Origin of the sequence: Mycobacterium asiaticum (assembly GCF_001673315.1) — a bacterium.
Taxonomy (GTDB): domain Bacteria; phylum Actinomycetota; class Actinomycetes; order Mycobacteriales; family Mycobacteriaceae; genus Mycobacterium; species Mycobacterium asiaticum_B.
Window position 1 is genome coordinate 57,672 of record NZ_LZLQ01000148.1, and the last position, 98,968, is coordinate 156,639.

84 protein-coding genes, 1 pseudogene and 3 riboswitches are annotated in these 98,968 nt (G+C 64.8%); of the genes and pseudogenes, 29 read left to right on the forward strand and 56 right to left on the reverse strand.

The features are described from left to right. Positions 1 to 20: 20 nt before the first annotated feature. A riboswitch (glycine riboswitch) is annotated at positions 21 to 134 on the reverse strand. Continuing rightward, a riboswitch (glycine riboswitch) is annotated at positions 135 to 232 on the reverse strand. A 30-nt stretch (positions 233 to 262) separates the two neighbouring features. The 11 genes from A5636_RS23890 to A5636_RS23940 form a co-directional block, all read right to left on the reverse strand. Continuing rightward, positions 263 to 889, reverse strand: a complete 627-nt coding sequence (locus A5636_RS23890; protein ID WP_065161120.1) for a MerR family transcriptional regulator — start codon at positions 887 to 889, stop codon at positions 263 to 265. 255 nt (positions 890 to 1,144) lie between these two features. Further along, complete coding sequence (locus A5636_RS23895) at positions 1,145 to 1,639, reverse strand: bifunctional nuclease family protein (RefSeq protein ID WP_065161121.1); 495 nt, start codon at positions 1,637 to 1,639, stop codon at positions 1,145 to 1,147. Between the two features lie 72 nt (positions 1,640 to 1,711). After that, entirely contained in the window at positions 1,712 to 2,452 is a 741-nt protein-coding gene (gene ftsR / locus A5636_RS23900; RefSeq protein ID WP_065161122.1) for a transcriptional regulator FtsR, read from the reverse strand. Next, positions 2,449 to 2,916: a glycogen accumulation regulator GarA gene (gene garA, locus A5636_RS23905; protein ID WP_065161123.1), complete on the reverse strand. Its 468-nt coding sequence runs from the start codon at positions 2,914 to 2,916 to the stop codon at positions 2,449 to 2,451. The genes ftsR and garA overlap by 4 nt, the downstream gene beginning before the upstream one ends. A gap of 253 nt (positions 2,917 to 3,169) precedes the next feature. After that, positions 3,170 to 3,574, reverse strand: coding sequence for a glycine cleavage system protein GcvH (gcvH, locus tag A5636_RS23910; protein WP_065161124.1), 405 nt, complete (start codon positions 3,572 to 3,574; stop codon positions 3,170 to 3,172). 34 nt (positions 3,575 to 3,608) lie between these two features. Next, entirely contained in the window at positions 3,609 to 4,442 is an 834-nt protein-coding gene (locus A5636_RS23915) for a DUF881 domain-containing protein (protein WP_065161125.1), read from the reverse strand. Then, entirely contained in the window at positions 4,405 to 4,737 is a 333-nt protein-coding gene (locus tag A5636_RS23920) for a small basic family protein (RefSeq protein ID WP_036360283.1), read from the reverse strand. The genes A5636_RS23915 and A5636_RS23920 overlap by 38 nt, the downstream gene beginning before the upstream one ends. 1 nt (position 4,738) lies before the next feature. Further along, entirely contained in the window at positions 4,739 to 5,662 is a 924-nt protein-coding gene (locus A5636_RS23925; protein ID WP_065161126.1) for a DUF881 domain-containing protein, read from the reverse strand. Continuing rightward, complete coding sequence (locus A5636_RS23930; RefSeq protein WP_065161127.1) at positions 5,655 to 6,275, reverse strand: CDP-alcohol phosphatidyltransferase family protein; 621 nt, start codon at positions 6,273 to 6,275, stop codon at positions 5,655 to 5,657. The genes A5636_RS23925 and A5636_RS23930 overlap by 8 nt, the downstream gene beginning before the upstream one ends. Before the next feature lie 242 nt (positions 6,276 to 6,517). Next, the gene (gene secA2 / locus A5636_RS23935) at positions 6,518 to 8,842 is read right to left on the reverse strand and encodes an accessory Sec system translocase SecA2 (protein WP_065161193.1); all 2,325 of its coding nucleotides are present in this window, start codon (positions 8,840 to 8,842) and stop codon (positions 6,518 to 6,520) included. Positions 8,843 to 8,950: 108 nt separating this feature from the next. Then, positions 8,951 to 10,594 carry an acetolactate synthase gene (locus A5636_RS23940; RefSeq protein WP_065161128.1) on the reverse strand — a complete coding sequence of 548 codons (1,644 nt, stop codon included), beginning with the start codon at positions 10,592 to 10,594 and terminating at the stop codon, positions 8,951 to 8,953. 71 nt (positions 10,595 to 10,665) lie between these two features. Between A5636_RS23940 and A5636_RS23945 the strand changes: the two genes are divergently transcribed. Together A5636_RS23945 and A5636_RS23950 are read left to right on the forward strand one after the other, a co-directional pair. Beyond that, the gene (locus A5636_RS23945) at positions 10,666 to 12,591 is read left to right on the forward strand and encodes an ABC transporter ATP-binding protein/permease (RefSeq protein ID WP_065161129.1); all 1,926 of its coding nucleotides are present in this window, start codon (positions 10,666 to 10,668) and stop codon (positions 12,589 to 12,591) included. Between the two features lie 168 nt (positions 12,592 to 12,759). After that, positions 12,760 to 14,763 (forward strand): M13 family metallopeptidase, encoded by a 2,004-nt coding sequence (locus A5636_RS23950; RefSeq protein WP_253900687.1) that lies wholly within the window; start codon positions 12,760 to 12,762, stop codon positions 14,761 to 14,763. A 183-nt stretch (positions 14,764 to 14,946) separates the two neighbouring features. Here A5636_RS23950 and A5636_RS23955 read toward each other — a convergent pair whose 3' ends face one another. The 3 genes and pseudogenes from A5636_RS23955 to A5636_RS23965 all read right to left on the reverse strand — a co-directional run bounded on the left by A5636_RS23955 (position 14,947) and on the right by A5636_RS23965 (position 17,717). Beyond that, positions 14,947 to 16,434 carry an FAD-binding protein gene (locus tag A5636_RS23955; protein ID WP_065161131.1) on the reverse strand — a complete coding sequence of 496 codons (1,488 nt, stop codon included), beginning with the start codon at positions 16,432 to 16,434 and terminating at the stop codon, positions 14,947 to 14,949. Further along, positions 16,431 to 16,930, reverse strand: a pseudogene (locus A5636_RS25850) (VOC family protein). Before A5636_RS25850 ends, A5636_RS23955 begins: the two are co-directional and overlap by 4 nt. A 100-nt stretch (positions 16,931 to 17,030) precedes the next feature. Further along, entirely contained in the window at positions 17,031 to 17,717 is a 687-nt protein-coding gene (locus A5636_RS23965; protein ID WP_065161133.1) for a TetR/AcrR family transcriptional regulator, read from the reverse strand. Positions 17,718 to 17,826: 109 nt separating this feature from the next. Between A5636_RS23965 and A5636_RS23970 the strand changes: the two genes are divergently transcribed. Beyond that, the gene (locus A5636_RS23970; RefSeq protein WP_065161134.1) at positions 17,827 to 18,270 is read left to right on the forward strand and encodes a nitroreductase/quinone reductase family protein; all 444 of its coding nucleotides are present in this window, start codon (positions 17,827 to 17,829) and stop codon (positions 18,268 to 18,270) included. Here the strand turns inward: A5636_RS23970 and A5636_RS23975 are convergent. Further along, positions 18,267 to 18,923, reverse strand: a complete 657-nt coding sequence (locus A5636_RS23975; protein WP_065161135.1) for an Rv1815 family serine proteinase — start codon at positions 18,921 to 18,923, stop codon at positions 18,267 to 18,269. The genes A5636_RS23970 and A5636_RS23975 overlap by 4 nt on opposite strands. 67 nt (positions 18,924 to 18,990) lie before the next feature. Next, positions 18,991 to 19,950 carry a sterol desaturase family protein gene (locus A5636_RS23980; protein WP_065161136.1) on the reverse strand — a complete coding sequence of 320 codons (960 nt, stop codon included), beginning with the start codon at positions 19,948 to 19,950 and terminating at the stop codon, positions 18,991 to 18,993. 61 nt (positions 19,951 to 20,011) lie between these two features. Between A5636_RS23980 and A5636_RS25855 the strand changes: the two genes are divergently transcribed. Both A5636_RS25855 and A5636_RS23995 read left to right on the forward strand, forming a co-directional pair. After that, a complete protein-coding gene (locus A5636_RS25855; protein WP_155763980.1) occupies positions 20,012 to 20,932 on the forward strand; it encodes an alpha/beta hydrolase fold domain-containing protein in 921 nt (306 codons plus the stop codon). Continuing rightward, on the forward strand, positions 20,929 to 22,116 hold the full coding sequence (locus A5636_RS23995) for an NAD(P)/FAD-dependent oxidoreductase (protein ID WP_065161137.1): 1,188 nt from the start codon (positions 20,929 to 20,931) through the stop codon (positions 22,114 to 22,116). Before A5636_RS25855 ends, A5636_RS23995 begins: the two co-directional genes overlap by 4 nt. Here the strand turns inward: A5636_RS23995 and A5636_RS24000 are convergent. The 23 genes from A5636_RS24000 to eccB form a co-directional block, all read right to left on the reverse strand. Beyond that, positions 22,113 to 22,838, reverse strand: coding sequence for an MgtC/SapB family protein (locus A5636_RS24000; protein WP_065161138.1), 726 nt, complete (start codon positions 22,836 to 22,838; stop codon positions 22,113 to 22,115). The two genes, A5636_RS23995 and A5636_RS24000, sit on opposite strands and share 4 nt — an antisense overlap. Positions 22,839 to 22,930: 92 nt before the next feature. Continuing rightward, positions 22,931 to 23,257 carry a DUF732 domain-containing protein gene (locus A5636_RS24005; RefSeq protein ID WP_065161139.1) on the reverse strand — a complete coding sequence of 109 codons (327 nt, stop codon included), beginning with the start codon at positions 23,255 to 23,257 and terminating at the stop codon, positions 22,931 to 22,933. After that, positions 23,254 to 24,672, reverse strand: coding sequence for a PPE family protein (locus A5636_RS24010; RefSeq protein ID WP_065161140.1), 1,419 nt, complete (start codon positions 24,670 to 24,672; stop codon positions 23,254 to 23,256). The genes A5636_RS24005 and A5636_RS24010 overlap by 4 nt, the downstream gene beginning before the upstream one ends. A 31-nt stretch (positions 24,673 to 24,703) precedes the next feature. Next, positions 24,704 to 25,948 carry a PPE family protein gene (locus A5636_RS24015; RefSeq protein WP_065161141.1) on the reverse strand — a complete coding sequence of 415 codons (1,245 nt, stop codon included), beginning with the start codon at positions 25,946 to 25,948 and terminating at the stop codon, positions 24,704 to 24,706. A gap of 256 nt (positions 25,949 to 26,204) precedes the next feature. Continuing rightward, positions 26,205 to 26,492 (reverse strand): DUF732 domain-containing protein, encoded by a 288-nt coding sequence (locus A5636_RS24020; protein WP_065161194.1) that lies wholly within the window; start codon positions 26,490 to 26,492, stop codon positions 26,205 to 26,207. Between the two features lie 89 nt (positions 26,493 to 26,581). Next, positions 26,582 to 27,946: a PPE family protein gene (locus A5636_RS24025; RefSeq protein ID WP_065161142.1), complete on the reverse strand. Its 1,365-nt coding sequence runs from the start codon at positions 27,944 to 27,946 to the stop codon at positions 26,582 to 26,584. Positions 27,947 to 28,026: 80 nt separating this feature from the next. Next, positions 28,027 to 29,244 carry a PPE family protein gene (locus A5636_RS24030; RefSeq protein WP_065161143.1) on the reverse strand — a complete coding sequence of 406 codons (1,218 nt, stop codon included), beginning with the start codon at positions 29,242 to 29,244 and terminating at the stop codon, positions 28,027 to 28,029. 649 nt (positions 29,245 to 29,893) lie between these two features. Next, entirely contained in the window at positions 29,894 to 31,045 is a 1,152-nt protein-coding gene (locus A5636_RS24035; RefSeq protein WP_065161144.1) for a PPE family protein, read from the reverse strand. Between the two features lie 303 nt (positions 31,046 to 31,348). Then, a riboswitch (M-box (ykoK) riboswitch) is annotated at positions 31,349 to 31,520 on the reverse strand. A 134-nt stretch (positions 31,521 to 31,654) separates the two neighbouring features. Next, on the reverse strand, positions 31,655 to 32,860 hold the full coding sequence (locus A5636_RS24040; protein ID WP_065161195.1) for a PPE family protein: 1,206 nt from the start codon (positions 32,858 to 32,860) through the stop codon (positions 31,655 to 31,657). Positions 32,861 to 32,898: 38 nt separating this feature from the next. Then, a complete protein-coding gene (locus A5636_RS24045) occupies positions 32,899 to 34,164 on the reverse strand; it encodes a PPE family protein (RefSeq protein ID WP_065161196.1) in 1,266 nt (421 codons plus the stop codon). Between the two features lie 451 nt (positions 34,165 to 34,615). Further along, the gene (gene eccA, locus A5636_RS24050; protein ID WP_065161145.1) at positions 34,616 to 36,448 is read right to left on the reverse strand and encodes a type VII secretion AAA-ATPase EccA; all 1,833 of its coding nucleotides are present in this window, start codon (positions 36,446 to 36,448) and stop codon (positions 34,616 to 34,618) included. Then, positions 36,445 to 37,653, reverse strand: coding sequence for a type VII secretion protein EccE (gene eccE, locus A5636_RS24055; RefSeq protein ID WP_065161146.1), 1,209 nt, complete (start codon positions 37,651 to 37,653; stop codon positions 36,445 to 36,447). Before eccE ends, eccA begins: the two co-directional genes overlap by 4 nt. After that, positions 37,650 to 39,509 (reverse strand): type VII secretion-associated serine protease mycosin, encoded by a 1,860-nt coding sequence (gene mycP, locus A5636_RS24060; RefSeq protein ID WP_065161147.1) that lies wholly within the window; start codon positions 39,507 to 39,509, stop codon positions 37,650 to 37,652. The genes eccE and mycP overlap by 4 nt, the downstream gene beginning before the upstream one ends. Next, complete coding sequence (eccD, locus tag A5636_RS24065) at positions 39,487 to 40,998, reverse strand: type VII secretion integral membrane protein EccD (RefSeq protein ID WP_065161148.1); 1,512 nt, start codon at positions 40,996 to 40,998, stop codon at positions 39,487 to 39,489. The genes mycP and eccD overlap by 23 nt, the downstream gene beginning before the upstream one ends. Before the next feature lie 269 nt (positions 40,999 to 41,267). Next, on the reverse strand, positions 41,268 to 42,170 hold the full coding sequence (locus A5636_RS24070) for an ESX secretion-associated protein EspG (protein WP_065161149.1): 903 nt from the start codon (positions 42,168 to 42,170) through the stop codon (positions 41,268 to 41,270). A gap of 98 nt (positions 42,171 to 42,268) precedes the next feature. Beyond that, entirely contained in the window at positions 42,269 to 42,553 is a 285-nt protein-coding gene (locus A5636_RS24075) for a WXG100 family type VII secretion target (RefSeq protein ID WP_036358749.1), read from the reverse strand. A 26-nt stretch (positions 42,554 to 42,579) separates the two neighbouring features. Beyond that, positions 42,580 to 42,876 carry a WXG100 family type VII secretion target gene (locus A5636_RS24080; protein ID WP_081287972.1) on the reverse strand — a complete coding sequence of 99 codons (297 nt, stop codon included), beginning with the start codon at positions 42,874 to 42,876 and terminating at the stop codon, positions 42,580 to 42,582. Positions 42,877 to 43,198: 322 nt separating this feature from the next. Continuing rightward, complete coding sequence (locus A5636_RS24085; RefSeq protein ID WP_036361188.1) at positions 43,199 to 43,498, reverse strand: type VII secretion system ESX-5 target PE19; 300 nt, start codon at positions 43,496 to 43,498, stop codon at positions 43,199 to 43,201. A 321-nt stretch (positions 43,499 to 43,819) separates the two neighbouring features. Then, positions 43,820 to 45,052 carry a PPE family protein gene (locus A5636_RS24090; protein ID WP_065161151.1) on the reverse strand — a complete coding sequence of 411 codons (1,233 nt, stop codon included), beginning with the start codon at positions 45,050 to 45,052 and terminating at the stop codon, positions 43,820 to 43,822. Positions 45,053 to 45,062: 10 nt separating this feature from the next. Then, positions 45,063 to 45,362, reverse strand: coding sequence for a PE family protein (locus tag A5636_RS24095; protein ID WP_065161152.1), 300 nt, complete (start codon positions 45,360 to 45,362; stop codon positions 45,063 to 45,065). A 47-nt stretch (positions 45,363 to 45,409) separates the two neighbouring features. After that, positions 45,410 to 46,633: a PPE family protein gene (locus A5636_RS24100; protein ID WP_065161197.1), complete on the reverse strand. Its 1,224-nt coding sequence runs from the start codon at positions 46,631 to 46,633 to the stop codon at positions 45,410 to 45,412. A 542-nt stretch (positions 46,634 to 47,175) separates the two neighbouring features. Further along, positions 47,176 to 51,342, reverse strand: coding sequence for a type VII secretion protein EccCa (eccCa, locus tag A5636_RS24105; RefSeq protein ID WP_065161153.1), 4,167 nt, complete (start codon positions 51,340 to 51,342; stop codon positions 47,176 to 47,178). Continuing rightward, positions 51,339 to 52,862, reverse strand: a complete 1,524-nt coding sequence (gene eccB / locus A5636_RS24110) for a type VII secretion protein EccB (protein WP_065161154.1) — start codon at positions 52,860 to 52,862, stop codon at positions 51,339 to 51,341. The genes eccCa and eccB overlap by 4 nt, the downstream gene beginning before the upstream one ends. A gap of 304 nt (positions 52,863 to 53,166) precedes the next feature. On the opposite strand from eccB, the gene malQ reads away from it, so the two are divergent. From malQ to A5636_RS24125, 3 genes are all read left to right on the forward strand, one after another. Beyond that, on the forward strand, positions 53,167 to 55,338 hold the full coding sequence (gene malQ, locus A5636_RS24115; protein WP_065161198.1) for a 4-alpha-glucanotransferase: 2,172 nt from the start codon (positions 53,167 to 53,169) through the stop codon (positions 55,336 to 55,338). Positions 55,339 to 55,344: 6 nt separating this feature from the next. Further along, entirely contained in the window at positions 55,345 to 55,809 is a 465-nt protein-coding gene (locus A5636_RS24120; RefSeq protein WP_065161155.1) for a nuclear transport factor 2 family protein, read from the forward strand. Positions 55,810 to 55,929: 120 nt separating this feature from the next. Then, entirely contained in the window at positions 55,930 to 56,172 is a 243-nt protein-coding gene (locus A5636_RS24125; protein ID WP_065161199.1) for a hypothetical protein, read from the forward strand. 3 nt (positions 56,173 to 56,175) lie between these two features. Here the strand turns inward: A5636_RS24125 and A5636_RS24130 are convergent, their stop codons facing one another. Then, the gene (locus A5636_RS24130; protein ID WP_065161156.1) at positions 56,176 to 56,604 is read right to left on the reverse strand and encodes a type II toxin-antitoxin system Rv0910 family toxin; all 429 of its coding nucleotides are present in this window, start codon (positions 56,602 to 56,604) and stop codon (positions 56,176 to 56,178) included. Positions 56,605 to 56,822: 218 nt separating this feature from the next. Between A5636_RS24130 and A5636_RS24135 the strand changes: the two genes are divergently transcribed. Next, the gene (locus A5636_RS24135; RefSeq protein ID WP_065161200.1) at positions 56,823 to 58,550 is read left to right on the forward strand and encodes a molybdopterin-dependent oxidoreductase; all 1,728 of its coding nucleotides are present in this window, start codon (positions 56,823 to 56,825) and stop codon (positions 58,548 to 58,550) included. A 9-nt stretch (positions 58,551 to 58,559) separates the two neighbouring features. Here the strand turns inward: A5636_RS24135 and A5636_RS24140 are convergent, their stop codons facing one another. Then, positions 58,560 to 59,123, reverse strand: a complete 564-nt coding sequence (locus A5636_RS24140; protein ID WP_065161157.1) for a hypothetical protein — start codon at positions 59,121 to 59,123, stop codon at positions 58,560 to 58,562. Positions 59,124 to 59,315: 192 nt separating this feature from the next. Between A5636_RS24140 and A5636_RS24145 the strand changes: the two genes are divergently transcribed. Continuing rightward, the gene (locus tag A5636_RS24145; protein ID WP_081287974.1) at positions 59,316 to 61,112 is read left to right on the forward strand and encodes a DUF4407 domain-containing protein; all 1,797 of its coding nucleotides are present in this window, start codon (positions 59,316 to 59,318) and stop codon (positions 61,110 to 61,112) included. A 167-nt stretch (positions 61,113 to 61,279) separates the two neighbouring features. Then, on the forward strand, positions 61,280 to 61,726 hold the full coding sequence (locus A5636_RS24150; RefSeq protein ID WP_065161158.1) for a DUF6941 family protein: 447 nt from the start codon (positions 61,280 to 61,282) through the stop codon (positions 61,724 to 61,726). A gap of 25 nt (positions 61,727 to 61,751) precedes the next feature. Here A5636_RS24150 and A5636_RS24155 read toward each other — a convergent pair whose 3' ends face one another. Both A5636_RS24155 and A5636_RS24160 read right to left on the reverse strand, forming a co-directional pair. Beyond that, the gene (locus A5636_RS24155; RefSeq protein ID WP_065161159.1) at positions 61,752 to 62,570 is read right to left on the reverse strand and encodes a DAPG hydrolase family protein; all 819 of its coding nucleotides are present in this window, start codon (positions 62,568 to 62,570) and stop codon (positions 61,752 to 61,754) included. Then, the gene (locus tag A5636_RS24160) at positions 62,570 to 63,910 is read right to left on the reverse strand and encodes an FAD-binding oxidoreductase (protein WP_065161160.1); all 1,341 of its coding nucleotides are present in this window, start codon (positions 63,908 to 63,910) and stop codon (positions 62,570 to 62,572) included. Before A5636_RS24160 ends, A5636_RS24155 begins: the two co-directional genes overlap by 1 nt. Before the next feature lie 65 nt (positions 63,911 to 63,975). On the opposite strand from A5636_RS24160, the gene A5636_RS24165 reads away from it, so the two are divergent. After that, the gene (locus A5636_RS24165; protein WP_065161202.1) at positions 63,976 to 64,722 is read left to right on the forward strand and encodes an IclR family transcriptional regulator; all 747 of its coding nucleotides are present in this window, start codon (positions 63,976 to 63,978) and stop codon (positions 64,720 to 64,722) included. A 51-nt stretch (positions 64,723 to 64,773) separates the two neighbouring features. Here the strand turns inward: A5636_RS24165 and A5636_RS24170 are convergent, their stop codons facing one another. The 4 genes from A5636_RS24170 to A5636_RS24185 form a co-directional block, all read right to left on the reverse strand. Further along, positions 64,774 to 65,055, reverse strand: coding sequence for an ANTAR domain-containing protein (locus A5636_RS24170; protein WP_065161161.1), 282 nt, complete (start codon positions 65,053 to 65,055; stop codon positions 64,774 to 64,776). A 194-nt stretch (positions 65,056 to 65,249) separates the two neighbouring features. After that, complete coding sequence (locus A5636_RS24175) at positions 65,250 to 66,545, reverse strand: D-arabinono-1,4-lactone oxidase (protein WP_065161162.1); 1,296 nt, start codon at positions 66,543 to 66,545, stop codon at positions 65,250 to 65,252. Positions 66,546 to 66,663: 118 nt separating this feature from the next. Continuing rightward, complete coding sequence (locus tag A5636_RS24180; RefSeq protein WP_065161163.1) at positions 66,664 to 67,893, reverse strand: amino acid deaminase/aldolase; 1,230 nt, start codon at positions 67,891 to 67,893, stop codon at positions 66,664 to 66,666. A 171-nt stretch (positions 67,894 to 68,064) separates the two neighbouring features. Next, positions 68,065 to 69,285, reverse strand: a complete 1,221-nt coding sequence (locus A5636_RS24185) for a CaiB/BaiF CoA transferase family protein (protein WP_065161164.1) — start codon at positions 69,283 to 69,285, stop codon at positions 68,065 to 68,067. Between the two features lie 257 nt (positions 69,286 to 69,542). Here A5636_RS24185 and A5636_RS24190 point away from each other — a divergent pair, with 257 nt between their 5' ends. From A5636_RS24190 to A5636_RS24225, 8 genes are read left to right on the forward strand one after another with little or no spacing between them, the layout of a single operon-like run. Then, positions 69,543 to 70,385 (forward strand): mycofactocin-coupled SDR family oxidoreductase, encoded by an 843-nt coding sequence (locus A5636_RS24190; protein WP_065161165.1) that lies wholly within the window; start codon positions 69,543 to 69,545, stop codon positions 70,383 to 70,385. Further along, on the forward strand, positions 70,382 to 71,392 hold the full coding sequence (locus tag A5636_RS24195; protein WP_065161203.1) for a thiamine pyrophosphate-dependent dehydrogenase E1 component subunit alpha: 1,011 nt from the start codon (positions 70,382 to 70,384) through the stop codon (positions 71,390 to 71,392). Before A5636_RS24190 ends, A5636_RS24195 begins: the two co-directional genes overlap by 4 nt. Positions 71,393 to 71,403: 11 nt before the next feature. Beyond that, complete coding sequence (locus A5636_RS24200; RefSeq protein WP_065161166.1) at positions 71,404 to 72,414, forward strand: alpha-ketoacid dehydrogenase subunit beta; 1,011 nt, start codon at positions 71,404 to 71,406, stop codon at positions 72,412 to 72,414. Beyond that, complete coding sequence (locus A5636_RS24205; RefSeq protein ID WP_065161167.1) at positions 72,407 to 72,643, forward strand: lipoyl domain-containing protein; 237 nt, start codon at positions 72,407 to 72,409, stop codon at positions 72,641 to 72,643. Before A5636_RS24200 ends, A5636_RS24205 begins: the two co-directional genes overlap by 8 nt. A 15-nt stretch (positions 72,644 to 72,658) precedes the next feature. Continuing rightward, positions 72,659 to 73,531, forward strand: a complete 873-nt coding sequence (locus tag A5636_RS24210) for an enoyl-CoA hydratase-related protein (RefSeq protein WP_065161168.1) — start codon at positions 72,659 to 72,661, stop codon at positions 73,529 to 73,531. 17 nt (positions 73,532 to 73,548) lie between these two features. Then, complete coding sequence (locus A5636_RS24215; RefSeq protein ID WP_065161169.1) at positions 73,549 to 75,081, forward strand: acyl-CoA synthetase; 1,533 nt, start codon at positions 73,549 to 73,551, stop codon at positions 75,079 to 75,081. A 14-nt stretch (positions 75,082 to 75,095) separates the two neighbouring features. Further along, entirely contained in the window at positions 75,096 to 76,457 is a 1,362-nt protein-coding gene (locus A5636_RS24220; RefSeq protein ID WP_065161204.1) for an aromatic ring-hydroxylating oxygenase subunit alpha, read from the forward strand. Beyond that, positions 76,454 to 78,151: an FAD-binding protein gene (locus tag A5636_RS24225; RefSeq protein WP_065161170.1), complete on the forward strand. Its 1,698-nt coding sequence runs from the start codon at positions 76,454 to 76,456 to the stop codon at positions 78,149 to 78,151. The genes A5636_RS24220 and A5636_RS24225 overlap by 4 nt, the downstream gene beginning before the upstream one ends. Before the next feature lie 12 nt (positions 78,152 to 78,163). Here the strand turns inward: A5636_RS24225 and A5636_RS24230 are convergent, their stop codons facing one another. Further along, the gene (locus A5636_RS24230) at positions 78,164 to 78,994 is read right to left on the reverse strand and encodes an enoyl-CoA hydratase-related protein (RefSeq protein ID WP_065161171.1); all 831 of its coding nucleotides are present in this window, start codon (positions 78,992 to 78,994) and stop codon (positions 78,164 to 78,166) included. 264 nt (positions 78,995 to 79,258) lie between these two features. Here A5636_RS24230 and A5636_RS24235 point away from each other — a divergent pair, with 264 nt between their 5' ends. Beyond that, complete coding sequence (locus tag A5636_RS24235) at positions 79,259 to 80,569, forward strand: DEAD/DEAH box helicase (RefSeq protein WP_065161172.1); 1,311 nt, start codon at positions 79,259 to 79,261, stop codon at positions 80,567 to 80,569. A gap of 17 nt (positions 80,570 to 80,586) precedes the next feature. On the opposite strand, the gene A5636_RS24240 is transcribed toward A5636_RS24235, so the two are convergent. Continuing rightward, positions 80,587 to 81,132: a class I SAM-dependent methyltransferase gene (locus A5636_RS24240; RefSeq protein ID WP_065161173.1), complete on the reverse strand. Its 546-nt coding sequence runs from the start codon at positions 81,130 to 81,132 to the stop codon at positions 80,587 to 80,589. Positions 81,133 to 81,331: 199 nt separating this feature from the next. Here A5636_RS24240 and A5636_RS24245 point away from each other — a divergent pair, with 199 nt between their 5' ends. After that, on the forward strand, positions 81,332 to 81,910 hold the full coding sequence (locus A5636_RS24245; RefSeq protein WP_065161174.1) for a TetR/AcrR family transcriptional regulator: 579 nt from the start codon (positions 81,332 to 81,334) through the stop codon (positions 81,908 to 81,910). A 103-nt stretch (positions 81,911 to 82,013) separates the two neighbouring features. Here the strand turns inward: A5636_RS24245 and A5636_RS24250 are convergent, their stop codons facing one another. After that, positions 82,014 to 83,240 (reverse strand): hypothetical protein, encoded by a 1,227-nt coding sequence (locus A5636_RS24250; RefSeq protein ID WP_065161205.1) that lies wholly within the window; start codon positions 83,238 to 83,240, stop codon positions 82,014 to 82,016. A gap of 230 nt (positions 83,241 to 83,470) precedes the next feature. After that, positions 83,471 to 86,758 (reverse strand): LuxR family transcriptional regulator, encoded by a 3,288-nt coding sequence (locus tag A5636_RS24255; protein ID WP_065161175.1) that lies wholly within the window; start codon positions 86,756 to 86,758, stop codon positions 83,471 to 83,473. 172 nt (positions 86,759 to 86,930) lie between these two features. Here A5636_RS24255 and A5636_RS24260 point away from each other — a divergent pair, with 172 nt between their 5' ends. Further along, positions 86,931 to 88,130: a cytochrome P450 gene (locus A5636_RS24260; protein WP_065161176.1), complete on the forward strand. Its 1,200-nt coding sequence runs from the start codon at positions 86,931 to 86,933 to the stop codon at positions 88,128 to 88,130. Between the two features lie 117 nt (positions 88,131 to 88,247). Then, positions 88,248 to 88,682 (forward strand): hypothetical protein, encoded by a 435-nt coding sequence (locus tag A5636_RS24265; protein ID WP_081287979.1) that lies wholly within the window; start codon positions 88,248 to 88,250, stop codon positions 88,680 to 88,682. A 40-nt stretch (positions 88,683 to 88,722) separates the two neighbouring features. Here A5636_RS24265 and A5636_RS24270 read toward each other — a convergent pair whose 3' ends face one another. Then, positions 88,723 to 89,547: an LLM class F420-dependent oxidoreductase gene (locus tag A5636_RS24270; RefSeq protein ID WP_065161178.1), complete on the reverse strand. Its 825-nt coding sequence runs from the start codon at positions 89,545 to 89,547 to the stop codon at positions 88,723 to 88,725. A gap of 215 nt (positions 89,548 to 89,762) precedes the next feature. Here A5636_RS24270 and A5636_RS24275 point away from each other — a divergent pair, with 215 nt between their 5' ends. Genes A5636_RS24275 through A5636_RS24290 form a run of 4 tightly spaced genes read left to right on the forward strand, consistent with a single transcriptional unit; the run spans position 89,763 to position 92,379 of the window. Then, positions 89,763 to 90,953 (forward strand): cytochrome P450, encoded by a 1,191-nt coding sequence (locus tag A5636_RS24275; RefSeq protein ID WP_065161179.1) that lies wholly within the window; start codon positions 89,763 to 89,765, stop codon positions 90,951 to 90,953. A gap of 14 nt (positions 90,954 to 90,967) precedes the next feature. Beyond that, positions 90,968 to 91,147: a ferredoxin gene (locus A5636_RS24280; protein WP_437339861.1), complete on the forward strand. Its 180-nt coding sequence runs from the start codon at positions 90,968 to 90,970 to the stop codon at positions 91,145 to 91,147. A gap of 54 nt (positions 91,148 to 91,201) precedes the next feature. Next, the gene (locus tag A5636_RS24285) at positions 91,202 to 91,990 is read left to right on the forward strand and encodes a heavy metal-binding domain-containing protein (protein WP_065161181.1); all 789 of its coding nucleotides are present in this window, start codon (positions 91,202 to 91,204) and stop codon (positions 91,988 to 91,990) included. Next, positions 91,990 to 92,379 (forward strand): DUF5073 family protein, encoded by a 390-nt coding sequence (locus A5636_RS24290; protein ID WP_065161182.1) that lies wholly within the window; start codon positions 91,990 to 91,992, stop codon positions 92,377 to 92,379. Before A5636_RS24285 ends, A5636_RS24290 begins: the two co-directional genes overlap by 1 nt. Positions 92,380 to 92,405: 26 nt before the next feature. On the opposite strand, the gene A5636_RS24295 is transcribed toward A5636_RS24290, so the two are convergent. Then, on the reverse strand, positions 92,406 to 93,815 hold the full coding sequence (locus tag A5636_RS24295) for a WS/DGAT/MGAT family O-acyltransferase (RefSeq protein WP_065161183.1): 1,410 nt from the start codon (positions 93,813 to 93,815) through the stop codon (positions 92,406 to 92,408). Positions 93,816 to 94,052: 237 nt separating this feature from the next. On the opposite strand from A5636_RS24295, the gene A5636_RS24300 reads away from it, so the two are divergent. Further along, positions 94,053 to 94,979 (forward strand): antibiotic biosynthesis monooxygenase, encoded by a 927-nt coding sequence (locus tag A5636_RS24300; protein ID WP_081287976.1) that lies wholly within the window; start codon positions 94,053 to 94,055, stop codon positions 94,977 to 94,979. Here the strand turns inward: A5636_RS24300 and A5636_RS24305 are convergent, their stop codons facing one another. The 3 genes from A5636_RS24305 to A5636_RS26955 all read right to left on the reverse strand — a co-directional run. Then, positions 94,980 to 95,855: an SDR family NAD(P)-dependent oxidoreductase gene (locus tag A5636_RS24305; RefSeq protein ID WP_065161184.1), complete on the reverse strand. Its 876-nt coding sequence runs from the start codon at positions 95,853 to 95,855 to the stop codon at positions 94,980 to 94,982. It abuts the gene before it with no gap. Then, positions 95,852 to 98,686: an RND family transporter gene (locus A5636_RS24310; protein WP_065161185.1), complete on the reverse strand. Its 2,835-nt coding sequence runs from the start codon at positions 98,684 to 98,686 to the stop codon at positions 95,852 to 95,854. Before A5636_RS24310 ends, A5636_RS24305 begins: the two co-directional genes overlap by 4 nt. Further along, a partial coding sequence (locus tag A5636_RS26955) for a hypothetical protein (protein ID WP_216638867.1) occupies positions 98,683 to 98,968 on the reverse strand: 286 nt, incomplete at its 5' end. The genes A5636_RS24310 and A5636_RS26955, both read right to left, overlap by 4 nt.

The following is a 98,968-nucleotide window of genomic DNA, read 5'->3' on the forward strand; positions in this document are numbered from 1 at the left end:
AGAGGACTACGGATCAGCGGCCCTCCCCCTCTGTCCTCACCTGTGCGTCAGGCGCCTGAGAGATTCGGCGCTCGGCGCCTTTCCCCATCGGCGGGTGACGACGGGATGGTCGCCACCACTTTCCAGAGGCATCGTTGTCCGGCGCGGTCCGGGTGCCTGAGAGGTTGACGGAGAGGTATTGCTCCTTCGGCGTCTGTAGCTGGCAGCTACAGAACTCTCCCGCGCGAGTGCGATGCGGGCACCAGTTTACTCTGAAGCCGAGTCAGCCGATCTTGCGGTCGCGGTGCTTGCGACGCGAAGCCAATTCGTCTTCGGGGGCCGCAATCGATTCGCCGCCGTCGGCGCGTTCGCCCGGGAAGTCGGCGATGACGCCGGTCAGTTCCCGCATGGCACCGGAAACAGCGATGCCGAATACGCCCTGGCCGCCCTGCAGCAGGTCCACGACCTCCTCGGCCGAGGTGCATTCGTAGACGCTGGTGCCGTCCGAGAACAGGGTGATATTGGCCAGGTCCTGCACACCGCGCTGGCGCAGGTGGTCGACGGCGACCCGGATGTTGTGCAGCGAGATCCCGGTGTCCAGCAGCCGTTTGACGATCTTGAGAACCAGGATGTCCTTGAACGAGTACAGGCGCTGGCTGCCCGAGCCGGCCGCGCTGCGGATCGACGGCACCACCAGAGAGGTACGCGCCCAGTAGTCCAGCTGGCGGTAGGTGATCCCGGCGATCTGGCAGGCGCTCGGCCCGCGGTAACCCACCAGTTCGTCCGGCACGGAGTCGTCGGGAAACAGTCCGGGCTGCACGGGTGCACCGGCCCCGGCGCCAGCCTGGCTGCCGGTTGCGGTCGCTTGGTCGGCAAGGTCGAGCTTTTCTTGGCGTGGCTGCTCGCTCACGGTGCTTCCTCTCGCCGATCGCGCTGTGGTCAGTAGCTGCGGCATTTGATTGCCCCGACAGCCACGTTTGCTCAGGCCCGAGTGCTTGAGAGCATACGCTGTTCGGTGGCTGTCGTGCTCTGGGTCGATCATCACTTCGTCATCAAAGTATGGCTGCCGCCCGGATCAGTGGGTGATATCTGTCAGGCGTGTCGACATTCCGTTGTGTGATATGAGACGCATTCGTGATGTGCGGCGGGTACCCGTCGGGAATGCCTATGTCGCCTTGAAATCGTCCGGGGACACGCTGTCGAGGAACTCCTTGAACTTCTCCACCTCGTCCTCACGCACCGCGCTGCTGGCGTCTTCGTCGCCCTCGTCGGGGATGAGCAAGCCGGCCTGAGCCAGCACCGCCTCCTCCACGTAGATGGGTACGCCCACCCGCAAGGCGATCGCCACTGAGTCCGAGGGCCGGGCCGACACCTTGATGTCGCGGTCGAAAATCAGGTCCGCGTAGAAGGTGCCCTCCTGGAGGTCCACGATCCGTACCTCTTTGAGCGAATGGCCAAGTGCGGCAATGAGATCTCTGATCAGGTCGTGGGTCAACGGCCGGGGTGGTTCGACGCCCTGCTGCTCGAGCGCGATTGCCGCGGCTTCGGACTGCCCGATCCAGATCGGCAGGTAGCGGTCACCGTTCGCCTCGCGCAGTAGCAGCACGGGCTGGTTCTGCGGCTGCTCCACGCGAATGCCGACAACACGAACTTCACCCATCTGTGTCTGCCCTCCGCATGTGCCGCTTTGAGTCACTCCGCCGAACACCAGCTGTCGAAGGAAGTCTAGTCCTCAGCGGTGCAGAACGTCGCGAACGGCGGACTTGATCAGCGAGGTGTGCAAGGTAATCGCCAGCGCCGCGACCTCTCGGGCCAATTCGTCGGCTCGGTCACGCGCGCCGGCCTTGTCGGCCTTGACCAGCGGCCCGGCAATCTGAGCGATCAGGTCCGACTGGCGATCGGCTGCGGAACGAAAAGCCCGCAGGTGCCGCGGTTCGACGCCGTAATCGGCCAGCGCCCGCGCACATTGGAGGATGACGACGGCGTGTTCATCGAAGAAACCACCCGGCCCGGTAGTGATCACTCCCGCTTTGAGCAAGGCGCTCAACAGGGCGTCGTCCACGCCCGATCGTTGCAACAGGTCTTCGCGGCTGAGCCGGACATGCGCCGGTGCCACGGCACCCGGGTCCGCGGCCGCCTCTGGTGCTGCGCCGTCCACCGAGACCAATTTCGGTACGCCATAAGGGGATCCGATGGCCGGCAGCTCGCCGTCCGGATGGGAGTCCAGCTGGGCCCGGATCACCTTGAGCGGCAGGTAATGATCGCGCTGAGCGGTCAGGATGAAACGCAGCCGCGCACAGTCGTAGGCGGTGAACCTCCGATAGCCCGACGCCGCACGCTGCGGCGTGACCAGCCCCTCGGCCTCCAAGAACCGAATCTTGGAGATGGTGACGTCGGGAAAGTCCGGTCGCAGCAGGTCCAGGACCGCCCCGATCGACATCCCCGCAAGGCCGGGGCTATCGGGTGCGCTCACTGGCCCCCGGAACCCCCGTCGTCGTCGCCCTTGGGGCCGGTGAGGAAGACCAGGCGGAACTTGCCGATCTGAACCTCGTCGCCGTTGGACAGCACGGCGGAGTCCACCGGCTCGCGATTGACATAGGTGCCGTTCAGGCTGCCGACGTCGACGACGTTGAACTCGCTGCTTTCCAAGCGGAATTCGGCGTGGCGACGGCTCACCGTCACGTCATCGAGGAAGATGTCGCTGTCTGGGTGCCGGCCGGCGGAAGTGATGGCCTGGTCGAGCAGGAAGCGAGAACCGGCGTTGGGTCCGCGTTTGACGACCAGCAACGCCGAACCGGCCGGGAGGCCTTCCACCCCGGATACCGAACTCTCGGTGCCCGCCTGCGCGGGCGCGTCCAGTTCGTTGAGGAAGTCTGCGCGGAAGACGGAGGTCGTCTCCACAGTGACTTCGTTCTGGTCGTCGTCCTTATCCGTCACCCGCTGCTCCTTACTGGCCGCTGTGGCGTTGTCTGACCGGGCCGGTCGGCCGGCTGTCTCCTCGGAATTACCGCCTGTACTGCCTTTACTGCTGTCTACCGCGTCAAGTATTTGATATCTCGACCGTACCGCGTACCGATCCGCATAATGCTGACCACTGCCCAGGATCGTAAGCCCCACACCCCGGCTTCTTCTAGATCCCCCACGCTGCGGTGCATTCCGTGCCGAAACGCTTTCGGGACCTTAGCAATCGTCATTCGGTCAATGTGCCGCGGTAGGCCTCGGCGTCGAGAAGTCCCGCGATTGCGGAGTCCAGTGCGTCGATGTCGGACCCGTCGACCTGAAGCTCCAGCAGCCAGCCGTCACCGTAGGGATCGGAGTTCAACAGCTGCGGGCTGCTGTCCAGGTCACCGTTCACCGCTGACACCTTGCCCGACACCGGTGCATACAGATCCGACACCGATTTCGTCGACTCCACCTCGCCGAAGGAATCACCGGCGCTCAATTCGGTGCCTACATCGGGGAGCTGAACGAACACGACGTCGCCCAGGGCCGACTGTGCGAAGTCTGTGATCCCGACCCGGACGGTGTCGTCTCCGCTGCGGCGAACCCACTCGTGTTCGGCGGTGTAATGCAGATCGGACGGGATATCGCTCACGGTAATCCTGTTCTTCGTCGGTGCGCTGGGCTGTTCACTTGCCGGGCTGAGCGTATTGGTGGGGTTTTGGTTGCCGCAAGGTGGTCACCTCGACGTGGTCGGCCTGCTGCACCGACATCCGTCCGCCGACACGCTTGACGCTGTCCTCGGCGCCGCCGGGGATGTTCATGGCCGCGGCCAGAGTTGGCGGATCACCAATGGCAAGAATCGAATACGGCGGGGAGAACTGCTTGGTGTCGATGGTCAGCGAACCCGCGGAACCAACTACCCAGGTGTCCACGCCGACCCGCACCGACTGGTGGGCGTCGTTGATCTGAATTGCTTCGGCGCCGGCCGCACGCAACTCATTCATCACGTCGAGCATCACTTCCGCCGATATCCCGGGACCCGGGTCGTCTATCTTCGCGGTGACACCTGGCCCGCTGGCCCCCACCGCGCCGACCAGGATCGACAGCGCCGCCAACCTGGTTCGAGCGTTCTCGATGGCGACCTGATCGGTGTTGCCCGAGGCCTGCAATGTATTCAAGGTGTTCTGCAGGTCGGCCACTTCGGTGCTCAGCGTCGCCTCCCGCTGCCGCAGCGAATCCAGCAGCACCAACAGATCGGCGGGGCGGGCGGATTCCAGCGAATCGCCGGAATCGTTCTGACGTACCTGGGTCACGATGGCGACACCCAGAACCAGACACAACAACGCGGCGAGCGCCCCGAACGCCAGTCGCGACCGGCCGCGCGGAATCAACTGACGACGTGGCTGTTCCGACGGCAGTTCGTGCCGCCCTCGGCGCTCGGGCGGATTTGTCGTCTCTTCGCTCACGTTGACCCCATCTCCGTCACGCTCCGAACAGCCGCCGACGCAACGCGGCGGCATTGCCGAAGATCCGGATTCCCAACACGACGATGATCGCGGTGGACAGCTGGGTGCCTACCCCCAATTGGTCACCGACATAGACGATCAGCGCGGCCACCAGGACGTTGAACACGAAGGAGACGACGAAGACCTTTGGGTCGAAGATGCGCTCGAGGTACGCCCGCAGACCGCCGAATACCGCGTCCAGCGCCGCCACCACCGCGATGGGCAGATACGGCTGGATCACCTCGGGGACGCTGGGATGGAAGATCAACCCCAGCACAATGCCGATGGCCAGCGCCGCGATTCCGATCATGTCACTTGGGCCCAATCTCGTTGGCGTACTTAACGTCTCGGGTCATTCCAGCGGGCAGCGCCAGATTGTCACCGAGGTTGACGCTGACCCCGACGCTGTAGGACACCTCCAGCAGGCGCAGCCGCCGCAACCCGGCACTCCGCTCGAACATATCCCGCATCGCTTGCCCGCGCCCGATCGCCAGGATGGTGTACGGACTGGTGGTCGGATTGTTGTCGACCAGGATCGCTCCGCCCGCTTGCCGGATGGTGACGTTGGGCCCGATGCGGGCGCCGTCGACTGAAATGGCTTCGGCCCCACTGGCCCACAACGAGTTCACGACGAGTTGCAGGTCTCGGTCAAGGATGATCTGCTGGCTGCCCTTTACCCGCTGCTTGGACGCGTCGGAAAGATTCGGCCCGACGCCGGGGTCGGTCACCGTCACCGTCAGGCCGGGGCCCCGCACCGCGGTGCTGGCCGCTGCCAGACTGAGCGCGTCGAGTCGGCTCAGCACCCGTTGGCCCTCGGCGTCGTCGGCCAGCACGACTCGCTGCACGTCGTCCACTTTGGCCGCCAGCGCGCTGCGCTGCTTGGCCAGCCGACTGGCGTCGGATTGCGTCGAACGCACGTTGGTGGCCAGCACCTGTTGTGCGGTCCGTACGCCAGGCGCGACCGAGCGGGCCTGCGCAACCGCGGCGGCGAACACGGTGGCGACCAGCATTGCCGCCAGCGCCTGCCACATCCAGCCGAAGGCGCGGGAGCGGCCAGTCTCGGGTTCGTCGCGGCGCTGCCGTTCCGCGGCCGCGGCCGCATAGCCGGGGTCGAGGTGTTCGGACAGCAGCGCGCGCAGCAGCGACGGCACCGGAATCCGTTGGGGCCGGGCGCTGTGGGCGCTCAGACCGGCGTTCGGGTCATAGCCGCCGAGCAGAGGATCCCGGTCAGCCATGTTCGCCCGCTTCCGGGTGCCGACGGTGCCTCGTGACCTTGGGCATTCGGCGCATCACCAGGACCATCTGAATCATGTAGAGCACGAAAGCCCACAGGTACATGTACAGACCCCAGATCAGGAATGCCCACCCGCAAGCGCCGACCGCGCGGCTCCACAGCGCATCCCATTGGCCCAGCAGGACCAGGGGAAAGCCCGACATCAGGGCGAATGTTGCGCCCTTGCCCACGTAGGTAACGGGAAGCGCAGACAGCCCGCGGCTCCACAGCAGCGGGAGTGTCCCGGCCAGCGCCGCGTCGCGGGCCAGCAGTGTGAGAACAAACCACCATGGGGCGATCCCGCTGATCGCGAACACGATCGGCACGGCGACCATGTAAAGCCGGTCCACCGCCGGGTCCAGCAGCATGCCCAACCGCGACGACTGGTTCAACACCCGGGCGATCTTGCCGTCCGCCCAGTCCGAGATGCCGCTGAACATCAGGATCGCGACCGCCCAGCCGTAGGCGTGGGTGTCCAGCATCAGATAGACGAAGACCGGGATAAGTGCCAGGCGGATCACGCTGAGCACGTTGGGGACGGTCAGCACCCGATTCTGGGCGAGCACTGGCTCCATGAGCCGTGACATTAGCTCGGTGACGATGCGGTCCGCGAGGCGGACCGAGGAGGAGGCGGGCGATCAGCCTTAGCTCGGTGACGATGCGGTCCGCGAGGCGGACCGTATAGCCGCTCCAGCGTGAAGCTGGCTTCACGCTCGCGCTCCAGGGTGAAGCTGGCTTCACGCTCGCGCTCCAGGGTGAAGCTGGCTTCACGCTCGCGCTCCAGCGTGAAGCTGGCTTCACGCTCAGCGATGAAGACTCAGCGAAAGACGCCGGGCAGGCTCAGCGTGGACAGTGTGTCGTCGGACAACGGGTTGTCGTTGACCATGTAGGTCCACGTTGAGGTCGGCCGGGCCAGCTTGGACAGATCCAGACCGGGCTCGTCCTCGAGGATGTTCGCCGTTTCGAAGGTCTGCTGCGCTGCCTCGATCGCATCGGCGGCCAGCGAGGCGAAGGCGTCCACCGCCATCCGGTGAAACTCGTCGAGCGGATTCTGCCGACCCAGCGCACGCAGGTGGATGCTCTCGCGGATGTCGGCCAGATACGCCAGGTGATCGGCCCAACCCCGGTCGAGGTGATACAGCATGATCAGTCGGCAGATCTTCTCCAGCCGTTCCTCGCTGACGTCCTCGGACAACTCCTTGTAGCGCTTCGGTGCCAGGTCCTCGAGCTCTTCGCGGGCAGTCGGAGTACGCAGCAGGCTGTTTCGTCGTTCCACGATGATGGCCCGCTGCTGGGCGATCAGCTGGTTGTAGCGCCAGGTGTTCGCGTGCACGTCCAGCAAACGCCCCTCCGCAACCCGCTGGGCGTGGTCGAGCAGGCCACTGGCCTTGGGGCTGAGGATGCGGCCGTCCTCGTCGGTTTCGGTGGGCAGCTTGTTGCTGTCCAGGTTGGCGGCCACCACGTCGTCTTCCCAACTGGAGAAGAACACCGACGAACCGGGGTCCCCCTGACGTCCGGCGCGGCCGCGTAACTGGTTGTCCAGCCGCTCGGTGTTGTGCCGGCCGGTCCCGACGACGTGCAGTCCGCCCAGCTCGGCGACCCGATCGTGGTCGGATTCGTCGGATCCGCCGAGCCGGATGTCCGTGCCGCGCCCGGCCATCTGCGTCGACACCGTGACCGAACCGTAGGTGCCCGCCTCGGCGATCACCTGCGCTTCCTCCGCGTCGTTCTTCGCGTTCAGCAGCACTGCCGGCACATTGCGTCGCACCAGCCGCTCGTGCAGGTCCTCGGATTCAGCGACGTCACGGGTCCCCACGAGTACCGGCTGCCCGGTTTCGTGCACCTCGGAGATGTGGTCGACGATCGCGTCGTTCTTGGCCGCGGCAGTGATATAGACGCGGTCGGTTTCGTCTTCGCGGATGTTGGGGGCGTTCGGCGGGATCGGCGAGACCCCCAGCTTGTAGAACTGGCGCAACTGTTCCCCGGCGGCCAGCGCGGTGCCGGTCATGCCGCACACGGTCGAGTAGCGATTGATCAGCGCCTGCACGGTGATGGTGTCGAGCACCTCACCGGTTTCCGTGGTCTCGATACCTTCCTTGGCTTCCACTGCGGCCTGCAAACCGTCGGGCCAGCGCTGCAGTTGCGCGATGCGCCCGCGTGAGGAGTTGATCAGGTGCACGGCGTCGTCCCGCACGATGTAGTGCACGTCGCGCTGCAGCAGCACGTGCGCGTGCAGCGCGACGTTGACCTCGGTCAGCGTGGTGCCGACGTGCTCTTCGGAATAGAGGTCGATGCCGCCCAGCGCTTTCTCCACCTTGCGAGCGCCCGACTCGGTCAGGTGGACGTTGCGGCTGTCGGCGTCGGTGTCGAAATCCTTCTCGGGGGTGAGGTTTCCGACCAGCTTGATGATCTCGACCCGCGGCGTCTCTCGGTGCGAGGTGCCGGCCAGGACGAGCGGCACCAGCGCCTCGTCGACCAGCACCGAGTCGGCTTCGTCGATGAGGGCGACGTCCGGGTTGGGGGAAACCAAATCGTCGACATCGGTGACCAGCTGATCGCGCAGCACGTCGAACCCGATCTCGTTGACCGACGCGTAGGTGACGTCGCAGTTGTAGGCCGCGCGACGGTCCGCGCTGGACGATTCTGCGGTGATCCAGCCGACGGTCAGCCCCATCGCTTCGATCAGCGGGCTCATCCACTCCGCGTCGCGGCGAGCCAGGTAGTCGTTGATGGTCACGACGTGCACGTGTCGGCCGGCCAGTGCGTAGCCCGCGGCCGCGATCGCCCCCGCCAGCGTCTTACCTTCCCCGGTGGCCATCTCGATCACGTCGCCGGCGAGCATGCGCAGGGCCCCGAGCAACTGCACATCGAAGGGGCGCAGCCCGGTCGCCCGCTCGGCGGCTTCCCGGGCAATCGCCAGGAACTGCGGAATGTCGGCGGAGTCCGCCAAGTCCTCGAGGTTGAGCAGTCCGGAAGCCTTGTGCAGCTTCTCGTCGCTGAGAGCGGCGGCTTCCTTCTCGTACTCATCCGAAGCAGTTACCTCCGCCATGGAGCGGGTGCGGTTCTTTTCGGTGGTGGCACCGAGCAGACGCCAGAACCGGCTGCTCAGCCGGCTGGGTTGCGAGCGGGTGGTCTTTGGCACAGCCCCACGGTACGCGAACACAACACCGGGGCGAGCGCGCGTGTCGTGCCGGCGACACGCCGCCGCAGCTGGCATTTCAGGCGCGCTCGCGCGTTGAGACGCACCCGGTCAGGCCAGGTTGGATCGGCGCGGGTACGCGACGCTCGGGTCGGTGAGGACGTTGACGACGGCGGGCAGGCCGCTGGCGAAGGCCCGTTCCAGCGCCGGGCGCAGCTCAACCGGCGTCGAAACCAGTTCACCGTGGCCGCCCAAGGCGCGCACCACCTCGTCATAGCGCGTGCCGGGCCGCAACTCGGCCACCACCGAGTAGCCGTACAACGCCTCCATCGGGTGTTTCTCCAGACCCCAGATGCCGTTGTTGCCCACCACCGACACCACCGGCACGTTGTGGCGCACCAGGGTGTCCCATTCCATCCCGCTGAACCCGAATGCACCGTCGCCCTGCAGCAACACCACCTGGCGGTCGGGGCACGCCAACTTGGCCGCCAGCGCGTAACCCGGCCCTGAACCCAGGCAGCCGAACGGCCCGCTGTCCAGCCAGCAGCCCGGCTGATAGCTGTCGATGACGCGGCCGGCGTAGGACCCGAAGTCTCCGGCGTCGATGACGACGATCGCGTCCCGGTCCAGCAGCGGCGCCAATTCGGCGTAGACCCGCATCGGATGCAGCGGCGTGCGGTCCTCGGCGAGTTCGGTCTTCTCCTGCTCGCGGGCGGACGTCTCGACGGTACGAAGCTCGTCGATCCAGTGCTGGTGGTCGGCGGCGCCGGACCCGGCGAGCGACCCAAGCGTCGCAGTCAGGTCGCCGTAGAGTTCGGCGGCAACCGGTCGTGGATGGTTGCGTTCCGGCCGGGCCCGATCGGCGACGATGAGCTGCGTCTGCGCGCCGAACACTGCGCCGAAGCCGAGGCGGAAATCCATTGGCACACCAACGATCAGCGCGACATCGGCGCCACCCAGCGCCTTCGAGCGGGCCCGCGAGAACGCCAGCGAGTGGTCGGCGGGGACCGCACCGCGGGCCATCCCGTTCATCAGGACCGGTATCCGAAGTTGTTCGGCAAGACGTAGCAGCGCGGTCTCACCCCGTCCCCACCAGACATTGGTACCGGCCATGATCACCGGCCGCTCGGCTTTCGCCAGTAGGTCGGCCGCCCGGTCCAGCGCCTGAGCATCCGCGGGCTCGGCCACCGGTAGGTCGGTGAGCGCTCCGGGCCTGCCGTCGTCGTCCGAGAACGAAAACACGTGATCCATCGGGAAGTCGACGAATCCGACTCCCGACGGCGCACCAACCGAAGCCCGCAGGGCCCGGTCGACGAGTCGGCCGGCGTCCTCGGCGGATTCGGCGGTGGCGGCGAAGCGGGTCAACGGCGCGACAAAGGGCACGTGGTCGATTTCCTGCAACGAGCCCATCCCCCAACGCCCCGCGGGCGCCCGGCCCCCCAGCACCACCAGCGGAGTCTGGTTCTGCTGCGCGGCGGCCATCGCGCTCATCCCGTTGGTGACGCCGGGGCCGGCGGTCAACGCGGCCACCCCCGGCACCCGCGTGACTTTCGACCAACCCTCGGCGGCGAAGGCCGCGGTCTGTTCGTGGCGGGTGTCGATCAGCCGCACACCTTCGTCACGGCAACCGTCATAGATGGAGAACAGGTGCCCGCCCGACAGCGTGAAAACCGTGTCGATACCGCTGGCCTTGAGTCGACGGGCGACGAGTCGGCCCGCGTGCACGGTTTGTGTGGGAGCAGCATCGGTGGTCATATTGGCAGCCTATCCACCCGGTTCAGGTACCTTCGCCGCAGGATTTCAGTTGTGCAGAGGAGACGACGACCGTGGGCCGAGAGCCGTTCAAGCCGTCCAGAGACTGGTCGCTCGAGCTTGCGAATTCGATGCGTTGGCTGGCCATTTCGTGGGTGATCAGCGCCGTGTGTCTGTTGGTTGCGCTGGTCCTGATGAGATTTTTCACTCCGTGGGGCCGGCAGTTCTGGCGGATAACCCGCGGGTACTTCGTGGGCCGCGAGAGCGTCCGGGTGTGGCTGATGTTAGGCGTGCTGCTGCTCTCGGTGCTGATGTCGGTTCGGCTGGATGTGCTGCTGAGCTATTTCTCCAACGACATGTATTCGGCAGTACAGACAGCCGTCCAAGGCATAGCTACACACGAAAAAGTTCCCAAAGAAACCGGGATTCACGGCTTTTACGTCTCGATGGGGATTTTCACCATCCTGGCCGGACTGTGGATCGCGCGATCTGTTGTCGACATCTATCTGCTGCAGAGATTCGTTATCGCCTGGCGTGTGTGGCTGACCGATCGTCTCACCAGCGACTGGTTAAGTGGCCAGGCCTACTATCGAGATTTGTTCATCGACAACACTATCGACAATCCCGACCAGCGGATTCAGCAAGATATCGACATATTTACCGCTGCGAACACCACCGGTGTGCAGAACATGCCCGCCAATGGGTCTACTTCGACATTGCTTTTCGGCGCTGTTAATGCAGTCGCATCGGTGATCTCGTTCGCCGGTATCCTGTGGCACCTTTCGGGGCCGTTCGATGTCTTCGGTTTCTTCGTATTGCCGCGCGCTATGTTCTGGACTGTTCTCGTTTTTGTGCTCATCGCATCAGCGGTGGCGTTCTGGCTCGGGCGTCCATTTATCGGGTTGAGTTTCAACAACGAGGCGCTCAATGCGAAGTTCCGTTACGCACTGGTTCGGCTGCGGGACGCAGCGGAGGCCGTGGGGTTCTACCGTGGTGAGCAGGTAGAGGGAGTCCAGCTGTGGCGACGATTTACGCCGATCATCGACAACTACCGTGCCTATGTGAGGCAATCGATCATTTTCAACGGCTGGAACTGGTCGATGTCGCAGGCGATTGTTCCGTTGCCTTGGCTGATACAAGCACCTCGATTGTTCAACGGACAGATAATGTTTGGTGACGTAACGCAGACCGCGTCGGCATTCAGCCGCGTCTCGGACTCATTGTCGTTCTTTCGCAATACCTACGACGGATTCGCTCCATACCGAGCGGCCGTTATCCGGTTGCACGGCCTGGTCGATGCCAATGAGCGCGGGCGCGCGCTGCCGGCGGTGCTCACCACCTCCACCGAGGACGGCTCGGTCGAGATCGAGAACGTCGAAGTGCGAAAGCCGGACGGCGACCGGCTGATTGACCCGCTCGATGTTCGGCTCGAAGCCGGAAAGGCACTGGTCGTCACGGGGCGTTCAGGTTCGGGAAAGACCACGCTGTTGCGCAGCCTGGCCGAATTGTGGCCCTACGCGTCCGGAACTCTGCGCCGGCCGGGCGGCGAGAACGAAACGATGTTCCTGTCGCAGTTGCCCTACGTCCCGCTGGGGACGCTGCGTGCGGTGGTCTGCTACCCCAAGTCGACCGACGACGTCTCGGATGCCGAGTTGCACGAGGTAATGGAAAAGGTGGCTCTCACTCCGCACATCGCCAACCTCGACGAGGAGCAGGATTGGGCAAAGGTTCTATCGCCCGGCGAGCAACAGCGGGTCGCCTTCGCGCGCATTCTGCTGACCAAACCGAAGGCGGTATTCCTGGACGAGTCGACCTCGGCCTTGGACCCCGGGCTGGAATACGCCCTATATCAGCTTGTCCGCAGCGAACTTCCGGATTGCGTTGTGGTCAGCGTCAGCCACCGACCCACGGTCGAACAGCATCACGACCAACAACTCGAATTGCTCGGCGGGGGCCAATGGCGATTGGGTCCGGTGAAGCAGGAACCGGCAAGGGTCTAGGACACGCCCGATCCAGACGGGCAAGGACCGGCGCTACGGAGTCGGAGGGTTTCTGCCAAAACAAGTCGCAGCCAACGCGTACAGCTAAGCTGCCTTTGGCCCGGCGACTGGAGGTCTGCGGTGTGCGTATTCGTTCGTACGGTGGCAGCGTTATTAGCTTCTGCTTTGGTGCTCGTCGGCTGTGGCCGCTCGGACGAGCATCGCTCCAAACCCAAAATGGGTACTTGGGGCGTCGACCTAACCGAGATGGACACGTCGGTCCGGCCCGGCAGTGACTTTTTCGCATACGCCGTCGGCACGTGGGTGAAGAAAGCGAAGATCCCGGCCGACAAGGTATGCGCGGGTGTCAATCTCGACATCCAGAACCAGCTCAACGCGGACTTGAAGGCGATCGTCGAGAGCGCTGGGGCCAAGCACGCGCCCGAGGGCGACATCTCGCAGCAAATCGGCGATCTGTTCGCGTCCTACATGGACGAGGGGCTGCTGAACAGGAAAGGCGTCGAGCCCGTGCGGCCGCTGCTGGCGTCGATCGACGCTGCCAATGACAGGGCGGCCCTCAATGCGGTCCTCGTGTCGTTCAATGGCAAAACTCGGGTAAGCGACCCCTTCCCAGTCTCGGTGGGGATGGACCCGAACAACCCGACGCGCTACTTGCCTATCATCTGGCAGGGCGGCCTCTCGCTCGGTGAGCGCAGCTACTACGTGGAAACCGATCCCGAATCGGTTGAGCTGCGCACCAAATTCGTCGCGCATGCCGCCCGGTTGCTCGGTCTCGCTGGTTTCGCGGATTCGCAGCGGCAGGCCGAACAATTGCTGGCCCTGGAATCAAAGCTGGCAGAGGTGCAGGTGCCGCGGGAGGACGAGCGCGACGTCGTCAAGACAAACAACATCATGCCGCGAGCCGAGGTCGAGCGGCTCGGTCAGGGCGCGCCGTTGCACGACATGTTCGACGGGCTGAAGTTGCCGGCGGAGATCGACTTCCAGGTCGGCATGCCTGACGTATTAGCCCGCACCGCAGCACTTTTCGCCACCGAGCCGTTGGACTCGTGGAAGGCGTACATGCATTACCAAGTCCTCAGCGCCTACGGCGCCGACCTTTCTACGCCCTTCGCCGATGAGCTGTTCGATTTCTACGGCCGAACGCTGGGCGGCGCCAAGGAGCGCGCGCCCCGGGTCGAGCGTGGCGTGTCTCGGGTGAGTAAGGGACTTGGCGACCCGGTCGGGCAGTTGTATGTTGACGCCCACTTCAGTCAGCAGACCCGGGACAAAGCGCGGGCGCTGGTCGAAAATCTCCGCTCCGCGTACAGCAAGCGCATCGACGCGGCGACCTGGATGGCACCTGAAACGAAGAGAGAAGCTCAGGCCAAGCTCGCCGCGCTGGTCGCCAAGATCGGTTACCCCGACAGGTGGAAGTCGTATGCGACGGTCAAGATTGCGGCGGGCGAACTGGTCGCCAATGGCGACGCCCTGGCGATGTGGTCGTGGAACGATGACCGCAGCAAGTTGGGCAAGCCCGTCGACCGCGGCGAATGGAGCATGACACCGCAGACCAACAATGCCTACTACTCTGCGCGACTCAACGACATCGTGTTTCCGGCGGCGATCCTTCAGCCTCCGAACTTCGATCCGGCCGCCGATGCCGCGGCTAACTACGGCGCGATCGGGGCCACCATCGGTCACGAGATGAGCCACGCCTTTGACGACCAAGGCCGCAAGAGCGACGGCACTGGGTTACAGCGTGATTGGTGGACACCGGCCGACGCCGACCGTTACACGCGCGAGGCGGACAAGCTTGTCGCCCAGTTCAACGGATACGAGCCGTTACCGGGCAATCGCATCAACGGAGCGGTGACACTCGGCGAGAACATCGCCGATCTCGCGGGTTTGCGCATCGCTTACGACGCCTACAAACTTTCCCTGGGCGGGAAAGAAGCGCCTGTAATCGACGGCCTCAGCGGAGACCAGCGGTTCTTTCTCGCTTTCGCGGCGAGCTGGAAGGAAATCTGCCGGCCCGAAACCGAACGCAACCAACTGCTGACGGACGTTCACAGCCCGGCAAAGTTCCGGGTCAACGGCATCGTCCGCAACATGGATGAGTGGTATACCGCGTTCAACGTGCAGCCCGGAGACTCGCTGTTCATCAAGCCTGAGGACCGCGTCCGCGTCTGGTGAAGACAGCCCATTCGAAGAGGTGATGGTGCCCGCGGCTGAAGCCGCGTGCGTTCCGGCGCAGTGTCCTTTCTCCGCGCCTACCCGCCCGCGGCTGAAGCTGCGTGCGTTCCGGCGCTGTGCTCAAACGCGCCTACCCGCCCGCGGCTGAAGCCGCGTGCGTTCCGGCGCTGTGCTCAAACGCGCCTACCCGCCCGCGGCTGAAGCCGCGTGCGTTCCGGCGCGGCGCCCGAAGAACGACCCTTCCCCCAGCTGCGTCCCGCTTGCATAACCCTTACCGTCCTGGGCGATGTTGGACGCGCAAGCGCCGGCGGCGTACAGCCCTGGCACCACTGAATCGTCGGAGCGCAGCACTTCGCCGTCCACCGACACCGCCAGCCCGCCCATCGTGAAGCCGGAGTACATCGCGCGGCCCAGTGACAGGTCGAACACTGCCCACGGTCCTTTATCCTGTGCCGCAACATATTCCGGCTGCTTGTGGAAGTCTGGGTCCGCACCCTTGGCCGCGTTCTCGTTGTAGCGTTCCAGCGTCGCGGCGAGGTTTCCGGCGGGAATGCCCAATGCGTTTTCCAGTTCGGCGATTGTCTCGTAGCCATCGAGGAACTTGATCAGCGGCATCTCGGGCATCTGCATATGTTCTTCGTCGACGATCAGATAAGCGGTCTGCTCCGGTTGTTCCAGCACGAACGCCGAAGTGCGCGAGTGATAGGAATCTTCGGCGACAAAACGCTTGCCGTCCTTGTTGACGATCACTCCGGTCAACAGAATCTCCGGCGGATACGCGGCCGCGGTGATGAACAGTTCGTCCATGTGCCTGGTTGCGCCGCCAGCCGAGACGCCCATTCGGATGCCCAGTCCGTCGTCGTTCGGGTTACCCAGGATGTAGGGCGCCACCAGACCGTGGTGTTTGGTGCGGCGCGGTTGTCCCAGCGCGGGGGTGTGCTCGGCGACCATGTCCGGGTTCATCGCAAAACCGCCCGCCGCGATGATCACCGTTCTCGCTTTGATCGCGCCGGTCTCGGCGAAGTGTTTCCATGCCACCCCGACCACCGCACCGTCGTCGACGATCAAGTTGGTTACACCCGTCTCGTAGCGCACTTCGACACCGAGCTCTGCGGCACGCTTCACCAGCAGATCGATCACCATCGCGGCGCCGCCTAATTCACCGGGCACCGGCACGGAGTGCCCGCGCGGCGCCGGCGCCGCCTGTTCGCAGTAGGGCCACACCTTCTCATTGCCGGTGTAGCTCAAGCCCTCGGTGCCCGGCGGCACCACCACCTTGCCCGGGTAAAAGCTGCGCTCGAACTGAAAGCCGAGCGCCTCAAGCCAGTCGAAATGCTCGACGCTGCCGTCGCAGTAAGCGCGGATTTTGTCGAGTTCGGGTTCACGGGAGACCGCGACCAGGTACTTGAACATCTCGTCGGGCGAATCGCGGTGGCCGGTTGCCTCCTGCACCGCGGTTCCCCCACCCAGATAGAAGTGGCCTCCGGCCATCGAGGTGGTGCCACCGGCCGCGGCGGCGCGTTCGAGCACCAGCACCCGGGCCCCGGCGGCAGCTGCCGAAACCGCCGCGCAGCCGCCTGCGATCCCGAAACCGATTATCAGCACGTCGATTTCGTCCGACCAGGATTCCACGGTGTCGGCCTGGACTGTTGCTGGGATGTCGGTACTCACCGTTGCTCCTGTTTGATGTAGTCGTAAAACGCTCTGATCTCTGGCGACAGATACGCGATCTCCACAAACGGCACTCCGACTGCGGTGCCGCTACGTAGGCGAATCGCAGTCCGCCGGGCATCGTGCCCTCTTGCACCACCGTCGCGCCATGGCCGGCGGCGTCGGTGAGCGCGGCGTCGAATCGCTCCGGCGTCTCGGCCTCCACGCAGATGTGGTGCAGACCTGGGCCGTGGTCGCGAAGAAATTCACTATAGATGTTCTCCCCGCGGACCGGTGCGATCAGCTCCAGCTGCATGTCCCCGAGATAGCTCAAGGAAATCCCCGCCACGAAATCCGCCGGCGCGCCGCGAAGGGTGCAGCTGTCCGGCCCGAAGTGCACGTCAGGGATCCGTACCCACTTGCGGACGCCTAAGAGGCCGGTGAGGGCTGTTTCGGTGGTGTCGAGGTCCGTTGTCACCCATGCGATCTGGATGGGCGATTGAACAAGTAGGTTCATCGCCTCGCAGAATATCCCAGGCTGGCGGCCCGCAGAAAGACCAGTGCGAACTTTGCCGAGACGACCCGCACTGGTATCGCGGGGCCCGGGTGAACACGTTCTAATTCGCGCCCAACATGCCGATGAGCAGACGCACCTGGGTGTCGAAGACGCTGCGGGGGTCGGTCAGGGTGTTGGCGCCGTACTGACCGAAGACCTCCAGGCTGATCGCGCCAAGCACGCCTGCCCAGAGCAGAAAACACTTGGCCATCACCCGGTCGTCACCGGGAAAGCCGAAGTCATGCCGAATCCGCTCAAAATCCGACGACATCGGTTGTGGCGCAGCGTCACTGGTGAGCATGATCTCTCCGGTGGTGATTCCGGCCGCCAGGGCATCGAACAAGTCCGCGACCACGCGAGTACCGACGCCGACGGTGCGCTCCGCGGGCGCGTGGTACCCGGGTACCGGACTGCCGTAGAGCAGTGCCCAGCCGGCCGGGTGCGCGACGGCCCACTCCCGCACCGCGTGCGTGATGGCCAGGACGTCGTCGCTCCACGAGTCGGAGGCGGTGTTGTCGCGGGCGCGTTTCACATGGTCGGCCAGGTCGGAATAGGCGTCGACGAGCAGCAATGTCAACAGTTCGTCGCGGCTGCCCACGTAGCGGTAGACGGCCGAGGACACCATGCCCAGTTCTCGAGCGATGGCGCGCAGCGACAGTCCCGCAGCTCCATGCTCCACAAGGTGGCGCCGCCCGAGCTCGATGATCTTCGCTTCGATTTGCTCCCGTGACTCCTGGCGTTTGCCCACACGGTGCAGTCTGACACGAGAGAGATCACCGCTCTTGCTTTTTGATCACGGTTGTGACACGGTATGCACAAGTGAGAGCGGTGCTCTCTAAAATAGCTCGGGAGACGTCATGACCACGCACTATCAGGAACCGAATCAAGCGATGCGGGCCGCCAACGCCATCATCCGGTGGCTCGCCGAATCCGGGATCAGCGTCGCCGGCACCCGTGCCTTGCGCGTGCGGGGGCGCATTAGCGGAAGACCACGCAGCGTGGTGATCAACCTGCTGACCGTGGACGGCGTGGACTATGTTGTCTCACCGCGCGGCAACACCCAGTGGGTGCGCAATGTGCGGGCGGCCGGCGTCGTGGAAACCGGGCCACGCTGGCGGCGTCGGCGCAACACCGTCCGCGAGGTTGCCGACGACGCCAAGCCTGAGATCCTGCGCCGTTACCTGGCTCGGTGGTACTGGCAGGTCAAGGGATTCGTCGGCGAAGTGACGCCGCAATCCACTGACGACGAGCTGCGTGCCGCGGCCGGGCGGATACCCGTGTTCGCACTTGCCGCCGCTTAGCTGGGGTTCACTCCCCCGTCCTCACGCATCTGCTGGGCGGTGGCCTGCCAGGTCACTGCGGCGGGCAACGTTCCCCAGACGCTGTTGAAGATCCCGACGAGCTGACCGTTCGACGGCGAGAAAACCGGTCCTCCGGAGTCGCCTTGCGAGGTCTGCACACCATTGGTCATCGTGAACCAGCCGTTGTTGACGCTCTCGACTGTCCCGCAGGTCTCGCCCGTGGTGATGCCGAAGTGGCACACCGGCTGGCCAGGTGCCGGCGCTCCGCCCCCGGCGCGCAGCGCGCGTCCCCCGGGCAGAATGTCGCTGGCCGTGACGCCTTCGGCCAGGGCGATCGCCTCGTAATCGTTGATCACCTGGTCGGTTGCCACGGTCGAACCGGTAGGCGTGTTGTCCCGGAAGGTGGTCATGCGACCGATGACGTTGTTGTCCTTGTTGTAGACCAGGCCCGCGCCCCGACAGTGCCCGGCGGTCACCGCGACCCGTGCGCGGGTGTCGACGAAGCCGAGCGTGCACACGTGGTTGTCCTGGTGAATCTCCATGCCCGGGTAAACCGTCACGGGGTCGGCGTGTCCGGTCGCCGGCGTCAGCGCCCAGGCCGACGCAGCAAGAAATGCAGATGTGAGGAAAGTGCGCAGTGCCAGGCGGCTCACGTTGGCTCCCGTCGATTACGGCGTTATCACTTCGACATTAGAGCTTTCGCTGGCAGCGGCCGAAGCGTTACCCCGATGTGACCAGAGGAACAGCGCCGTCGGCGGCCTTGTCGGATGTGCGCGGCGTCCAGCCGGGCGGGCCGAAAACATAGCCGAGCCGGTCCCGGAATCGCGTCGCCGAGCGCCAGTCGCGGACGATCGCCAGGTATTCGTGTGTCTGCAGCTTCCAGATATTGAACGTGTCGACCTGCTTGGTCAGCCCGTAATGCGGCCGGAAAAGTTCCTTCTGGAAACTGCCGAACAGCCGGTCCCAGATGATGAAGATGCCACCGTAGTTCTTGTCCAGGTACGGCTGGTCCATGCCGTGGTGCACGCGGTGATGCGACGGGGTGTTGAAAATGAACTCGAACCACCGCGGCATCTTGTCGATGCGCTCGGTGTGCACCCAGAACTGGTAGATCAGGTTCAGCGACCAGCTGAAGAACACCAGCCACGGTGGAAGTCCCAAGAACGGCAATGGGAGCCACATCAGTATCTCGCCGCTGTTGTTCCACTTCTGGCGCAGCGCGGTAGCGAAGTTGAAGTACTGGCTTGAGTGGTGAGCCTGGTGGGTAGCCCAGACGAGCCGGATGCGGTGGGCGACGCGGTGGTAGGTGTAATAAAGCAGGTCTACACCGAGGATCGCGACGACCCAGGTGTACCACTTGGTCGCGGGGAGGTGCCACGGAGCGAGATAGGCATAGATTGCGGCATACCCGATCAAGGCAAGGGTCTTCCAGGCGGCCGTGGTGGCGATCGAAACCAGACCCATCGAGATGCTCGCTATGGAGTCGCGGGTCAGGTATGCACCCGACGACGGCTGGGGCGCCGGCGAACCCTCCGGCGCTGCGGCGGCATCGAACTTCTCCAGTTTGCGGGCCGCCGTCCACTCCAGGGTCAACAGCAAAAGGAAGAAGGGGATGGCAAACAGCACCGGGTCACGCATTTCGGCCGGTAGTGCCGAGAAGAAATTTGTCACACCGCTCACGGCACACAGCCTAACCAATAACCGGGCCCGCACGTGCCGGGTCTTGCCACGGTAGGTACAGGTGAGAGCCATTAAACGACCGGCGCACCGGCCCCATGTCACCCAGCGGTTGCTGCGTGCCTCCGGTGTGCGCAACCGGCTGTTTCCCCCGGCGAAGCTGGCACATTGGGAAGCCAATCCGCGCCCGCCCTACTGCGGGCAGCCGTCCAAGATGGTGCTGAAGAAGGTCGACGTGGTCCGCGGCGACTTCAACGGTCGACCGGTCTATCACGTGACTCCTCGCCAGGTGCCGTCGACCGATCTGGCCGGCCACCTGATTTATCTGCACGGTGGCGCGTACGTGCTGGACCTGCTGCCCCATTTCCACTGGCCGGCCATCGCGAGGCTCGCCAATCTCTTGCGCCGCACCATCACGGTGCCGATCTATCCGATCGCCCCCGAGCACACCTACCGCGAGGTGTTCCCGTTCCTGTTGCAGCTCTACCGCCGTGTTCTGGACGACCATGACCCGAAATCCGTTGCCTTCATGGGAGATTCAGCAGGTGGCGGGATGGCCTTCGCACTGTGCCATGCGGTGCGCGACGCCGGACTGCCGCAACCGACGGACGCGCTGCTGCTCTCCCCCTGGATGCATCTCGGCCTGCCGGACCCGGACGTGCGGGCGGTCGCCAAGAAAGACCCGTTCCTCAATCTCGATGATCTGCGTGCCGCGGGCCTGCGCTACGCCGGCGGAGATCCGCTGGACACGCCCCTGCTCAGCCCCAGCGTGGGACCGCTGGACGGGTTGCCGCGGTTGACGGTGTTCACCGGCACCCATGACGTGCTCAATCCCGATGCGCGCGCCTTCCGCAGACGTGCGACGGACGAGGGCCTGCAGATCGGTTGGTATGAGCTCGAAGGCGGCATGCACGCGTGGATGTTGCTGCCCGGGCATAAGGCGAAGGTGACGCTCGAACAGATCCGCCAGGTGCTGTCCGGGTGAAGCGTGTCCTGGTGATCGGCTCCGGTTTCGCCGGGCTGTGGGCGGCGCTGGGCGCTGCGCGCCGTGTCGACGAACTGGCCATTGCACCGACAGCGGTCGGCATCACCGTGCTGAGCCCGCAGCCGTTTCACGACATTCGGGTCCGCAACTACGAGGCCGACCTGACCGAATGCCGTATCCCCCTCGCGGACCTGCTTGATCCCGTCGGCGTCACGCACGTCAACGCCGAGGTTGCGGCGATCGACGTAGAGGCCCGCAGCGTCACGACTTCAACCGGCATGAGCTACCCCTATGACCGGCTGGTCTTGGCGGCGGGCAGCCGCGTGGTCAAACCCGACCTGCCGGGATTGCGGGACCTCGGTTTCGATGTCGATACCCACGACAGCGCGCTGCGTCTGGAGCAGCATCTGCGTCGCCTGGCTGCGGGGCCGCTGCGTCCCTCAGCGGCCACTGTGGTGGTAGTGGGCGCGGGCCTGACCGGAATCGAGACCGCCAGCGAGTTGCCGGCACGGCTGAGGGATCTCGGCATGACTCCCCGGGTCGTCCTCGTCGACCACAACCGTCTGGTCGGTTCGGACATGGGCGCGTCTGCTCGACCGGTGATCGAAAAAGCGTTGTCGGACAACGGTGTCGAGGTCAGGACCGGGGTGAGCGTCACTGCGGTGAGCCAGGAACGGGTGTCGTTGTCGTCCGGCGAGCAACTGGAAGCCGCGACGGTGGTGTGGTGTGCCGGCATGCGGGCCAATGTGCTGACCGAACAGCTGCCCGTAGCCCGGGACCGGTTGGGGCGAGTCGCCGTTGACGACTACCTGCGGGTGATCGGTGTGCCGTGGGTGTTCGCTGCCGGGGATGTGGCCGCGGCCCGGATGGACGACGACCATCTGTCTGTCATGTCGTGCCAGCATGGACGACCGATGGGCCGGTATGCCGGCTACAACGTCATCAGCGAGCTGTTCGGAGAGCCGCTGCGGCCACTTCGAATTCCTTGGTATGTCACCGTTCTCGATTTAGGCCCAGCGGGCGCGGTGTACACCGAAGGGTGGGATCGGACTGTGGTGGCGCAAGGTCCGGACGCCAAAGCCACCAAGGCAACGATCAACACCCGGCGTATCTACCCGCCTCTGACCGCCCGTCGCTCGGATTTGCTGGCTGCCGCCGCGCCGGACCTGCAGGCCCGGCCCTAATCGCTGGGGCCGGTGGGCAGTATCGGGATGCTCGGCTCGCCGGCATACCAGTGCACGGCGTAGATCCCGGGTTGCAGCGACAACTCGGCTACCAGCCGCTCCAGCCTGGCCGGCGAACGTCCGTCGATGAGCACGTGAGCCGTGAGGGCGACGTTCTCGTCGCTGTGTCCGGTGTGGATGCCGCGCAGAATGATGTCGTTGCTGGTTGTGTGCTGCACGATCTGTGCCCGGGCGTATTTCGCGGACTTGGGACGACAGATCACCTGCACCTGGTAGGGCTCGAGGCTCTCGTCGTCTTCGCTGGAGCTGTCGTGGTCGATCAGCCGACCCAGGGGGCGTCCCAACAGGTGAATGGCGACGACGGCGACGGTCGCGATCAGCGCGAATGCCAGGTGCCCCGAGGCGGCGAGGACCCCGACCGCGGCCGAGCACCACAGCGTCGCGGCGGTGTTGAGGCCCCGGACGTTGAAGCCTTCGCGCAGGATCACTCCGCCGCCGAGGAACCCGATCCCGGACACGACATAGGAGGCCACTCTGGTAGGGCTGCTGTCTTCGGTGGCGGCGGCGTACAGCACGAACAGCGTGGAGCCCGTTGCTACGAGTGCGTTGGTGCGCAGGCCGGCCATCCGGGCCCGCCACTGCCGCTCGAATCCGATCAGCGCGCCGCAACCCACGCCGACGCCCAACCGGAGCGCAAAATCAGCGATGGTCAGTGTTGCCACGAGTCCACCCCCTTTCCTCAATGGAATGGTCCCGGCAGCCAATCAGATCCTGGTTAACATCAGGTGGAGGCCAGGCGAACCCCGGATTCGAGCTAGAAATACCCGCCCTCGGGTTGCCCGAGATGCTCGGGACAGTAGCTGTTCGACGCGATGGCCGTGAACATGGCCGCGGCGTCCAGCGTCAGTGCGGGGTTCTGTTTCCGAACGTCGGTGAGGACCTGTAGACCGGTTTCACCATTGCGCATCAACCCGCAGACGGCTTGGGCTGAAGCGACGGCCTGAGCCGGGTTGGGGACCGTGATGCCGGCGTTGGCCAGCGCGGAGAGAAACGCCGCGTCGTCCCCGCCAGGGTCAGCTTGAGCCGGGACGGCGAGGCCTATGGTGGCGACGGCTGCCGCCAGTGCGAGCCGCAGTCTCATGTACCGCCCAACTGCGCATCGGGCAACGTCACTTTGGGCTTGTCCTTACTCGACACGTGCACCGCGTGGATGCCCGGTTCTTTGGACAGCTTGTCCAGTAGCGCGTCGAGGCCCGCCTTGTCGACATTCCAGTGCTTCACCGAGTCCGGTTCCTTCTGCAATTTCGCGATGACACTGTCCAGCTTGACCGGCTCGACGTGGCCCTTGCCGCCGTTGGCGCGGGCGCGGGCACCGCTGCCGCTGAGGACTTGCGCCCCGCCCGCGCCAATGGCACCCCCCGTCATGCTTCCCAATGCCATTTGACTGACCAGGCTTGCCGGAATCGCGGCCGATGGCGCAGCGGCCAGACTGGTGGCGGGTAGCGCGGTCGAGGCCATCCTGATCGCGGGCGTCGCGGAGGCCCAACTCGGTGGCACCGACAACTTCCCCACCACATTGGCCTCGCCCACGCTCGCCGACGTAGTCGATGCCGCGCTGGTCAGGCCACCCGTCGGCGCCATTCCGAGTCCCGCTCCGAGCGCCGACTTCGGAATGTCTTCCAGCGGCGGTTTCCAGAACATCTTGAACTCGGTCATGCCCAAGTTGGGGATGCTCATGATGTCGTTGGCGACCGTACTGAACCGGCCGATGTCGGCGAAGGTCCCGAAGGTGTTCTCCCAGGTAGGGGCTGCCAGCGGTGTGCCGGTCAGCACGTTGAGGAGCTCACCCATCGCTGCCATATAGGCCGAGCCGCCGCTGCCCAAACCCTGGAAGATCTGCAGGACGAGGTCGAAGGGGAAAACCGGTGCGGCTGTCGGTGCGGCCGTGGCCGCAGCGGTTGCCGCAGCGGTTCCGGCGGCCAGGGCGCTGGTCTGTCCAACTGCTGCCTGTTGAGTAGCCAGGCCGGCGGCGTTGGTGACCTGCGGTGGTTCGGTGTACGGCGTCAGCCTCGCCGCGGCCGCAGACGCACTGTTGTAGGCGAACATCGCCGCCGTGTCCTGGGCCCACATCTCCCCGTACTGCGCCTCGAGCGCGGCGATCGCAGCAGTGTTCTGCCCGAAGATGTTGGTCGCCACGAGCAATGCCAACTCGCTGCGGTTGAGCGCGATCTCCGGCGGCGGCACTACCGCGGAGAAAACTGCCTCGTAAGCGCTCGCGGCCGCCTTCGCCTGGTCGGCGGCCGCCTTGGCTTGCGCCGCGGTCGCCGCCATCCACGCCACATATGGCGCTGCGGCCGCCGCCATCGCGGTCGACGACGGGCCGGTCCACGACTCGTTGGCCAACCCGTCGACCACCAAACCGTAGGACGTCGCCGTCGACTGCAATTCGGTCGCCAGCCCCTCCCACGCGGTGGCAGCAGCGATCATTGGACCCGCGCCCGGTCCGGTGTAAATCTGCCAGGAGATGATCTCCGGTGGTCGCACCGCGAAACTCATCGGTCCTGCCTTCCCTGTGCCGGCGTCATCGTCAGTCCGCCGGTATCACGATGATGGTCGCGGTGGTGGCGACTTCTTCACCTGCAGCGACACCACCGCTGATGCTGGAGGCCCCGCTACCGGCGGTGCGAATGCTGGCGCCGGCCAGCGCGCGTCCAGCCAGGCTGGCCATGGCCATTTCGCCGAACAAGCCTCCCTCAGCCGCAGGGATCGCCGGGAGAGCGCTCGCGCTTGCCGCCGGCAGTATCGACGCCATGGTCCGCATCACCGGAGCCGCCGTCACCCAGCCTTGCGGCACCGAAAGCGAGCCGACCAGGGTGGAATGACCCATCGACCCAGCCACGCCGCTGCTTGGTGCCACCGAGCCCACGTAACCCCCGCGCAGCGGTGCCAGGCCGGCGGCCGGTTTCCCGCCGGTGCTGAGCAGGGATGCGACGCCCGGCGCGTTCTGTGACAGGCCCAGGATCTGCCCGGCGAACAACCACCAACCACCGAACAGAACGAACCCGATGATGGGACTGTAGGCACCGGTGATGGCCGCGAAGAACGGCCGGATCCCGATGATGTACGGGGCGATGGCTTCGATCACCGAGCCGACCGGCGTGGCTGCCGCCGGGGCGGCCGCTGCCGCCGGACCCACCTGTTGGAGGGCATTGGGCACCGCCGTCATCAGCTGCGACAAACCCGACTGTATTTCTGAGGCGCCCACCGCCTCGGTGACGGCCGCGGATTGTCTGGCCACACCCGACGGATCGGTGGTTTCTGGCGGCTCGGCGAATGGCGTCAGTTCGGTAGCAGCGGCCGACGACCCGGCATAGGCGTACATCGCCGCGGCGTCCTGCGCCCACATCTCGGCGTACTGCGCTTCGGTGGCTGCGATAGCGGGGGTGTTCTGGCCGAAGATATTTGTCGCGATCAACGCCATCAGCAGGGCACGATTGGCCGCTACCGCAGAGGGTGGCACGGTAGCGGCGAACGCCGACTCGTATGCCGCGGCGGCCGCCTTGGCCTGCATCGATGCCTGCTCGGCCTGTGCTGCGGTCGTGGTGAGCCACGCCACGTACGGTGTGGCTGCGCTCATCATCGCCACCGAAGCCGGGCCCTGCCACGACCCGACCGTCATACCCTGGATCGTCGATCCGTAGGACGCAGCACTGGAATGTAACTCAGCGGCCAGGGCGTCCCACGCCGTCGCAGCGGCTAGCATGGGTCCGGAGCCGGCCCCCATGTACATTCGTCCAGAGTTGATCTCTGGCGGCAACACGCCGAAGTCCATCTACTCCCCTCCGGTCCCCCTTTGTCGCCGCCATCGTAATCGCGCGTTAACTCTTCTGGCCGCATCGCTCGCGGACCTCATATCAAACTCACCAGGTATCCCAATGGTGCCTTGCACAAGCCGCTTCCGCTGAGCAACGGCAAGGGTCGCCTCGAATTGCCCATTCGGCCCGGGGCCATTGGCCGGGAAACAGACGGCCTCGCAGATTGCGGGCGACCGCGCGTGACGGGTGTTGTTCGTCAGCTCTTGGAAAGCTTCAGCTCTTGGAAAGCTGTTGTGGGCAGTAATATTTCGCCGCGATCACGGCGAACTCCGCTGCGGCGTCCATGTTGAAGGCCGGGTTGTGCGTCTTGACGTCGTTCACCAGTTCCAGACCCGATTCTCCGCTGTTCAAACAGGTGCACACCGCGCGGGCCGAACCGATAGCCGAACTCGGGTTGTTGTAGCCGATGTCGGCGCTATGCAGGGCCGCGAGGAATCCCGCGTCGTCACCACCGGGACCGCCGTCCGGGTCGGCGTACGCCGGGGCGGCGAGAATAATCATCGGGCCGGCACCGAGCAGCGCTAGTAGCAGTCTCACGCTTCTCCTCTCACGTTTCACCTTTCACCTTGCGCCGCAGCATGTTTGGGGTTCTAGCCCAACCGGGCATCCGGTGGAACGACACTTGTCTTGGCAGGCTTCGCCAGGTGTACCGCGTGAATGCCGGGTTTCTTGGCCAACTGTTCGAGCAGGCTGTCCAGGCCCTCCTGATCGACGGTATGGTGCTGCACACTCTCCGGCCGCTCCGAAATTTGCGCGACCATACGTTTGAGCATCTCGGGTGACTTGAGGTCGTTGAGGTCCCTGACCGGAGTGAGGCGACTTCGGGCTCCCGTTCCCGCCGCGGCGCCGGGTACCGCCGCACCAAGAGCACTTCCCGCCATGCCTGCCAGCGACGCCGAACTCAGCAGGCTCCCCGCGCCGAGTTCGGCGGCCGGCACGGCTTCCGGCCCGGCGGCGGACAAAGCGGCCGCGACCGTCTGAATCGCGGGGGTGTTCGCGGCCCAACTCGGCGGAACGGTCAACGATCCGACCAGCACGCCTCGACCGAAATGCGCTGCGGGGTTCGCCGACCCGGACCCGGTCAACCAGCCCCGACCCCAATTCGGCGCCAGCAACCCACCTCCCAGCGCGTCCTTGGGGAGTTCACCTAGAATCGACCCGGGTTTGGTCCCGAATCTCAGGACCTGCGACAGCGGCAAGTTGATCAGCAACCCGATGTCATTGAATTGCGTCGTAAAACCAAGTGGCACTTTGACCGCCGTGTAAAGGGCCGTGAAGGTCGATGCCCCGGCCGGGCCAAACAAGCTGTTCAGCATTCCCGTCACGGTGGCGGTGTAGTCGCCGGCCGAGTCGGCGAGCGCCTGCAGGAGCTCCGACACCGGGTTCCCCGCCAGGGCCGCGGTTACGGCTGAGTTGGCCAGTCCGCCGGCGTTGACGATCTGTGGCGGTTCGCCGAACGGCGTCACTTTGCTGGCGGTTGCCGACGAACCGGCATAGCTGTCCATGGCCACTGCGTCCTGGGCCCACATCTCGCCGTATTGAGCCTCCGTGGCCGCGATCGCCGCGGTGTTTTGACCGAACAGGTTGGTTGCCACCAGTGACATCAGCTGATTGCGGTTGGCGGTGATGTCGACGGGCGGCACGTGCGCGGCGAACGCAGTCTCGTACGCCGCCGCCGCAGCGGCCGCCTGGGTTGCCGCTTGCGCTGCCTGAGTGGCCGTAGCGCTCACCCACGTCACGTAGGGTGTCGCGGCCGCCGCCATCGCCAGTGACGAGGGACCAACCCACGGCCCACTCGTGAGGCCCTGGATCACCGATGCATACGCAGCGGCCTTGGATTGCAATTCGGTGGCCAGCCCGTCCCACGCCGCGGCGGCGTCGAGCAGTGGACCCGCCCCGGGTCCGGTATACATGCGACCCGAGTTGATCTCGGGCGGAAATGCTGCGTAAAACACCTCTGCCTACTCTCTTGCCCGCGACGTACATCGGATCCTGTTGTAGTTCAGTAAATTCCGCTCCGGTCGCGGCATGGTCGTCACTCGTCGTCGAGTGCTGGAAGCACGAAGATCATGGCTCTGGCCGGGTCGACGTCGGGGACGACACCACCGAGAGCTCCTGTGACAGCGCCTCCGCCGCCTTGGGTGGCAGCCGTGCTTGCTGCCAGGGCGCGTCCCGCGAGGCCGGACAGCGCCATCTGGCTGAAGACGCCCGTCTCGCCCATAGATGCGGCAGGGACGGCCGCCGCCGCCAGGTCGGCGGAGAGCCCCTGAGCGACGGTGCGGATGGCGGGTGCGGCTGTGGTCCAACCCTGGGGTACGGACAAACTTCCCACCAGGGCCGCCCGGCCCATAGCGCCCGATGCCGTTCCGCGGACGGAACCCGCGCCGCTCAGATGCGGGGTGAGCGATTGCGCGATCGGCGCGAGCGCCCCGCTGATGGGTTGCGTAGGGGACAAAAACGCTTGCAGCCCTTGCCCGTTCTGGGCGTAGCTGTATACCTGACCGAACGAGAGGAAGGGTCCGCCTGGGATCGAGGTAAGGCCCTGCGCGGAGAACGGTCCAGTGAGGACACTGAAGATCGAGTTGAAGTTCGCCAGGTCGGTCGCCAACCCAGGTGGCAATGACGCCGAGGCCAGTTGCGGCAACGGGAGTCCGGAGAAGAACGAGGTCGACCTGTCCGCGCCGGTGGCTTGCGATACTGCGGCCGCCTGCGCCACCGTGCCGGCATCATTGGTGGTCTGAGGCGGTGCGCTGAACGGCTTCAATTGTGTTGCGGTCGCCGATGATGCGGCGTAGACGTACATCGCGGCGGCATCCTGCGCCCACATTTCCACGTACAGGGCTTCGGTCGCCGCGATCGCCGGCGTGTTCTGGCCGAGGAAATTAGTGGCGATCAGCGACAGCAGCTGCGCACGATTGGCCGCGACCACCGGCGGGGGCACGGTCGCGGCGAAGGCGGTTTCATAGGCGCTCGCAGCGATTTTGGCTTGCGCGGCCGCCTGATCGGCACGGGCGGCGGTTGCCGAGATCCACGAAACGAACGGCCCGACCGCTGCGGACATTGCAATCGCCGTGGGGCCATGCCACGAAACGGCGGTAAGTCCCTCCAGGGTGGACGCGTAAGCGGTTGCAGTGGAATGCATTTCGGCGGCAAGCGCCTCCCATGCCACTGCGGCCGCCAACATCGGTCCGGCACCCGGGCCGGTGTACATGCGGCCCGAGTTGACCTCCGGCGGTAGTGCCCCGTAATCCATACGCGTTATCCCTTGTTCCGTCCGGCCTCAGACGGCAGCGCTGCCTCTGTGGTGAAGTCCACCCCCACGGATAGGCCGATTTTCGTGACGTCGGCCCGCACGGATCTGCTGATTTTCCGTGTATTTCTTCCACCTTCCGATGAATCGATTTTCGTAGCGTTTCTGTCATGTAATCGCAAAGTGAACAAGTACTCTCACTTTTCATCCGGTCCCCGTGAGTTGGTTCGCGAACAGGCATATAACTTGGTAAAACGACTGGTAGGGGCCGTTTTCCCAATGTGTGTACCGCCCATTTGTGTTGGATTTCCTGATTTTGGCACGCGAAATCAACCGCCGAAATTAGTCCAACACCAACGTTGCTGGAATTAAGCGTCAGCCATCCCGATAGGGCAGTACCGGATTCTCAGTGGGGAGCGCAAAAGGTGCAAATATGTCGAGTCAGTGCAGATGCGCGATCCTCGTGTTTCCTCACTCAACCGGTCAGCCCAACCGGTCAGCCCGACCGGTCAGCCGGGACACCAAGGCTTGTTCCGAGTTGTCCCGATCTCAACATATGCGAAATGTTGGAATTCGGTGTGCCAGAGGGCCTGTCACCTGTCTGCCACGTTCCTGGAGGTTCCCTGACAAGCAAGTCTCCGCTGATCCGAAGCTATCCTGCAGCGGGCGGACGGGTGACGAAGGTGGGCTTGAATCCGTACTGGGGCACCGCCCGGCCGAATGGTTGGCTCGCGAGGTTCCCGACGGGAACGCCAGGCATGCCGGCGGGACCCGCCGGTGGCGGGGCGACCATCGGCGTGCCGCCCAGCACGGAAGGCAGCGGGCCGTTCAGCGGGGCCGCCGCGGTCCAGGCCGGCGGCACCGACAGTTTGCCCACGATGCCGGCATCGCCGGCCCCGGCAGTCACCAGCCCGCGCATTCCGTTCCCGACAGCCTGGAGCGAACCTGCCGTGGCCACCGCGCCGGGCGCGACGTCCGGCGCGGCTGCCGCCACATCCGACATCGCCGATGCCCCGAACAGGCTCGACAACGTTCCGACAGTGGATCCCGGAGTGAACAGACCCGTGGACGTGATGGTGTTCCAGACATTCGCGTTGGGCCCCCAGGTGTCGAGGAATCCCTGCCATCCGGCGCCGTTGGATCCCGACAGCGCCTGCAGGGCGCCCGGCACCGTGGACATCATTTGGGACAGCGTGCCCTGCTGGCCGGCTGCGGAGGCAGCGGCGGCTTGGTCGACCGCTGATGCCTGAGCCAACAGCCCGCCGGGGTTGGTGGTGGCCGAGGGTTCTACGAAGGGGCTCAACTCGGTCGCGACTGCCGAGGAAGCGGCATAGCCGTACATAACGGCCGCATCTTGTGCCCACATCTCCAAGTACTGCGCCTCCGTCGCCGCGATGGCCGGGGTGTTCTGACCCAGCACGTTCGTGGCGATCAGCGCCGCTAGTTGGACCCGATTCGCAACGATCAGCGGCGGCGGCACGGTCGCTGCGAAAGCGGCTTCATAGGCACCCGCGGCGGCCTCTGCTTGGGCGGCGGTCTGCTCGGCATCACCGGCGGTCGCGCTCATCCAGGCGAGGTAGGGCAGTGCTGCGGCGGCCATCGTCGCCGAGGCCGGACCAAACCAGTCCTCACCGGTCAACGCCGACAACACGCCCTCGTAACCCAGCGCAGCGGCCCGCAACTCGGCGGCCAACCCCTTCCAGGCCGAAGCGGCGGCCAGCATTGGACTTGACCCCGCTCCGGCGTACATGCGGGCGGAGTTGATTTCGGGCGGCAAAGTTGCGAAATCCAGGACAGCGGTCATCGGTGGCCTCCCCCACTAATGCCAAATCCGATTTTGAGCAGCCGGTATCGCAATTTAAAGCAGCAATTTCGCGCACACCAATTAGCCGCGTCTGCAATGGAAGCGCGGACAGGCAGGGATTAGCGAATCAGCCGATTCAGCGTGCGAATACAGTGCCCAGGTCGGATCGAAACGAAATGGTCGTCGATCTGGAATAGGGACTTTCGCCGGGACTCACTCCGCTCTCACCTCCTTCGGGCCAGGGCACACGGGGATGCCATGCGCACGCCACAGAGATGAGGACACAACGGGAAAACCGTTGTACCAGCACCTCTCTCGACAGAGCTTTGGCACCACACGGCGTATCCGACAGGTGTCGGAAGCCACTTGGGCTCAACCCTTAAGCCGGGAAGAGCTGTCCTGACCCTGGGCGTCTTTCGACGTTCGAGGTCAGTGGCCTGTGTCCGTGCAGACGCCTCACCTAGCGAGGTGCATGCAAAGGCCATCGTGGCACTCGAAGCGATAGGAGTCAACTCAGCATGCGGAACATTATCGAAAAATCTGCGCGAAGCAATATCGAAGAGGCCCGACTGACCATTCCTGCATGTCTCGCGAGAATTAGCGACGCATTTATCCAGCCGCCACCGGGCGGGGCATGATGGTCAGCTTGAATCCGTATCGGGGTCCGTTGCCCCAGCTACGGGTGTAGACATTGCCGGCAGGCACTCCGGGTATTCCGGGTGGTGCTGCCGCAGCCGCGGGCGTAGCACCGGCGCCCATCGAACCGGCACCCGGCGTGGCGATGCCGCCACGGCCTGCCAGCTCGACTGCGGATGTCCAACTCGGTGGCACGGACAATCGTCCGACCATCGTCGCTTGGCTGGTGCCGGCGGCTACTCCCGATGCGCCGGGCGCGCGGGTGAGTGCGGCGCCGGCTGACGCGGCATCGGCCGCGGCCGGTGCGGCCGCCTGGGAGGTGCCTTCTGCTACCGCTTCGACGTCGGCCATCGCGTCGGTCACGCCGGGTGTGATCAGGGCGGGCGACACATACTGGGCTGACACGAGCGCGTTCACCAGGTCGGAGTTCAGGAAGATCCCGTAGGGGTTGCCGTCATTGCCGTCCAGGAAGTTCAGAAGGTCGGCGAGCAGACCGGTCTGTGGGAGCGAGTCGAAGGGCGACGCCGCCGCTGGCGATCCGAGTTGTTGCAGGCTCGCCGGCACCGCGGACATCAGCTGCGGCAATTCGGATTCCGGGAGTCCCGAACCGGCGGCCTGGGCAACGGCTGCGGCCTGCCCCGCCTGGCCGGACGGGTTGGTGGTCTGGTCGGGCTCGGTGAACGGCGTCAAGATCGCAGCTTCGGCGGCGCTGACGGCATAGGCGTACATGGCAGTCGCGTCCTGAGCCCACATCTCGGCGTACTCGGCTTCCGTGGCGGCGATGGCAGGAGTGTTGATGCCCAGGAAGTTGGTGGCCACCAGTGCCAGCAACTGCGCCCGGTTCGCCGCGACCACCGGTGGCGGCACCGTCATCGCGAACGCGGCATCGAAGGCGGCCGCGGCCGCAGCGGCCTGACCGGCGGTCTGCTCGGCCTGCGAACCGGTGGCACTCAGCCATGCCACATAGGGCACCGCCGCGGCGGCCATTGCCGCCGACGCTGGACCCAGCCATCCGTCACCGATCAACGTGGCTATCACCGACTCGTAAGCCGTTGCGGTCAAACGCATTTCGGCGGCGACGGCATCCCAGGCCGTCATGGCGGCCAGCATCGGCGCCGAACCCGGACCGGTGTAGATGCGCAGCGAGTTGACTTCAGGTGGGAGTGCTCCGTAATCCAATACCAGCACCTCCTTAACCGAGACGGTTCTCCCTCCTGTCAGCCGGCAGCTGGCGGACGCCCCATGATCGTCGGCCGGAAGCCATAGCGCGGCGGGTTGCCGAAGCTGTGGCCGTACATGCCCGCGCCCGGCATACCGGGAAAACCGGGCATACCCGCCGCGGCTTCCGGCGCGGCTGCGGTGCTGGTCCAGCCGCCGCCGGCGGCTGCGGCACCGGCGTGATTGACCACCGAGGTCGCCGCCGTCCAGGTTTGCGGAACCGACAGCCGCCCCACCATTGCCGACTGATTGATCCCAGCCGCTACGCCGCCTTTCGAAAACGACGCCTCGGCCACATCCATCAGCGGCGGGATGTTGGTGGGATTGGCGGGCGAATCCGCCGGAATCCACAACCCGTTGCCTGAGCCTGAACCCATCGGCGGTATTGCGGCCCCTTCTTCCGCGCCCAGGGCCACCGCATTGATATCGGCCAACCCCGCGAAGACGGCGGGGGCGACGATCGCGGGGCTGGTATATCCGGCCGACACGAAACCGTTGACCAGGCTGGAATTCAGGAAGATTCCGTACGGGTTCCCGTCGTTGCCGTCCAGGAAGTTCAGGATGTCTGCGAGCAGGTCGCCACCAGGGAACGCTTCTGCAGCTGCCGCCGGCGCCGAAAGTCCTTGCAGCGTCGAAGGTACCGACGACATCAGTTGCGGTAGCTCCGATTGCGTCAGGGTCCCCGTGGCGTTGCCGGCCGCCTGGGTGACCGCTCCCGCCTGCGCCGCCTGGCCGGCCGGGTCCGTCACTTGCGCCGGTTGGGTGAACGGCGTCAACGTCGAGGCGACCGCCGAGCTGGTGGCGTAGCCGTACATCGCCGCCGCATCCTGGGCCCACATCTCGCCGTAGGCTGCCTCGTTCGCGGCGATTGCCGGTGTGTTCTGACCGATCAGATTGGTCGCCACCAGCATCTGCAACTGCGCGCGGTTGGCGGCGACCGTGGCCGGGGGGACGGTCATGGCATAGGCGGCCTCATAGGCCCCTGCTGCCGCCGCTGCTTGACTGGCAGCCTCTTCCGCCTTGACCCCGGTCAGAGTCATCCAGGTCAGATATGGGGTGATCGCGGTCAGCATCGATTCTGACGCCGGACCCAGCCAGCCGTCTCCGGTCAGCACCGAGATGACGGTGTCGTATGCGGCGGCTGTGGCATGGAGTTCAGCGGCGAGCCGGTCCCAGGCGGATACAGCGGCAAGCAGCGGCGCCGATCCGGGGCCGGTGTACATCCGCAGCGAGTTGACTTCGGGTGGTAATGCGCCGAAATCCATGGTGGTCACCTCCCGCCCGGGGCGGCCGGAGACAAAGCGGATAACGTTGCGACACAACTGAATTGAGTGGAAGGCATCGGACTCTCCTCGGAGATGGTCCGACCCGATTACGGACGTTGGCCGCGGTGGTGGTGTCGGGGGGCTTCCGCACGCACGTGCGGCCCAGTGGGCACCGTGCGCCGGATGGGTGCGCCAGCCGATTCCGACGACGGGAAAGCGCCGTGACCGGATCGGAAAGGAATGGTCATCGAGTTCGTACGGTCGCTGTTGATCGGCCCAGTGCGGCCCCCCTCCCGTCCCTGTCGGGGCACACGGGAGCGCCACCGTGAATGCACAATGCTCGTCCCGGCTCGAGTGCACACAGCGTATCGGGCTGAAGCGGTACCGGAGGCTTGTTAGGCAGAAACCATATGTCGTGGCGGGCGGGGGTTCTGCGGCGCCGGACCGGGGGCTACTTGGTCTTCTTCTCCGCGACTGCGGCGCTGAGGCCCTCGGCGAGGTCTTCGCGGGTCAACTCACGGAATCGACGCATTTGCGCTTCGCTGAATTCGGTGAGATCGCTGTTGAGGACGGCGTCCAAGTCTTCGTCGTCGAGCCGGAAACTGCGGTGATCGCGGGCCTTCTCCACCACGTTGCGCACGAAGCCGGCGTTGCCCAGCATGTCGATGCCGCGAATCAGGTCGCCGTCTTCGGAGTAGGTCTCGTCGGAGTAGAACTTGGTGTACGACGGCAACAGGATGGCGGCCTCGTGCTCGGTGATGACGTCTTCGTTCTCCCGGCCCATCAGGACGGTCAACGCGACCAATTCCTCGGGGGTGTAACTGTAGAACTCGATGACGGTCGAAAACCGCCGCCGTAGACCCTGATTCACCTCGAGCATCTTTTCCATCGCCTTGGCGTACCCGGCGCCGAAGACCACGAGTTCGTCGCGATGATTCTCCATGTACAGCAGCAGCGTGTTGATGATCGCGTTGCCGTACGGGTCACCCTGCGAATAACCCTTTTCGTGCAGGGTGTGCATCTCGTCGAAGAAGACCGCGCCGCCGAGCGCACCTTCGAGCATCTCTTCGCAGTTCTTCTCGGCGTCGGCCATGTACCGGCCCAGCAGCTTGGTCCGACTCGTTTCCACCACCAGCGGCTTGCGCAACACCGTCAACCCGCACAGTTGCTTGGTGAAAGCCCTTGCCACTGAAGTCTTTCCGGTCCCGGGCGGGCCGAGCAACAAGGTGTGCCGGGACGTCACAGGAACGGGCAACCCCATCTTGGCGCGCGCGAGGTTCACCTTGGTTGTCGACTTGATGAGCTTGATTTCCCGCTTGGCCTGCTCCATGCCGAGCATGGCATTGAGTTCGGCGTCGCCCTCACTCAGGTACTTCGCGGCTTCTTCGGCATGCCTGGCGGCCTCGGCCTGCGCCCGCGTCGGCGCACTGTCCGGGTCCCACGGATCGGTCCGTGCCTCAATGGTTTCCGGGTCGGTCAGCACCAACCGGAAGTTGGGGTTATCCAAGGCCTCACGGGCGGGGGTGAATTTCGCGTCGCGTGAATACACGCGACGGAGCAACTCGACGCCCTCCTCTTCGCGGCCTACATGCCGCAGACACATGCCTTGGGTGTATAGCGCGATGTTCGCCGCCCCGGGCACCCGGTCGCCTTCGATCGCTTCCTGTCCCCGCCGGAACGCCTCCTCGAATACCCCGAGCGAGGCCAGTGCGGTGGTGGCCATTGCGGCGCCGGCCGCCTTCAGTTCGGGATGGCGCCAAGGTGTGGATTCGGGGAACTGTGCCAGCACGTCCGGCCACCGCTTGGTGCGAAAGTAGAGCACGCCCCGCACGTAGCTGACCAGTTCCGTATCGAACGGATGCCGAGGTTCGGTCGAGTCGAGTAGATCCGCAGCCTCTTTGTAGCGCTTGTTCTCGGCCAGGACGGCCGCATACGCGCAGGCCAACGAGTCCACGCTGGTCACCGCCAGGCGCAAAAACAGCCCGTCGGAAACCTCCGGGCGGAACTGCAGGTCGGTTACGCCGAGTCGACGGGTCTCCCAGCCGAAGGTTCGCACCGCCGCCCATGCCCCGGAGAGCACTTCGATGCTTTGGTCACCGGCCAGTATCCGCGCCAGCCAGGCATCGCACATGCCCGGATCGAGCGTGGTGGCGGTGGCGAACATCTGCGCCGCGACCTGCGGGTTGTGGCTGGGCTGTAGTCCGTTGACCGAGATGCCCGAGGCCAGCAGCCCGGCCAACATGGCGTTTCTGGCATCTTCGGTAGTCGACTGCGCGCGTGTCATTGCGATGCTGAGCTGATGGCGTGCTTCGGCTCAGGACCCACTGGCAACTCCACCTCGTCGTGGTCTCGTACTTCACGGCCGGGCACGACCAGTTGGGAACGGCTGGACGGGGCCGGCAGGCTGGCTCGCACGGCGGCAAGTTGGCGACCGGTGAGCCGGTTGAGCCCGGTCCAAAGTTGCTTGGGCAGCCTGGCCTCGCTGTGATAGCGCACCCACGCCGACAACTGCGGGCGCCCGGCCTGCGTCGTCAGGCGCAGGGTGAGTACGGTTGCGCCGACCTCCGGAGCGTCCGATAGCCACAGCTCGTTGAGCGTCTCCGAGTCGATGTCGGTAGGCGTAACCCAAAAGCTCGTCACAAAGCCGTTGAAGTGTTTGAGGTGCCGCCACCCGGGACGGCTCCACGTCGCCTCCAGGTCGGCCAGCACCGCGCTGTCCACCTCGGCCAGCTCGTCAGCGGTCAACGGACGAGCCGCACAGCTTTGCCCGTCGAGATCCTGAACCAACCGCTCGGTAGCTGCGACCATCGTCGAGGCCAGCGAATCGCGGCATACCACGGCAGCCACATTGCGCTGCGGGTTCAGCCGCAGCACCAGCCAGGTTCGGCGGAGGTCGGTGCCAGGCTGATCCCCGACCATCCCCCACTCCTCAGGGCCCCACTCCTCCAGCGACGCCGTCGCCTTCGCGGCTGCCGCACCGCCCCGCACCCGCACCGACACAATGTCGATGTTGTCGAGATGAATATCGAACTGGCGCAACCCATCTGCGACCGCAGCGACCGGCAGTGCCGGCACCGATCCGGACCGATGCCGATGCCGGCCGGACGGATCACCCTCGCCGCCACCAACCTCGACCACGGTGACCAGCTGCCCCCGGTACTCACGCACCCCGACGGTGTCACGCCCGAAACGCCGGGAGTAGTCGACCGCCGGTGTGCAACCGGCTCCCAGGGCGGTGCCCGGATCGGCGGACCAATCCCACAGCCAGGCAGCGACACCTGAGGTCATCGTGATGCCGTGATAGGTGACCAGCGACAGCAACGTCAGCAGCGCGGCAATACCGACGCCGACCCACCACGCGATGCGGTTGTCGCCCTGCCATGAGTCCGGCGCGTGACTGGCAATCACCAAGATCACCACGTCGGCCAAGAACACCGCGGTCAACCGCGGCCAGGCCAACGTCAATCCGAATTTCCGCTGCGACCTCATCGTTGTTTCCGCGATCGTCGCATCAATGTCGCTGTACCGAACACTGCTCCGCCTATCAGTAGTGCCGCAGTCAGGCCTCCGGTGGCCACCCACACCGGCGCCATATTGCGCGGCGCGGGCGCCTTCGGCAGTGACAGCGGGGCTGAGAGTTGCTTGGGGGCCTGAGGGGGTCCCTTGGGGACATCCCAGGTCAGTGCCGCTACCGGGTCAACCACACCGTATCCGACTTGGTTGTCCACGCCCCGCGCGGGCGACCTGGCGGTGTGCATAAGGCGTTGCATGACCTGGTAGGCCGACAAGTCTGGGAACTTGGCCCGCACCAGAGCGGCCACACCGGAAACGATGGCAGTGGCGAAACTGGTGCCGGCCGGAACCAGCAAGGTGTTGTCCGGACCATCGATGGCGTTGATCAATCCGTCGTCGCGGGGCGAGAGACCCATGACGTCGGTTCCCGGTGCGGCAAGCCCCACCCAGGGCCCGGCAATGCTCATCTGCGACATCGGCTGACCATTGGTATCGACCGCGCCGACGGTCAGGACGTAGTCGCTGAACCACGACGGTGTCACGACGGTCGTGACGGCATTCCACGCCCGGGGATCGTTCGGCGACAGCGGGTCGAAGGCCGGATTCTGCTTGCAGTCCTTCTTACTGTTGTCACCGGCTGCGGCAACAATCAACGCGTTCTTGTCGACGGCGGCATAGTGCACAGCGGCGCCCAGAACACGCTGGTCGATGGGGTTACGGGCACTCATGCAGGTCACATCGGAGATATTGATGATCGACGCGCCCATGTTGGCAGCATGCACGATCGCGCGCGCCATGGTCTGGACATTGTCGATCTTGGCTGCCGTTTGCGGATCTTCGTCGCCGGTGTAGGCATCCTTGAGCCCGAACGCTTGGCTCGATTGACGAATCGAGATCAGCTCGACCTCCGGGGCGATCCCGCTGAACGCGTCGGGCGGCGGTCCGGGCGGGGCCGGCGGCGGCGCAGCTGTGGGACTGGGTGGTGCGGACGGGGTGCTCGATGGCGACCCGGACGTGGACCCGGTGGGGGAAGACGTGGGGGAAGAGGTGGCGGACGTGGACGGTGACGGCGAGTTCGACGGCGTCGGCGCCAGCGGCCGCGGGTGGTCGACAGGCTGCACCTTGGCGCCCCCGGAGTAGCCCGGAATCGTCACGGTGCCTCCGCCGCGATTGCTCGACGGGGCTTGACCTGGCCCCGGTGCCGGACCGGGCCCGGCTCCTTCCGACGGCGGCGGCGCGGGTGCTGGGATCACGGTGATGGTCGGACCTGGCACCGGCGACAGGGTCACGGTCTGCGGCGGCGGTGGCTTCTCGGTCGTAGGCACGGTGACCGGTCTACGCGGGGCCGCAGGCGGCGGCGCAGCACCGCTGGCCGGGGCGGCCCCGATCATCGAGGCCACCAGGGTGCCGTGGGCGTCGCAGTCCGACAATCCGTCCCCGCCGGCCATGACGTAGTCCCCGCCCGGGATCAGACGCGGCAGCCGCGGGTGCGGCGTTACCCCAGTGTCGATGACGGCGACCTTCACCCCTTCGCCGCGGCCGAACTGCCACGCTTCGTTGAGGTTGAGCATCTCCATGTACTTGGGCGGAATTTTGAAGTCGGTGCCAGGCATGACCCCGACCTCGGTGCAGTAGGAGTTCTGTTTTGTCGGCGCTATCGGGCCAGGTGGGCTATCCGGTGGCAGTGCCCCAGGGTCGATCACCGGAGGCGAGATCGCGTATGCCGGAGGCATGCCGGCAAGTGCGCCGACGGTCAGCAGCATCGCGGCGAAGGTCGCGCTGGTTGCGCGACCGCGCCACGATGGCCTGCTACCGGTATCGAATCGCTGCATAGACGTTCATCAACCACAATGCCAGCGGGAAGATCGGAATGAGGCAGATGTACTCGAGCCACTCCACGAACTTCCGGAACAGCGGACTGTAGATGGTGTTCGGCACTACCGCTGCTGCCGTCATACCCGCTACCGGGAAGAGCACCAGAATCGCGGCCGTAACCGAGACTGCCAGCGGCGACGACAACACCAGCGCGTAGCGCACCAGCACCGCGGCGATGATGATCACGCCGGTGCTGGCCAATGTGATGGCCTGCCAGCGGTCGACGTAGGAGCGGCCGCGCAGCAACAGGAAGCCGGTGGTGAAGCACGCGAGTAGCAGCGGCAGCCACCGTTCACCGGCGTGCGGGTTGCACAACGCGGTCAGGCACACCACTACCAGGACGCCGAGACCCACCAGCAGACCGCTCAGGAAGGAGCGGGCGCGCTCGGCCTGCAGTAGCACGTCGCGGACCGACGCCGGACCTTCCAGGGTCGGCGGTCCGCCCTCGGAGCGCACCACGGTGGTGGGCAGGTCCGGCCGGGCCTCGAAGACCCAGCGGCTGGTGGCCGACGGGAACACCGGCAACCGGATGCCCGCCAGCCGGCGGGACAGAGCCGGGGCGGCGTGGTACAGGATGACGCTGGCCAGCAGCAGGCACGCGAGCATGGTCACCGCGCTGGTGGCCGCGACCATGCGGGCCACGCTGGCGATTGTCGTCAGCGCGGTGACGGTCACGATCGCCGTGTAGATCGCCAGCCGGCGGCCGGTGAACTTCAGCGCCAGCGTCGCGGCGACGGTGATGACTCCGAAGCCCAGCACCGCCTGCGGAGAACCGACCGGACCGGGCGGGGCGGCCGCGGCCGCGACGGTGAGTGGTACCAGCCCGCTCATCAGCAGAATGTCGCCGACCCGACGATCCGCGTCCGTCTTGGCGCGCATCAACAGCATGATGCTCACGGTCAGCACGAGGACGGCGATCACCGCGGCGAAAATCGTGGTCAGCCAGGTGTTGTGGTGCCACCGCCACCAGGCGAGTACGCCGGAGGCCAGCACCACGCCGGACGCCACCATCGAGGCGCCGACCTGGACGGCGACGACCGGGTCGATCGCAGCGAATCGCTTGCTCAGGTTCGACGAGACCGCAGTGGAGATGTGCTCGATGACCTGCGATCGGTGCTCGCCGTCCGGAATGAAGCGGATCCAGAGGCGGTCGCCGTCGAAGACGTCCTGCTCGGTCAACGACTGCGTGGCGCGCAGCGGCGAGCCGTCAACCAGGCACAGGGCCCAGCGGCCCCGCCCGGTGGCTTCCAGCGGAGTCTCGCCCAACTCCCGGAGCCGGCCGTTGATCACCTTCAGCAACGGATCGGTCATCACCGAGACCGGAGCATTGGCGTCCAGCAAAACACCGATCTGGACGCCTTCGCCGGCCATGATCCCGACGACGACAGCTCTGGGCGACGTAACGCCAGCTACGTCGGCCTGTGGCGCATCTGCTACTGCGGTCACTGTCCTGCACCCCCTGCCACAGCAATTGTGTGAACGGTTGTCGGTCGCGCGGGGGGCAACGTCGTCGTATGCACCGAGGCGCCGTAACCCCTACGGGGTTGCGGCTGGACTGATTCCGATTTCATTTGCCTCGCCTCGCGATTGATAGTTGTGGTTGACGTGATGTTTCAGTTTTCGCGGCGTGCTTGAGAGCAGTATGCCGTGTTGACATCCAGCTCGCATTTTATGTTGAAAAATGTTGCCACACTGCGCGATTCGTAACAGCGCTGTTAAACCCTGCTGTGCGTTTTCCACTCGCCGTACGGCAGAGTGTCCAAAACTGTCTTCACGCCTACCTGCACGAGTTGCGGGGTAGCCGGGCAAATAGCCAGCCACGCCTCGCCGGAGCCTGCGGTGCGGGCTTGTTGGTATAGCGCGATACGGCCGCCCGATCCGTCTTTGAGTGACAGCACCGAAGCGCTGGGACCTTTCGCGTCGTCTCGGTACTGCCGGGCGTAGACAGCAACCTCGGCAGCAGGATCGGACAAAGCCTGGCCGAGTGCCGCGACGGTGGACGCGCTGATGCCCATGCGCCGAAGATCGCCACCGGAGAAGACGTTGAAGTCCGATTCCTGCCAAGACTTGGTGGCCTCGAGCATCTCTTCGAGCGGCACGTTGACGGCGTTGATTGCTGCCGGGTCGGCATGATGGATCGACTCGAGACCGTCGATCACGAGAGCGGCGATCGAGGCGCTGTCCGACACGGTGACATCGTCGACCGTGATGTCGTTGCCGACTCGAACCGCGGAAACCCAATGTTGGCCTCGCCGGGCCAGGACCACTCGGAACTCATTGTCAGGAATATCGCGCGAACCAGGAACCTGACTCTCTTGGTCGACCACGCCGTAGAGCAGTTTGCCGCGGGACAGCAGCGCGACCACTTCGAGGTCCGGCGCGGCGAGCACTTTCATTCTGGCTGCGACATGCTCGTTGACCGTGTCGCCCACCACGATGCCCTGCTCGCGCATGACCGCCATGCCTGGGTGCTCGTTGAGCCAGTCGTTGTTGTCGGTGGAGACGTATGGCCGGCACCGAAGTTCGGGCGCCACGTGCCGTATGTCCAGCAATGCCTGAAGCATCCAGAACCCGTCGACGTTGACGGTGATGTCGGTGCGGGTGCTCTGTTGATCCATCCCTGCCCTCAGTGGTCCTCAGTCATGCAGTATCCATTGACTGCAGTACGCGGCAGCACACCGTCTCGCTTGGTGTGCTGCCGCGTCTGCGGTTGGTGTCAGGCCCAGCTGGAGCCGACGGCGCTGTCCGTCTGCGCCATGTTGTTGCCGGCGCTCTGAACCTTCTGGCCGTGCTGGTTGGCCTGCTCGTAGATCACCTGGAAGTTCCGGCCCAACTGGGCAATGAACTCCTGGCAAGCCACCGAACCGGCGCCGCCCCAGAAGTCACCGGCAGCCAGCACATCGCGAACGATGGCCTGGTGCTCGGCCTCCAAGTTGGCGGCCTGGGCGCGGATGAGCGCGCCGTGCGCGTCGACATCCCCGAACTGGTAATTAATGGTCATTGCTGAATCCTTTCTGGGTCTGCGAGCTAGCTGCTCAGGATCTGCTGGGAGGCCTGCTCTTGCTGCTCGTAGTTGTTGGCGTCCCGGACGAGTCCGTCACGCACCCCGTGCAGCATGTTCACAATGTTGCGGAACGCCTGGTTCATCTGTCCCATGGTGTCCAGCGAGGTGGCCTGCGCCATACCGCTCCAGCCCGCACCGGCGATGTTCTGCGAGGACGCCCACATCCGGCGGGCCTCGTCCTCAACAGTCTGGGCGTGGGTCTCGAAACGGCCCGCCATGTCCCGCATAGCGTGCGGGTCGGTCATGAAACGCGTAGTCACGTGATAACTCCTTCTTCTGCTACTTATTGCCTGATGTCTTGTAAGACGCGATGGCCGATCGGCTGCACGAATGCAACTACCGACCGGAAAAAATCGGACTATCCCCCTTTTCCGTCAGCCGGCGGCCACCGGGCTATGTAGCGGTCGGAAGGTTGTCAGTCCCAAACCCCGTTGTCTGGGTGACGGCGAATGCAGGTGATCCGAAGCAACGGGCCCCGACCAGGCCGGAAGCCTCGAACTCACCGCCGGGTGGGAGGGTGCCATGGAGTTCATGTCCCTAGCTCCCCTCCCAAGTCTCGATTGGTCTCAAACGCGGTGTTCGTCAGCCTGCCGCGGCCGCGTTGGCGGCCTCGGTTGCCGCGTACGAACCCGAACTGGTGGTCAAGGTATTGACGAACATCTCGTGGATGGCCGCGGCCTGCGCGCTGACGGCTTGGTACATCTGCGCGTGCGCGGCGAACTGAGCCGCGGTCAGCGCCGACACCTCGTCAGCGGCTGCTGGAACCACGCCGGTCGTCGGCGCTGCGGCCGCTGCGTTCTGAGCACTCATCGTGGTGCCGATGCCCTGCAAGTTGCCGGCCGCTGCGGCCAGCGCCTCGGGCTGTGTGGTGACAAACGACATGCTGGTTTCCTCCCTTGTTCACCCCAACATCCAGTCTCTGCCACAGAGAGTAGAGGACTGCGTTGCGCACGGTGGCGTTCGATGCCGCGAGTTCCCATTTGTTCACTTCGCGGCAATACGAATTCACCTGCTGTAACGACACAGTAACAGCGTCTGACCTGGTTCGGAGCGTCCTGGTAGAGACTTCATAGGACACGGACAGACGATTTCGGGTATCGATGCGCGAAATGCGCTTTGCAAGGCGCTTTGCAAGGCGCTCTGAAACGCGCTTTGAAATGCATCCGTGCAGAACAGCGGGCTAGCTCCATAAGAAAACCGCCGTCATCCCGCGAACGGTGGCCGTGACATCACCGTCGGCCTGAACCCATACTTCTGGCCCCCCGCGGCGTTCCCCGCCCCCGCGCCGGCCAGTGGGAGACCGCCGAGTAGGTTCCCGGCCCCGGATTCTGGCGCCGCGCTGATCGTCGACACCGGTAGCGGTGCCGCGTGGCTCACCGTCGGACCTATTCCGGCGATGGCGGGAGGTACGGACAGCTTGCCGAGGGATGCTGCTTGGCCCACGCTCGCTGACACCCCCCCGCCGCCGGAGCCCAGCAAGCCGCCCAAGCCACCTAACCCGTGTGCCGCGTTGCCGGCGGCCGATGCGGCGGCGGGGGCAAGTCCCTTGCTCAACGACAACAAGGTGTTCGCCATGCCGGTGGAGAAGTACGGCAGACCCTCGATGTTGTAGGCGGGACCCGCGAAGTTTCGGAACGCAGTGATGAACCAAGCTGGGTTCAGAGTGCTGTTCCCGCCGATTCCCGTCAACGCCGAACCGATGACCGAGTTCGGGTTGAAGGTCACACCGGTCAAACTCAACGGCGTCGTCGGATTCAGCCCGATCAGGCCGGCGTTCGCGGGACCCACCAGGTTGGTCAACTGCGCCTGCAAGCTGCTAACCAGGTCCAAGATGGACTGCTGAGCTGACCCGGCCGCGGTTCCGAAGGCGTCCGTGACCGAGGCGGCTTGCAGGGCCGAGGCGGCCGGGCTAACCACTTGTGGCGGGGAGGCGACCGGGGTCACCGCCGCGGTGGCAGTCGAGGACGACGCCGCATATTGGTACATCGTCGCGGCGTCCTGGGCCCACATTTCCCCGTACTGCGCCTCCAGTGCCGCGATCGCGTTGGTGTTCTGGCCGAACACATTGGTAGCCAGCAATTGCATCAGTTGCAGGCGATTGCTGATGACGAGTTGCGGAGGCACCATCGCCGCCACGGCGTTCTCGTAGGCCGCGGCCGCCGCACTGGCCTGGCTGGCGAACTGTTCTGCCAGGCCGGCGGTGTCGCTGATCCAGGCGACATACGGAGTGGCTGCCTCGGTCATCGACGCCGACGCCGGACCTAACCACTCTTCGCCGGTCAACTGCGTGATCACTGTCTCGTAGGCCAACGCCGCCGAGTTGAGTTCTGCGGCGAGGCCGTTCCACGCGGAAGCGGCGGACACCATCGGTGCCGATCCCGGACCGGAGTAGATCAGCACGGAGTTGATCTCCGGCGGTAGCGCTCCGAAATCCATAGCCTTTCCTTTATCTGCTCGCGGCCGCGTTGGCGGCCTCGGTGGCTGCATACGACCCGGCGCTGGCGCCCAAGGTCCGGACGAACATTTCGTGGATGGCGGCCGCCTGCGCGCTGACTGCCTGGTACATCTGGGCGTGCGCGGCGAATTGTGCCGCGGTCAACGCTGAAACCTCGTCGGCGGCGGCGGGGACTACCCCGGTGGTGGGAGCAGCGGACGCCGCATTTTGGGCGCTGAGCGCAGAGCCGATGCCCTGCAGGCTGGCGGCAGCCGCGGACAGTGCTTCGGGTTGTGTCGTCACGTAGGACATTTCTGATCTCCTTCTTCGGATGACTTGTCGGACAACAGGATTGACTTCTAACCCGCGGATGGTGAGCGAGTCAGCACGCTGTGACGGAAGCCGTACTTGGTGACGTAACCCTCCGCCGTACGCCGGCCCGCGCCGCTCATCGGTATTCCTCTGAGCAAGCTCGACGACGTAGCAGCGTGGGCAGGATTCACACCCGCCCCGAGGCTCTCGGTTCCCGTGGGCAACGGTGTTATCTGCGCAACCGTCGTCGCAGACCACGTCGGCGGAACCGAAAGTTTGCCGATGGCAGTGGCCTGGCCCCAGCCGGCGGATACCGGACTGCCCCAAGCTCCTATTGCCCCGGGTGGTGTGAGTGCGCCACCCAGCGCTGGGTTGGGCGCTGGAGCGCCGGGCAGCAAACCGCCGCCCCATGCGACCAGGGAATTGACGGATCCCAGTGCGAAGTAGGGGTAATTGGTGACGGAGTTCCAGATGTTGGTGGAATTGCCGAAGATCGTCGCGACGAGTCCGTTGGACCCCACAACCCAGGGCGGAACGACCAATCCCTCTGGGGCGAACGAGAATCCCAGCTGCGTCAGTACCGAGTCAAACCCGGCTACCGGCGCAGAATTGAGGATCGCCGATCCAAGTTCGGGAAGCGAGGAAGGTAACAACGTCATCGGCGCGACGGCAGCCGCGGAGTTGCCCGCCGGAACGGCAAGGGCTTCGCCGACGGCCGCCGCCTGCGCGGATACTGAATCCGCGTCGGCGGTGATAGGGGGCTCGGTGAACGGGTTCAGTACCGACGCGGTCGCCGAGGAGGCGGCGTACCCATACATTGCGACCGCGTCCTGGGCCCACATCTCGGCGTACTCGGCTTCGGTGGCCGCGATGGCTGGTGTGTTCTGACCGAAGAAGTTCGTCGCGACCAGCACCGCGAGTAACGCCCGGTTGGCCGCGACCATCGTCGGCGGCACGGTCATCGCGAACGCGACGTCGTACGCCGCGGCGGCTGCTCGGGCCTGCATGCCGGCCTGGTCGGCCTGCTCGGCGGTGACGCCCAGCCAAGCCACGTACGGGGCGGCTGCGGCCATCATCGCAGCGGAGGCCGGACCTACCCAGGGTGAGCTGGTCAGTTCGGTGACGATCGAGCCGTATCCGGCGGCTGCCGTGCTCAACTCGGCGGCTAGCCCGTCCCACCCCGCCGCGGCGGCCAGCATCGGCCCCGATCCTGGTCCGGCGTACATCCGCCCCGAGTTGATCTCGGGCGGAAAAGCTCCGAAGTCCAACACCATCCCTCCTCAGCCGACCGCGCTCGCGCGCCGGGTCGTCGCCGTGGCGTCATCTGCAGCGGTTGCACGGCGAATCGATACGGCCGGGACGGCAATGTCCCTGGCCGTTCTCCCCCAATAGATTTCGCCGCAACCAAGAAAAGCCGCGAATACTAGCATCATTTGCTACTTGATGGTCCGTCACAGAACCGTTGCATATCAAACACATTAGATTGCACCCGACGCTCAGGTCGCCCAGGACGCGAACAATTCACTCCCCGCAAACCGATGTTCAGCTTTCGTTCAACAAACGGTCAGGGCTGGACCGTGCAACGTGGCAAAACGGGACTTAGGAGCAAATCGGTGCCTTCGATTCGGTCCACCGTCCGTAGTTATGCCTACGCTATGAAAAGTCGTCTCTGACAAATTTTCTATGACGGTCATAGAATTTGGCGCGCACTCCGAGGTCGGCTCCCGCCGCCACCAGTAAACACAGCCGCCGCGCGGGAGACCCGCGCGGCGGCTGTGTTGGTGACTTGCCTGGGATTACTTCTTGCCTGGGATTACTTGTTGTGCACCTCGGTGGCCGCGACCTGGACGAAGACCCCGGTGTCCTCTGCCATCAACAGACCCCGACCACGGGGCAGCGGACCGCCCTTCATCTTGCCGCGAATGAAGCCCTCGTCCGGGTCGGCATCCATCACCAGCAACGGTGCGTTGGCCTGATGCAGGGCCCGCAGCATCGGGTCGCTGCCCGCCGAAGACCAGCCACCAAACGTGCGGGTGACGATCACGTGCAACCCGACGTCGGCGGCGCGGGTCACGAACGGAACGACCTTGTGCAGTGGTGAGTCGAAGCCCGGCGGCAACTGCTGAATGTCGTCGACGATCAGGAAGATTTCCGGACCGCTCCACCAGGCCCGCGACAGCAGCTCCTCGGCGGACAAACCCGGGGGTGGCTCACGTCCGGCCAACGTAGCGGCCAGCTCGCCCATCATTGCCACCACGCCGTCGAGGTTGTAGGCGAACCTCTCGACGTAGTCGGACCCCAGCGTGGTCAGCAGTTGCCGGCGCGGGTCGATCAGCCACACCTGTGCCGACCGCCGTCCCGCCGGCGGCGTCGGCGCGCTGGTGGCACCCGGCGCGTACAGCCGACCGATCTCGGACATGATTGTGGCCAGCGTCGTGGTGCGCCCACATTCGCGACGGCCGGTGACCATCAGGTGCGAGTTCTCGGCGAAGTTGAGGTACACCGGTTGCAGGTCCAATTCCGATATGGCCCAAGCGATTCCGCCGGCACCGACACCCTGGCGGGTATCCCGTGCCGCCAATTCGCGTACCTGCTCCACGCCGAACTTCGCCGGCAACCGCCGTACCGGCGGTGCCGCAGCGGTGGTGAGCCGGCTGACCGCCGCGATAACGCTGTCGCTCTCGAACACGTTGTTCGATGTGCTGCCCAGCGCCGGGCGTGCCACCAGGGTGTGCAGACCGGCCTGCGGGTCGCTGTCCAACCGAACGTAGTTCACGGCCACCATGCCGCGGCCCGGCTTGACCGGAACGTCCTTGGCGAACCGGGACCGCACCAGCTTGGCGTCCTCCACCGCGGCCAGGCGCAGCTCGACACGGGAACCGAAACCACTGCGCACGGGTGGCCGTAGCTCCGATTCGCGGTCGGCGGTGACAACCACGTGCACGCCGAAGGACGGACCCTGGTTGATGATCAGGTTGACCTGGTCGATCAACACCTCGTTTTCCTCGGCCAGCGCCCGGTAGTTGTCGATGACGAGATAGACATCGCCGAACCCGTCGTTGGGCACGGGTCCCGCTTCGCCGCCGAACTTGCGCCGGCGGAACATCTCCATCGACGCAATGCCGTACTCGAGGAAGCTGCGCTTGCGCTCACGCACCAGCGCCAGCAATTCGGCCACCGTCCGGCGCACCCCGTAAGGATCGGTGGGGCCGGCAACTTCGCCGACGTGTGGCAACCGGGCGATGGTGGTCAACGCGGTGCTGCTGTACGACAAGCAGTAGAACTGAACCTGCTCGGGAGTGTGCGTCAGGGCCGCCGAGCAGATCAGCGTCTGCAACGCCGTCGTCTTGCCCGAACCACCGGCGCCCAGGATCAGCACGTTGGCGCCGGGCCCAGAGGTGTCCACGGTCCACGGCGGCTGGTCATGCTTGAACGGCCGGTCGATGATGCCGATCGGGAACACCAGGTTTTGGGCCGACCCGTAGTCCTTGTGCCATGGGTGGCCGAGGAAGCGGTTGACCAACTCGTCGATGGCAACCGGCTCGGTCAGCGGCGGCTGCCACAACCGGTACGGCTGGAAGTTGATCCTACGGAGCTGGTCGATGATCACGGTGCCGACCTTCGGCGTCCTGATCGCTTCCTCTTGCTCTTCCTCGTTAGCGGCGCCGTTTACCTCGCCGTTGGTGTAACTGGGCACCGCCGGCTCGACGCTGGGCCCGCCCACGCTGACCTCCAGCGGGGTGAACGAGTTGGTGAACAGCTGCGGGCGCACGTAGTCGATGCTGTGCACCAGAACCGGCGCTTCTTCCCCATCCACACTGGAAATGCGCAGGTAGTCCCGCCACAGAAACTCGGCCTGGAAGCGGATGATGTCTTCCAGGCTTTTCCGGAAGTACCCCAACCCGGCCTGGGCGGGCAGATTCACCGCGTTCGGCACGCCGGCCGCCTGAGCCGCCCCCGCGGTGCGTGCTTTCAGCACCAACCGGTAACCCATGTTCTCCATGAGCTTCTCGGCGCGACTCTCGATGGTCTGCGAGGCCATCATCAGGTGGATCCAGTACGCACGTCCCTGACGCCCGATGGAGTCCAGCACGTCGACGGCCGTCGGCATGATCCGGAACCACTCGTAGAACTCGTCGATGACGACCACCAGCATCGGCAGCGGCGCCATGTCCTGGCCACGGGCCCGCATTCTGGTCCGGACCGAGTTGTACTCCTTGGCGTCGTCCACACCGGCGCTGTCACAGATCGCCTTGCGGCGGGCGATCTCGCCCCACAGCGCGTCCAGGAACCGTTCCATCAGCGCCTGGTCTTCTTCCAGGTCAGTGATGATGCGCGAAACGTGCGGGACCCCGGCGAACGGCTTGACAGCCGAACCACCCTTGAGGTCGGCCAACACGAACTGCAGTTCCTCCGGCGGGTGGCCAAGCATCAGCGACTCGATCACTGTGCGCACCAGCGTCGACTTACCGGAACCGGTCGTACCCGACATGACCCCGTGCGGGCCGTCACCGCCTTCGTCCAGCGACTTCATGTCCAGGAACAGCAGCTCGCCATTGTCGGAACGATTGCCGAACGGCACCCGCAGCCTGGAGCGGCCCATCGTGTCGGTGCGGCTGCCCCACAGGTCCTCGAAGTCGATCGCGGCCGGATCATCGATGCCGTAGTAGGACAGGATGTCGCGGGCCCCGATGTGAGCCACCCGCTGACCGATTTCTTCATAGGCCTCGGCCAGCCGCCACTGCGCCAGTTTCTGAGCGAACTGCTCGGCCTCGGCGATGCTCATCTGGTCGGTCAGCGCGAAGAACCACGCCTTGTCGTCGATCACCATCCAGGTGTCGCGGTCGCGCGGCAGCGCCTCGATGACGCCGACCTTGTCGAACTCGAGCTTGCGCTCGGGGACGCCGGTCCACATCGGTGATCCCGTCAAGTCGAAGAAGGTGACGCCGTCGACGCCCTCGGCGCTGATCACGTACTCCCACTGGGGGTCTTCGACGTCGGCGATGATCACGTGGTGCGGCGTGGGCGTCTGTGCGGACGAGCTGGCGTGCCGGGGCGTGAACGATCCGCGACCGGCGAACAGCTCGGCCTGCTCGGCGGCGAACTCGCGCACAGAGCTGTAGACCATCCGGGCGCTCCCTGCGGCGTCAGTGCGGCGCGCATCGCCGAAGTGCGGTAGCCACTTCACCCAGTCCCACTCGTCCAAGTCGGAACTGACCACGACCAGCCGGACGTGGTCCGGGCCGTGCGAGAAAGCCAGCTGGCAGATGATCGCCCGCATCAGCCCGAGCACCTGCTCGCGCTCGCCGATCAGTGCGTACCAGGGCTCGACCAGCACCGAGATCATCTTCGGCAGGTTGTAAACCACGCTCTGGTAGCGACCGAATTCCTGCAGCGCCTTGCCCGTCACCGGCTCCAGCTCGATGTCGGTCGGCATGTTCTGCGGCTCACCCCAAGTCACCTCGGGCCGCGTCATCCCCACGCCCACCCGGACGACACCGAAGTTGAGGTCCTTGCCGTCGGGCTTGCGCTCCCACATCCGCGGCGATCCGACTGCCGCCGCGAGGGTGTCGGGAGCCGGGTGGAACCACCGGTAGTTGGCGTCCATGCTGTCGGCCGACTCCTGCGCGGTCTCCCGCAGCATGTCCAGCATCAGCATGAACTGGGCCCGCATGGCGTCCAGCTTGGGTCGGCTCATTTGTTGCTGACCGCCGCCGACCCCGCGGAACATCATCAGCATCATCCCGCCGACCATGAAGATCGGGAAGATCGAACCGACACCGCCGAACACGTGCGAACCGCTGGCAAAGGTCATGGCGACCATGCCGCCCAGCAGGCCGATGACGACGACACCCACCACGATCAGCCACCAGGGCTTGCCCTCCGGCGGCGGGATGCTCAGCGGCGTGGGAAGGACGATGTTTTCCGGCTTGATTACCGGAGGCTTCTCCGGTGTGGGTCGTGCAAAACCACGTTTCACTTCGGTACCACCAACTCTGCAGGGGTCATATCCAGGGGTAGCGTGTCGTGCTCGACCAGGGCGTCCGCTCGGGACAGCGTCGGGCCCTGCGGCAGCAACCGCAGCGCCACCCATGGCGCCAGGCTGGGCTGCAAGGTCAGGCCGAGCGCCTCGCGTGATTCTTTGGTGTCGTCCACCCCGAACCGCGCGCCGGCGTTGGTCAGCCACCACAGCGACTCGGTCGTCTGGGCGCCCGGGTTGTTGCCCGTGACGGCGACGAAGTTCGCGTAATTCGGGCCGAAGTAGACCTGATCGGCCTCGCGCCCGGTCATGTCAGCCTTGACCAGGTTGACGACCCGCTTCAGCTCGCTGGCCTTGATCGGCAGGGTCGGTCCGGACACCACCTGCACGCGGGCCCGGTTCTCACCGCTGGTCCGTTCCCACCACCAGCAGGTGGAGGGGTTCTCCCGGATGTCCAGCACGTTGAGCGGATTGTCGGGATAGGCGGACAGGTCCAACCGGTTGACCACCGGCATCCTGGCCAAAGCCGACGGCTCGACGGTCACCGGCTTGGAGTTTCCGGGGCGGCCCGCGTTCTGCAGGATCTGGGCCACCAGCGGCGGCAGCGTCTGCACCCCGTCCACCAGTACCAGTGAATATTGTTGTGGCCCACTGATTTGCGGCGTTACGAGAATCGTGCCGACCGGTCCCGGAGCGCCGGGGAAGGTCGCCGCGGCTCCGGCGTTGGGCACCTCAGGAACGAGCAACTCGGGTCCGACCGGCAGGGCGTCGTAGAGGGCGTGGCTCATTGGCCGCGCCTGACTGACCTGTTCTGGCGTCAGGCCCAGCGGCAACAACACCGAGCGGTCCGTCGCGTCGATCTTGGACCGGCGCCCCTCCCGGATCACCCAGGTGTTGCCGCCGTAGCTGAGCACCACGGCGTCCGATCCCTTCAGCACCCGACGGCGCCCGCTCATGTCCGGGGTGCCGTCGATCACGGTGACGGTTACGCCGCCCATCGAAGCCACCCCGCCCGAGGGCCCACCCACGGTGTCGCAGACCAACCACGACGACGCGGGAGGATTCTTGGGCGAGAACTCATTCGGCGCACCCGGGATGCCCACCAGGGGCCCATGCGGCAGGCTAGCGATCTGGCTGCCGCGGACCAGGTGCGGGTTGTCCGCCCGCCCGGTGATCAGCCGCGCCGACGCCAGGTTGAGCGCCGGGTACAGCCGGTCCCCGACCTTGACGTAGAGCGCGCCCGAGTCGCGGTCGGCGATGATCGGAGCGTCGTTGATCTGACCGGCCGGGCTGAGGAACGAGTACAGCAGCGCGCCCAGGCAGATCACCAGGGCCGCGGAGACCGACGCGACGACCGCGAGCGTCTGGCGGCGACCGGGTTCGATCTCCATACGCACCCGCCAACGGGTCAGCGCCATCGCAGTGCGGCGGGCCAGGAACTGATACCCGGTTACCTGGGTCCGCGTCGACAACCCGAGGCCATACCCCGACCCACGTTGCCCGCGGCTATGTTCGGCCACGCTTGATCACCTCTCGGTCTGCCAAAAATTCTGAATATGTCAAAGCGCCCTGATCCGTAGCCCTCATGTCTGGTAAGCGCTAAAGCACGTCGATAACCGTAAGGCACTTACGCGGACCTCGCCATGCGGCGGCGAAAGCGCTGGATCCCCCACGGATTCTTCGTATCTTCACTGCGCATGTTAGCTGCGAATGGTCGAGTCGGCGCGCTAAGTCGCAGAGTGCCGTCCGGGAGGGGCTGGCCGTTGCCGCCGGACCAGACCCCGCTTTCGCCGGGGCCTCGGCACTGGACGGAAGATGAGCGGCATGACTGAGCTTGCGCCATCGCTTGTCGAGCTGGCCCGGCGGTACGGCATCGCGACCAGTTACCAGGACTGGAGTGGACGGCATTTGGTGGTCTCCGAATCCACCCTGGTGGCGGTGCTCGGCGCCCTGGGTGTTCACGCGACTTCTGAGCAGGAGCGCAACGCGGCCCTCACCGCCGAACTCCGTGCGCATTGGGCGCGGTCGCTGCCGCCGACCATCGTCGCGCGCGCCGGTACCCAGACACGGTTCTGGGTGCATGTGACGCATGGGGACCCGGCCGAGGTGTGGTTGCAGCTCGAGGACGGGACGGAACGCGGTGGTGTCGTTCAGGTCGACAACTTCACTCCGCCCTTCGACCTCGACGGGCGTTTGGTGGGCGAGGCGAGCTTCGTGTTGCCGACCGACCTGCCGCTGGGCTACCACCGAGTCCATCTCCGATCGGGTGATTACCAGAGCAGTACCGCGCTTATTGTGACGCCGGAATCGCTGGGCCTGCCGGCAAAACTGGGCGTTCGGCGCGGCTGGGGTCTGGCCACCCAGTTGTACAGCGTGCGGTCCCGGGATTCGTGGGGCGTCGGTGACCTCGTGGATCTGGCCGACCTTGCACTGTGGTCGGCCACGGCGCACGGTGCCGACTACCTGTTGATCAATCCTTTGCATGCGGCCGCACCTTCGAGCACCCACAAGCCGCTGCAGCCGATGGAACCGTCGCCCTACCTGCCCACGTCGCGTCGTTTCGGCAATCCGCTCTACCTGCGCGTCGAAAGCATCCCCGAGTTCGTCGAGCTGCCCAAGCGGGGTCGGGTACGGCAGCTGCGAGACGAGGTGCAGGACCGGGCCGCGCGCAGTGACACGATCGACCGCGACAGCGCCTGGGCTGCCAAGCGTGCCGCCCTCAAGTTGATCCACCGGCAACCGCGGTCGGCGGGCCGCGAGCTGGCATATGCGGCTTACCGAGCGCGCGAGGGGCATGCCCTGGACGATTTCGCGACTTGGTGCGCGTTGGCCGAGAAGCACGGTGCCAACTGGCGTCGCTGGCCCAAATCGTTGCGGCATCCGTATGCCTCGGGCGTCGCGGAGTTCGTTGCGAAGAACGCCAAAGCCGTCGATTTCCACCGCTGGTTGCAATGGCAGCTGGATGAGCAGCTCGCGGCGGCGCAGTCGCAGGCCACCCGGGCCGGGATGGCACTGGGCATCATGCATGACCTGGCCGTAGGGGTCCATCCCAACGGCGCCGACGCCTGGGCGCTACAGGACGTGCTCGCGCTCGGCGTGACCGCGGGCGCACCACCCGACGAGTTCAACCAACTCGGTCAGGATTGGTCGCAGCCGCCATGGCGTCCCGATCGGCTGACCGAACTGGAGTACCGGCCATTCCGCGCGCTGATCCGCGCGGTGTTGCGGCATGCCGGTGGGGTCCGAATCGACCACATCATCGGCCTGTTCCGGCTGTGGTGGATTCCCAACGGCGTCCCGCCGACCGAAGGCACTTATGTCCGGTACGACTACGAAGCAATGATCGGCATAGTTGCGCTGGAAGCGCACCGGGCCGGCGCCGTGGTGGTCGGCGAGGATCTGGGCACCGTCGAACCGTGGGTCCGCGACTACTTATTAATGCGCGGCCTGCTGGGCACCTCGATCCTGTGGTTCGAGCAGGACCGCGACGCAAGTTCGTCCGGCACGGTGGTTCCCCTGCCGGCCGAACGGTGGCGGGAGTGCTGCTTGTCCTCGGTGACGACTCACGACCTGCCGCCGACGGCTGGGTACCTCGCGGGCGACCACGTTCGGCTGCGGGACTCATTGGGGTTGCTGGCTCGCCCGGTCGAGGATGAACTACAGGCCGCGGCGACCGAACGCGCCGCCTGGCTGTCCGAGTTGCGCCGCGTCGGGCTGCTCGACGAAGACGAAGACGGCTCCGAACAGCTGATCCTTGCGCTGTACCGCTATCTGGGCCGCACGCCGTCGCGGTTGCTGGGTGTGGCGCTGACCGACGCGGTCGGAGATCGACGAACCCAGAACCAGCCCGGCACCACCGACGAGTACCCGAACTGGCGAGTGCCGCTGACCGGCCCAGACGGGCGACCGGTGCTGCTCGAGGACATTTTCACCAATGCACGGGCCGCAAAGCTGCTCGAGGCAGTGCGCACGCAGACAACCCCCGAGCCGGTCTGATCGGCCATGCACCCGTCATTCGCAGATCGGGCGGCCCTCAGCGATCTGGTGCACCGCTATGCGGCCGGGGTCGACGATCGTCAATTCGAGGCAGTGGCAATGCTTTTCACCGAAGACGCGGAGTTGGCGGTGCCCGAGCCGCCGGCTGAGCTCGAGCCCGTGCACCGACACCTCGGCCGGACTGCGATCGCCTCGGCCGTGGCCGCGGTGGGACAGGTCGCGCGCACGCAGCATGCCATCGTCGGCGAGGTGTATGACATCAGGCACCGGCCCGCCGCTGCTCGCGGACGGATCACTTGCGTTGCGCATCACTGGAATCAGCGCGGGGAGGAAGCGGTGGATGTCGCCTGGCACCTTCGTTACGACGACGAATACGAACACACCAACGCCGGGTGGCGCATCGGCCGCCGGGCCCTGACGATCAATGCCATCGAGACCCGGCCGGTGCGCCGGCTACGCCTCCGGGAATAGCCGAACTCGTTTCTTCAGAAGGTCTTTCGGGTAACTACGAGTAGGGCTCCAACCCGGGCCGTTCGGGACGGCCGACTGCACGTGAATGCAGCAGAGGAGACGCTCTTGACGCACGATTCAATGCACGAGCTCATGGAATTCGAAACCAGAACCGAACGCGCACCCGGTTTAGTGGTGATCGTCGGCGCCGTGCTTGCGTTCGTGGTATCCGCGGTGACGTTCGCGCTCGGCCACGCCGGGGCTGGTGTGGCCGTGGCCGCCGGCGGGATGCTGGTGTTCGGTGCCGGACTGGCGTGGCTGGCCGAGGAACGCAGACGGGTTCGCCAGGCGGAAAGGGAACTCGGCCGCGAAGACCACCCCTGAGGGTCAGCGCAGCTCGGCCAGATTCTTGACCGACTTCTCAACGTCGGAGCGCAGCACCCGGGCGACCAGCCGGCCGACTGGTCCGCTGAGCACACCTCCGGAGAGATCAGCAGTGAGGTGAAAATCTGAGCCCGGGTCCCGGTCGGCGACCGACATCGCGACCGTCAGGCGGATACCGCCGCGCCCGCGCCCGCGCAACTCGATCGAGTTCGGCTCGTCGTACTCGGTCACTTCCCAGTGCACGACGTTGCGAAAGCCCTTGACCCTGACGCACGACGAGACACAGGTGCCCTTTTCGATCGTTGACGGGACCTCACCGCGCCATCCGGCGAAAATCGTCATCCACTCGTCGAATCGACTCAGGTCGGAGGCGAGCTTCCACGCGGCTTCCGGCGAGACTTCCGATGTGGTCGAGACGTCCACCCGTGCCAATTCGTCGCTCCTCCCGTTCCGATCCAGAGTCGCAGTTACATACCCGGCAGGCGCCGGCCGGTAAACACCTCGGCTCCATATCGAGAATGCATCGAGAATGCCTGGTCACAGTTTCTTATTTATACAGTCGTCATGGTGTAAATTTGCTCACTGTGAGCGATACCAGGGACAAGGGTTTGGGCGCGGGTTCGGATCAGGTCGACACGCTCGACCGGCAGCTGGGCGTGGACTACGCCAGCGAGGTGCATACCGCCGAGGACATCGTTGACGTTGAGGCATACGGGGGTGGGTTCGACCTCACCCGCCGGGCCACCGCGCCACGACTACGTATCGGCAAAGACAAATGGTTCAATCTGCTCTGGTTGATACCGATCGGCTTCGTCCTGCTGGTGGCAGGAGTGGCGATCGGCAAGGGGCTCTACCACATGCCCGCGGTGCATTCGTTCGTCGAACGTTATCCCGGCGTCGACCCGCACTCCAAGAGCGTTCCGGGCCGGCCCGCGTGGATCGGTTGGACGCACTTCTTCAACCTGTTCATGATGACTTTCATCATCCGTTCCGGCATCCAGATCCTCTGCGACCATCCGCGTCTGTACTTCAGCCGCAACGCCACCCCGGGCAAGGATGAGTGGCTGCGCGTGGGGCCGCCGGTTCCGGACGACCCGCTGTGGACGGCCAATGCCGACACTGTCGCGCTGCCGCCGCAATTCGGTCTGCCGGGCTTCCGCCACTCGATCGGTCTGGCCCGCTGGTGGCATCTGGGCATCGATGTGCTGTGGCTGCTCAACGGCGCGGTGTTCTACGTATTGTTGTTTGCTACCGGTCAGTGGCGGCACCTGGTGCCTACCAGCTGGGATGTCCTTCCCAACGCCGCATCGGTCGCGATCCAGTATCTGTCGCTGAACTGGCCGGCGGACAACGGCTGGGTCGCCTACAACGACATGCAGTTGATGGCGTACTTCACCACGGTGTTCATCGCGGGACCCGCCGCCGTCATCACCGGCCTCGGAATGTCGCCCGCCCTGTCACAGCGGGTGCACTGGCTCAGCAAGCGGCTGAGCATCCAGCACGCCCGATCCCTGCATTTCCTCGTGCTGGTGTACTTCCTGTTCTTCATCCTGACTCACGTCACGATGGTTTTCGCCACCGATGCCCTACGCAACCTCAATCACATGTTCGCCTCCCGCGACGACGACAGCTGGGTCGGTTTCGGGGTGTTCTGCGTGGCGATGGTGATTGTGGCGATCGGCTGGGTCGCCGCGACCCCGTTCACGATCAAGCATCCGCGGGTGGTCCAGCGGGTGGGTTACGCGCTGGTCGGCCCCTTCCAGCGGGCGCTGGAACGCCTGAATCCGAAGCCCGGGGCATTCACCGAGAAGGACATCTCGCCGTACCACTGGCGCAACGGCCGGCTCCCCGAGACCGTCGAATACAAGGAGCTGGAGAAGAACGACTTCGTGGACTGGCGGCTGCGGGTCTACGGTCTGGTCGAGAACCCGACGGCCTTCTCACTCGAGGACTTGCGCGCACTGCCCTATCACGACCAGATCACCCAGCACTTTTGCATCCAGGCCTGGTCGGGTGTCGCGAAGTGGGGCGGGGTGTCGATGCAGACCATCATCGACATCGTCAAGCCGCTCCCCGAGGCGAAATGGGTTGTCTTCTACTCGATGGGGCTGGGCGCCACGGGCGGGATCTATTACAACGCGCACCCGATCGAGCAAATGCGGCACCACATGAGCATGCTGGCCTACAACATGAACGGCGAGCCGCTCCCCTATCTGCACGGCAGACCGCTGCGGCTCCGCAACGAGTTGCAGCACGGGTTCAAGCAGGTGAAGTGGATCAAGGGCATCGAGTTCGTCGCAAGCTATAAGGAAATCGGCAGCGGCTACGGCGGCTACAGCGAAGACCACAAGTTCTTCGGCCGGCACCAGACGCTCTAGCTGGACTCGCTAGCCGCCGGGCCAGGCGGAGTCCACCTGGGTGGCAATGTCGATGACCTGAGCGGCCTGTGACGCTGGCGAGTCGATCTCATCCTTGACGTACTGGGCGATGAATCGCCGGATCTCACCGTCTACCCCGGCCAGGATGCGCAGCACTTCGCCACGGATCGACTTGGACGACACATTGACGGTGATGTCTGACGGTCGAGGCTTGGATACATCGACGATCAGCAACAACGGGTCTGCCGCGCGCGCCGTCGCCCGCAACGCAATGTCGCCGGAGACCAGGAAGCGCTGCTTGTCGAGCCGCAAATCCAACAGCAAATCGATGGACAGTGGAATGTGAATGACGAATGTGATCATCTCGCCGAGCTTGCGGGTTACCCGCGGCTCCTGAATCTTCACGTTCGCACTGACTTTGGCGATCCCGCCGGGGCCCTGTGCGATTGGCTCCATAGCGAACTCGCTGCCCGCGATATCGGCCAAGGCAGCGGCGACGCGGTCCGGTGTGACGGCAACCTCGAAAAATCTGCGGCCGAACTCTTCGTAGGAGAGAAAGTCGTAATTTTCCATAGACCCATACCGTCTCATGCCGTGCGTCCGATCGGTTGCTGATCCCGTCGCGTCGCCTGAACAGGGTGCTTGAAATCGGCCAGGGAAGTGGTGCTTGAACGGATGTGAACAACACCACAAGGGACGCCGTGGATTCGGTGTGTCGGGCGGCGGCCTGCCACGCTGGAGAGCAATTGGAGGTGGATTAGTCTCATGCGCGCGCACGAAACACTTGAGCGACGTTCGATGATCGCGCCTGCCGTGGTGGTGCTTGGGAGCGTGCTGGCGTGGCTGGTCGCCGCTCTGGCGGTCCAGTCGGCAGTCGGGGCGTCGGTGCCGATTTGGGCAGTCACCGGGCTGACTCTGGTTTTCGGCCTCTTGGTCGGCTTACTGGTCGGCGCCGTCACGCGCGGCATCGCCAGCGGTCAGGAACAGGGCCCACTCGGCACGGCGGGCCGCGCTGCTGTCGGCGTCGCGATGGGTGTGCTGGTCGGCGAGCTTGCCGCCCTGGTCGTTTTCTCCGGCGCGATCGACCACCGGCTGGGGGAACAGGCCTTGCGCACCGCGGACTCGCAACCGGCGGTCGCACAAGCGCAGACCGTCCTGCAGCAGGCCCGGCAGGCGCGCGCAGCACTGGACCACTCGGTGGAGCAGGCGCGCGGCCACCTGGATGCTGCCCTGGTGGTGGCGCGGTGCGAATACAACCCGTCGCCGGCGTGCCCGCAGACCCGTATCACGGGTGTTCCGGGCCGTGGCCCCGAGGCCCGCACCGCGAACGAGCTGCTGGCCGACGCGCAGCGGGAGCTGGACAACGCCTTGGTGGCCCGTGACCGGCAGGCACCTGATCTCGATGCCGCGGTGACCCGGGACGAACGCGCGGTTGCCACCGCGCGGGACGTTGCCGTCGCCGACGCCGGCCACGGTCTGGGCGCGCGCTGGGTCGCCATGAATGAGCTCACCCTGGCCAACCCCGGTGCGCTGGTTTTGCGGATCATGACGGTCGGGTTCTTTGCGCTGCTGTATCTGCTGCCGCTGTTACAGCGCAGGTGGCGCGGCGAGACCAGCGATGATCGGCACGAGTCGGCGCGTACCGACCGCGAACGTGCCGAGCTGGAAGCCGAAACCGCAATCGCGATAAAGCGTGCCGAGGTCCGGCGCACCGCCGAAATCATGTGGGCCGAGCATCAACTCACCCAGACCCGCCTCGCCATCGAAGCCCAGATCGAGATCGACCGCGAACAACAGCGCCGTCGAGTCATGGAAGCCCTCGATGCGCCGGTGCGGGCAGCAGCGGAGCGTACCTTCGAGCCCCTGGAGGAAGACTTGGAGGAAGATATGTACTTGCCGATCGCCGCCGAGGCGGAGGCGGCCAGCCGTGCAATCGCCGAACTGCCTGCCGCAGAACGGGACACCGACTCCATCCCGGAGCTCCCACAGCACTTGCCGGCAACCGTCGAGGAGGTCGCGCCAACGATCGAGCGCTACGAGGAACCCGAGCACAGTGAGGAGCGCGCCCCGATGATCCCGTCGATCCCAGATGCCACCAAAGCTGCGGCCCGGTGGATTCGGCCGCTGGTCCCACCATTTGTCGCGCGGGTGATCGACAACACGACTCAACCGCTGCGCTCCGCTCGGCAGGTGTTCGAAGAGGTCGAGGAGATCGCGTTCTCACTCAAACGCACGCGCAAGGTCACGGTGGGTTCCGAGAGCTCAGACGGCGGCGCCCCGCAGCACGCGCCGCAACCGGTGTCCGAGGACCGTCCGAGCGCGGTCGGCTCGCACCGCGTCGACTCCTCGCGGGGGCCTGCGGCGCACCCGCATCCTTCGGCCGAGTACGAGCAGGTCGGCGAATACCGGGAGCGGCAATCGCTGGGTCACGTCCCGGCGCGCGATCTGGCCGGCTTGTCGGTCGGCTCGCAACACGCGCACCGGCGCGAGTTGGTCGGGCGGGAGGGTCCGCGCGAATTGCGGCCACCCGAGGGACCACGCGAGCTGCCTCCTGCCGAATAAGGCGGCGCAGTATTATCGGGCCGACAGATTCAGACTCGCTCGAAGAGTCGAGGTCGGCGGCGACTCCAATCGCATACGGAACAGGACGTGGATCTCGTGACGGCAGCAGTCGCAGGGCAGCAACTCGCGGTGACACCGGCAGTGTCGACCCAGACGCCGGCCGTCGCATGAAAGTCAGTCTCTTTCTCGCCGACGCAGCCCAGGCCGATGCCCAGTCGGGAAAGGTGCACACGCTGGGGCTGGGTTGGCGCCAGTGCCAAACACCCACGCCGCCTTTCGCTTTGGTGATGTTTCTGGACATCGACTGGGACGAGACCAACAAGCAGCACAAGCTCACTTGTCAATTGCTGGACACAGACGGGCAACCGGTGACGGTGCCAGGGCCTCAGGGCCCGCAGCGAATTCTGTTCGAAGCGGCCGCCGAGGCCGGCCGCCTTCCGGGGGCCATCCATGGCACCGCGGTCCGCATGCCCCTGACCCTTAATATCCCGGGCGGCATCCCGCTTGATCCGGGCATCTATGAGTGGCGGGTCGAGGTCGAGGGCTTCGAGCAGGCCACCGCCGTCGAGGCATTCATCGTGTCGATGGGTGGCCTTCCGCCGACTCCGGTCTGACGGCCCGCACAGCAGGGGTTTCGGCTCAGGCGACGTCGCGCTCCCCGAATCTCTCGTAGAGCTCCGGCAAGAAGCCGGCCAGGTGGTTCATTTCCTGGGCACAGTGCACCAGCAAATTGCGTCCGCTGGATTCCGCGTCGCCGAGGATCCGGGACGCGATGGGTCGCACCGCCTTCGATGCAACTCCCGGAGCCCTGCGAACAGCTATGTGCGAGCCACCCATCCAGAACCGTGACCGCATCTCGGATCCGCCGGGTGTCGAGCGGACGTGATGAATGAACCAACCGACGTCCACGGGCGCGTCGCCGGAGCCCAGCCGCGCACAGACGGCTATGGCGTCGGCCGAATCGGGCGGCAATCCCATGACAGCCGGTTCCACGAATTGGATTGCGGCACTGAGCATTGACGAACCGATGTACTCGTTGATCATCGAGCAGCGCCCGATGTAGCGTTGCGCCCCGGTTCGCCCGGCGTCATCACCGTCCTTCCAGGCGGCGGACAGATGTGCTCGCGGATGCCAGAGTTTGTAGCGACGGCTGTCGCTGCCGTGCCAGCCGAACCACCACGACCACATCGCCGGCGTGACGCCGGGCATGTCCGTTCGGACCGAAACCTGATAACCGCCGTCGGCAAGTACTCCGAAGCCGTTCTCGGTCTGCTGGTAGCCCTCGTCGGCGACGCTCGCCGCGTCGACGAATGCCAGCAGAGCCGGCTCGGCCTGGGTGCCGTGCTCCAGGGCTTGAACGACATGCCTTGGCAGCGCAGCCATTTCGGGTTTGAAGTACGTGCCCCAGGGCGTGTCGGCGTCGTCACCGCGGTAGCCGAGATAGAGCTCAGTCTTCATCAGAGTCGCCCCATCCAGCTGTTGAAGACACCGTCGGGGTCATACTCGGCCCGAACTCGGTCCAATTTGGCCATGGCGGCATCGCTGGCGAACCGCGCCGGCCGCTGTCCGAGGTTTTCGTCGGCCAGCTGGATACCGGTGGCCAGATGAGACATGGCGGCCATGTTCGACCGAGCCCAATCGCCGTGCTTGGCATCGTCGTCGGGATCTTTCCACGCTCCGTACAACGCCAGGTAGACCTCATCTTCGATGCTGTACGCCATGTCCGGACGCTGTGGTGACGGTCCCCAGTTCAGCCATAGGAAGTGCGACGGGTGGTCGGGGATCGTGTCGATGATGTTGCGGACTCCGGGCAGCAACTCCTCGGCGGAGGCCGAGGTCCACATGTTGTCGGCGGTGTAGCGGTAGTCCTCTAGGTAATTCGTCATCACGGCGGAGTACCAGGTAGGCATGTCGGTCGGCATATAAGGAACCGAGACGAGCGCCTTGTCCAGCACCGGGACGGTGCCGAAGATGGCGAGAGCCTCTTCGGCCTCCTTCTCAGAATCGGCGAATGCCGGTGAGGCGAACGTGATGGACGGCGTCTCAATCCCCATGCTGGGCACACTTCGGCCCGCCACAATCTGCATCTCGACCCGGCGGTCCACTTCGGCGCTGACATTGCGGGCCCAGGTGTAGATCTCGTCGGCATAGTCGATCGGGTAGACGTACACACTGGTGCCGCAGGCCGCCGGACGCGGAAAGAGCTTGAGGTAAAAAGAGGTAACCACGCCGAAGAAGCCCGGTCCGGCACCCCGGGCGGCCCAGTAGAGGTCCGGATGATTGTCGGCGTCGCAATGAATGCGCTCGCCGTCGGCGGTGACCACATCCAAGCCGAGGACGTTCTCGCAAGCCAGGCCGTAGACGCGGCTGTTCCAACCGTAGCCGCCTTGCAGCAGATATCCGCCGACGCAGACCCCTTTGCAGTGGCCGGCCGGGAAGAACAAATTCTGCGCCTCGAGTTCGGCCATCAGGATGCTGCCGCCCTTGCCCGGACCTACGACCGCAATCCCCTTCTCGGTGTCGATGTCGGCGTGATCGATGCGGTGGACGTCGAGCAACAGGGCGCCGTCGCGCAGATGATTGGCTGCCCAGCTGTGCCCGCCGGAACGGACGTTCACGCTGAGCTGGTGTGCCCTTGCGTATCGGAGGGCGCTGACGATGTCGTCGATGTCGGTGGCCTGAACGATCACCTCGGGATAGCGCTCGGGTACGCGCTGGTTCCATACCGTGCTGCGGCGCGCTTCCTCATAGCCGTCGTCACTCCGGAAGAAATGCCGCCCTGCGGGCAGAGCACTCATCTACGCCTCCTTGATTCGTAATGCGGTCATTCACAGACCGCTATGCGGAACACTATATTGGAATTGTGGCCCCGACGGAACGAAAGAAATCGGCGAATCGCGACGAAGGCATCCAGGTGTTGCGCCGCGCTGCGGCCGCCCTGGACGAGATCGCTGCCGAGCCGGGACTGCTGCGCTTGGTCGACCTCGGGGAGCGCTTGGGTCTGGCCAAGTCCACCGCACGGCGGCTCCTCGTCGGATTGGTCGAAGTGGGCCTGGTCAGCGTGGATGCCAACGGCCGCTATTCCCTCGGCGAACGGTTGCTGGGATTCGGCAGCGGCACCGGTGCGCACCTGGCTGCCGTGTTTCGGCCGACTATCGAGCGCGTCTCGGCGGATACCGACGAAACAGTGGACCTGTCGGTGTTGCGGGGTCAGCGAATGTGGTTCATCGACCAAATCGAATCCGCCCACCGGCTACGCGCGGTTTCTGCTGTGGGGGTGCGCTTTCCGTTGATTGGAACGGCGAACGGAAAGGCGGCGCTGGCCGTGCTCGACGACGAGGACGCTGACGTCGCGTTGTCCCAGTTGAGCCCTCGGGACGCGGAAACCCTGCGCCGCGAAATTGACGAGATCCGTTCCACCGGAATTGCTTTCGACCGTGACGAGCACACACCCGGAATCTCCGCGGCTGCCATCGCGCGTCGATCAATTGGCGACCACGTGATCGCCATCTCGGTGCCCGCACCTACCGACCGATTCCTGCAGAAAGAGCAACGGATCGTCTCGGCGCTGCGCACCGCCGCCGAATCGCCGGCCTGGACAGCACGCTGAACCGTCGGCCACGGCACTTCCCTCTGCCGCGGCCGACGATGCCTCAGCGAGCTAAACCGCAGAATGCGCGAACAGTTTGCCCCACTCGTGCCGCGCAGCGGACTGCGCCTCGATGAAGCTGGGTGTCTGCTCACCCGACCCGGCCAGGTGCACCAAGGCCCATGCCATCGCATAGACCGGTACCCGGTGTCGTTGGGCGGCACTGTGCAACTCGTCGAATGCCACCGCTGAACGGCACCGCCGCAGGCCGATGAGGATGCCCCGTGCAGTGTCGAGGATTCGGCCCGAGTTCGGATCACATGAGATCTGGGTAGGAGCCCAGCTTGCAGTCATACCTTTCGTACCCCCTACCGATATGCCCACCAGTGGAAAAACGTCTTGCGGATGAAGACATCGCACTGGGGGTGCGCCGCAATCTGCGCACCGTGCCATGATTTGTGCGCCCGGGCAATTGCGCCAGAGGACAGCCCATATCGATATGCACCCGTAAGTCGGCCGATACCAAACAAATCCGGTTGACGCAGCCGTCAGTTCCCCAGGACGCGCCGGGTGTAGTCGTTGAGAAAGACACGGTTGGGGTCGAGGCGGTCGCGAACGGCGATGAAGCGCTTCCATTCCGGATAGCGCTCCCGAAGCGTGGCCGCAGATTGATAGTGGCGCTTGCCCCAATGCGGCCGCCCCGCATACTCGTTCATGATTTCTTCTACCGCGCGGAAGTAGTTCTCGTATTCCATCCCGATGAACTGGTGCACCGCGATGTAGCAGGTCTCGCGGGCGTGCGCGGTCGACAGGAAGGCGTCGTCTGCAGCGCTGAAGCGCACCTCGAGGGGATACATGATCGGCAGCTTGCGGCGCCGTACCAGTTCGATGACTCGTTGCACCGCTTCGCGGGCATATGCCCGCGGGATCGCGTACTCCATCTCGGTGAATTTGACGTTGCGCTCGTTGGCGTACACCTTCCAGCCGTGGTCCTGCACTGTCGAGGGCGACATCAGACTTGTCATCAGGCGGTTCAGTCGCGGGGCAGTTCTGGGGAATCGCCGGCCGGTGCGGCAGATGACGTTCAGGCCGGCGTTTTCGACTTCTTCACCCAGCCTTTTCTTCCATACCGGGCCGGGCTGGGGTTCTTCGTTGCTGCGCCGGGTCGTGCGTACCAGTGCCGTATCCCCGTAGGGGAAAACGAAAAACTCGTAGTGGTCGTTCGCGTCAACGTCGGCGTCGAGACATTCGAGTGTGGTGATCAGGGGGCGCAATTCGTCTTTGCGGTGCAACGTGAACAGCGGCACCACCTTGAGCGTCACCTGTGAGATCACACCCAGGGCACCGAGCGAGACGCGAGCGGCCAGATAGTCGTCTTGGCCAGAACCTTCGGACACGTTCAGCACGTCGCCGTCGGCGGTGACCAGCCGCGCCGAAACAATCTGTGCTGAAATGTTTTTGAACTGTGCACCGGTACCGTGCGTTGCCGTCGCGGTGGCCCCGGTGATCGATTGTTTGTCGATATCGCCCTGGTTCTCGATGCCGAACCCGTGCGTTGCCAGCTCAGCCAAAAGCGAATGCAGTTTGGCTCCCCCCTCGATGGTCGCCAGCCCATTCACTTTGTCGATATCGATGATTCGCTGCAGACCGGCCATGTCGATCATGACGCCGTCCGTGCAGGCGCAGTCGGTAAACGAGTGCCCGGTGCCCACCGCGCGCACCCGTTCACCCTTTTGCGCGGCCCGCGCCACGATCTCGACCAGCTCGGCCTCGGACGTCGGTCGCTTGATAGCTGAGGGTGCGCAGATCTGGTCCCCGGCCCAGTTGTTCCAGTTAGCGTTCATCGCACCAGCTTCCGTCCCGTGTAACAGGCTTCCGTCGAGAGGCAATTTTCCCGTCGGGTGGCAATCTTCCGTCGTTCAGTAATCGTCCGTCGTTGAGTGATCTTCCGTCGTTCAGTAATCAAAGGAATGTGCACCCCTCGCCCCGGTAAGTGGGTACCGTGTCGACGATCGCGTCGCCGCGCACCAGATGCAGACGGTCGAACCGTTCACAAAGTTCGCCCGCTTTGGTGTGGCGGAAATAGACCTTGTCGCCGACCTTCAACCGCCGGGCGGCGGCACCGGTCACCGGGGTCTGCACCTCACCGGTCCCCTCCATTGCGCTCAGCTTCAGCCCGGTCGGCAGGTAGGGCGTGGGCATGCGGTCTTTGGCGCCGACACCGCTGGCCAGATAGCCACCACCGAGGGCGGTCGCCGTCTGTTCGTCGGGCCGACGTGTCACCGGCAATGCGAAAATTGCCGCCGGCTGCAAGGTGAACGACGAATAGGTGTCGAACAGCGTCGGAGCGTAGAACCCCGAACCGGCGGTGGCCTCGGTCATGGCCGATTCTTGGGCAACCAGTTGCAGATCACCGGTGCCGCCGGCATTGACGATCTGCAGGTCGGCCACCTCGCGTACGAGTTCCACAGCGCGGGCACGGCGTTCGCGCAACTCGGCGATCGACTGGCGCTGCATCCATCCGACGAAGAGGTTCTGCGCACGCTTGCCCGGGACCTTGTCGCCGAATCCGGCGATGTGGCCCTCGTAAGACATCAAGGCGACCAGCCGCAACGCCGGGCGCCTGGCGATTTCGACCGCAAATGCGTGCGCCTGCTCGGGTGTGTGCAACGGCGAACGCTTCGGTCCGATCTTCAGGCGACCGCCGGCCGCCCAGTAGCCGGCATCCAGATCCAGACACAACCGCACGGGCTGGTCGGTGGCGCTCTCGATCAGGTCGAGATGTTCGACGCTGTCCACCATGACAATCGGTGCGCCGTCGGGGTTTTCGGCGGTCAGCTCACCAAGGTCGCGTAAGGCCGCCCGGTCGGTGGACGGGTAGGCGAGCAGGAGTTTCTCGAAGCCGTGGCCGGCCAGCCACAGTGTCTCGCGCAGGGTGAACGTCATCAGCCCGTGAAAGCGCTCATTCGAGTCGAGTATCTCGCGTTGTATGGCTCTGCACCGCAACGACTTCGACGCGACCCGGATCGGTTTGTCACCCGCGCGGTAGAGCATTTGCGTGGCGTTGGTCCACATCGCATCCAGATCCAGAAACGCGAACGGGGCGTCGAGGTCGGCGAAGGCACGCTCGTAGCGCTGCAGCCGACCCTGTGGATCCAGCCTGACCCGCTCCGTCTCACCGCCCGCATGCACGCCGTCACCTTACTGAAGAATTCAGCGTTGCCGCGTATTCATGCGTATTCAGAGGCGATGCGGTCGCTGACTATGCAATTTGCCGTCCGGACTCGCGCAAGATTGTGCAGAATGCCCTGGTCGGCGACTTCAGGCCGGTCCGCTGCCTCGTTCTGGCGGCATCGGTGCGGTTCACAGAATGGCTTGCACGTCTTTCGCCTGGGCGATGTCGTCCCATTCGATACCGAGCTCGAGCAGGATCTCCTCGGTGTGCTGGCCGTGCTCGGGGGCGCGCGTTGGGCCGGGCGGGGTTTCGTCGAATTGCACGGGAGCGGCCACGGTCCGGTATTTCTCGCCTTTGTCGTCGACGTTGGTGATCACGTATCCGTTAGGTTCGACCTGCGGGTCGTTGAGGGTTTCTTTCGGTGTCGCCAGGGCGCCCCACACGCCCGGCTCGTCGGCCAACACCTGACGCCAGTGGGCGAGATCGTGGCCGGCAAACGCGTTGGCGAAGATGGCTGTTGCCTCGGCGGCGTTGGCGATCAAATTGGCCGAGGGAACGAAACGTTCGTCGTCGGCCAGTTCGGCGAGCCCCATGCGCTCGCAGAATCCGGCCCAGAATTTGTCCGGTTGCAGAAAGACGAGCTGAATCCACCTGTCGTCCTTGGTCTTATACCTGGCAACCAGGGGATTGATGGCCAATCCGGGTGGAGCGCCCGGTATTCCGTCGATATCGAACAGGTCGGCCACCGAGATCGACGGCGCGATCGCCCACATCGCCTGTGCCAGTAATGATGAGTCGACGATGCTCGGCTCTCCGGTCCGCTCCCGGTGAAACAGTGCGGCGCAGACCCCGCCGGCCAATGTCGCACCACCCTGCAGGTCGCCGAACGCGGGGCCCTGGACTGCGGGGTTCTCGGTACCGAACGGGGTCAGGGTGTACGCCACTCCGCCGCGGGCCAGGTAAGTGGCGGCATCGAAGCCGCCCCGATCGCGGTCTGGACCTCGCACGCCGAGGCCGGTCCCCCGCGCAATGATGATATCGGGGTTGAACGAGCGGAGATCATCGACCGTCAGCCGTGCCCGCTCCAGGGCCCCCGGCAGCCAATTGGTCAAGAACACGTCTGCGGATGCGAGCAGCCTGCCAAATAACTGCCGGCCGGTGTCGGTCTTGATGTCGATTGCAATGCTGCGCTTGCCCCGGTTGCTGAGTTCCAGGATGAAATCAGTGTCGGCACGCGCCGCTTCGCGGGTGAAACCGCCCACGACCAACGCCCGACCGGGGTCGCCCGAGGTGACACCCTCCACCTTGATGACGTCGGCGCCCCAGTCAGAGAGAGCGACTCCGGCGGACGGAACGTATGTCCAGGACGCCAACTCGACCACTCGAACGCCGCTGAGCATGCCCGTCATCGCCCACCCTTTCGGTCCCGCGGGTCATTTCTTGCTATTTTAGATATTCTAGCTAGTGTAAGGCATATTGAGAGCGCGACTGTAGCCACGCGCTGGGACATCCGGACGGTTGCTCGTGGAAGAGATGCTATGGAGCCGACCATTGGTCTGATCGCGAATGACCGCGAATAACGTTGTTTCCCAACATAAATCGCTGAAGCCGGGACCGAGGTAGGGGGCGTAGGTTGAGCCGATCAGCGGGCCGGGTAGCCGGCAAGGTGGCGGTCATCAGCGGGGCGGCGCGGGGTCAGGGTAGGTCCCACGCCCGAATGCTGGCGGCCGAGGGTGCCGACATCATCGCCCTGGACCTGTGTGAAGACATCGAGACCAACGAGTATCCCCTGGCCCGGCCCGAAGATCTGGAAGAGACCACCCGACTGGTGGAGAAGGAAGGCCAACGGGTCTTCTCGGCGATTGTCGACGTCCGGGACCGTGCCGCTTTATCCAGCGCCCTGGACGACGGGGTCGCAGAGTTCGGTCGCCTCGATGTCGTCATCGCCAACGCGGGCATCTGTCCGTTGACCGCCGGCCTCCCGCCGCAGGCGTTCGCCGACGCCGTGGACGTCGACTTGGTCGGCGTGCTCAATCTGGTGCACAGCAGTCTGAAGCATCTCGAGGCCGGCGCGTCCGTCATCGTCATCGGGTCCAACGCCGCGTTCATGTCGTCGATGAACACCACCGGCATTGACGGCGGTCCCGGCGGCGCCGGGTATGCGTTCGCCAAAATCGCTGCGTCGCACTATGTTAACGACTTCGCCCGGGCTCTTGCGCCGTTCTCCATCCGGATGAACGCGATACATCCCACCAATGTCAACACCGACATGCTGCACAGCGCGCCCATGTATCGGGCGTTCCGGCCGGACTTGCCCAACCCCACGCGTGCGGACGCCGAACCGATTTTCCCCTTGGTCCAGGCGATGCCGGTGCCCTACGTGGAACCCGAAGACATCAGCGAGGCCGTGCTGTTCCTGGCTTCGGACGCCGCCCGGTATGTCACGGGTCAGCAGCTGAGGGTAGATGCCGGCGGATTCCTCAAGGTCAAACCGTGGTCGGGATCATGAGGGCCGAATCGGCTGACCCGCACGGAACTCCGCCGGTAGCGGCGGCAGAGCGACGTCTCTACGAGCTCATGGTGCTGATGAAGGTGGCCGACGACCGGCTGTCCAAGGGCATCGCGACCGGTGAGTTCATGTGCGTGTACTGGCCATCACGCGGACAGGAAGCCATCGCGGCGGCGATGGGCGCCACACTGCGGTCCGACGATCAACTGGTGACGACCTACCGGGGATTGCACGACCTGATCGGCAAGGGAGTACCGCTCGAAGAGATCTACGGCGAGATGATGGGTCGCACCGTGGGCGCGGGCCGCGGCAAGGGCGGCACCATGCATATCGCCAACCCCGACAAGGGTGTCATGTTGTCGACCGGCATCGTGGGAGCCGGACCGCCGGTGGCCGTCGGCTTGGCGATGTCCGGCAAACGCAAAGGGCTGGACCGGGCTACGGTGGTCAGCTTCGGTGACGGCGCCACCAACACGGGTTCCTTCCACGAGGCCGCCAACATGGCCGCGTTATGGGACCTGCCGCTGGTCTTTGTCTGTCAGAACAACCTGTACGCAGAGATGACGCCGACGTCGGACACTATGAAGATAAAACAGGTGGTCGACCGTGCTGCCGGGTACGGCATGCCTGGGGTTCGCGTCGACGGCAACGACCCTCTGGCGGTGAAATCCGTGCTGGCTGAGGCGCTGACCCGAGCGCGCGAAGGTGGCGGCCCCACGTTCATCGAATGCGTGACGTTCCGCTTCCGGGGCCATTACTTCGGCGACCGGATGCCTTACATCCCCAAGGAGCAACTTTCCGATGCGCTCGCGGCAGACCCGGTGCCGCGGTTCCGGGCAAAGCTTGCCGATGCGGGCATCTGTACCGACGCAGAACTCGATCGCATCGATGCCGATGCGGCGGCCGCCGTCGAGGAGGCGTTGCGTACGGTGCTCGGCGCCGACTCACCGTCGGCCGAGGAGCTCGAGCGGGACGTGTACGCGACTCCAATTAAGTTCCCGGGCTAAGGAATTCCGCAATGCCGGACGAGAAAGAAATGACCATGCGCGAGGCACTGAACCTCGCGCTGGATCAGGCGCTGGAAGCCGACGACCGAGTGTTCCTGCTCGGTGAGGACATCGCCGATCCCGGGGCAACCGGACCCACCGCGGGGTTGTCGACGAAGTATGGACACGACCGGGTGCTGGACACGCCGATCTCGGAGGCCGCCATTCTCGGTGCGGCCATCGGCGCCGCGATAGACGGTCTGCTGCCGGTGGCCGAGATCATGATCATGGACTTCATCGGAATTGCCGCCGACCAGTTGATCAACAATGCCGCCAAACTGCGCTTCATGACCGCTGGGCGGACGTCGGCACCGATCACCATCCGCACGCAGGTGTACGCAGGCCTGGCGACCGGCGCGACCCACTCGCAGTCTCTGGAGGCGTGGTTCATGCACATTCCCGGGATGAAGGTCGTCGTGCCGTCCACCCCGCGTGACGGTAAAGGGCTACTGACCTCGGCGATCTTCGATCCGGATCCATGCCTGTTCGTCGAGACCATTCGGTTGCAAAGCCGGAAAGGCCCCGTCCCGGTCGAACCGGGTTTCGCAATTCCGTTGGGGCAGGCCGAGATCAAGCGTCCCGGCACGGATATCACGCTGATCAGCTACGGCCGTGCCGTGCATGACGCGTTTGCCGCAGCGGCCACCCTGCAGGAACAGGGCGTCAGCGCAGAGGTCCTCGATATGCGCACTCTGGTCCCCCTCGATGTCGAGACCCTCGTTGAGTCTGTTTCACGCACCAGGCGGGCTGTGGTTGTGCACGACGCGGTCCAGTTCGCCGGCCCGGGAGCCGAGATCGCCGCGATCCTGCAAGCCGAGCTGTTCGGGGAATTGGCCGCCCCCGTGCAGCGGGTGGGCGCCAGGTTCGTGCCCAGCCCGGCTGCGGCCGCCCTCGAAGCCCAGGTATACCCGTCACCAGCACGCGTCGTGGCAGCCGCGCAACGCGCGCTGGATGTCACGGGCCGGGTGAACGCTGGTGGCTGACTTCATCATTCGGATTCCTCGGGTATCGGTGGCGGTGTCCGAGGCCGAACTGACCGAACTGCTCGTGGCCGGCGGCGACTACGTCGAAGAGGGCACCCCGATCTACGTGATCGCCACCGAGAAGGTGGAACAGGAAATCGAAGCCGGCGCTTCGGGCACCGTGCAGTGGACGGCCCGGACCGGTACGACCTACGACATCGGCGCTCAAATCGGCGTCATCACCTCCTAACGGAAAGGCACAGCCATGGATCTCAACGAGACCCGCGAGCGAATCATCTACCAAAAAGACGGCCCCGTCGCAAAGATCACCCTCAACTGGCCGGAGAAGGCCAACGCCCAAGACCAGAAGCTGGCCGAAGAGGTCGATGCCGCGCTGCTCGACGCGGACCGTGACTACGACATCAAAGTGCTTGTCTTGAAAGCCAATGGCAAGGGCTTCTGCTCGGGCCACGCTATCGGCAATAACGCCGTTGATTATCCGGCGTTCGTGGAGAACGCCATGGTGACAGGCCACCCGTGGAAGGCGCAGTCGGATCTCTTCGTCAAACCAACCCTGAATCTGTGGGAGTTCTCCAAGCCCACGATCGCGCAGGTGCACGGCTACTGCGTGGGCGGTGGTACGCATATGGGCCTGACCACCGACATCGTCATCGCTTCCGAGGACGCCTACTTCTCCTACCCGCCCCTGCAAGGGTTCGGCATGCCTTCCGGTGAATGTTCCATCGAACCTTGGGTTTTCATGAACTGGCGCCGTGCGGCCTACTATCTGTTCACCGCCGAGGTGATCGACGCCAAGAAGGCGCTGGAGGTGGGCCTGGTGAACGAGGTGGTCAAGCGGGAGGACCTGGACGACCGTGTGGACGCAATCGCCCGCCACATCGCCCAGGCGCCCCTGACGACGCTGATGCTTACCAAGGCCAACCTGAAACGAGCCTGGGAGCTGATGGGCATGCGGGTGCACTGGCAGAGTTCCAACGACCTCGTCGCGCTCGCCTCGATCAGCAAGGATGTACAGCAGCTGATTCAAACCGTCTTCAAGGACAAGGTGTTACCGTCCGAGCAGGCCCGGCGCCAGGCTGCAGCGGCCGCGACCACCGACGGCTCCCCCACCGCTTAATCTGCCGAGTTTCGTCCGTGAACATCGCCGACCACGCGAGAACAGCGCCGGACTCACCGGCCTTGCTCGTCGACGGCGGCCCGATCTCGTTCGCCAAGCTCTATGCCCGAAGCCAACGGGTCGCGGCGGCGTTGCACGGCGCGGGGCTGCGGCGTGGCGACGGTGTCGCGCTGATTTTGCCGAACCGGCCGGAGTTCCTCGAAATCACCTGGGGCTGCCAGCTTTCCGGGCTCTACTACACCGCGGTCAACACCCATTTCACGCCCGAGGAAGTCGCGTACGTCATCGACGACTCAGACGCCAAGGCGGTATTCGTGGACGCGTCGATGCCAGAACTGGCGCAACATGTCCGGCGTGCCAACGCCCGCGTCGTCGTCCACGTTGTGGTCGGTGGCGACCGGCCGGGTTGGCAGGGATACGAGGAGGCGCTGGCCACGGCCGGCCAGCCGCCAGACCTGGCGGACGGGTCGGAAATGCTCTACTCGTCGGGTACCACGGGCAGGCCCAAAGCGGTGCGACGCCCGCTGCCGAGCGACGGTAAGGGGTCATGGGCGCAGGCAGTGCTGGAGATGGCGCTGATCCACAAGTACGGCATGGACGCGTCCAGCGTGTACCTGTCCCCCGCACCGCTGTATCACGCGGCCGGCGTGAACTACACGATGGCGGTCAATCGGGTCGGGGCCGCGTCGATCCTGGTGCCCAAGTTCGACGCCGACACTGTGTTACAGCTGATCGAGACCCACCGGGTGACGCACGCCCAGTTTGTGCCGACCATGTTTGTGCGGATGCTGAAGCTGCCCGCTGCGGTGCGGGACAAGTATGACGTATCGAGCCTGCGGTGCGTGATTCACGCGGCCGCTCCCTGCCCAGTCGCCGTCAAGCATCAGATGATGGAGTGGTTCGGGCCGATCATTCACGAATACTACGGAGGTACAGAGGGTTTCGCGGGCACCACGATCGGTCCCGACGAGTGGCTGGCGCACCCGGGTTCGGTCGGCATCCCGCTGACCGCCGTGCACGTCGTCGGAGAGGACGGTAGGGAGCTGCCCGTCGGTGAATCCGGCGAGTTGTACTTCGAAGGTGGCCCGGACTTCGAGTACTTCAAGGACCCAGCCAAGACCGCCTCGGTTTACAACGAACGGGGTTGGCGCACACTGGGTGACGTGGGCCGTGTCGACGAAGACGGATACTTGTACCTGACCGATCGATCCACGTTCATGATCGTCTCCGGAGGGGTCAACATCTACCCGCAAGAGGTGGAGAACCTGTTGGTCATGCACCCCAACCTCGTCGACGCAGCGGTGTTCGGCGTACCGAACGACGAGTACGGCGAAGAGGTGAAGGCCGTGGCGCAACCGGCGCCCGGCGTGAACCCCGGTACCGATCTGGAGACCGAGCTCATCGACTACTGCCGGGCACACCTGGCGACCTACAAGTGCCCTCGCACCATCGACTTCGACCCGGAGCTGCCGCGGGACCCCAACGGCAAGCTCTATAAAAGGCGCATTCGCGAAAAGTATTGGCAGGGACGGATGTCTCGGATCCTATGAACGAGGTGAACCCGATGCGCACCGACGTCAACTGGTCGCCGCTTCCGGTGCCGTGGGCGGTGCAGACCGCTGACCGTATCCCCAAGCAGCGGTACTACGACCCCGAGTTCTACGCGCTCGAGAACGAGAAATTCTGGCCCCGGGTGTGGCAGATGGCGTGCCGGCTCGAGGAAATCCCCAAACCGGGCGACTTCGTCGAGTACGAAATCCTGGACCAGTCAGTCATTGTGGTGCGACTGGACTCCGTAAACGTGCGGGCTTACCACAACGCCTGTCGGCATCGCGGGGTGAAGTTGGTGGAAGGCAGCGGGTCTCGCCGGACCTTCGTGTGCCCCTTCCACGGTTGGTGCTGGGGCATCGACGGACGCAACACCTTCGTGCTGCGGGCCGATGCGTTCGACGAAGAGAACCTCGAACCCGAGGACCTGGCCCTCGTTTCGGTGCGGTGCGAACTCTGGGGCGGCTGTGCGTGGATCAATTTCGACGAGAGCGCGCCCGGTCTGCGTGACTGCTTCGAGCCGTTCGCGACGATCTACGACGCCTGGAAGGTCGAATCGCTGCGCACCGAATGGTGGCAGTCGTGCCGGCTGCCGGTGAACTGGAAATTGGCTACCGCCGCGTTTATGGAGGGTTACCACGTCCCGCAGACACATCCGCAGTTGCTCCCCTCCTCGCAACCGGCTACCTCGCAACAGCCCGGGTTGATCCAAACCAGCCTGTATTTCATGCGGACGCTCGGTGAAGGCATGGCCGGCATGACGCACGAGAACGACATCCGGATAGCCGAGGGCCTGCAGAACATCGAGTTACCGGCCGACCCGGCCGAGGCGATGGCGGTGTGGAAATCGACCCTCAACGACGCGGTCGTGCGCTGGCATCGGGCCAGAGGTTGCGATATCCCCGATCTGAACGAACTGCAACGCCGGGGCATCGTCGACGCGATCGGCTTCTGCTTCCCCCATTATTTCCTGCTGCCGCAGTACAGCAGCGCGTCGTCGTACCGGATCCGGCCGCTCGGTCCAGAGGAGACCTTGTTCGAGATCTGGTCGCTCACCCGTATTCCGCCCGACCAGGACACCGGGAAACCGACACCGCCGGAACCCATGGCACCCGACGACCCGCGCTGGCCACCGATCCCCGCCCAGGACTTCTCCAACCTGCCGCGGCAGCAACAAGGCCTGCACTCAAAGGGGTTCGAATACATGAGACTCTCCAGCCGGATCGAGGGGCTGATCTCCAACTTCGAGCGCGTCATCGACGGATTCCTGGCCGACCTGCCGCATGAAGTATTGGTGCCGGCAATCCAGAAGACCAACACCACCATCGATGTGCCCATCGCGGATCTCGGCCTCACCGCACCCGAGGTGGCACGATGAGCACCGCCTGGGATCACTCGGTCGACCTGGTGATCGCGGGCAGCGGCGGGGGCGGCATGGTGGCCGGTCTGGCGGCGCTGGACGCGGGCATCGAACCACTGGTAGTAGAGAAGCTGGCCCTGGTCGGCGGGTCGACCGGGCTGTCCGGCGGTATCGTCTGGCTGCCGAACAATCCGCTGATGCGAGCGGACGGCATCGCCGATTCGCATGAGGACGGCCTCGCCTATCTGGCCGACGTGGTCGGTGACATCGGTGCGCCCTCCTCCCCCGCGCGTCGGGAGATGTTCTTAACGGCCGGCTACGAAATGATCAACTTCCTGGTGCGCAAAGGGGTTCGGTTGATCCGCTGCGCCGGTTGGAGTGACTATTACCCTAATCACAAGGGCGGCAACGAGTCCGGTCGGGCGGTCGAGGGAATTCCTTTCGACGCCGCCGAACTCGGCGCCTGGCACGACAAGGTGCAACCGTCGCTGGCGAAGAACTATGGGTACGCCGTGCTCACCAATGAGTTGCGCTCGGTTCAGTACTACAACCGGTCACCGCGCACGTTCGCGGTGGCGGCCAAGGTATTCGCGCGGACCAGGGCGGCGCGGGTTGCGCGGCGACACCTCTTGACCAACGGCGCGTCGTTGATCGGTCAGATGCTGAAGGTGCTGATCCAACTGAGTGACGGTAATCCCCCGCTGTGGATCAACTCGGCTGTCGACGATCTGATCGTGGAGGATGGGCGAGTCGTTGGCGTCCGCATCTCCCGGAACGGTGCAGCCGTCAATGTCGAGGCCCGCAAGGGAGTTCTGCTGGCTGCCGGCGGTTTTGGCCATAATCCGGAGATGCGCCGCAAGTACAGCGGTGATCAACCCAACGACGGGCAGTGGTCGATCGCCAACGCCGGCGACACCGGCGAAGTCCTGCTGGCAGCGATGCGCCTGGGCGCCAAAACGGACCTGCTCGACGAAGCTTGGTGGTTGCCTTCGGTTTTCATCGCCAACGGCGGAGCGGCCGCCGCATCACTCGGTTCGGGACGGCAGCGCCCAGGAGCAATCTACGTGGACTCGACCGGTCGGCGGTTCTGCAACGAGTCGAACTCCTATGTCGAAGTCGGCAAGGCGATGTACGCCAACAAGGCCGTGCCCTGCTGGATGATCTTCGACGACGGGTACGTTCGCCGCTACGTTGCAGGCACCAACCCGCTCAACCGCCAGCACTTGCCGCCCGAACTGATAGAAAGCGGCGCGGTCAAGCGCGCTCACACGCTCAGCGAACTAGCCCACCAGATCGATCTCCCCGCCGACGAGTTGGTCCGGACTGTGCAGCGCTTCAACGGTTTTGCGGCAAAAGGGCTGGATCCCGATTTCGGGCGCGGCCAGTCGGCGTACAACGACTGCTTGGGTGATCCCGGTTACCGGCCCAATGCCGCAATCGGACCGCTGGACCGGGCACCGTTCTACGCGACTCGAGTCCTGCCGGCCGATGTGGGCACCTGTGGGGGCGTTATCACCAACGAACACGCACAGGTGCTCGACGAACAGGACCAGGTGATCGAGGGGCTTTACGCGACCGGCAACACCACCGCCACGGTGATGGGCCGAACGTATCCCGGCGCCGGCGCGAGTATCGCGAGTTCGATGGTGTTCGGCTACGTCGCCGCTCGGCATGCGGCGGGCCGCAGGGTTGCCGGCGAGATGAGCCGTTAGCCTGCGCTCGCGCTACTCGTCGCGGTCGATGAAATCCCGAGGCTTCATGCCTGATTGCATGAGTTCGGTACGGCGCGCCTGAACGTCGGATGCGGCGCCGACCATGTTGGTCAGGATGTGGCTGACCTGAAGGTGGACGCGCATTCCCATCAGTTCCCAGGCCCGCTTCACGTTGTTTTTCACCGCCATCAACGTGGTCAACGGAATCTGGGCGATTTTTCGTGCCATTTCCTCGACGACGTCTTCGAGGTCTTCCCGGGGCACCACTTTGTTAAGCAAACCCCATTCGAGCGCCTGCTGCGCCGACAGCGTCGGCGCCAGCAGCAACCAGTCCATGGTGCGGTGCCAGTTCATCAACAGCCAGGGCTCGATCATGGTGTGGCCGCCTGGCTCACCAAGGCTTTGGGCCAGCGGCATCTGAAAATACGCGTCCTCGGACGCGACGCAGAAGTCCGTCAGCAACCCGAGGTAAATTCCGCCGCCCATACAGTAGCCGTGGATTTGGGAGATCGTCGGTTTGGGAAATTCCCACAGGTACAGCGTCGGCCACAAGAACAGATCGGCGGTGCCCTTGTACAGGTCCTCAAACGTGTCGCCGAAGTCGGGATAAGGATTCTCGTCAGGCCCCCAACGCGCCACGTGCCCACCGCAGAAACCTTTGCCGTTGGCCTTCAGGATGACGACTTTGATTTCTTTGTCGCGGTCCGCCTCTCGCAGGCACGTGTCGACCTCGGTAACCAGGACCGCGTCCTTCGTATTGGCCTTGTCGACCCGGTTCAGCACGATTCGCGCAATCGGCGGCTCGCGCTCATAGATGACAGCTTCGAGGACGCGCCGCTCCATGCGCGTTACACTACCGGACCGCGGCGTAACGTCATCATGGTTTTGGCAGCTGGTGCGCTATGCTGAACAGCAATGTTGGCGCACATTGGCCAACAACGTCGTGGAACGCCTAGTCATCCACTAGTTCAGATGATTCGTGCATGCAGCACGAGCTCTTCTCGCGGCGATCGATTTTGCCCACCGGCAATCTCGCCATCTCGTGCTCGGCCCTCGCGCAACGATGCCGCGAACCGGGCGCACCGATGCCTGAAAGGCACCGAAAAAGTGACTACGAACACAACTTTCGCCGATCTCGGCGTATCCGACACCCTTGTCACCGCGCTGAACGCGGTTGGCATCATGCAGCCGTTTCCGATTCAGATCGCCACGCTCCCCGATGCGCTGGCCGGACGTGATGTCTTGGGACGGGGCAAAACCGGCAGCGGCAAGACGCTCGCCTTCTCAATTCCGTTGATCAGCGGGATTTCTCGACGGGACCGGCGCCCGTCGCGACCCTCGGGCTTGGTGCTTGCACCAACCCGCGAATTGGCGACTCAGATCACCGCTACGTTGCAGCCGTTGGCAGCCGCCCAGGGGTTGAAAGTGACGACCATCTTCGGTGGCGTATCGCAGACTCGACAGGTTGCCGCTCTGAAATCCGGAATCGACATCGTAGTGGCGTGCCCGGGCCGGCTCGAAGATCTGATGAAGCAACGACTGATCAGCCTTGATGGCGTTCAGATCACCGTCATCGACGAAGCCGATCACATGGCCGACCTCGGCTTTCTGCCCGGAGTGACCCGAATTCTGACTGCCACGCCCGCATCCGGGCAGCGGCTGTTGTTTTCCGCGACACTCGACAACGGTGTCGACAAACTCGTCAAGCGGTTCCTGCGCAACGAGGTGCTGCATTCGGTGGACGAAGCCAATTCGCCCGTCTCCGAGATGACCCATTACGTGTTCCACGTCGCCAGCAACGAAGCGAAGAAAGAGCTGGTGCACCGGCTGGCCTCCGGCACCGGGCGCCGGATTCTGTTCCTGCGCACCAAGCATCAGGCGCGCAAGCTGGCCAAGCAGCTCACCGAGGCGGGCGTGCCGTCTGTGGACCTGCACGGCAACCTTTCCCAGCCCGCGCGGGACCGCAACCTGGCCAGGTTCGCCGCAGGCGATGCCCGTGTATTGGTTGCGACCGACATCGCCGCGCGCGGCGTGCACGTCGACGACGTCGAACTGGTGGTGCATATCGATCCGCCCAGCGAGCACAAGTCCTATCTGCACCGTTCGGGTCGCACGGCCCGCGCGGGCAGCGCGGGTGATGTCGTTACCGTCGTGCTCCCCGAGCAGCAGGCGCAAACTCAGGTCTTGTTGCGAAAGGCCGGCATCAAGGTCAAACCCGCGCAGGTGACCGCGTCCTCAGCCGCCGTCCAGGCGCTGGTGGGTGAGATCGCCCCTTATCAGGCGCCCGCACCCGTGGTGACCCAGCCCCAGCAGCATCGGCGGCCGGCCGGTACCAGGGCAGCGCGTCGTCCCCGCAGCGCAACGCACCGCGTCGAGCACCGTCGCCGGTCCGCCCGCCCGCAGGGCAGCGCCAGGTAGCGGCGTCGATGCGGCCGTCAGCGGCGCGCGATCAGCCAGGCCAAACCGTCGCCTTCGGCGCTGTCGATGGGCTCGAGAAGCGCGAACGAGGCGATTAGCTCACCGGGTGTTGCGCGGAACTGCCCGGGGGCCGCGCCGACCTCGCTGCGCACCGCGATGGCCAGCAGCCCGCCCGGCGTGAGACGCTCGGTGAGCGCCCTATAGAGCCGACGGTCGCGAAATTTGTTGCACAGGATCATGTCGACTGGTTCATCAGCCGGCAGGCCCTCGTCGAGATCGACGACGTCGAACCGGCATCGGTCGCCAACCTGGTTGCGGTGCGCCAAGTCTCGCGCCTGCTGGATGGCGACCGGGGAAACGTCGATCCCGTGCACGTTGAGTCCGCGAAGTGCCAGCCAAACTGCTGCGAGCCCCGGTCCGCAAGCGATATCGAGCGCGCGTCCAGCTGTCGGCACCAGATTGACGTGTGGCACAAGGAAACTGGGCGGGCAGATTGATTCGGCCTGCGCTGGGCCCGCCTGGGTGTAGCGATCGTCCCACCGGCGCCGGTCCTGTTCGGTCACAGCGCCAAGGTTACCGGCACCATCGGTTCTTTCAGTTTCTGGACAAATGTCTGTATTTTGTCGGGAGCTGGCGGCGATGTCCGATGTTCGGGCAAGGTGCCGAAGCGGCCGAGCTGTAACTGCAGCAAGCTATATTGCGCATGACAGCTACCATCGCGATGCGCTTGTCGCACAGCGGCGCGGTTCCTACACTGGACGGGTGTCTAGAGAGGTCCCTACCGCCGCCGTCCCGCGCCGGTCGGATCGGCGACCGGGACAGACCATCCGCAAGGTGCTTGATGCCGGACTCGAGGAACTGCGCGAATCGTCCTACGCGAACCTGACAATGCGTGCGGTGGCTCAGCGCGCCGGGGTGTCGCCGGCCAGCGCCTACACCTACTTTTCGTCGAAAAGCGCTCTGGTGGCAGCGGTCTACTTGCGGTTACTTCGCGAACTGCCGCTGCACACCGACGTCAACGACACCACCAAGACCAGGGTTAGTGCGACGCTGCGGGACATGGCGCTGATCGTTACCGACGAGCCCGAACTGACTGCGGGATGCGGCGCAGCCTTGATGGCCGACGACCCCGCGGTCACCCCGTTGCGCAGCGAGATCGCCGACGAAGTCGCGCGCCGCATTGGTGCCGCGCTCGGTCCGGGTTGGCCGCGCGCGGTGAAGTCGACGCTGCAGATGACCTTTGCGGGGGCGTTGATGACCGCACGGTTCCTGCCGTATCCGGAGATCGCCGGACAACTCGACGAAGCCGTCAACCTGATTTTGGGCGCGTCTGTCGCATAATCCGCTGTGCCACGGGCAGTTTCGTGATCGGTGCTTCGTAGAATTCGGGGTATGGTTTCGATTTCGTCGCGGGGACCAACCGTCTTGACGAAAGCTTGACGAGCTAAACCGGCGTGAGGGGCAACGACTTTCGTGGCTGAAACGCGAAGGTCGAGCCTCCGCTGAACTTGGTAACCGCTACCTCTGGGAATTCTTTTGCGGCGGTGTCGGTTTCGAAGATACGTGCCGTCCACTCCGTTGCGGTACCGTCTATTTCGACGCGCAACCGCGGGTCTACGGCGGCAGCGATCGCCTGCAGCGGCTCAGTCACGTCTGGCGATGTTAGCGCGAGCCACGCCATGTCTTCGTGCGCGGGCGACGGACGCACGTGGACTTCGTCCCCCTCGAAGTCGGCAAGCACGTAGACCGCCGGGTTGAACAGCGGGTGCAGCTCCATGACTCGTAACGCACCGTCGATGCCGCCGGGCAGGTCGAGTGCGCGGTGAATCCGTTCGGCGGCCAGCCCGGCGAGTCCGATGAGCTGCTTGGTCGCGATCGAACGGGCCAGCGCGGTGTCGTCCCGGGCGCGCTTGCCCACCGCCAACGCGAATGACAAGTAGAGCATGTGCATCTGCAGGCAGACTTCGTCAGCAATGCGGGACAGCGCCGAATGGGAGAACGCCCCAAAATTCACGTCGGACAAGAGCGGACCCGAATAGTCCGCCATGCCAGGTTCGCTGTCGTCGATGCCGTCGAGTTCGACCGTGGCGGCATGTGTGCTGCCGATGATCTCCAACTCCGGGATGAAACCCACTTCGGGATTCGCGTCGTCAATGATGACCGTCCACGCACAGTGCGGGTGCTGATCAGAAGGCACTCGCGGTGGTCGATGGATCGGCCGAACTTGAGCCCGCCGGTTGGTGGCCAGCGCTGTCGCGTCGAACGTCGGATCCTCGATGTCATGGCACATCCCGCGGACGTACTCCTCGCCCATCGGCTCGACATCCAACAGCGCACCGCAGTGGTCGAGTTGGAACTCGCCGTGCCAACGGTCGCGCACCGTGTAGCGGAAGTCCATGAACTGCGGTGGAGCGCCGATGTCGAGTTGCAGCCCCTTGAAAATGGTGATCACGTCGATGCCTTCGTACCGCAGCGCCCGCTGCATGCGCCTGGTGTACACCGGGCTGGCAGCCGCCCACTCTTCAATCGCGATCTGCAGCATTTCCTCGCGGCCGAATTGCTGGATGCACCAGGCCATTCCGGATCGATCGATCATCTGACCGATCAGCAGCAGTTCCGGGACCAAAGTGCTGAGTTGATCACGGGTCAGAGTGGTGTACCTGCTGGGCATTGATAGATCCTCACCGCCGACGAACGGGGCTGCGCTCATCAGCAATTATGGACAGGTGTCTGATTATGGTCTTGACTCTAGCCGACCGCCTCGATGATCGGCAAGAACGCTTGAATCAGGCGGGAGAAGGCGCCCGGTGGACGGAGATGTGCGGGTCGGCCCAGCCGCCAGCTCGCCGCAAACTAAGGCACTGCGCTGGACAGGTGTCCGACAATCACCCGTGGGAGTGTTCAGCCTTGGCGGACCGCTCCCTGGACGAGCTGTAGCCGCGAACCGATACCGAGTTTGTTGTAGATATGGGCGAGGTGGGCCTGAACGGTTCGCGGTGACACGAAAAGCCGCGTCGCTATCTCCTTATTGGCCATGCCCTCACAGACCAGTCGCGCGACCTCACGTTCGGCCGGTGTTAGAGAGCCCCAGCCGCTCGCCGGCCGCTTGCGTTGGCCACGGCCACGCTGCGCATAAGCGATCGCCTCCTCCATGGAGAGTGTTGCGCCCTCGGCCCACGCAGATTCAAAAGCACTCTCGTCCATGGCATTTCGGAGGCCGGCCACCGAAGTGTCGTATTCGGCCTCATGAATTTTGAATCGGACCATGCCCATAGACTCGCGTAGCCGTTCTGCTGCGCCGAACAAGCGCGCCGCCTCGGATTGCTCGCCGCTGTGCGCGGCCAGCCCGGCAAGGCATTCCATTGCTTCTGGAACTTGGAGATAAACCTTTTTCTCGGCGGCGTAAGTCAAGGCCTGGTGGGCGTCACGTCCAGCCTCGAGGGGCATGCTTTCCGCAATGGCTACGCGCGCGCGAGCCAGCAGAGCGGCCACCCTGTGCCAGCCCTGTGCCACCGCAATCGCAGCCTCGATCTGCTCTCGGGCCGTTGCGATGTGACCGCGGGCCAGGGCGACTTGAATGGTGTTGAAGACACGTTGGGCAGTTGTTACCGCAGGTTGGTGTGGGTACATGCACTGCCAGGCCACCTCACCGGTCTGGTCGGCCCCGTCCAAATCACCGGCCGCCACGCGCACTTGCGATGCTTGCGCGTAGGCCATGCCCAAGTAGTACTCGCCCAGGTCAGTGGCCGCCGTCACGGCTGCGTCAGCGACGGCGAATGACTCGTCTAATTCACCGTGATACGCAAGTGCCATGCCAAGACCCATGACGGCGACGGGGCCGGAGACGCGATCGTGAGCTTCATCGCAGTCGGCGGCCAGCGTTCTGAGCTCTGAAATTGCTTCAATGATGCTGCCCTGCACCAGAAGTGACCAACCGATGGCCAATCGGCACTGTCGGGAGTTTCCTCCATCGCCGATTGCGTCGGCGATAACGCGCCCCTCTTCGCCCGCCACCCGTGCCGCCGCCAAGTCACCGGTGTTCAACGCGGTGTTGGACTGCCAGGCCAGGATCTGGCTTAGGGCCCACTGTTCATCCAGGGCCCGGGCCAACCCGATTGCCTCCGAGTAATAGCTTGCGGCCTTGTCGGAGTCGTATTGGGCGCCGGCGGACAACCCAGATGCAGTAAGGGCCCGGGCAAGCAAAGCGGGATCGTCGAGTTCGCGGGCGATCTGCACCGCGTGTTGCGCGATTTCCAAATGCTGGCCTCCCGCGAACACCTTCAGCACTGCCTCGTCGGCGAGTGCACGCGCCCGCACCGACGGCGAAGCCTGGTTCGCGGCAGGTATCACGCGGAACCATGCGACGCCTTCCATGATTCGACCGCGGGTCAGCCAGACCGGTTGCAGCGACGACGCCAACGTCAATGCTTGGTCGATGTCGTCGTTTTCCAGGTGCCAACCTAGCGCGTTACGCAGGTTATCCATCTCGAGTTCGACCTGCGCGAGGCGTTGCTGGTAATCGGTTCGTGCCGGGGCGTCGAGCGATGCGGCAATTGCCGTGTAGTGGTCGCAATGACGGGATCGCACGGCATCGGCTTCGCCCGACTCGCCGAGTTTCTCCAATGCATACTGGCGCACCGTTTCCAGTAGTCGGTATCTGGTGCGACCGCTGCTGGCGTCGGCGACAACAAGAGACTTGTCGACGAGCAACGTCAGTTGATCCAGGACCTGGTATGGCTCGATAACGTCACCGCCGCATACGACTTGCGCTGACGGCAGGTTGAATCCGCCGTAGAAGACGGCCAGCCGTCGGAACAGGATCCGCTCGGCTTCGGTGAGCAGTGCGTGCGACCAATCCACTGAAGCGCGCAGTGTCTGTTGGCGCCGCACCGCGGTTCGTGAACCGCCGGTCAGCAACCGAAAGCGATCATGCAGGCTGTCGACGATCTCGGTCAATGACAACGCCCGCACCCGCGCCGCCGCGAGTTCGATCGCTAGCGGCATACCGTCCAGGCGGCGGCAGATCTCGGCTACCTGTGCGCTGTTGTTCTCGGTGACTGTGAAATCGGGTTTGGCCAAGCGGGCACGTTCGGCGAAGAGATTGATGGCCTCGTCGGCCAGTGACAGCGGAGGCACCTGCCAGGTCGCCTCGCCGGGGATATTAACCGGTTCTCTGCTGGTCGCCAGCACAGTTAGGCGCGGCGCCCCGGCCAGCAGCGTCGCTAGCAGGGTGGCGCAGGCATCCAGCAGATGTTCACAGTTGTCCAGCACGATCAGCATGTGACGGTCACGCAGGAACCGAAGCAGCGTGTCGATCATCGAGCGTCCGGGTTGATCGGGTAGCTCCAAGGCGCGTGCCACCGTCACCGGCACCACCTCGGCGGCCGTGATAGGCGCCAAATCCACGTACCGTACGCCATCGCCGAAATCTCCTGCAGCTTCGACAGCCACCTGCACCGCCAGCCGGGTTTTACCGACTCCGCCCGCCCCAGTCAAAGTGACCAACCGATTGCCGGCCAACGCATTTCGCAAGCTGCTGATTTGATCCTGACGCCCTACGAAACTCGTTAGCTGCACAGGGAGGTTATGTGTGACAACGCTGCTGGTGCTTCGCAGCGGCGGGAAGTCATTGCGGAGATCCGGATGGCACAGCTGCACCAACCGCTGCGGTCGGGCCAGGTCACGCAGCGGGTGCGCTCCTAGGTCCGCCAGCCAGGCGTCTGCAGGCAAAGTTTCGGCGACGAGGTCTTCCGTGGTTCCCGACAGCAGGGTTTGACCGCCATGCGCCAGATCGCGCAGGCGGCCGGTGCGGTTGATCGTCGGACCGATGTAGTTGCCCTCGTCACGCAAGCGCACCTCGCCGGTGTGGATCCCGATGCGCAGCCGGATCGGCGCCAACGGCGCCCGCTGCAGGGCAAGAGCACACGCGACCGCGTCCGAGGCGCGGCCAAACGCGACGACGAAGCTGTCGCCCTCACCCTGCTCCACCGGGCGCACACCGGCATGTGCGGCGACCGCCCGGGCCAGTGCCTCGTCCAGCCGTGCCACTGCGACCGCCATGACATCGGGCTGTGTCTCCCACAGCCGCGTCGATCCCTCGACGTCGGCCAATAGCAACGTCACCGTCCCGGTCGGCAGCCCAGTTACGCCCACAGTCACACCAAAGTCGCTCCATTCGGATGTGCTCATGTTAGTCAGAATGCGGTGACGTGGATCGCAAAACATCAGCCAATCGGCTAATGGTTGCGATCCCACAACGCGTACGTACGCGTCTGGGGCCTGCGCAGTTTGGCACGTTGGCCGATGTACCTCAGTTCTCGTCACCGGATAGTCGAGGGCATTTCCATCCGAGGAGGCCCGCATGACGATCGACATCGATCTACCGCCCATTGCTTACCACGACGCGCGGGATCCCCACGAGGTCCACCGCCTGATCAAGGAGGCCCGAAGGCGGGGCCCAATCGCATTGGGGCCGTTCGGCCCTGAAATTCTTACCTACGATCTGGTCCGCTCGGTGTTGCGGGATAATCACTTCGCCATGCCGCGCGGTATCGGGTTGGTGGCGCAGGGGATCAGCTCCGGACCGGTCTGGGATCGGTTGTGCCGGTTGCTGATCAGTCTTGATGGCACCGAACACAACCGTTTGCGTCGCTTGGTCTCACAGGCGTTCACCCCGAAGGCCGCCGCCCGCATGCGCACCGTGTGCACCTCGGTGATGACGGCGCTGGTTGACAAGTACGCCGACAGCGGACACTGCGACATGGTGACCGATATCTCTCGGCCGTATCCCATTCCGATAATCTGCGAGATGCTCGGCGCACCTTCGGAAGACTGGCAGCTTTTCTCGACGTGGGCGTCCGACATCACCAAAGCATTCGGGGGCAATGTCGCCGCGGAGGAGCCCGCGATCCTGAGAGCGTGGGAGCAGTTCGAGGCGTACATCGAGGCATTGATTGCACGGCGGCGGCGGTCGCTCACCGACGACCTGATCTCTGACCTCATTCGTGCTCAGGACGACGGCCTGGCCTACGACGAGTTGGTGAACTTGATCGCAATCCTGCTCAATGCCGGCACCGACACCACCCGTAACCAATTGGCCGCAGCGGTACAGACGCTCTCACAACACCCCGAGCAATGGCGATTGGTTGCCGAGTACCCCGAATTGGCACCCCGTGCAGTGGAGGAACTGATTCGGCACACGCCGGTCAGTTCCGGGGTGATCCGGGTGGCAACCGAGGACGCCGCACTCGGTGGCATCAGCATCCCCGCAGGAACAGTCGTCGTGGCGAACACGGCATCGGCGAACCGCGACGAGACGGCCTACCACCTGCCCGACCGCTTGGACATCACCCGCGCGCAGCCGCAACCGATGCTGACTCTCGGTGGCGGCATGCACTATTGCCTGGGTGCACACCTGGCCAGGGTCGAACTCACCGAGGCGCTGCGTGTCATCACTCGGCGCATGCCGAACATCAAAGTCACCGGTCCGGCCCCTTGGCGTCCTCCCACCGAATTGTCCGGCCCCATATCACTTCCCGTCGAATTCACGCCTGGTCACTGAGGTGTCGCAACTGACCGGCCGCAGACCATAGTTGAATTGCTCCCCCACTTTCGGCGATCCTCGACGGGAACCGAACTACGAGGAGGATCGGACGTGGCTGGTGTGGGGCAGATCGCGATGAACAGTGCTCCGGTCTTGGGTGGCGTGATGCTCGCGGTCGCCGCCGGGCAGTTCAGGGGTCCGGACTTTCGCGGCCTGATCAAACAGGACATGGACCTGCTGGACCGGTTGCCGCCGGAAGCTACCGAGCGGCGCGCCGATTTGCAGCGCACCATCGACTCCCGCATCGACGACATGATCGAGGCCTCCGACCGGGGACGCGCGATGCGCAAGGCCGCAGCGTCCTACCGGGGCAACTGGCGCGACATCGTGCTGCTGCTGTGCGCGGTGTTGTTCACCATCGTCTGGTGGGATGTCAGCCACAGCCGGGCCAATTGGCTGCCGACGTTCATCCTGTTGCTGCTGCTGACGGCAGTGACAGCCGTGTATGCGCTGCGTGGGATGGCGCGGGCGAGCGTTTCCCTGCTGCGTCGGCGGCGCGAGAACGGATGATTGCCTGCTGCGGGTATCCCTGCAGAGGCGGCAAGGTTGGTTACCGGATCGGCACTCCATCGCGCCACGCCAGCATCTCACCGAGAGTGGTTAAGTCATAACCTTTTTCGGTCGGTTTGAGCGCTGCGGTGAAGAGTGTCACGCCTTCCTTGTGGTACAGGTCGGCCTCGTTCGGACCGGTCCACGGCACGGCGCGCTCGATCGCGGAATCGTCGCGCTGCGCCGCTTCCGCATACCACTTCAGCAGCTGGTCTTTGCGCCGGAACTCGTCGATGGGTTCGACGGTGTGCCAGATGTCGGCGAACCCCGCAACCAGCGGCAGGGCCTTGTCCAAACCTGGACCGCCGACGAGTATCGGAATTGCACGCAGCGGCGGCGGAATCAAGCGCGCAAGCCGGTATTCGATCCGGGCCAAACCATCTACGAACAACCGGAGCCGATCTCCGACACTGGGGTAGGCGTACCCGTATGCGGTGTAATCCTTTTCGTACCATCCAGTTCCGAGACCCAAAATAAGCCTGCCACCACTGATGTGGTCGACGGTGCGCGCCATGTCGGCCAGCAGGTCGGGGTTGCGATAGCCGATTCCGGAGACCAGCAGGCCGATCTCCACCCGCGTGGTCAACTCCCCCCATGTGGCGAGGGCCGTCCAGCCTTCGAAGTGGTTGACGTCGTGTTGTTCAGGCAGCAACTGCCCGGCACCGTCGCGATTCTCGATGAACGGCTTGTGGAAGTGGTCGTAGCCGAAGACGATGTCCGCTCCCATGGCCTCGGCATCAAGGACGGCCTGGCGCCACGTAGCGTAGCTCGGCGTACCGCCGGGCCACAGTTGCACTGCGACACGAGTTTTGCGAGGTGAAGTCATCGGAACCTCTGGTGGTATCGGGCAGTCGGAATCGATCCGACGCGGCGTGCGCGTCGGTCAGTAGGCCCCCCGCCCTAGCCACGCTGCCAGAGCAACCTCAGTTCAATACACGTGCGCTGAAACTAACGCGCACGGTCGGCAAGTTATTTCCCGAATCGACAGATCGTGGTGAAGAAGCCATTGCTCACCATTCGGTGCGGTGCCAGGCTAACCACATGACAGAAGGCCCCGGGTTCGTCGACCAGGCCATGATGGGCCTTGCCGAGCCCCAGCCCATGTACCGGGCGCTGCGCGAATCGGCTCCGGTGTTGAGGTCACCGCAAGCGGTGGTCTTGAGCCGGCTTGCCGACATCGAGATGGCCCTCAAACGGACCGACCTGTTTTCTTCGAACATGGATGCGGTTGATCTGGGCAACCTACGGCCGTTGATCCCGTTGCAGATCGACCCGCCCGACCATGCCAAGTATCGGCGCATCCTGGATCCGTTGTTCACCCCGCGGGAGATGGCGCGGCGCGAACCGCAGGTGACCGCGTTGGTCAACCAGATGGTCGACCGCTTTGCCGATCGCGGTGAATGCGACTTTCACGCCGAGTTCGCGGTGCCGCTTCCCTGCACGGTCTTCCTACAGTTGCTCGGTCTCCCGCTGCGGGATCTCGACAAGCTCCTGGAATGGAAGGACGGGGTGATTCGTCCGGAAGGCACTACCGACTGGGATGGCCGCCACGCCGCGTCGGCACCGGTAGCCCTGCAGATCTACGAATACTTCGGCCAGGCCATCGAGGACCACATCGCGAATCCGCGTGACGACGTCTTGTCGGCGATGATCGCGGCGGACCTGAAAGACCCGGACGGCGGAGCCCCGAAAAAGCTGACCCGCGAGGAGTTGCTCGACATCTGTTTCCTGTTCCTCATCGCGGGACTGGACACGGTGACCGACTCGCTCGACTGCTTCTTCGTGTATTTGGCACGCCACCCTGAGCACCGGCATCAGCTCGTCGAGCAACCTGACATCCTGCCGCATGCCATCGAGGAGTTGCTGCGCTGGGAGACGCCGGTGCCTGGCGTGGCGCGGGTTGCGATGCAAGACGTCGAAGTCGGCGGCTGCCCGATCAACAAGGGTGACCGGGTCAGCCCATTGCTCGGCGCGGCCAACACCGACCCGGCGGAGTTCCCCGACCCCGAACTCGTCGACTTCGCCCGTAACCCGAACCGGCACCGGGCGTTCGGCGGCGGCCCGCACCGCTGCCTCGGGTCCCACCTGGCTCGCATGGAACTGCGCGTGGCGCTGCGCGAATTCCACCGGCGGATCCCTGACTACGAGATCCCAACCGGCACCGAGTTGAAGTACACCGCCGCGCTGCGCTCTGTGGAGGCATTGCCGCTGACCTTCCCGGTTGCGTTGTGATGACACATATTTCGGTGGATTCGGACCGGTGCGTGGGGCACGGACGCTGCTATTCACTGGCGCCCGACGTTTTCGATGCCGATGACACAGGCCATGCGGTGGTGCGCATCGAAGATGTCTCCGGGGACCTCGAACGGCAGGCGCTGTGCGGTGCGCAGAACTGCCCGGAACAGGCGATCACGCTGACCCCGTAAGTTCTCCCGGTTTGCTAGGTACGCTGTCGCAAACCACAGAAGGGATGTCTGCCCATGCAACCAGGCTCGCTTGACCCGGTCGCCAGCGAACGGCTGTCGCACGCAGAGAAGTCATGGACGTCGGACCTGTCGATCAACGAGTTCGCGCTGCTGCACGGAGCCGGCTTCGAGCCGATCGAACTGGTGATGGGCGTGTCGGTTTACCACGTCGGATATCAGTTCACCAATATGCGTCAGCAGCAGGAACTCGGGGTGCTCACCGAGGCGACCTATCGCGCGCGCTGGAACGCCATGGCCCGCATGCAGGCTGAAGCCGATTCGCTCAAAGCCGACGGGATCGTCGGTGTCCGCCTCAACTGGCGTCATCACGGCGAGGGCGGTGAACACCTGGAGTTCATGGCGGTAGGTACCGCGGTGCGTTACATCGAGAAGCCGGGAGCATTCCGCCGGCCCAACGGCCAGGCGTTCTCCAGTCATCTTTCCGGGCAGGACATGGTGACGCTGCTGCGCTCCGGCCACACACCGGTGGCGTTTGTGATGGGCAACTGCGTATTTCACATCGCGGTGCAGGGTTTCATGCAGACGCTCAAGCAGATGGGCCGCAACATGGAAATGCCGCAGTGGACGCAAGGCAATTACCAGGCCCGCGAGTTGGCGATGACGCGCATGCAGAGCGAGGCGGAACGCGACGGTGCCACCGGTGTGGTGGGGGTGCACTTCGCCATCTCGAATTACGCGTGGGGACACCACACGGTGGAGTTCTACACCGCGGGAACCGCTGTGCGCCGCACCGGCAGTGGTGAGACCATCAAACCGACGTTCGTCCTGCCGATGGATAACTGATGGATGGGTTCGACGCCGAGCGGGTGAGCCGGACGATCGCGGGTGCGCTGGCCGGACCCGGCGGTGTCGCGTTGGTGGTCAACGTATTCGCCGGGCTGCCCGGAGTCGTTCACACTCCGGCACGGCGTGGGTTCTTCTCGTCCAGTCCCGAGCGGATCCAGATCGGTGACTGGCGTTACGAGATCGCGCGCGACGGTCGACTGCTTGCCGGGCACGTCGTGAACGGCATCGTGATCGCCGAAGACATTCTGCAGGCCAACGCGGTGGGACCGCACATCACGCGTGCGCTCGGCCAGGTGGTCGCGCGGTACGGCGCCACAGTCATTCCCAATATCGACGCTGCCGTCGAAATACTTGGCACCGGCACCGGCACCGGCTACCAATATTGAGATTGGGTCTTGAGGTCGCTGATCGCTCAGTTGTCCTGAGGTCGCCTTTCCCGGCGCTCCAAGGAGGCGCCGCATTCCATTAGCTCTTTGAGCGCATCTGGAAACGCGTCGGCCATCTCCCACAGGTCCGGGAGTAGATCCGGGCACGAAATGATTCCGATGCCCAAGGTCCCGTTGAGCGACATCACGGTGATGTTGAGTCCGGCGCCGCCGAGAAGCGGACCCAACGGATACATCGCCTCAAGGCGGCAACCGAGAAAATACAACTGCTCCTGCGGGCCGGGAACATTGGACAGAATCATGTTGTAGACGGGACTCGTGCCTAACGGGATTCGGGGCAGAATCCGCATCGCCGCCCCGAACATGGTCTGCCCGCCGAACTCGGTCCAGTCGTGCAGCAGCGTGGGTCCCATGGCCGCGGTGTGGTCCTTCGCTGCGGAATTGCCTGCGGCCATCGTGCGGACGCGCTCCACCGGGTCGCTGATCTGGCTCTCCAGCCGGCAGAACATCCAGGTGGTCTGGTTGCGTCCCGGACGGTCGGACTTGTCGCGCACCGACACCGGGACGGTGGCGACCAACGGGACGTCGGGCAGTTCACCCCGTTCTAGCAGGAAACGCCGCAATACCCCGGCGCACAACGCCATCACTACGTCGTTGACGGTCACCCCGAACTGGTTCTTCACCCGCTTGACGTCGCGCATATCCAGTTGGGTGTAGGCCACGTTGCGATAGCGAGTCAGCGGGCCGTTGAACGGAGTCGGCGGCGCGGAAAACGGTGCGGCCATGGTTCTGCCTTCTCGGGCGCGCAGCAATGTCTGCGTAAGCGTCACCACGGTGGCCGGCACGACCGTCGCCAGGCGCAGGGGTCGCTTCGCCAAGTTCAGGAAGCCACTGACCGCGATCTGCAACGGGCTGGCGCGCCCGGCGCCACGCACCGGGCGCGGTGCCGGTGCGTCGGGCGCCGGACCGCACAACTGCGCGAGCAGGTTGGCTCCGGCGACGCCGTCGACCACCGAATGGTGCACCTTGAGCAGTACCTTCACCCTGTCCGGACGGGCACCGCCTTCGATCAACCACATTTCCCACAGCGGACGATCGCGGTCGAGCGGTAAACCTGCGATATGCCCGCAGATCTCCGCCATTTCCCGCCGCCCGCCGGGGGTCGGCGCGGCGACTCGGTGCAGGTGGCGGCTCAGCGAGAAGCGCTCGTCATCGACCCATACCGGATGGTCGGGGTTCCATTGGGTGTCTGCCAGCTTCATCCGGAATTCCGGTACCGCTTTGACACGTTTGGCCAGCAGCGCCCGCAACCGGGCATAGGAATAGCCCCCGGGCATTGTCGACGTATCGAGTTCCAGGACGCAGCACACGTTCAGCGGTTGCGTCGGGGTTTCTAGATACAGAAAGAATGCATCAAGTCCGCTTAGTCGTTCCATAGCCGCCTGCTCGCTAGTTAGCGTGCAAAATTGTTAGTTAAATTGACCCCTCCGAAAGGGCCTGCCCCGGCTCCTCATCAGCCCCCCGCACCGCGGTTCCGCACGGCGTACCCGCGTTGGTCATTGCGCTAAACACAAAAGCAGCTACCACTCGCGCAACTCTTCCACCTCAACGTGAAGCATCGGCCCGGCGGAGCTGAGCGGCATGCCGTGGAGTGCCGATGGTAGACAACTGACATGACCGTCGGCGCCACGGCAATCGCGATCTTTCATGCACCGTCCGATGCTGAGCGATTCGGCGGGTGGGTGGCCCGATATGCCGCAGCCGCCAACCGGGCGGCCGGTTACGTCAGTGCCCGGCAGTCGGTGCACAGCGGCGGCCAGCTCGACTGGGGCGTGGAGGTGCGTTTCACCGATCCCGAGTCGCTCGACGCGTGGCTCGACAGCGCCGAACGTCGAACCGTCCTCGACGCTGCGGCCGAAGAAGGATTCTGGCGTTCTGCTCCGGATCTCGTCCTGGTCGAGGGTGAGTTGCCGCCGAGCGGCGCGGGCGTCTTCCTGCACGACGTCACTCCCGGCAAGGAGACGGAATTCATTGCCGCACAGCGGGATTTGACATCGGTCAGCTCGACGTTCCCGGGATACGAAGGAACCGTGTTGTTTCCGGCGGACGGCTTCGCGCAATGGATGTCGGTGCTCCGCTTTCGCACCGCTGGGCATCTCGCCGGATGGATACAGTCTCGCGAGCGCCTCCAGGCTCTGCCCCGCCTGCGCGAAGAATTGACTCGTGACTTCGCCGAGCTGCCGCGCAGCGCGCCGTTCGGCTCGACGGTTCGGGTTGCCGACGGTCAGACGAGGATCACACCTGCCTGGAAGTCGGCGATGCTGGTGGTGCTCTGCCTCTACCCCACTGTGGTGTTGCTGAACAAATCGTTGGCGCCGGCGCTGGGCCGCCTCGGAATAGACCAGGCCGCAGCGATTTTCGTCGGCAATGTCGTCAGCGTCGCGTTGTTGCAGTGGGTGCTTGTGCCGGCCGCCTCGCGTCCGTTCCGACGCTGGCTGGACCCGATCGACGGTGCATCGGCGCGGATCAGCGCGGCCGGGTCGGCGGTGATCGTCGTCGGTTATGCGGTGCTGCTGGCGATCTTCATCGTTGTCGGATAGCTAACCGCCGATCATCGAATGCAATTCGGCAACGGTATACGGGCCGCTGTCCCGGTGATCGCGGTACCCCAGCAACCGGGGAGTCGGCCGGTCGAATCGACCGACGAAACCACCTGCGGCGACCAGGATCTGGCCGGTGACGTCGCGAGCCAGATCGCTGGCGAGGTAAGCGTAGACGGGTGCCACGTAGTCCGGCGGCGGCGCGTCGAGTGAGGCGCGCATGGTCGTCTCGTCCAGCAGTCCGCGGCGGTGGAGATCCTCAATCTGCTGTTCGTAGTCGGGGCCGGTCGAGATGCGTGTCCTGGCGCCCGGACACACCACATTGGCCCGCACCCCACGGCCTTTCAGCTCCGCGGCGATGGCCATCGTCAGCCCGTTGACGGCGCCCTTGCCCGCCGGGTATCCGGTACCGCCGTAATCACCAAGGAACGCCACCGAACTGGTGTTGATGATCGCACCATGGCCCTGGGCCGCCATCACGGGAGCCGCGACCCGGCAGGTGTGGAACACCGTACCGAGGTGCACGCCGATCAGCGTGTTGAATTCGGCCGGCGAGATCCGCAGTATTGACGAATTGGCCGGCTCGGCGATTCCGGCGCAGTTGATCAACACATCCAGCCGGCCAAAGGTTTTGGTGCATTTCTCAATCACGGCCTGGGCAACATTTTCGTCGTCCGCCGCACCGGGCAGGCCGGTGGCTCGTGCGCCCGAGGCGGTGAGGGCGTCGACGGTGTCTTGCACCGCCGCCGACTCGCGCCCGTTGATCACCACCGCCGCCCCGAGACTGCCGAGCAGTTCCGCGACGGCACGACCGATGCCGCGGCTGCCCCCGACTACCACCACGCTCCGACCGCTGAGAAGGTCGTGGTCGCTCATGCGTCGGCGGTCACCGGTTCGAGTTGCTGGGCGTCGCTGGCCGTACCCCGTGGCCACCACAGCCAGCGATCCAGGACCACCATCATGGCCGGCAGCGCAAAGGTGCGCACCACAAGGGCATTCAGCAACAGACCCAAACCCACCGTCACACCGATCTGCGCCACACTGAGGACGCTGGTGGTGGCGAGAGCGAGCATCGTGATGCCAACGACTATTCCGCCGGCGGCCACCACTACACCGGTCGCGGCGAAGGCCCGGATGATGCTGGTGCGCAGCCCAGCGGAAAGCCCCTCCCTGATCCGCAGCGCGAAAAGCAGGTTCCCGCCGGAGGCCACGCCGATCATCGACACGAAGGCGATAGGCGGTACTACCCAGTGCAATTCGTGGTGCAGCAGCCGTTGCCAGATCAGCACACTGGCACCGAGTGCGCACAGGTAGGAAATAGCGATGGTGCCCAGGACCACGAACCCCGCGATAGGGCTTCGCAGCAGCAGCGCGGCGATGAACAAGATGACGCCGAGAGTGATCACGACCATCAGGACCAGGTCATCCGCCACGATGTCCTGCAGATCCCGGGTGGCCGGCCCCACACCGGTGAGTTCCACGGCGGCCGGTCGCAACGTGCCATCCTTGGTTGCCGCGTCCATCGCCGCGCTGATGGCACGAGCCCGTACCGCGCCACCATCTCCCCACTCGTCGCCGTTGCCATAGACAAACAGCCGGGTGGCATATCCGTTGGAGGAGACGAACTGGTCCAGCACGGGACGCATAGCCGGGTCGGTCAGAATCCGTCGGGACGCGTAGAGATCGCTGCCTGGACTGCCTTGGGAGGAGCCGCTGAGGTTTTGCAGATAACCCGCAAGTTCGGTCGTCGGCACCGGGCGCGGGTTGTAGAGGACGTCTTTGAGACCTCGTGCCAACGTCCGCACCTGGTCCATCTGACCGCTGACGCCGAGCAGAACCGATGGCAGCTCTGCCACGCTGACCCCTGCGGCAGCGTCGGCGGTTGCGTTCGACAATTGGTCGGCCGCGGTGTCCAGCTTGGCCGAAGAACTGACGACTGCGGCTCCCCAGTGCGACGCCTCCTCGGCCGCTGCACAGACCGGGGTCGCCCGGCAATTGGACACCCCGCGGACGAAGCCCCGCAGGGGGTCGAAAATCTCGCCCACATCCGCGGAACGCGCGCGGATCTTTTCACCCGCCTGCTGCGTCAGGTGTACGGCCAAACTGACCCCACCGATGGCGTAGGGACCCGATTGCGCGCCGGACTGGATCAGATCCAGCCCCTTGAGCAGGTCGTTGACCGCGGCATCGAGGTTGCCGAAGGTGTCCTGGCGCGCGGTGATCTGGTCGGTGAACTCGTCGAGCCGGTCGCCGCTGTTTCCACCGTTGCCGCTGAGCGCGGCCTGTTTGGAGATCATGCCGCTCGGGTGCGTCGCCGACTGCACCATGCGGACGCCGGAGATACCCATGATCGCGCTGGTGATCTGCTCGATTGCTTTGAGTCCCGCAACATTCCGCAGGTCGTGATCGGTGACGATTGTGACAACGTCAGGGTGCAGCTGGTTGGGGCCGAAATGCTGATCCACGGCACGGTAGCCGCGGTTGGCCTCGGTTTCGGATGACGTGGCCGCTGTTTCGTCCCAGCCGATCGGAACACCGGGCAGCCCGATCATCAGGATGAGCACGAGAATCCCGCTGGCGACCAGGATCGGCGCCGGCCAGCGCGCCACGTTGGTGCCGATGCGTCGCCAGCGACGACGCTGGTGCTTACGCTCGGGTGGTTTGATCAGGTCAGCACGGCTGGCGAGCGCCATCAGGGCGGGGGTCAACGTGATCGCGGCCAGACCGACTGCCAGCACACCGACCGCGCACAGCACGCCGGTGGTGGCGAACATGCTGATCCGGGCGAGGCTCAGCCACCCCACCGCGCCCAGGGGCGCTACCACGATCAGCGTCGAACCCACGATCGTCGGCGCCACCCCGCGGTATGCGTCGGCCAACGCCGGCGCCGGATCGATACCCTGCCGTCGTCGTTCGTGGTAACGCCCGATCAGGAACATCGCGAAGCTGGTGCCTGCACCGACACTCACCGCGACACTGACGGCGAGGGAGAACAGTGACACACCGATCATCCCCCGGGAGCCGAGGTCGGAAATGATCGGTTTGGCTAATGCCAGCCCTATCGTCACCGAAACCAACGGCACCAGCGCCGTGATCATCGACCGATAGACGACCAAAAGCAGGAGCAGCAGCACCCCGAATGTGGTGGCGGTGATGACTTGCATCTGCTTGTCGATCGCGGCGAATTCGTCCATGATCGTCGCGCCTGGCCCGGTGATGTAGACGCGCATCCCGTCCGGAGGCGGGAATTTCGCCACAATGCCGCGCGCCGCGGAGATCGAATCGACGGCCTCCGAAGTCCCGACCATGCCGTCCAGACGCATAGCAGCTGTGACGACATGGTGATCGTCGCTCACCGCCGCGTCCGCCAGGGCCGGCATCCGCCACCAGTTGACGACCTCGTAGACATGCTGGGAGTCGGCACGCAGGGCCGCGATCAATTGGTCGTAGTAATTCCGATCCTGTTCGGTGAGCTGGCCGTCCCGCTCCAGGACCAGGTATCCGACGTTGTCGGTAGGAGATTGGGAAAATGCTGCTGCCGATCGCTGCACCGCAAGCGAAGTCGGGGTACCCGGCGCCAGAAACGGCTGGTCCTTATTGCTGACCACCTGCTCCAACGGCGGGGTAAGGGCGTTGCCGGCGACGACCAGCACAGCCCAGACGCCGACAATCAAAAGGGCGAAACGATAGATGAATCTCGCAATCATGAGTGGCAGCTGCGCCGCGGGTCAGCCATCACGCGGTAGCCCGTCGCATCCAAGTGGCGTATCACCTTCTCAATCGGCACCATCAGTCCCCCGAACAAGTCGGCTAATTCAACCACTCCGGCCCCCAGACCGACAGTGGTTTTGCGACGGCCATGCACCCGCATTGACGTGAACGCCAAAAGCCGGTCGTTGCATTCCTGCCCCCGATCCTGCCCGAGGACTACGCGAGCGCGGTGGCCGCGGCGGGCCGTGACACTCCGTTGGACGCCGAGAAGGTGGCGG

Bases quoted from the DNA above. Each gene is read 5' to 3' on its own strand.
- A5636_RS23895 (WP_065161121.1), bottom strand. From the start codon at position 1,639: ATGGGTGAAGTTCGTGTTGTCGGCATTCGCGTGGAGCAGCCGCAGAAC.
- A5636_RS23915 (WP_065161125.1), bottom strand. From the start codon at position 4,442: ATGCCGCCGCGTTGCGTCGGCGGCTGTTCGGAGCGTGACGGAGATGGG.
- A5636_RS23920 (WP_036360283.1), bottom strand. From the start codon at position 4,737: ATGATCGGAATCGCGGCGCTGGCCATCGGCATTGTGCTGGGGTTGATC.
- A5636_RS23925 (WP_065161126.1), bottom strand. From the start codon at position 5,662: ATGGCTGACCGGGATCCTCTGCTCGGCGGCTATGACCCGAACGCCGGT.
- A5636_RS23930 (WP_065161127.1), bottom strand. From the start codon at position 6,275: ATGGAGCCAGTGCTCGCCCAGAATCGGGTGCTGACCGTCCCCAACGTG.
- A5636_RS23940 (WP_065161128.1), bottom strand. From the start codon at position 10,594: ATGACCACCGATGCTGCTCCCACACAAACCGTGCACGCGGGCCGACTC.
- A5636_RS23970 (WP_065161134.1), top strand. From the start codon at position 17,827: ATGACCACGCACTATCAGGAACCGAATCAAGCGATGCGGGCCGCCAAC.
- A5636_RS24005 (WP_065161139.1), bottom strand. From the start codon at position 23,257: ATGAGACTGCGGCTCGCACTGGCGGCAGCCGTCGCCACCATAGGCCTC.
- A5636_RS24010 (WP_065161140.1), bottom strand. From the start codon at position 24,672: ATGAGTTTCGCGGTGCGACCACCGGAGATCATCTCCTGGCAGATTTAC.
- A5636_RS24015 (WP_065161141.1), bottom strand. From the start codon at position 25,948: ATGGACTTCGGCGTGTTGCCGCCAGAGATCAACTCTGGACGAATGTAC.
- A5636_RS24020 (WP_065161194.1), bottom strand. From the start codon at position 26,492: ATGATTATTCTCGCCGCCCCGGCGTACGCCGACCCGGACGGCGGTCCC.
- A5636_RS24030 (WP_065161143.1), bottom strand. From the start codon at position 29,244: ATGGATTACGGGGCACTACCGCCGGAGGTCAACTCGGGCCGCATGTAC.
- A5636_RS24035 (WP_065161144.1), bottom strand. From the start codon at position 31,045: ATGACCGCTGTCCTGGATTTCGCAACTTTGCCGCCCGAAATCAACTCC.
- A5636_RS24045 (WP_065161196.1), bottom strand. From the start codon at position 34,164: ATGGATTTCGGCGCATTACCACCCGAAGTCAACTCGCTGCGGATGTAC.
- eccA (WP_065161145.1), bottom strand. From the start codon at position 36,448: ATGACACGCGCGCAGTCGACTACCGAAGATGCCAGAAACGCCATGTTG.
- eccE (WP_065161146.1), bottom strand. From the start codon at position 37,653: ATGAGGTCGCAGCGGAAATTCGGATTGACGTTGGCCTGGCCGCGGTTG.
- mycP (WP_065161147.1), bottom strand. From the start codon at position 39,509: ATGCAGCGATTCGATACCGGTAGCAGGCCATCGTGGCGCGGTCGCGCA.
- A5636_RS24070 (WP_065161149.1), bottom strand. From the start codon at position 42,170: ATGGATCAACAGAGCACCCGCACCGACATCACCGTCAACGTCGACGGG.
- A5636_RS24075 (WP_036358749.1), bottom strand. From the start codon at position 42,553: ATGACCATTAATTACCAGTTCGGGGATGTCGACGCGCACGGCGCGCTC.
- A5636_RS24085 (WP_036361188.1), bottom strand. From the start codon at position 43,498: ATGTCGTTTGTCACCACACAGCCCGAGGCGCTGGCCGCAGCGGCCGGC.
- A5636_RS24090 (WP_065161151.1), bottom strand. From the start codon at position 45,052: ATGGATTTCGGAGCGCTACCGCCGGAGATCAACTCCGTGCTGATCTAC.
- A5636_RS24095 (WP_065161152.1), bottom strand. From the start codon at position 45,362: ATGTCCTACGTGACGACACAACCCGAAGCACTGTCCGCGGCTGCCGCC.
- malQ (WP_065161198.1), top strand. From the start codon at position 53,167: ATGACTGAGCTTGCGCCATCGCTTGTCGAGCTGGCCCGGCGGTACGGC.
- A5636_RS24120 (WP_065161155.1), top strand. From the start codon at position 55,345: ATGCACCCGTCATTCGCAGATCGGGCGGCCCTCAGCGATCTGGTGCAC.
- A5636_RS24125 (WP_065161199.1), top strand. From the start codon at position 55,930: ATGCACGAGCTCATGGAATTCGAAACCAGAACCGAACGCGCACCCGGT.
- A5636_RS24140 (WP_065161157.1), bottom strand. From the start codon at position 59,123: ATGGAAAATTACGACTTTCTCTCCTACGAAGAGTTCGGCCGCAGATTT.
- A5636_RS24145 (WP_081287974.1), top strand. From the start codon at position 59,316: ATGCGCGCGCACGAAACACTTGAGCGACGTTCGATGATCGCGCCTGCC.
- A5636_RS24150 (WP_065161158.1), top strand. From the start codon at position 61,280: ATGAAAGTCAGTCTCTTTCTCGCCGACGCAGCCCAGGCCGATGCCCAG.
- A5636_RS24155 (WP_065161159.1), bottom strand. From the start codon at position 62,570: ATGAAGACTGAGCTCTATCTCGGCTACCGCGGTGACGACGCCGACACG.
- A5636_RS24160 (WP_065161160.1), bottom strand. From the start codon at position 63,910: ATGAGTGCTCTGCCCGCAGGGCGGCATTTCTTCCGGAGTGACGACGGC.
- A5636_RS24170 (WP_065161161.1), bottom strand. From the start codon at position 65,055: ATGACTGCAAGCTGGGCTCCTACCCAGATCTCATGTGATCCGAACTCG.
- A5636_RS24175 (WP_065161162.1), bottom strand. From the start codon at position 66,545: ATGAACGCTAACTGGAACAACTGGGCCGGGGACCAGATCTGCGCACCC.
- A5636_RS24185 (WP_065161164.1), bottom strand. From the start codon at position 69,285: ATGACGGGCATGCTCAGCGGCGTTCGAGTGGTCGAGTTGGCGTCCTGG.
- A5636_RS24195 (WP_065161203.1), top strand. From the start codon at position 70,382: ATGAGGGCCGAATCGGCTGACCCGCACGGAACTCCGCCGGTAGCGGCG.
- A5636_RS24200 (WP_065161166.1), top strand. From the start codon at position 71,404: ATGCCGGACGAGAAAGAAATGACCATGCGCGAGGCACTGAACCTCGCG.
- A5636_RS24210 (WP_065161168.1), top strand. From the start codon at position 72,659: ATGGATCTCAACGAGACCCGCGAGCGAATCATCTACCAAAAAGACGGC.
- A5636_RS24220 (WP_065161204.1), top strand. From the start codon at position 75,096: ATGCGCACCGACGTCAACTGGTCGCCGCTTCCGGTGCCGTGGGCGGTG.
- A5636_RS24225 (WP_065161170.1), top strand. From the start codon at position 76,454: ATGAGCACCGCCTGGGATCACTCGGTCGACCTGGTGATCGCGGGCAGC.
- A5636_RS24230 (WP_065161171.1), bottom strand. From the start codon at position 78,994: ATGGAGCGGCGCGTCCTCGAAGCTGTCATCTATGAGCGCGAGCCGCCG.
- A5636_RS24250 (WP_065161205.1), bottom strand. From the start codon at position 83,240: ATGCCCAGCAGGTACACCACTCTGACCCGTGATCAACTCAGCACTTTG.
- A5636_RS24255 (WP_065161175.1), bottom strand. From the start codon at position 86,758: ATGAGCACATCCGAATGGAGCGACTTTGGTGTGACTGTGGGCGTAACT.
- A5636_RS24260 (WP_065161176.1), top strand. From the start codon at position 86,931: ATGACGATCGACATCGATCTACCGCCCATTGCTTACCACGACGCGCGG.
- A5636_RS24265 (WP_081287979.1), top strand. From the start codon at position 88,248: ATGAACAGTGCTCCGGTCTTGGGTGGCGTGATGCTCGCGGTCGCCGCC.
- A5636_RS24270 (WP_065161178.1), bottom strand. From the start codon at position 89,547: ATGACTTCACCTCGCAAAACTCGTGTCGCAGTGCAACTGTGGCCCGGC.
- A5636_RS24275 (WP_065161179.1), top strand. From the start codon at position 89,763: ATGACAGAAGGCCCCGGGTTCGTCGACCAGGCCATGATGGGCCTTGCC.
- A5636_RS24285 (WP_065161181.1), top strand. From the start codon at position 91,202: ATGCAACCAGGCTCGCTTGACCCGGTCGCCAGCGAACGGCTGTCGCAC.
- A5636_RS24290 (WP_065161182.1), top strand. From the start codon at position 91,990: ATGGATGGGTTCGACGCCGAGCGGGTGAGCCGGACGATCGCGGGTGCG.
- A5636_RS24295 (WP_065161183.1), bottom strand. From the start codon at position 93,815: ATGGAACGACTAAGCGGACTTGATGCATTCTTTCTGTATCTAGAAACC.
- A5636_RS24300 (WP_081287976.1), top strand. From the start codon at position 94,053: ATGACCGTCGGCGCCACGGCAATCGCGATCTTTCATGCACCGTCCGAT.
- A5636_RS24305 (WP_065161184.1), bottom strand. From the start codon at position 95,855: ATGAGCGACCACGACCTTCTCAGCGGTCGGAGCGTGGTGGTAGTCGGG.
- A5636_RS24310 (WP_065161185.1), bottom strand. From the start codon at position 98,686: ATGATTGCGAGATTCATCTATCGTTTCGCCCTTTTGATTGTCGGCGTC.